This window comes from Agrobacterium sp. CG674, from assembly GCF_053521645.1.
The window spans coordinates 115,343-230,685 of the sequence record NZ_JBNWDZ010000005.1 but is presented as its reverse complement, the minus strand read 5'-3'; the positions used below and the strand labels follow the sequence as shown (position 1 = coordinate 230,685).

The following is a 115,343-nucleotide window of genomic DNA, read 5'->3' as shown; positions in this document are numbered from 1 at the left end:
GAAATAGCCCTGCGACGGCTGGGTCTTGACCAGCTCTGGTGGATGGTCACGCCCGGCAATCCGCTGAAGAACAAGGCCGAGCTTGCGCCTTTGGCAACGCGCATCAAGGCATGCGAGGCGCTTGTTTCCGATCCGCGCATCAAGATAACAGCCTTCGAGCAATCCTTCGGCGTGACCTATACCGCCAACACGCTTGCGCTCATCAAGGCGAAGAACCCGCTTGCCAAGTTTATCTGGGTCATGGGTGCGGATAATCTCCGTAGCTTTCATCGCTGGCAGAACTGGCGCAAGATCGCCGAGACATTTCCCATCGCTGTCATCGACAGGCCGGGCGCCACGCTAGCCTATCTCTCGTCCACCATGGCGCAGGCCTACAGCCAGGCGCGCGTGGATGAAGATGATGCTGGCATTCTATGGACGAAAACAGCGCCCGCCTGGATGTTCATCCATGGTCCACGTTCGACATTGAGCTCCACGGCACTGCGCAACGCGCAGAGCTGAATAGGCAAATTCTAGCCTTTACCTGCATCTTGAAAAGTTAACGCTTTGATGCCACCTTTATTCTGTGGCGCACAGAATCGCGTGCCACAGTATCTGGTTTGTCATTTTGAGAGGAAAACAACTGACAACAGTGCACACCAAGGGAAGAGCTTTCAGCGCTATCCCAAAGAGCATGGAGAGTGGCGTTGATGCCGCCCGTCGTGCCCTCGGAACCGTCCTGACCAGTGTCGAGGACTCCAAAGCAGAAGACGTCGTTTACCTGAACATTGCCGGAAAATCGGCGCTTGCGGACTACATGGTTGTGGTTTCCGGGCGGTCGAACAGGCATGTCTCGGCGATTTGTGATCACCTCATGTCCGATCTGAAGGATGAGGGCTTCGGTCACTCGCGCGTCGAGGGTCTGGAAAATGGCGACTGGGTTGTGATCGACGCCGGCGACGTCATCATTCACGTGTTTCGTCCCGAAGTCCGGGCGTTCTACAACATCGAAAAGATGTGGGCCGCTCCCGATATCGAGGAAGAAACGCTGCATTGACGCGACCTTGCATCTGGTGCCGACGCATCACTGCATAGGAATTCGCTGATCATCCTGATATGAGCGCAAACGACAAGGTTTGCGACAAGGATGGATGTTGACAATGCGGATCTCGATTTTTGCGGTGGGACGGCTTAAATCCGGCCCAGAAAAGGATCTTGCGTCCCGATATCTCGACCGTTTTGCAAAAACCGGCCCGGCCATCGGGCTGGAATTCTCGCGGATGATCGAGGTGGCCGAAAGCCGCGCATCGAACGCCGATACCCGCAAACGCGAAGAAGCGGCCATGCTCGAAAAGCATCTGGCCGATGGCGCAGTTCTCGTTCTTCTCGACGAGCGGGGAAAGGCACTCGACAGTCCGGCGTTTGCCGAGATGTTTGGAAATCTAAGGGATAGCGGCAAGCGCGATCTGGTGATCGCGATCGGTGGTGCCGATGGTCTCGATCCCTCCTTGTATGAGAGGGCAACCGCTACCCTGTGCCTTGGCAAACTCACCTGGCCGCACCAGCTGGTACGCATCCTCATTGCGGAACAGCTTTATCGCGCAGTGACAATTCTGTCTGGCCACCCCTATCACCGCGTATAATCTCTTGTCTTGCCCAGCACATAAAAGCGCACGCATCCGTTCCGGTCATCTTCTCGCCCTCCCATACGTGTTGATTGGCGAAACGCCGCGAAGCAGCGTATGGTCATCCATCTTTCGACGGTTCACACATTTCATGATCAAGAGCGGCAGCAACACCAGATGGACGACCCTTTCGGGCGCGCTTCTAGCTGCCTGCATGGTCACGTCCCACGCGCTCAGCCCCGCATTTGCGCAGGACGCGGCGGTGCCGGAAACCGCTCCACCCACCCTTGCACAGACCCCCACTCCGCAGGAAGAACTGGACAAGCTCGAACAACGCCGCGACCAGAACCGTCAGGATTTGCAGGAACTCGTCGATAGTATCGGCCTTTCCGAAGACAAATCCCGCCAGCTTCAGGACAGTATTGCGGCTCTTAACCAGGACACGGCGCGGATCAAGGCGGAGCTGATCGCCTCCGCGGCACGCCGCAAGGACCTTGAAGACAAGATCAGGGATGGTGAGGACCGGCTTGCCAAGCTTGGCGTACGTGAAGATGCGGCCAAGGCATCGCTGAGAGAGCGGCGCGGCGTTCTGGCCGAAGTACTGGCCGCCCTTCAGCGCATGGGCCGCAACCCACCCCCTGCCCTTCTTGTTTCGCCTGAGGATGCGCTGGCATCCGTTCGCAGCGCTATCCTGTTGGGGGCCGTCGTTCCCGGCATTCGCTCGGAAACGGAGAAGCTAGTGTCTGCTCTCAAAGAGTTGACCGACCTGCGCCTCGCCATCGCCAGCGAAAAACAGCAGCTGACCGACACGATGACGGCAAGCCTTGAGGAAGAGAAGCGGCTTGATCTTCTGCGGCTCGAAAACGAAAAGCGCAACACTCAGACCGCGAGCGATCTGGAAGCAGAACGCAAACGTTCTGAAGAACTTGCGAGCCGGGCAACCAGCCTGGAAGGCCTGGTATCATCGCTGGAAAACGAGATTTCCTCGGTGCGTGAAACCAAGGAAAAACAGCGGCTGGAAGAAGAGCGGCTGGCCGCACTTTCACAGGCAGAACGCGACAAGGTAGAGGCCGATACCGAGGCTGGAACGCCCGATAAAAACCGCATTGCGCCCGCATATCCGTTTTCAAGTTTGAAGGGCAAGCTGGCCATGCCGGTTTCCGGTGACGTGCTGCGACGGTTCGGCGATGCTGACGGAACGGGGCATTTCTCCAAGGGAATCGTCGTGGCGACTGGCCCTGAGGCACTGGTGACCGCACCGGCAGATGGCTTCGTCGTTTTTGCCGGTGAGTTTCGCAGTTATGGCCGCATGATTATTCTGAACGCCGGTGACGGTTACCATCTGGTGCTGACAGGCATGGACAATGTGAGGACGAGACAGGGCATGTTTGTGTTCTCTGGCGAACCTATTGCCTCCATGGGTGCAAAAAGAGTGGCAAGTGCTGCCGCATTGGCGCTGGAAACTGACAAGCCGACGCTTTACATTGAATTCAGGAAAGACGGTGTGCCGGTTGATTCTCAACCATGGTGGACCGCAAAAAATACCGGAAGGGCGCGCAATGATTCGTAAGGCTTCACTTCTCCTCATCGGTGGACTTATGGGTGCCACAGCGATGAGCGTCATCTATTCGGCAAGCATGCCGGCACAGGCTGCCGGTCCTTCCACCTATAAGGAGCTGTCGATTTTTGGTGACGTGTTTGAGCGCGTGCGCGCACAATATGTGACGCCTCCCGATGACAAGAAGCTGGTTGAGAACGCCATTAACGGCATGTTGAGCTCGCTTGATCCGCATTCAAGCTTTCTGAATGCGCAGGACGCAACCGACATGCGCTCCCAGACCAAGGGCGAATTTGGCGGTCTCGGCATCGAAGTCACGATGGAAAACGAGCTGGTCAAGGTCATCTCGCCGATGGATGATACGCCTGCCGCCAAGGCGGGCATTCTGGCCGGTGACTTCATCTCCGAGATCGATGGCCAGCCTGTGCGCGGCCTGAAGCTGGAAGAAGCCGTCGAAAAGATGCGCGGCGCGGTCAAGACGCCGATCAAGCTGACCATCATCCGCCAGGGCGCAGACAAGCCGCTCGATATCACCGTCATGCGTGAAATCATTGCCGTTCGCGCCGTCAAATCCCGTGTCGAGGGTGGCGATGTCGGTTATCTGCGCGTCATTTCCTTCACGGAAAAGACCTATGACGACCTCGAAAAGGCGATCAAGAAAATCAAGCAGGATGTACCCGCCGACAAGCTGAAGGGCTACGTGCTTGACCTGCGCCTCAACCCGGGCGGATTGCTGGACCAGGCGATCAACGTCTCCGACGCCTTCCTTGAGCGTGGAGAAGTCGTGTCCACACGCGGCCGTAACCCTGAAGAAACCCGCCGCTTCAACGCAACGGCTGGCGATCTGACCGATGGCAAGCCGGTCATCGTTCTGGTCAACGGCGGTTCGGCTTCCGCGTCCGAAATCGTGGCTGGCGCACTGCAGGATCTGCGACGTGCAACCGTTCTGGGAACACGTTCCTTCGGCAAGGGTTCCGTCCAGACCATCATCCCACTGGGTGATACGGGTGCACTTCGCCTGACGACCGCGCTCTATTACACGCCATCGGGCAAGTCCATTCAGGGCACGGGCATCACGCCTGACATCAAGGTGGATCAGCCGCTGCCGCCGGAACTGCAGGGACGTGTGCGTGCGGAAGGCGAATCCAGCCTGCGCGGCCACATTCAGGGCCAGAGCGAGACGGAAGAAGGTTCCGGCTCGGTTGCCTATGTGCCACCGGAAGCAAAGGACGATATCCAGCTGAACTATGCGCTGGATCTCTTCCACGGCACCAAGACCGACCCTTCATACCCGCCAAATCCTGAAAAGGCGGTCGTCAACAAGCAGTAAAGCCTGAAGGCATCGCAATCCGCGATGCCTTCCCGGCTGCACGCAGTCAATCACGGATAGATCATTGCCTTCAGACCTGCGCAAACCGCTTATGGGTCAACGTAAAAAGAAAAGCGCTGGGTCGTTCCGGCGCTTTTCTGCGCTTGCAGGCATGGTCCTGCTCGGCGTTGGCGGCATAGGCGGCCTGTCCGTCTACACGGCTCTCTCTCCCGGTAATCTGGAGAGCAACTCGACAGCGCCCAATGTGGAACTGAGCGACGCTACAACGCCGCTTCAGACAACAGAGCCGACTGCCCCGCAAACTGACGTGGACGGTACGCTTCTGACGCAAAGCGGCCGTTCCGGCGCCAATATCCAGCGAAACGAAATGGACGACGGCAACGTCGTCTCGGTCTATTCACCACGCGACCGAGGCACCGACGGTCCGGTGCTGATGACAGGCCAGACCTATGGGCAAGACCCTCGCATGGCGGCCCAGCCCAATGCGGAACTGCTGGAAGATTCCGCCTTCGGCATGCTTCCGAAGATCGGCGCTGATGGCCTGCGACCACTGGAGCAATATGCGCGGCCATGGTCGGGCGCCAGAGGCACACGCATCGCAATTGTCGTTGGAGGGCTGGGGCTGAGCCAGACCGGCACCCAAAAAGCTATCAAAGACTTACCTGCAGACATTACGCTTGGATTTGCAACGAGCGGAAACAGCCTGCAACGATGGATGCAGGAGGGCCGCCGTAAAGGCCATGAGATTCTGCTTCAGATCCCCTTCGAGCCGTTTGGCTATCCCGGCACAAATCCCGGGCCTGACACGCTGCTGGTTGCAGGACCTGCCAAGCTCAATCTGGAGCGATTGCACCGCTCGATGGCGAAGATCACCAATTACACCGGCATCATGAACTATCTCGGCGGACGCTTCATGGCAGACGAAAAGGCGCTGGAACCTGTGATGGCCGATATCGGTAAGCGCGGCCTGCTGTTTCTGGACGATGGCTCCTCCGCCCAGTCAAAAAGCACGCCCATTGCCAAGGCCCAGTCGGTCGCGGCAGGCTTTGCGGATCTGCAACTGGATGACCAGGTCAACGAAGCTGCCATTCTGCGAAAGCTTGATGATCTGGAGCGCATCGCGCGGAGAAATGGTTCTGCCATCGGCGTGGCCTCGGCCTTTGATGAAAGCGTTGCCGCGATTGCCAAATGGTCCATTGAAGCATCCGGGCGCGGTATCGAAATCGTCGGCGTTTCAGCTCTTGTGCTAGACAAGACAGCCCCTTAGTTCTTGACGCCAACAGCACTCTATTCATCAAAGGTCCAAAATGACGGTCAAAGCGGAAGATCTTCCCTACCGCCCCTGCGCGGGTATCATGGTTCTCAATGCTGAGGGGCTTGTCTGGGCCGGACGGCGCATCTCCGAAGGCAACTCGGAATTCGATGGTTCGCCGCAGCTCTGGCAGATGCCGCAAGGCGGCATAGATGACGGCGAGAAGCCGCTTCTGGCGGCCATCCGCGAACTCTACGAAGAGACCGGCATGAAAACCGTGTCGCTTCTGGCAGAGGCAAGCGACTGGATTCACTATGATCTACCGCCGCAGCTGATCGGCATAGGCTTGAGAGGCAAATATCGCGGCCAGGCCCAGCGCTGGTTTGCATTCCGTTTCGAGGGCGACGAAAGCGAAATCCAGATCAACCCACCACCGACAGGCCATGAGCCGGAATTCGACGCGTGGGAATGGAAGCCAATGGAAAGCTTGCCGGATCTTATCGTGCCCTTCAAGCGCGGCGTCTACGAACAGGTCGTTGCTCAGTTCAGGCATCTGGCAGCGAAATAAACAAAAGCAAAAAGGCGGCACGAATGCCGCCTTTTTCAATTCGAGTTAGGTCCGCTTATTCAGACTCTGCAGCGTCTGCGGAGTCGGCATTCAGCTGGCCGTACTTGGCTTCGCCGATCTTGTTGAGAAGCTCAAGCTGGGTCTCGAGGAAGTCGATATGACCTTCTTCGTCGATCAGCAGGGTTTCGAATAGCTTCATCGAAACATAGTCACCAGCTTCGTGACAGATCTCACGGGACTTCTTGTAAGCCGCGCGGGCATCATATTCACCAGCGAGATCCGCTTCCAGCACTTCCTTGACGTTCTGACCAATGCGCAGAGGCGCAACTGTCTGAAGGTTCGGGTGGCCTTCGAGGAAGATGATGCGATCGATGATCTTGTCGGCGTGCTGCATCTCTTCGATGGACTCGGCACGTTCCTTCTTGGCGAGCTTTGTGTAGCCCCAATCGTTCAGCAATCGGTAATGCAGCCAGTATTGGTTGACTGCGCCGAGCTCGAGGAAAAGTGCCTCGTTAAGCTGCTCGATGACTCTTGTGTCGCCTTTCAATGTCCGCTCTCCTGTTGTCTTCATGCAATTGTCTCAGGCGGGACATAAAATCAAAAACATCGGCTTCCGTCGAGTGGCGACGTGCATGATATTCTTCGGTGGTCCTGATAATCAGTTCGACGACGGTCGGGAAGCAGCCACAGCAACGACCACGTTTGGCCATCGCGTGATAGACTTTGGACGGCACGATAAGCTGCCAACAGTCTTCATCGAGCATCTCGTTGATGACATCGCGAATGTCGTTGTCGGTGATGTAGTTACAGCTGCAAACGAGCATGGTTCTTTGCCTGTATGACGCAACACGTTGTTTTCATTCTTAAACCAAAACAGGATAGTGAGTGTCAAGAAAAAGATGCATGATGGCGCCAGCGATATTTTAGAACAATTCCAAACTAAACGAAAATTATCGTGTTTTCATTAGGTTAGCGTTCTCTACACAAAGAATTTTTGCGCTCAAGTTTTTGTCAACTCACCGATTATGCCACGCATGCGATCACGAAAAGTTTACTGAAGATGCATCTTAAGTGAAATACTGGCCCCCGTTTGCCGTCAATGTCGAGCCGGTGATGAAGCCAGAGCTGTCAGCCGCCAGAAACAGCGCGCAGCGTGCAATCTCTTCCGGCTCACCAAGGCGACCAACGGGTATCTGAGGGAGGATGCGCTCATTGAGAACATTCTCAGGGATAGCCCGCACCATTTCGGTGCCGATATAGCCAGGGCAGATCGCGTTCACGGTGATATTTCGCGAGGCACCTTCCTGCGCCAGCGCCTTGGTCAGACCCAGATCACCCGCCTTGGCAGCTGAATAGTTTGCCTGTCCAGCCTGCCCTTTCTGGCCGTTGATGGATGAAATATTGACGATGCGGCCAAACCCGCGCTCGCGCATGCCGGGCCATATGGGATGCGTCATGTTGAAGACGCCGGTCAGATTGGTATCGAGCACCTCGCGCCACTGTTGCGGTGTCATCTTGTGAAACATCGCGTCGCGCGTGATGCCCGCATTGTTCACAAGCAACTCTATCGGACCCAGATCGCTTTCAACCTGGGCGATGCCGGCAACGCAGGCATCGTAATCGCGGATATCCCAGCAATAGGCAGGAATACCGGTTTCGCTGCGAAACTGAGCCGCGCGCGCCTCCGTGAAAGCGTAGTTCACCGCGACCTTGTAGCCTTCGGCATGAAATGCCTTGGCAATCGCCGCGCCAATTCCGCTTGTCCCGCCTGTTATCAAAGCAACCCGGCTCATCTCAAGGCCTCCCCTGTTTCATTGCGTCAGCCTTTAGAAGCGCCAAAATGGCATTTCGATGATCGAAGGGATCAGAGACCTTCAAGGCACATGGCGATACCCATGCCGCCACCGATGCAGAGCGTAACCAGCCCTTTTTTTGCACTGCGGCGCTTCATCTCGAAAAGCAGCGTGTTGAGCACGCGTGCGCCGGATGCACCAATCGGATGGCCGATGGCGATCGCGCCGCCATTGACGTTGACGATCTCTGGATTAAGCCCCAGATCGCGCACGACCGCGCAGGACTGCGCTGCAAACGCCTCGTTCGCTTCGACAAGATCAAGATCCGAAACCGACCAACCTGCTTTCGCAAGCGCCTTGCGCGATGCCGGAATGGGGCCTGTACCCATGATCTGCGGATCGACACCTGCTGTGGCCCAGGAGGCGATGCGCGCCAGCGGTTGCAGACCACGCCGTGCAGCTTCCGCCTCACTCATCAACAGCACCGCAGCAGCCCCGTCGTTCAAGCCAGAAGCGTTGCCAGCAGTAACGGTACCTTCCTTGTCGAAGGCAGGGCGAAGTTTCGCCATGGTGTCGATTGTGGCACCAGCGCGGATATATTCGTCGGCATCAACCGTCACATCAGCCTTGCGACCCTTGATGATGAACGGAACGATCTCATCTGCAAAACGCCCGGCAGACTGCGCAGCCTCCGCACGGTTTTGAGAGGTCACGGCAAATTCGTCCTGTTCATCACGCGAAAGCTGCCACTGACGGGCAATGTTTTCTGCGGTTATTCCCATGTGATAGCCGTAGAAGGCATCCGTCAGGCCGTCCTTCAACATGGTGTCGACCATCTTGAAGTCACCCATTTTCACGCCGCCGCGCAGATGCGCGCAATGCGGTGCCATGGACATGGATTCCTGCCCACCGGCCACAATGATCGATGCATCGCCCGTGGCGATCTGCTGAAGCCCAAGTGCCACGGCGCGCAGGCCCGAACCGCACAGCTGGTTGATGCCGAATGCCGTGGCTTCCTGAGGAATACCAGCCTTCATCGCCGCCTGACGGGCCGGGTTCTGTCCTTCGCCTGCAGCGAGCACTTGTCCAAGAATAACTTCATCCACTTCGCTTGGCGCAATCCCCGCCCGCTCCAGTGCAGCCTTGATCACCGCAGCACCCAGCTCATGGGCTGGCGTGTTGGCAAAGCTGCCATTGAATGAGCCCACTGCCGTGCGTGCTGCAGCAACGATGACGATTGAAGTCGAAGTCATTTCGTAGATCTCCCATTTGCGGCGCAAGATAGTCAAAGCTTGGAGGGCAAGTCAAACCATGTCAGCAGTTCGACAGTCCAAGCGTTCACAAACCTTAATCCTAAGCAAATGCTGCGCAAAAAAAGTGACTGCTGCAACGCACAAAACGTTTGTCAGTCCGGTTGAATTGAGCATAACTTAAAAGCGGGAAGAGCAAAAAAGCCTTATAAGAAGAAAATACCAGGATCGCGAGGAGGCGAGCATGGCCAAGCACAGCGGCGAGACCGTTATCAAGAAATATGCCAACCGGCGGCTCTACAATACCGGAACCAGCACCTATGTGACACTTGAAGACCTGGCCAAGATGGTCAAGCGCGGTGAAGAGTTCAAGGTTCAGGATGCCAAGACATCGGAAGACATTACCCACGCGGTTTTGACGCAGATCATCATGGAGCAGGAAGGCAAGACCGGCAACACGCTGTTGCCAACGGCGTTTCTGCGCCAGCTCATCTCCTATTATGGCGACCAGATGCAGATGGTTGTGCCGACCTTTCTCGAGCACTCCATGAAGACGTTTTCCGAACAGCAAAGCCAGATGCAGGAGCATATGGGCAAAGCCTTCGGTGACACATCACAGAAGAATTTCGCCACGCCATTCGGCTTCATGGACGAACAGATCAAGCGCAACACCGAGCTTTTCCGTCAGGCCATGCAGGTGTTTACACCATTTCCCATGCCTTCAGCCCCGGCAGAAGCCAAGAAGCCGGACGCCTCAGAGATCAATGAATTGAAGGCGCAATTACGCTCGCTTCAGACCAAGCTCGATCAGCTTTGAACCGCCCCTGATCTCTCGGGAACACGCAGCAGCAACAGGAAACCGGCGCCCAGAAAAATCGTGAGCGTCGCCATGCCCAAATGGGCCGAACCGCTGACATAGGTGACGATGGAAAAAGACAGCGTCGCCATAAAGCTCGTGGCGCGACCGGACAGCGCATAAATCCCGAAATAACGACCAGCCTCGGCAACCGTCACATTGCGCGAGAGATATGACCGTGACGAGGCCTGAACCGGACCGAACGCAATGCCGATGAGAATGCCGTAAAAGAGATAGGCCTTCTCAGCAGAACTGGAAAACAGACCTTCCGTGCTGGACACGGGAAGCGCCAGCAGGCCGAACAAGGTTGAATCCGTATAGGTCGAGACGATGCCAAACGTTGCGACCAGCAACAGCCCAAGGCTGATCAGCACCGTGTTGCGCGAACCCAGACGCTGATCGACAAGCCCTGCGGCAATGCAACTGCCAATCGCCACGATGTTGAGAATGATCCCGTAAATTCCGATCTCGAGCGTACCCCAGCCGAACAGGCCCGCAGCGAAGGCTCCGCCGAGGATCAAGACGCCATTGACGCCATCCTGGTACAGCATCCGGGCGATCAGGAACCGCGTGATGGCGGGGCGACCTTTCAACTCCTTAAGCGTTGCTTTCAGCTCTGTGAGGCCAGAGTGAACCGCTCTGCCAAGCGGCAGGCCTTTCTTGACGTCAGGCGTGAACAAAAACATCGGCAGGATGAACACCAGATACCAGAGCGCCGAAATGGGCCCCGTGATGCGCGCATCTTCCCCAGCCGCCGGATCAAGCCCGAACAGGGGAGGAATGCCGAGGATCGTAAGCCCGGAATTGGGTGCAGCCGCCAGAAACAGCACGACGAAAATCAGAACCACCATGCCACCGAGATAGCCAAGCCCCCAGGCCGTATTGGAAATGCGCCCAACGTTTTCGGGCGTGGTTAGACGCGGCATCATGGAATCGTTAAAGACGATGGAAAATTCAGCCGCGGTGGACGCCACGATCATGAAGGTAACCGGCCACAAAAGAGCTGATCCGGGTGCGGCAAACCACAGCATCGACAGGCTTGCGATCTTCAGTGTCGCGAAGAAAGCGATCCATGGTTTTCGAGAGCCGGATTGGTCGGCGATGGAACCCAGGATCGGCGAAAAAATGGCAATAATGATCGACGAGATCGTCGCCATATTGCTCCAGGTCGTCTGGGCAGAGATCGGGTCTTCCGTGAGACGGGCAACGAAATAGGGGCCGAAAATGAAGGTGGTGACGACGGTGAAAAAGGGTTGGGCTGCCCAATCGAACAGCATCCAGCCCCATATGCCACGCTTCGTCACAGTGTCGCCGGTCGCAAGGGAAGATGAGGCCATACGTCACCCTTTCGGCCATGGAATGGTCTGGTCTGCCCGGCCACGAAGCCGGGCAGTTTTGCACCTGATGATCAGACGCTACGAGCCTGGACTATATCCGAAAGCAATCCGGCAGCAACCGTTAGGCGGGCGAGGTTTGTCTCGCCGCTGTCGCTGAGAGCGCTCAGCTCCGAGACGATGCGGTTGACCCGAACGCGGTCGGCGGCATACCAGGCCTGCACCGGGTTCTTTTCCTTCGCGTACTCGGTCATCGCCGAGATGACGATGCGAAGACGCGACGATGCGATCTGATCCTGGCTGCGCAGCAGAGCAAGGCTTTCATAGTGGTCTGCAGGCGTAACCCGCTGACCTGCATCCAGAAGCTTGGCCACACGGAAGGTGGCAGATACGGCAGCATAGCTTTCGGCTGCACGGGCAAGGCTTGTGTCTGCCCGCTCGGCAATCAGCATGATTTCCGGCACATAGACCAAAAGCGACAGCGTCTCCAGATCGCGGATCAAAGCGGGCTCGACGCCGTCGATCTCGCTGAAACCAAGCTCTTCCTTGTACTTGGCTGCACCTGGAACAAGCGTATGGATCGCCGCTTTCAACCGCTCGATTTCATCCGCCATTGAACCTGCGGCCGATGTCGTCTGGAGGTAGAGCCGTGTCGCATCGGTAAATATTCTGGCGACATCGGCGTAAAGGCCGTTCTGCACCATGCCAGAAATTTTGCCGTCGAGCTTGTCGATCTCGCTCCACAGACGCTTCAGACCAAAGCCGTCTTCGACGATCATCGCGGCCTTGACGACCGTGGGTGCCAAAAGGCCGCTGGCATCGACCAGTTTCTGAACGAAGCCCGGACCGCCGCGATTGACAACCTGGTTTGCAAGCGATGTTGCAACGATTTCGCGGTGCAGACGATGGTTGGTAATATCGCCAGCATAGATCTTCTGCATCCTGCTCGGGAAATAATCCCTCAGAAGATGCTGGAGATAGAGCTCATCCGGCAAGGTGCTCGCCACCAGCGTATCGAACAGGGTGAGCTTGGCATAGGAAAGAAGAACACCAATTTCTGGCCGCGTCAGCGGCTTTCCGGTTGCGTAACGCTCTGCGAATTCCACATCGTTCGGCAGAGTTTCCACCCGACGGTTCAAAAGACCTGCCGTTTCCAAAGCGCCCATCAGGCGGCCAAGTTCCTCACCATTTTCCGTGCCGCGACGTTCGGTCAGCGATATGGCAAGCGATTGAAGATAGTTGTTGCGCAACACCAGATGCCCGACTTCCGTCGTCATGGAAGAAAGCAGCTGATTGCGCTTGGGCAATGTCAGACGCCCGTCATTGACCGGAGATGACAGGGCGATCTTGATATTGACCTCGACGTCGGAGGAATTGACCCCAGCCGAATTGTCGATGGCATCGGAATTGCAGCGGCCACCTGAAAGCGCATAGGCAATACGGGCTTTCTGCGTGATGCCCAGATTGGCGCCTTCACCGATCACCTTGGCGCGAACCTCGGTCGCGTTGACGCGGATCGGATCATTGGCGCGGTCACCCACCTCTGCGTTGGTTTCCACCGCAGCCTTCACGTAGGTGCCGATGCCACCGAACCAGAGAAGATCGGCAGGAGCCTTGAGGATCGCCGTCATAATTTCAAACGGCGTCGCCACGGATTTGTCGATGCCGATGGCGGCAACAGCCTCCGGCGTCAGTGTCACCGATTTTTCCGAGCGGGAGATAATCATCGCACCTTCAGATAGGGCGGACCGATCATAATCCTGCCAGCTGGAGCGCGGCAGTTCAAACAGGCGCTTACGCTCGGCAAAGGACTTGTCCGTATCGGGCGTTGGATCGATCACGATATCGCGGTGATCGAAAGCCGCGATCAGCTCGATCTTTTCCGATAGCAACATGCCGTTGCCGAACACGTCGCCCGACATGTCACCCACGCCAACCACCTTGAATGGCGTTGTCTGGATGTCGGTATCCATTTCGCGGAAATGCCGCTTCACGGTTTCCCAGGCGCCGCGGGCGGTAATGCCCATTTTCTTGTGGTCGTAGCCGGCAGAGCCGCCTGAGGCAAAGGCATCATCCAGCCAGAAGCCAGCCTCGCGGGCCAAGCCATTTGCCGTGTCCGAGAAGGTTGCCGTTCCTTTGTCGGCTGCGACGACGAAATAGGGATCGTCACCATCCAGCCGCAACGTATCTGCAGGGGCAACGATATCATCGCCGACAATGTTGTCGGTAATGGACAGCAGCGTGCGAATATAGGTCTTGTAGGCTTCCTTGCCCGCGTTGAAAATTTCATCGCGGTTGCCGCCAACCGGCAGGGTTTTCGGGTAGAACCCACCCTTGGCACCCACAGGCACAATCACCGCATTCTTGACCTGCTGCGCCTTGACCAGCCCGAGCACCTCGGTGCGATAATCCTGTCCGCGATCCGACCAGCGAAGCCCGCCGCGGGCTACCTTGCCAAACCGCAGATGGACACCTTCGACCTCTGTGCCGTAAACGAAGATTTCACGGAAGGGCCGTGGATCCGGCAAGCCATCCAGAAGCTTCGGATCGAACTTGAAGGCCAGCATCGCCTTTGGCGACCCATCCTCATTGCGCTGGAAATAATTGGTGCGCAGCGTCGCATCCACCGCATTGACGTAACGGCGAAGCGTCCGGTCCTCGTCCAGATTGGGAACGCCTGAAAGGGCTGCCTCAATCGCCTTGTGCAGATCAGACAGCTTGCGAAGCCGGGGCTTGTCGCCGACCTTGGGGTCGAAGCCATAAGAAAACAGCTCGAAAATCTTCACGGCAATCGCTGGATATTTGAACAGCGTTTCTGAAATATGCTCCTGCGAATAGACAATGCCCGTCTGGCGCAAATAGCGGGCATAGGCGCGCAGGACCGACACTTCGCGCACGCTGAGGCCAGCAGCGACGATCAGCCGGTTGAAATTGTCATTGTCGACAGTGCCGTCAAATGCCGCCAGAAAGGCTTCTTCAAGCCTTGGCCCGTAAACCGAAAGATCAAGCTTGACCCCGGGCTGCACCTGCAATTCCATATCATGCAGCACGATGGATCTGGTCTCATCTGGAGATATGACACCAATATCGAAAGTGCGTTCGCTGATAACGCTGAAACCGAGATTCTCAAGCAATGGCACACGTCGTGAAAGCGGCAGATGGCCATCGCGGTGGAAAATCTTCAGCGACAGCACACCTTCAGCCTGGGTGTCGCGGCGATAGAACTCGATACGCACCGGCTCACCGCCAGCCGTCGCGGCAATATCCGGCAGATCGATGATCGCCTCATCAGGCGTAAATGCTTCCTGATAGGCCTGATCGACATCCAGAACGGGCGAACCGACGGGGGAAAGTGCTACGAAATGGTCGGTCCACCGTGCTGCGATATCGCTAACGGCATCTTCGAGTTTATCCTGAGCCACGCGCGGCGTTTTGCCGTTGGTGCGCCCGACGATGAAGTGGACCCGCGCCACAGCGCCCTCGGGAAATGCCGGGTAATAGGCCGAGATATGACCATCATAGATATGGGATAGATACTCGCCCATCTTTTCGCGGACGTAGGAGTTATACTCCTCGCGCGGCACGAAGATGATGACCGACACGAACCGGTCGAAGCGGTCGATGCGTGGGAGAACGCGAACACGAGGTCTGTCGCTAAGCTCCATGATCTGCTCGATGAAACGGATCAGAAGATCGGCATCGATCTGGAAAAGATCGTCACGCGGATAGGATTCCAGCGTGTTGTGCAAGATACGGCCCGAGTGGCTGTTGGGATCGAAACCGAAATGATCCTCCACCTCTGCCACTTTCGCCCGCAGAAGTGGTATCTGTTTGACGGAATGCGTATAGGCGGTGGCGGTGAAAAGGCCGACGATGCGCAACTCACCAACGACATTGCCATCCTCATCGAACCGCTTGATGCCAATATAATCCATATAGGCGCGGCGATGGACGATGGATTTGACATTGGCTTTGGTTACGATCAGGAAATCGGGACCGTCGAGAAAGGCCAGGATTTCCGGCGTCGTTGTGACCGCATCCTTGCCGAGGCGCAACACCCGCACATTCGGGTCCGTCAGCGTACCAAGACCGCTGCCCTCGCCGCGCTCGACCTTGGCATCGTTGCCAGCGCCGGAATAGCTGTAGTCGCGCATGCCGAGAAAGGTGAAGTTATCATTGCGCAACCACTCCAGAAACGCGACGGCTTCGTTGCGCCCCGTTTTGCGGCGGCTGGGGCCACGCTCCTGCAACTCCGTCAGCGCCTCGTCCAGCTTGGCAATCATCGGTTTCCAGTCGGTGAAGGCCGACTGAACCTGAGACAGCACAAACAGCAGACGCTCCGTCAGCGCCTCGGCTGCCTGTGAAGCGATCGGCGCAATATGGATCTGGATAAGGCTGATATTGTCATGGGGCGCGTCTAGTTCGGAATCGGCGAGACGATATCCACCGGTTACAGCGGCATCGGCAACCAGAATAGGGTGGACGGCGAGAAGAAGGCTGCGGTAACTGCTCGTCACCTCACCCATGACGCTGTCATAGAGGAAAGGCATGTTGCGACCGATAATGGTCAGAATAGAGACAGGATTGTCGCGCGGAGAAATCCCTTCTACTTCAGAAATTCCAATATAAGGCTTGTCTTTCGTCCATCTCGATAATTCATCGTGTGTGTGCTGCACGGCAGCTGCCAACATCTCGGGCGAATAATATTGTATATCATCCGAACTCGCACGGCCAAAAACAGCCTCTGGATCTAGAAACGGCTTACCGGACATCTCCGCCAATATTCTGGTTTTTTCGAGTTTTTTGTCGCGTTTTGGATTGTTCCGGTAGCCCATTTTGTCTTTTTCCTCCGAAAGCGTGCTATTTTTTGAATGAAAACAGAAAAAATCGTCATTTTCATCAATTCGAATCGGATATTGGCGCGGAATTATGAAGAGTTTAAGTGGCAATCATTACTTTACGTGCCGAGCTCGAATTTTATTCGATTGAAATGCGACGAAGAGTGCCTGCGCCGAATCAGAACGCACCGATTCGCATTTTTGTCGGTGGCAAAGTGACCCTATTGTGACTCGATAGTCACGGTCGAAGCAAATTATTGATTTCCTCGTATTTTTGTGATAGACCTAGGAAACTGATCCACAGCGTGGCATTTGCGTGCCCAAAAACACCACGAAAGCAACTCATCACTTGCACGCGGTTTCCGTGACATACCGATTGTTTGTGTTGTCAACCTGCGGGTTGCGGGTGGCCTGTCTTTGAGCGCACGTCTGTACCAGTATCAAGTCACTTGACGGTTCCCCCGTCTCATCCGGGCCTGACCGACCCGACCCCCGGAAATCCCGGGTGTATGTAACAGGGAGTTTTTAGAACGAATGACGACCCAGCCAAAAAAATCTCCAGCGCGTCACGGTTTCAAGACCGGCGAAGCGATCGTTTATCCCGCTCATGGTGTCGGTACCATTTCGTCCATTGAGGAACAGGAAGTTGCGGGTATGAAGCTCGAACTGTTCGTCATTGATTTCGAAAAAGACAAGATGCGTCTGAAAGTTCCAGTGGCCAAGGCTGTGACAATCGGCATGCGCAAGCTGTCGGAAGAGGATTTCGTCGAGCGTGCATTGAAAGTTGTTCAAGGCAAGGCTCGTGTCAAGCGCACCATGTGGTCGCGCCGTGCGCAGGAATATGATGCAAAGATCAATTCCGGCGACCTGATCGCCATCGCGGAAGTGGTTCGTGACCTTTACCGTGCGGAAAACCAGCCGGAACAGTCCTATTCCGAGCGCCAGCTTTATGAAGCTGCTCTTGATCGCATGGCCCGCGAAATTGCTGCTGTGAACAAGATGTCTGAAACGGAAGCCGTTCGTCTGGTTGAGGTTAATCTCAACAAGGGACCAAAGCGCGGCAAGGCGATTGACGAAGAAGACGCTCAGGAAGAGGAAGCCGCGTAAGCGTCTTATCTTCCATTCTACAAACCCGGCCTTTGAATTAGACCTGCTCCACCTTGGAAACAGGTTCAATTCAAAGGCCGGGTTTTTTATTCGGCGATGATCTTCACACGCTCGCCGGGCTGGATCGCCGCTGTTGCGCTCATGGCGTTCAGCACCCGGAAAAGCTCCACCTTCCTGTCAGTCCCCATCATGCGTCCAGCAATGGACGCAATCGTGTCGCCAGGCTTGGTCGTGACAACGCGCACGCGCAGAGGCTTAAGGGCAGAGATTTCAGCCGGTGTCATCTTGCGAAACGTCGTGCGCAACACATTGGCCACGCTATCGAGCTGCGCACTGCCCTTCGGCACCGCAGTCAGGAAGCGGAAAATCTGCTGCCCGACGCGGATCACGGTCACATCGAAATCCCATTTATCGGCGGTGGCGCGAGCCGTCGCTGCTGGCAGTCCGTTGATTTCCGTTTCACGGACGGTTTCAGGCACCAAACCAGCGACCCAGCCACTGGTCAGATAATTGGCAAGGCTTGTCTGCTTGGGATCGGCCACACCATCAAAACGGATCGCCATCTCGCCGGGGCCGGTGGCAAGCACTGCCTCGACCTTGTTGTCGATCTGGAAACCTTCGGGAACATCGAAGCGAATGCCAAGGGTGCCATGCAGGAACGTGTTGCCCCGCACATAGCCTTCCTGCGGACTATCGCCGTAAAGAAGCCCGTCTATACCATTGAGGAACCAGTCGCGACCCTTATCTCCAACCTGCCCTTCCTGCCCGAAGGCGCGGGCATGGCGCTTGGCCAGCTCAATGCGCTGCGGTGTGTTGGGATGGCTCGACAGGAAGTCGAGGCTCTGATCGCTGTCGGGATCTGCCGATGAGAAGCGCGCATAAGCCGCCATGGAATCAAGGAAGCGAGGCGACGCATAGGGATCGTAACCGGCTTCACCCAGCATGCGCACACCGATGACGTCAGCCTGCAATTCCTGCTGGCGGGAAAAGGCTGCCAGTCGCAACTTGCCGCGCGCAAGGGCCTGCTTTCCGGCCAGATCGCTGGACAAGACTTCCGCAACCACACGGCTGGCAATGACCTCGGCCTCTTCGCGGCGCTGGCGCTCAATGCCATGATTGGCGGTCACATGGCCCATCTCGTGAGACAGCACGGCAGCAACCTCCGAAGCATCATTTGCAAGCGCCAGAAGCCCACGGGTCACGTAGAGATAGCCACCCGGCAGCGCAAACGCGTTGATGGCGGGAGAGTTCAGAATGGTAATGCGATAGGACTGCTGCGGATTTTCCGACACCGCCGTCAACGCACCTGCGATGCGGGCCACAAGGCGCTCGGTCTTGTCGTCGTGATACTCACCGCCATAGCTTGCCACGATGCGCGGATGCTCACGCGCACCCATCTGGGCACGCGGGTCATCCTTCTGCACCTGCTCAACGGTTTGAGGATTGTCAGATGGCTTGAGCGTGGACTGGTAGGACGAGCTGAAGAGCGACTGGCACGCCGACAGCACGAAGCCGGCGGTCGCCAATGCCAGCGTACGCTTGACCAGCCTGCCTGTGTGCCGCATCTTCTGACTGGAGGTGTGGCCCTGTAGAGCCTTCACACACGTCATCATCCTGCCTGTCTGCTCCAAACGTTCCTGATCATCCGTCAAAGTGCAGACCAGTATGCCATATTAGCCCTAGGGGCATGTGAATGCGCAAACAATCGAATTGATCCGCCATTTGCAAAATATATTATCAGATCGCTTGTTTGCATCACTTTTCAAGCAGTTGTGAATGAATCGCAACTGCAAAATTTGCGCATCGACCGTGTTATTTTGCAAGGCTTGACAGTGACCCGCGTCGAAATTGTGACGCGACATAACCGCGCTTACTGAGCGACAATCTCACGCCGCCAGAAATATCCTGATTGGCTCAAGATGGGTTGCAGCAAAAAACGCGTCAACACCGCCTTCAAACAGCACCTGACCGTGATGAAGAAACACAACCGCATCTGCCAGTTTGCGAATATCATCAGGGTTGTGCGTCACCAGAAGAACGGTGTTGCCCAGTTCCTCATGCAGCTCCCGCAGCAGGCTTCCCATGCCGGCGCGCAGGCCGGGATCGAGTGCTGCGAAGGGCTCATCCAGAGCCATGATGCTGCGACGGCGCACCAGGGCTCTGGCCAGCGCCGCCCTTTGCCGCTCCCCGCCGGACATGGTCGAAGGCAGGCGTTTTTCAAAACCGCCAAGCCCTACGCGCGCCAGCGCCTTGCTGATGGCGAGCTTGTCATCGGCACCCAGTTTCATGGATGAATTGATCCCCAGTCCGACATTTGTGAAAATATCCAGATGGGCAAAGAGATTGTTGTCCTGAAAAACCACGGAGACTGGCCGCTCCGACGGATCAAGCCCGCGCATATCCTGTCCCTCGATCAGCAACTTCCCGCGGTCCGGCGCTTCAAAGCCCGCGACGAGATTGAGGAGTGTGGATTTCCCCGATCCCGATGGACCGACAATCGCTGTCACCTTGCCGCGCTGAAAGCGGCAATCCAGCGCAAAACTCTGCTGGCCGAGCCTGAGCTGGATGTTTTCAAGGCGGACAGCAATATCGTGCAGGGTCATGCGATGGCTTTCGCTGGCTGACGGGAAACGCCCCCGGCGGCGAGGACGAGACAGATGACGCCAAGGATGACGGCGTAGCCCGCCGCATCATTGGTCCGGTAACTGCCCATATTGCTATAGACCAGCCAGGGCAATGTGGTGAAGTTTTCCGAGCCGAACAGGGCAACGGCACCGAGATCGCCGAGCGAAAGCGCCATGGCGAATGAAAATGCCGTCGCAACCGATCGCCATAGAACCGGCCAGTCAACGAGGCGAAGCCGGGATAGACCTGATATCCCGAGACTGGCAGCCAATCGCCCGCTGCGGGTCTGATGGGCGATGAATGCAGGTTCCAGCACCCGCATCACGAATGGCAGCGCCATCAGCATGTTGATGATGGAGGCAAGGATCGGCGCAAATGTCGATACATCGCCCAGCGGTCGCAACAGCAGAAACCAGCCACTTCCCAGAACGACCGGCGGCACGAGCAGCACCAAGGCCGATCCGGCACCCATGGCCGTGAACAAAACCCGAAGCGGAGCAGCAGGTCGTCTTTGCGCAGCGATAGCCTGGCGCGCACGCACGAGTGCGACCGAAACGAGAATGGCAAGAGACGCGGACAGGAGCGCGATCAGCAAGCTTGTCATGGCAGCCTTGAGGAATGCGCTCGCAAACAGCAGCCGCGAAAGATCCGCCGTCAGTCCAGATGCGGCGACCGCGCAGAGAGGCAATGCGACCAAAACCATGGCAAGCATGATCATCGATGCATCCCACAGACGCGCCGTCCACCTCTCGCTATCGAAGCGTCGCACGGCTTTCGCCTGCGTCAAGGCTTCCGCATCGGCAGAGGGCAGACGGGCCAGCAGCACAAGCAGCACACTGGTCATGATGATCTGCATCAGGGAAAGCGAAATGGCGCGGGGTGGATCAAAGTCAAAACGCAGCGCCTGATAGATGGCAACCTCGATCGTGGTTGCCGCAGGCCCACCTCCCAGCAACAAAACGAGTGTGAAGCTCGTTGCGCAGAGCATGAAGATCAGACCGGCGACGCCCGGGATGAGACGCGCAATGGCGGGCCATTCCACAAAGCGGAACGTCGAGACGGAGCCGAAACTAAGGCTCGCAGCGATGCGCCAATATTCCCCCGGAACCCGCTCAAGCCCGGCCAGAAAGAACCGCACCGCCAGCGGCAAATTGAAAAACACATGGGCAATCAGAATACCGGACAGACCATAGATGCTGAAAGGCTGCTCTGCGCCAGCCGCCATGAAGACCGTGTTGAAGATGCCTTGCCGACCCCAAATTGCGATAATCCCGAGCGCACCGACAATAACCGGAAGTCCCATGGGCACGGCCATGAGCCGGATAATCCATATGCGACCGGGAAAATTCCGCTGTCGCGCCAGCGCCAGCGCCACCGGCAGGCCGAGGGCTATCGACAGCAGCGTAGAAAGCGAAGCTTGCCAGAGGGTGAAGCGCAATATGCGCAGCGTATAGGCATCCAGCACCTCAGCGGACGCTGTGTCGGCATCAAACGAGAGGAGCGCCGTGACGGCAAGGCCCATGAACAAAAGAACGGCAGCAAATGCCACCGTTCCACTGACAATAAACCTGCGGCGTTCGACGCGCTCGATCATGATCAAGAGCGGCCCGTCTTACTTGACGCTCATCGCAGCCAGCCATTCATCGATCCAGCCCTTGCGGTTTTTGGCAACCTCTTCCGGTGACATCAAAAACGTTTTGGAAGGCTGCACGAGCTTCGAAAATGCCTCCGGCAAGGGGGCCGATGTGGCCGCAACCGGCATCATCCAGTTGTTTTCCGGAATGGCGTCCTGAAAGCCCGGCTTCAGCATGAAAGCGAGAAACTGCTTTGCCAGCGCCTTTTCCGGCGCGTTCTTCAACATGCCAGCCACTTCGATCTGGATATAGTGACCCTCTTCGAAGCTTGCAGCCTGATAGCGATCCGTCTTTTCCAAGACCATGTGATAGGCGGGAGACGTGGTGTAGGAAAGAACCATCGGCACCTCTCCCTTGGTAAACAGGCCATAGGATTCAGACCAGCCCGGCGTCACCGTCAGCACACGGTTCTTGAGCTTGGCCCAAGCCTCCGGCGCCTTGTCTCCATAAACCGACTTGACCCACAAAAGCAGCCCGAGACCCGGAGTGGATGTGCGCGGGTCCTGTATCGCGATCTTCTGCGAGGGATCGCCCTCGACCAGTTCCTTCAGGCTCTTCGGTGGGTTCTTCAGTGTCTGCGTGTCGTAGACGACAGCGAAATGACCGTAATCATAGGGCACGAAAACGTCGTCCTTGAACCCACCCGGCACCTTTGCCTCAGACGTATCGATGCCTGATACCTCGAACAATCCCGTCTGGCGGGCCTCCGTCACGAGGTTGGTATCCAGACCCAACACCACATCTGCGCTGGAGCCTGCACCTTCCAGCTTCAGACGGTTGAGCAAAGCCACGCCATCGGCCACGCCGACGAAGTTGACTGTGCAATTGCAGGTTTCTTCGAAGGACGCTTTGACCTTGGGGCCGGGGCCCCACTCGGAAACAAAGCTCTCATAGGTGTAGACCGTCAGCACCTTCTTGTCTTGCGCATGGGCGAAACCGGGCAATGCGAAAGACGCGGCAACAAGACTATAAATGAACAGACGACGCATCAGACAACCTCCTCGAATGGACGAACGGGAAAGTGGCGTCTGGATGGAAGCCGTCTAATCCCTCCGCCGGTGTTAACCGGATCAGGTTCTTCGGGTTGGCAAATGCCTCTCAGCCCTGCCCTATCAGACAAAGCACCCCGTTAGATCTAGGCAAAGCTGTAATTGGTTGCCGCGGTATTGGCAAGATGCAGACGAGACACCCGCGCCGGGGGTGCGGCTCGCGTCCGTTAGCCTTCCATTTCCTCGCGCAGCATCTCAAGCTCCAGCCATTCTTCTTCCATGGCCTCCAGCTTTTCGCGAAGCTTCGACATTTCGTCGGCCAGCGTGTTGAAGGCTGTGGGGTTCTTGGCAAACAGCTGCGGATCGGCCATGCGCTCTTCGCGCTTGGCTATTTCGGCCTGCGCCTTTTCCATTTCCTTGGGCAGATTTTCCAGCGCGAACTTCTGCTTGAAGGAGAGTTTCACTTTCGCCTTGCCGGTGTCACCGGATGATGAGGCGGATGCTTTGCTCTTTTCCTGCTTCTCCGCCTTCTTCTTCTCGTCAGACGCGCCCTTGCGCTGCGCCATCATATCCGAGTAGCCACCGGCATATTCAATCCAACGGCCATCCGGCGCTTCGGGATTGGCAGGCGCAATCGTCGATGTGACGGTGCGATCGAGAAAGTCGCGGTCATGGCTGACGAGGATGACGGTGCCGGAAAAACCGGCAACGATTTCCTGCAGCAGATCGAGCGTCTCGATATCGAGATCGTTGGTCGGCTCATCGAGGATCAGAAGGTTTGTCGGCTTTGCCAGAATGCGCGCCAGCATCAAACGCGCGCGCTCGCCGCCGGAAAGCCTGCGAATGGGCGTGCGGGCCTGTTCAGGCTGGAATAGAAAATCCTTCATATAGCCGGTGACGTGCTTCACCTCACCATTGACCAGCAGGTTCTCGCCCCGCCCATCAGTCAGATAGTGAGCGAGCGTATCCTCAAGGTTGAGATCCTCACGCTTCTGGTCGAGCGTGGCAATCTCCAGCTTGGTGCCGAGCTTGACGGTGCCGCTATCCGGCTCAAGCTGACCCGTCAACATCTTCAGAAGCGTCGTCTTGCCCGCGCCGTTGGGTCCGACGAAGCCGATGCAATCGCCGCGATGCACGCGCAGGGAAAACGGTGCAACGATGGTGCGATCGCCATAGGATTTCGTAATCGCATCGGCCTCGACCACCAGCTTGCCAGACTCGCGCCCTTCAGCGGCAGTTGCCTGCACAGTACCCTGCGGGCCGTTGTGACCGCGATAGGAGGCGCGCATATCGCGCAACTCGCCCACGCGGCGCATATTGCGCTTGCGCCGGGCGGTTACGCCATAGCGCATCCAGTGCTCTTCGCGCTCGATGGCTTTGCCAAGCTTATGCTGTTCCAGCTCTTCTTCTTCCAGCACCTTGTCGCGCCATTCTTCGAAATGGCCGAAGCCCCGGCTGAGACGGCGCGACTGGCCGCGATCCAGCCAGACGGTGGCTGTGGAGACCTTTTCGAGAAAACGGCGGTCATGGGAAATCAGAACGAGCGCGCTGCGCGTCTGCTGCAACTCGCCTTCCAGCCATTCGATTGTTGGCAGGTCGAGATGGTTGGTCGGCTCATCGAGCATCAGAATGTCAGGCTCAGGCGCCATGACGCGCACAAGTGCTGCGCGTCGGGCTTCGCCGCCGGACAGGCTGGATGGATGTTCAAGACCCGTCAGCCCCAGATGTTCAAGCAGATAAGTGACGCGGTAGGCATCATCACCCGGCCCCAATCCCGCTTCGGCATAGGCCTGCACCGTCTCAAAACCTTCAAAATCCGGTGCCTGTTCCAGATAGCGGATGGTGGCGGACGGATGCCGGAACACCTCACCGGACTGCGCCTCGACCAGACCGCCTGCAATTTTCATCAGCGTGGATTTGCCAGAGCCGTTGCGGCCGACGAGGCAGATGCGATCTCCCGGCTCAACTTGCAGGTTTGCACCATCCAGCAGCGGATTAACGCCAAAGGTCAGCTTGATATCATCGAGTTTCAAAATAGGGGGTGCCACGGTTCAGGCTCCGGTCAAATCATAGGGACGGGCAAGCACGATGGCTTTGCCGCTTTCAAGGCGAAGGCGCAAAGCGCCCTCCGCCACATTGGAAATAGTGCGCGACGAGCCGAAGGCAAGCGCAAAGTCTTCAAGAGGATAGCGCGCATTGTCGATATCCAGCCCCTCCAGCGCGGTAAAACCGGCGATGGAGAACAGGGAACCGGCAGGCAGATCGATGGAGAGGTCACCCGCCAGCAGGGGATAAGCTTCCTCCGTCCCCGATGTCAGGATGACGTCAATACCGCGCTCGGCCAGTGACACGGCATAAAGCAGGTGAAACAGCGCATGATCGGATCTTTCGCCAGCCAGAGCACCGACCAGAATCAGCCGGTTTGCACCCCGAGACAGCGCCTCAGAAACCGCAATCTCGCCATCCGTCACGCCCTTTGCCGCCGGAAAGGGCTGTTGCGGGACATTTTGCCATTGGTACATGAGATCGGCATCGGACGAATCGAAGTCACCGACCCACAGCTCCGGCGTCAGCCCCAGCGGGGCGGCATGACGCATGCCGCTATCTGCCGCAATCGCACGCGCACCGGCCACCGCCTTTTGCAAGCGATCCGTGACGGTGATGTTTCCGCCAAGCAAAATGGTGAAAGGTGTCGAACTCATGCCCTGCCATAGCCCGGAACGGGCCTATAAGGAAAGGCACAAACGCGGACAGGACGGCGATATTGATTTTTAGGCCAGACAGGATTATGACACCTGCCAGTGGTGATTTGCCGACCGGCTTGCGGCCACTTTAAAGAAGTTGCTAAATGGTCGAGGAAATAGGCAATTTCCGAGGACCGGCTGCGATTTCGTTGCCGGTTTTTTTGTTTTCTAGGCCTGTGCTGCCAGGAAAGTGAGAGTTCGAGATGCCGATCAAGATACCCGATACGCTGCCCGCCTTCGAAACCCTCGTGCAAGAGGGTGTGAGGGTGATGACGGAAACGGCGGCGATCCGTCAGGATATCCGCCCGCTTCAGATCGGCCTTCTCAATCTCATGCCGAACAAGATCAAGACCGAGATACAGATGGCGCGGCTTGTGGGTGCATCCCCACTTCAAGTGCAGCTGTCGCTCGTGCGCATCGGCGGCCACCGTGCCAAGAACACACCGGAAGAACATCTCCTGTCCTTTTACGAAACGTGGGAGGAGGTCCGTCACCGCAAGTTCGACGGCTTCATCATCACCGGCGCGCCAGTGGAAACGCTGAACTACGAGGACGTGACCTACTGGAACGAGATGCGTCAAATCCTGGATTGGACGCATACAAATGTTCACTCCACGCTCAACGTGTGCTGGGGCGCTATGGCGGCAATCTATCATTTCCACGGCATTCCCAAGCATGAGCTGAAGGAAAAGGCTTTCGGGGTGTTCCGCCACCGCAACCTGTGCCCTTCATCCATCTATCTCAGCGGCTTTTCCGATGATTTTCAGGTGCCCGTCTCCCGGTGGACTGAGGTTCGCCGTGCGGACATCGAAAAGCATCCCGATCTGGAAATCCTGATGGAGTCAGAGGAAATGGGCGTGTGCCTTGTGCATGAGCGCAAGGGCAAGCGCCTCTATATGTTCAACCATGTGGAATATGATTCCACATCACTCTCGGAAGAGTATTTCCGTGATGTGAATGCGGGCGTACCCATCAAGGTGCCGCATAATTACTTCCCGCATAACGACCCGGATCTGACCCCGCTCAACCGCTGGCGCAGCCATGCCCATCTGTTCTTCGGCAACTGGATCAACGAAATCTACCAGACGACGCCATATGATCTGGCAGATATCGGTAGTGACAAACCATAATTCTGCAATTGCGCGGGCGTTGAAAATAAAGCAACGTCCGGCCCTGTTGATTGATTGGGAGAGTGACACGATGAGCGAAGCTGGCGCACGGGAAGATTTTGGATTCACCGCCAAGGGTGAGAAGGTCGAGCGTGTCACGATTTCCGCTGGCGGCCTGACGGCGAAGGTGATGACCTGGGGCGCGGTCATTCAGGACCTGCGTCTCGATGGGCACCAGCCCGCACTGGTGCTGGGTTTCGACAATTTCGATGACTACCCGAAATACTCTTCCTATTTTGGTGCAACACCGGGCCGCAACGCCAACCGTATCGGCGACGGCAAATTCACGATTGATGGCACCGCGTATCAGCTGGAACTCAACGAAAAGGGCGTGATCCACCTCCACGGCGGCAGCGACAATATCGGCAAGCGCAACTGGATGATCATGGAGCATGGGCAAAACCATGTCGTACTGCAGATTGTCGATCCCGATGGCCGCGCCGGCTATCCAGGCAATTGCACGGTGCGCGCTACCTACACGATCCGCGAGGGCGGCGTGCTATCGGTTGTCTACGAAACAACGACCGACCACCCGACCATCGCCAATGTATGCCAGCACACCTATTTCAATCTGGATGGCGCAGAAACCGCATTGGGGCATGAAATAGAGATCGCCGCCGACCACTATTTGCCGACGGATGAGCGCCAGATACCGACGGGCGAAATCCGCGCCGTTGATGGCACCGAATTCGACCTTCGCTCATCCTTGCCCATGAAGCATATGAAGGATGGCGAGCAGGTTCTTTACGACCACAATTTCTGCCTCTCGCCGGAACGTGTCGCCAAGCGGCATGTCGCGCGCGTTTACGCGCCAGCCTCCAATATCACGCTGGACGTGGCAACGACGGAGCCCGGCGTACAACTCTATTCGGGTTTCAAGCTGAATGCGGCTGTGCCGGGGCTGGATGGTCGTCACTACGGCCCCTTCGCCGGCTTTTGCCTGGAAACCCAGATATGGCCGGATGCCGTCAACCATGACGGTTTTCCAAACGGCATTCTGCGCCCCGGCGAGACGCTGCTGCAGGAAACCGACTATATTTTCAAGAAAGGCTGAACGGCCGAGTTCGGTTCAGTCCAGCACGCAGCCGACATAAGCGCCTGAACCACGGGCGCGCCTTTCGATCAGCCCGGCCAGCCTCTGCATGCCCCGTCCGGGCTTGCTCGCAACGCGATCAATCGGATTGGGCAGCGAGACAGCAAGAAGCGCTGCCTGTCTCGCACTCAGTTTCGAAGCTGAGACCTTGAAGTGGTGCTGGGAAGCCGCCTCGATGCCGTAAATGCCCGGCCCCCATTCCGCGACATTGAGATAAATTTCCATCATCCGCCTTTTTGACCAGATGAAGTCTGACGCAACGGCCAGAGGCAATTCCAGCCCTTTGCGCAGAAACGAGCGCCCATTCCAGAGAAACAGGTTCTTTGCGGTCTGCATGGGTATCGTGCTGGCACCGCGCGTGGATTCGCCCTCCAGCGCGCTGCTCACCACCGTCTGCATCTGATTCCAGTCCACACCGCCATGGGAACAGAACTGCCCGTCTTCAGACATCATCACGGATTGCACAAGGCGTGGCGATATATTCTCCAGCGGCACCCAGCGGCGATCATAGCCCTGAAACGTGACCAGTTCAGCCAGCATGAGTGTGGAAACGGGACGCACAAACGGCAGCGCATAAAGCGGAATGAGAAGATAGGGCAAAACAAGCAAGGCGAGGATAACAAGAAGGACGCGTCTCACCAGGTTTCGAATATCCACCTTCGGTTTACTCCCGCTTTCATCAAGCGTTTCATCGTCCGTCTCGATATCCGGCGTGCTACTCAAATACCTGCCCCCACTTGGCGTCCCCCATTTGGCTGCCGCTTGGAGCCTTTCATATTCCGCATACACCATCAAGGCGAGTCACGATAACGAAGTTCCCCGGTGCCCCACAAAAATGATTGCCAGCCTTTTTCCCCCATGCCAAACAGCCGATATGTTGAGGAAACGGCCAAAATGACATTCGAGACACGCCTGCGCGACAATGCGGCACGAACCGAAACCCTGCTGGGCGAACTGCTGTCAGGCGACAGCCGCACCGGCGAGACGACGCGACCGGCAAACCTTCTGGACGCGATGCGGCACGGCGTGTTGAACGGCGGAAAGCGGCTGCGACCCTTTCTGGTCATCGAGACAGCCCGGCTTCTCGGCGGAAACATGCACGTCGCATTGCGCGTGGGTGCCGCGTTGGAATGCCTGCATTGTTACTCGCTGGTGCATGACGACCTGCCCGCCATGGATGATGATGACCTGCGACGGGGTCAGCCGACCGTTCACAAGAAGTTCGATGAAGCAACCGCGATCCTGGCTGGCGACAGCCTGTTGACGCTGGCCTTCGACATTATCGCCGCACCCGAGACGGAACTACCGGATGACCGCAAGGCCCAGCTCGTTCTGGCCCTGGCAAGAGCGGCCGGCATTGGCGGCATGGCAGGCGGACAGGCGCTCGATCTCTATGCAGAGACGCATCCGCCGGATGAAGCGGGCATCGTGACATTGCAGACGATGAAAACCGGCGCGCTGATCCGCTTTGCCTGCGAAGCTGGCGCCATCATCGCCGGCAGTGACGCCGCCGAGCGCGAAAGACTGCGCCACTACGGCGAAAAAATCGGCCTCGCTTTTCAGCTGGCAGACGATCTTCTTGACCTGACCTCCAATGCCGTGACCATGGGCAAGGCAACCGGCAAGGACGCAGCACGCGGCAAGGGCACACTGGTTGCCCTGCACGGTGCCGAATGGGCCACAACGAGGCTGCGGGAACTGGTGGAAGAAGCTGCCGAACTGCTCGCACCCTATGGCGAAGCGGGTGAGACACTGATCGAAACAGCAAAGTTCGTGGCCGAACGAAAGAGCTGAAACCAGCGGGCGCTCAGCCCACCTGCTCCATAACATCCCATACAATCCTGGCCGGTTTTCCGACCATCTTCAACACGCCCACTCATCGCCTGAGCGCGATGGGAAGACGCGCGTCATCATTTTGCTTGAGAAATCGCCGATGCCGGGTTATGCGTGTTTATGCACGATTCATCCGATTTGCCCTCCCATGTCTAGACCAGATCACTTTGTTGGCGAACGTCAGGCTCTCATTCACGCAGAATTGCTGCGCCATGGCCGGGTGTCCGCGCAGGAACTGGCGCAGAAATTTGCGGTATCCGAGGACACTGTCCGGCGCGATTTGCGCGAAATGTCGGCGCGGGGCGAATGTGAGCGGGTTTATGGCGGTGCGCTGCTGATATCAGGCACCACGATACCACTGAAAACGCGCATGACCCTGATGACGGAACGCAAGGCTGCCATGGGACAGGCTGCGGCTGCGCTGTTGCAGGATGGCATGACTGTCTTTCTCGACGCTGGCTCAACCAATCTGGCGATTGCGCAGCATCTGAGTGCGGATGCGCGATTGACCATCATCACCAACACGCCTGACATTGCGGCCGAACTCACGGGCCGCAACGGGGTCGAGCTCATTCTCATTGGCGGCAGGGTTGATCCGGCTGTCGGCGCTGCCATTGACACAACGGCTATCAAGCAGCTGGAAGACATCAGGCCAGACCTGTGTATCGTCGGCGTCTGCGGCCTATCGCTCATCCAAGGACTGTCTGGCCAAATTTACGAGGATGCGGTCTTCAAGCGACTTGCCTGTCAGGCCAGCACGAGAATTCTCTGCGCCATCACCTCTGAAAAGATCGAAGCCCCCACGGCATTCCATGTGCACCCGCTGACATCCAAGCTGACGCTTGTGCTTGAGGCGGATGCTGACGCCGCAACGGTCGAAACGCTCAGGAAAACCGGCGTCGAAACTGTCCAGGCCAGCGCGTCTTCCCCAGTATCTTCATTTACCCAAACACCAAAGGACCAGTCCCGATGACCGGCTCTACCACGCATCCATCCCCCACATCCCGCACGCCATATATGACGAGGACACGCCTTGGCGTTTCCCTGCTGTTTCTGATGAACGGCTTCATGATGGGGTCATGGGCACCGATGATACCGGAATTTGCCACACGCTTTTCGCTCAGCGAAAGCGAGCTGGGCCTCGTTATCCTTGTCTACGGCCTCGGCTCCCTGTCTTTCATGCCCATCGCAGGCTCCCAGATCGGCCGTCTTGGTTCGCGAACCGTGACGCTTGCCGTGGCTCTCGTCATGGTGCCGACGCTGCTTTTGATCACAATGGCGAACGCATTGTGGGCTGGTGTCATCGCCGTCTTTCTGTTCGGCGGGCTGACGGGAGCAATGGATGTTGCCATGAATGCCAATGCCGTTGTGGTGGAGCGCAGCATGCGCCGCGCCATCATGTCATCCTGCCATGCCTTCTGGAGCCTTGGCGGTCTGCTCGGTGCAGGTCTCGGCGGCCTGCTGATCAACATGACCGGCATTTACGGCCACGCCGTCGCGCTGACGATCATTGCTGCCATCATGCTTGCCGTTGCATGGCCACGGGTTCTGGTGGATCGTCCGCATCCGGAAGAAGAACGGCCAAAGGGTGGCCTACCGCTGACTCCACTCCCCTGGATCATCGGCATCATGGCACTGTTTTCGATGATCCCGGAAGGTGCGATTCTGGACTGGGGCGCGCTTTACCTGCGCAACGAACTCAGCGCATCCGTGACATTGTCGGGCTTCGGCTTTGCGGCCTTCTCAATGACGATGGCAGTCATGCGCTTTGCGGGTGATCTGGTACGAGACCGATTCGGCGCCGTCCGCACCCTGCAATTCTGCTCTGCCATATCGATTGTGGGTCTGCTGATTGCCGGTTTCGCACCCAATGCCTTCATGGCGATTGCAGGCTTTGCCATTGCCGGCATTGGCATTTCCAACATGGTGCCAATTGCTTTCTCGGCAGCGGGCAACATGCCGGGAATGGCACCCGGCATTGCATTGTCCGTGGTCACGACCATGGGATATTCCGGCATTCTTGTTGCCCCGTCAGCCATTGGCTTCATCGCGGAGCATACGGGACTGGCGGTCGTCTTCCTCGGCCTGCCGGTTTTGCATGTCGTGGTTCTGCTTCTCTCCCGCTTGGCCCGCCACGCCGATGGTACAAGCAACCACCACTGACGCAGCACTTTCACCCTCATGACGGCCGGTCTCCAATTTTGCCATGATTGCGGTGAAAGAGGAGTTGATCGCTTCGATATTGACAAGGCTCGCGCCGTGTTACACCTGAATGATCAGACCAACCACAATTGCTCGAGAAAACCATGACGTCACACGCCGATTATGATCCCAAGCCGCGCCGGTCCTCGGTCGCTGTCGATGTCGGTGGCGTGATCGTGGGTGGCGGCGCGCCAGTCGTCGTGCAATCCATGACCAATACGGATACGGCTGACATCGACGCCACCGTGCAGCAGGTGGCCGCACTTTACCGGGCGGGTTCCGAAATCGTGCGCATCACCGTCGACCGTGACGAGAGTGCCGCCGCCGTTCCAAAAATCCGCGACCGCCTTTTGCGCCTTGGCCTAGATGTGCCGCTGGTGGGAGACTTCCATTATATTGGCCACAAGCTTCTGGCAGATCACCCGGCTTGCGCCGAAGCGCTGGCGAAATACCGGATCAATCCGGGCAATGTCGGCTTCAAGGACAAGAAGGACAAGCAGTTCGGCGATATCGTCGAAATGGCGATCCGCTATGACAAGCCAGTGCGCATCGGCGTGAACTGGGGATCGCTGGATCAGGAACTTCTGACCACGCTGATGGACAAGAACAAGGATGAAGGCTTTCCGCTATCGGCCCGTCAGGTCACGCGTGAAGCCATTGTTCAGTCAGCGCTGATTTCCGCAGAGCTTGCCGAAGAAATCGGCCTGCCGCGCAATCGCATCATTTTGTCGGCGAAGGTCAGCCAGGTTCAGGATCTGATCGCCGTCTATTCCATGCTGTCGGAACGCTCCAACCATGCGCTGCATCTGGGCCTCACCGAAGCGGGCATGGGCTCAAAGGGCATCGTCGCCTCCTCCGCCGCCATGGGTTACGTGCTGCAACACGGCATTGGCGATACGATCCGCGTGTCCTTGACGCCGGAGCCAAACGGAGACCGCACCCGCGAAGTGCAGGTCGCGCAGGAAATCCTGCAGGTCATGGGCTTTCGCCAGTTCGTTCCGGTCGTTGCAGCCTGTCCGGGCTGTGGCCGCACGACGTCCACCGTGTTTCAGGAACTCGCCCAGAACATCCAAAACGATCTGCGCAAGAACATGCCGGTCTGGCGTGATAAATATCCGGGCGTCGAAGCGCTGAACGTCGCCGTCATGGGCTGCATCGTCAACGGTCCGGGCGAAAGCAAGCATGCCGATATCGGAATTTCGCTGCCCGGCACCGGCGAAAACCCGGCCGCTCCCGTCTTCATTGATGGCGAAAAGGCCCTGACCCTGCGCGGACCTGATATCGCCAAAGATTTCGAGGCACTCGTCATCGACTATATCGAAAAACGTTTCGGCCAAAAAGACGCAGCCGAGTAGGTTTCGACCGTGAAAATGCCGGAATTCATCTGTCTTACCTTACGTGAACTCACGGAGCACTGGAATTCATGATCAAGAAGTTTGTCGTTCTTGCGCTTGCCGCAACCTATCTTTCCGCCTGCACCACCACCGACCCCTACACAGGTGAGCAGAAGGTTTCCAACATGGCGGGTGGTGCCGGTATCGGCGCTCTGGCCGGTGCTGTCGGCGGCCTGGTCATCGGCGGCGGCAACAAGGGCCGCAACGCTTTGATCGGCGCTGGCATTGGCGCTCTGGCCGGTGGTGCCATCGGCGGTTACATGGACAATCAGGAATCCGAACTGCGCCAGCAGCTTCAGGGAACCGGTGTATCTGTGACCCGTCGTGGCGATAGCATCGTTCTCAACATGCCGTCCAACGTGACCTTCGCGACAGATCAGGATCAGGTTATCCCGCCATTCTACCCAACGCTCAACTCGGTCGCGATCGTTCTGAACAAGTTCAACAAGACCTATATCGACATTAACGGCCATACCGATTCGACCGGCAGCCTGGCGCATAACCAGCAATTGTCCGAACGTCGCGCGGCGTCCGTCGCCAACTATCTCGGAGATCGTGGCGGTGTCGATCAGCGCCGTATCTCGACCATGGGCTTTGGCCCCTCGCAGCCGGTTGCTTCCAACGCCTCAGCAGATGGCCGCGCTCAGAACCGCCGCGTCGAAGTCCTGATCTCGCCGCTGACACAGAACTGATTTCCCGACACGTCTTAACCGATAGACCTGTTCAGCAAAAAGCCCACCAACCGGTGGGCTTTTTGTTTGTATTGACTGCGTCCAAGCTTATTCGCCGTAAGCGATCAGCAAATCCTTGGCATCAATCTGATCGCCGGGCTTGACCAGAACTTCGACAACCTTGCCGTCCCGTTCGGCGTGAAGCGCGGTTTCCATTTTCATGGCCTCGATAGACACCAGCACGTCGCCCGCCTTCACATCCTGCCCCTGATTGACAAAGACGCGGGAGATAACGCCCGGCATCGGTGCGCCGACATGCGCGGCATTGCCGGGCTCGGACTTGCGGCGAACGGCAGAACCCGTGGCGCCATGGGCGCGGTCCGGCACCTTGATGCGGCGCGGCTGGCCGTTGATTTCGAAGAACACCGTGACCATGCCCTTATCATCAATGCCCGATGAAGCCTGATTGACGATGACGAGTGTTTTGCCGCGCTCAATATCGGCAAACAGCTCTTCGCCATCTTCCATGCCGTAGAAATAAGCATGGGTCGGCAAGACCGACACAGGACCGTACGTATCCGAGGCCAGCGCAAAATCCGTGAAGACCTTGGGATACATCAGGTAGGAGGCAAACTCGAAGTCATCCACCGGACGCTCAAGCTTGGTTTCGATGACCTTGCGCTCCGCATCCAGATCCGCATCTTCAAGAAGGGAGCCGGGACGAACCGTATAGGGCTCTTCGCCCTTGAGCGCCTTCTTCTGCAGGGCCTGCGGCCATCCGCCCGGCGACTGGCCAAGATCACCCCTCAGCATGGAAACGACGGAATCCGGGAAGGAAACCTCCTTTTCCGGGCTTTCGACATCGGCCACCGTCAAATCCTGACTCACCATCATCAGCGCCATATCGCCGACAACCTTGGAGGATGGCGTAACCTTGACGATATCACCGAACATCTGGTTGACGTCCGCATAGGTCTGAGCGACCTCGTGCCAGCGGCTTTCCAGACCGAGCGAACGGGCCTGTTCTTTCAAATTGGTGAACTGGCCGCCCGGCATTTCGTGCAGATAGACTTCCGATGCTGGGCCCTTGAGATCGCTTTCAAAGGCTGCATATTGCCCGCGTACCGCTTCCCAATAAAACGAGATGCGACGGATCCATTCCGTATCGAGCCCGGTATCGCGCTCGGTTCCCTTGAGTGCTTCAACGATGGAGCCCAGGCATGGCTGCGATGTATTGCCAGAAAGTGCATCCATGGCCGCATCGACCGCGTCAACGCCCGCTTCCACCGCCGCCAGAACCGTCGCCGCAGATATGCCTGACGTATCATGGGTGTGGAAGTGGATGGGCAGGCTGGTGGCCTCACGCAACGCCTTGAACAGAACGCGCGCGGCAGCAGGCTTCAAAAGCCCTGCCATGTCCTTGACGGCGATGATATGTGCGCCGGCCTTTTCCAATTCAGCAGCCAGATTGGTGTAGTATTTGAGGTCGTATTTCGGGCGGGCCGAGTTCAGAAGGTCGCCCGTGTAGCAGATCGTTGCTTCACAGAGCTTGTTCTCTTCGGCAATCGCATCCATCGAGACCCGCATATTCTCGACCCAGTTGAGGCAATCGAACACGCGGAACAGATCGACGCCGCCCTTGGCAGCCTGACGCACGAAATATTTGACGACATTGTCAGGATAATTCTTGTAGCCGACGCCATTGGCGCCGCGCAAAAGCATCTGCAGCAACAGGTTCGGAGCGCCCTCGCGCACCTGCGCCAGACGTTCCCATGGATCTTCCGTCAGGAAGCGCATGGACACGTCGAAGGTCGCACCGCCCCAGCATTCCAGCGACAGAAGCTGCGGCAGAGCCTTAGCGTATACGCTGGAAACGCGGGCGATGTCATGGGTACGAACACGCGTCGCCAGCAGCGATTGGTGGCCGTCGCGCATCGTCGTGTCTGTCACCAACACGCGCTTTTCATTGCGCATCCACTCGGCAAAGCCTTTCGGCCCCAGCCTGTCCAGAAGCTGCTTGGTGCCATCAGGCGTCGGCTGGTCGATATAGGGAACGACCGGCACCGGCGCGTTGACGGCAGGCTTGACGCGACCCTTCGTTTCCGGGTGCCCGTTGACGGTGACATCCGCCAGATAGGTCAGAAGCTTGGTGGCGCGATCCTGCCGTTTGACCTGCTCGAACAACTCAGGCGTCGAATCAATAAAGCGCGTCGTATAGGTGTTTCCGACAAAGCTCGGATGGCTGATGATGGCTTCCAGGAATGTGAGGTTGGTCGCCACACCGCGAATACGAAACTCGCGCAAGGCACGATCCATGCGCGCAATGGCTTCCTCGGGCTGCGGTGCCCAGGCCGTCACCTTGACCAGAAGCGGATCATAATAGCGCGTGATGATGGCGCCGGAATAGGACGTGCCGCCATCAAGCCGAATGCCGAAGCCTGATGCGGAGCGATAGGCAGTAATGCGGCCATAATCCGGGATGAAATTGTGTTCGGGGTCTTCTGTGGTGATGCGGCACTGAAGCGCATGACCATTGAGACGGATATCCTTCTGCGCCGGCACGCCGGATTGCAGGGTGCCAATCGTTTCGCCTTCGAGAATATGGATCTGCGCCTTGACGATATCGATGCCGGTTACGACTTCGGTTACCGTATGCTCGACCTGAATGCGTGGATTGACTTCGATGAAGTAGAATTTGCCGGTATCGGCATCCATCAGATATTCGACTGTGCCCGCGCCGACATAATTGGTCGCGCCTGCGATCTTCAGTGAATAATTGGCCAGTTCCTGGCGGCGTTCTTCGGAAAGATAGGGCGCGGGTGCACGCTCGACCACTTTTTGGTTGCGGCGCTGGATGGAGCAGTCACGCTCAAACAGATGCACGACATTGCCGTGGGTATCGCCCAATATCTGGCTTTCCACATGGCGGGCGCGCTCCACCAGCTTTTCCAGATAGACTTCGTCCTTGCCGAAAGCGGCCTTCGCCTCACGCTTGGCTTCCGTTACCTCGCGGGCGAGATCTTCCTTTTTTCGAATGGCGCGCATGCCGCGGCCACCGCCGCCCCACGACGCCTTGAGCATGACGGGATAGCCGATCTCCTCGGCCATGCGCTCAACCTCTGCCATATCGTCAGGCAGTGGATCGGTGGCCGGTACGACCGGTACGCCAACAGAAATCGCCAGATTGCGTGCGGCAACCTTGTTGCCAAGCCTGCGCATCGTATCTGCGGTTGGCCCAATGAAAATGATGCCCGCCTCGTTGCAGGCTTCCACAAATTCCGGGCTTTCGGAAAGCAGGCCATAGCCGGGATGGATCGCGTCAGCGCCCGAAAGCTTTGCGACGCGGATGACCTCTTCTATCGAAAGATAGCTCTCGATGGGCCCCATATCCTTGGCAAGGTGTGGACCGCGGCCGACCTGATAACTCTCATCCGCCTTGAACCGGTGCAGGGAAAGCTTGTCCTCCTCTGCCCATATGGCAACCGTTTTAATGCCGAGTTCATTGGCAGCACGGAACACACGGATCGCGATCTCTGAGCGATTGGCGACAAGGATTTTTGATATTTTCAAGACGGCCTCCCGAACCTCAACAGCAGCATGTGTATGCTGCACCGCGAAATTAAGCAGTAAACGGGTTCGATGGAAAGGCCGATTTTGACATTGTCAGTTCTCAACCGAGAGACAGCAACGTTTCAGGAGATAATACCGTGACGAAGTGCAAGTGCCACCACATGCTGACGATTTCTGGCGTCCAGCTTTCGCTGAATACCGTTGATATACCAATCCACAGTGTGGCTCGAGATGGAGAGGCTTTTGCCGATTTCCGGTGACGTCCGACCCTGGGCGAGAAGAGTCAGCACATCGAACTCACGCCGTGTGAACTGGGTCGCAGCCAGATCCGGCACGGCTAGAACGGTTTCAGACTGACCTGAAAATTCGAGCAAACGCCAAAACGCAACACGCATGGCCGTATCAAGGATGAACAGTTCCGATGTCGTCAACAGCCGACCATCGCCAAAAATATAAACCCCGCCCAGTAGTCCGCTTCGACCATGGATAGGAAAAGCATAACCTTCGCGCAGACCGAAGCGCGCAGCATCCTGGAAAAGCCTGGCGGCTCTTTTCCGCTGTGTCGATTGGGGCAGGAAGGATACGACTTCGCGGCAGCGAAACGGTTGATGCAACAGACCGAGCGTTCGCTTCACGGGGTCGGCTTCACCATATTTCTTGGCGTGATAGAATTCTTTCCAGCCAACGGGAAGGTGCTCGGCGAGAACGGTTCCGGTGAATGTCAGATCTTCGGCATCTCGTTGCACGATCCGGTAGAAATTAAATCCGAGACGACGCAACAGTTCATGAAATGTGGAGAGGAACCTATCCTGGGTCTTTGACTCGTAACACACAGTCAAAAACTGAAAAACATTGTGCATTAAAGCAAATACCCTGAAAAATATGGAACACTTGTCAATTTTCGTCGATAGAATTCCTGAACAAGGGCCCCCCCTTTGCCAAGATGCATTGCCTACATCAAATCGTCTCCAAATAGGAAATCAATAATTAAACCATGCCGCGAAATTTCGCATGGCATGGTGGGTTGTATTCACAACCCTCGCATTTTTTTCGCCTTCTGGCTCCCCGTTCGGCCCCCGTTAAGCGCGCATTCATGTGGAAAAAGCGATAAAACAACGGCTTGCACGGGTCGAAATTTTTTCGAGCTCAAGCAGACCATTGGCGCCCTGACCAGCGCTGCTCGACGGATATGAAGACGGGATACGGGAATTGACACTGTTTCAGGTTTATAGTCGCGCCCTGCGCTACCTCGCCAACAACAAATGGCGTGTCACCATCGTCGTTATCGCAAACGTCATTCTGGCTGCTATCACGATTGCAGAGCCGGTGTTGTTCGGACGAATCATCGATGCGATTTCTTCCGGCTCGGATGCCACCAACATCTTGATTCTCTGGGCAGCTTTCGGCGTGTTCAACACGATTGCCTATGTCGCCGTGGCCCGCGAGGCCGATCGCCTCGCCCATGGGCGGCGCGCATCCTTGCTGACGGAAGCTTTCGGTCGCATTATTTCCATGCCGCTTTCATGGCATCACCAGCGCGGAACATCCAACGCGCTGCACACGCTTCTGCGTGCCAGCGAAACCCTCTTCGGTCTCTGGCTTGAATTCATGCGTACGCATCTGGCGACATTCGTGGCGCTGCTGCTTCTCATCCCCACAGCTATCTCGATGGACCTTCGTCTCAGCTTCGTTCTGATGGGGCTTGGAACAGTCTACTGGTTCATTGGCAAATGGGTCATGGAGCGGACAAAGGAAGGTCAGGCCTCTGTCGAAGAACATTATCACTCCGTTTTCGCCCATGTGAGCGATTCGATCAGCAACGTCTCGGTCCTGCACAGCTACAACCGCATCGAAGCGGAAACCAAGGCCCTCAAATCCTTCACCGAACGCCTTCTCAGTGCACAGTACCCGGTTCTGGACTGGTGGGCCTTTGCAAGCGCGCTGAACCGCACCGCATCAACGCTCTCCATGATGATTATCCTCATCATCGGCACGGTGCTGGTGAAGAACGGTGAACTGCGCGTGGGCGACGTGATTGCCTTCATCGGCTTTGCCAACCTTCTGATTGGCCGTCTCGACCAGATGCGTGCATTCGCGACGCAGATTTTCGAAGCGCGCGCCAAGCTCGTTGATTTCTTCAAGCTGGAAGATTCCGTTCAGGAACGTGAAGAGCCAAGTGGTGCGATCGAGCTGGGCCAGGTGTCCGGCAAGATCGAATTCCGCAACGTCAACTTCGGCTTCGCAAACACGAAGCAGGGTGTCCATGACGTCTCCTTCACCGCAAATGCTGGCGAAACCGTTGCCATCGTCGGCCCCACAGGCGCTGGCAAGACGACGCTCATCAATCTGCTGCAGCGGGTTTACGATCCCAATGGCGGCCAGATCTTTGTCGATGGCGTCGATATATCGACGGTCACGCGCCAGTCGCTGCGTCACTCCATCGCCACGGTGTTCCAGGATGCCGGCCTTCTCAACCGGTCCATCCGCGACAATATCCGCCTTGGCCGTGAAGCGGCAACGGATGATGAAGTGGCCCAGGCTGCTGCTGCCGCCGCAGCCACAGATTTCATCGACAGCCGTCTGAACGGCTATATGACGCAGGTCGGTGAACGCGGTAACCGCCTGTCAGGTGGTGAGCGTCAGCGCATCGCCATCGCCCGCGCCGTCTTGAAGAACGCGCCTATCCTCGTTCTTGACGAGGCGACCAGCGCCCTTGACGTGGAAACGGAAGCCCGCGTGAAAGACGCGGTGGATGCTCTGCGCAAGAACAGAACGACCTTCATCATCGCTCACCGTCTGTCCACGGTCAGAGACGCGGATCAGGTTCTGTTCATGGATAATGGCCGTATTGTCGAGAAGGGCACCTTTGATGAGCTCAGCATGCGCGGCGGTCGTTTCTCGTCGCTGCTACGAGCCAGCGGCCTGTTGAACGATGACGAAAAGACAGGCGCACCTGTGCTGTCTCTGCCCGCCAAATCTGCCTGACATCGGTCAGATTAATCTGAAACGACTGCACCCAATAAAAAAGCCCCGGTCGATGCCGGGGCTTTTTCGTATGGTTTGCCGATCAATCGATCAGTAGGTCTCGTCTTCCTCATCGTCCTTGCGGGTCGATTTGAGAGAGTTGAGCTTGGCAAAGACAGCGTTGTGGTCGATCTCTTTTTCTTCCTCACGCTCGTATTTGTAGCCAAGACCTTCCGTTGCAGCGGCTGGCTGCAATGTCGCGTCAAGCTCTTCCTGCGTTGGCAGAGGACGTCCGCGAGATGCGCGCTCAACCTCAAGGTCAAGATCGATCTGGCTGCACAGGCCAAGCGTGACTGGATCCATCGGTGTCAGGTTGGCCGAGTTCCAGTGGCTGCGGTCACGGATCTGTTCGATCGTGGACTTGGTGGTGCCGACGAGGCGCGAAATCTGCGCATCTTTCAGTTCCGCGTGGTTGCGCACCAGCCAGAGAATGGCGTTGGGGCGATCCTGACGCTTGGAAACCGGCGTGTAACGCGGTCCGCGGCGCTTGGATTCAGGCACGCGCACCTTCGGCTCGGAAAGCTTGATCTTGTGATTCGGGTTGGATTCCGCCTTTGCGATTTCATCGCGCGAAAGCTGACCGGTGGAAATAGGGTCGAGACCCTTGATGCCCTGTGCAGCTTCGCCATCGGCGATTGCCTTGACCTCTAGCGGATGCAGCTTGCAGAACGTGGCAATCTGTTCAAATGACAACCCTGTGTTGTCCACAAGCCAGACGGCCGTCGCTTTCGGCATAAGCAGTGTTTGAGCCATAGATACAGTCCTTCTGTCCGTCCGCTCCGGGGGCGCGGGCCGTGGAGGTTAACCACTAATTTCCGGGATATGACCGGTCTATAACCGGATTGCATCAGAAATGCAATTCTTTGCGCGACAAATGACCTTTGTCTAATTGCCGGATGTCAGCGAACTGCTATGAATCTGGCACATGACTGGAGAACGGAGTCTCCGGTGCACGTAAAGACGCGAGCGGCTTGGGAGGAATTCATGTCTGCTAAAATCTATCCGGTTCTGAAATCTGCAAAAACACGCACGCTTGTCGATAATGATCGTTACCTGAAATGGTATGAGCACAGCGTGGAAGATCCCGATGCCTTCTGGGGAAAGCACGGCAAGCGGATAGACTGGTTCAAGCCCTACACAAAGGTCAAGAATACGTCTTTCAAAGGCAAAATCCCGATCAAATGGTACGAGGACGGCCTGACCAACGTCTCCTACAATTGCATTGATCGCCATCTCAAGACCCATGGCGAGCGCACCGCGATCATCTGGGAAGGCGACAACCCGTATATCGACAAGAAAATCACCTATAATCAGCTCTATGATGCGGTCTGCCGAATGGCAAACGTGCTGAAAAAGCATGGCGTGAAGAAGGGCGACCGCGTCACCATCTACATGCCGATGATCCCCGAAGCGACCTATGCCATGCTGGCCTGCGCTCGTATCGGCGCTGTCCATTCCGTGGTCTTCGGCGGCTTTTCGCCGGATGCGCTGGCCGGTCGAATCGTTGATTGCGAATCAACCTTCGTTATCACCTGTGATGAAGGCGTGCGCGGCGGCAAGCCCATTCCGCTGAAGGAAAACACGGATAAGGCAATTCACATTGCCGCCAAACAGCACATCATCGTCAACAAGGTTCTGGTTGTGCGCCGCACCGGCGGCAAGACCAACTGGGCACCGGGCCGCGACCTTTGGTACCATCAGGAAGTTGCCAGCGTAAAACCCCATTGTGAACCGGCAAAGATGAAGGCGGAAGACCCGCTTTTCATCCTCTACACCTCAGGCTCAACCGGCAAACCCAAGGGCGTGCTGCACACAACGGGCGGCTATCTCGTCTATGTGTCCATGACGCATGAATATGTTTTCGACTATCAGGATGGCGAGGTCTACTGGTGCACCGCCGATGTCGGCTGGGTCACGGGTCACTCCTACATCGTCTACGGACCACTGGCCAATGGCGCCACCACCCTGATGTTCGAAGGCGTGCCGAACTTCCCCGATCAGGGACGCTTCTGGGAGGTCATCGACAAGCATCAGGTCAATATTTTCTATACGGCCCCAACAGCGCTGCGCTCTTTGATGGGTGCGGGCGACGAGTTCGTCAAACGCTCGTCGCGCTCCAGCCTGCGGTTGCTCGGCACGGTGGGTGAACCCATCAATCCGGAAGCCTGGGAGTGGTATTACCATGTGGTGGGCGAGGACAAGAGCCCGATTGTCGATACGTGGTGGCAGACAGAGACCGGGGGCATTCTGATCACGCCGCTGCCCGGCGCCACCGATCTCAAGCCAGGCTCGGCCACGCGGCCGTTCTTCGGGGTGCAGCCGCAACTGGTGGATGCCGAGGGCAAAGTGCTGGAAGGCGCAGCCGACGGCAATCTGTGCATCATCGACAGCTGGCCGGGCCAATCACGCACGGTCTATGGCGATCATCAGCGCTTTATCGAAACCTATTTCTCCACCTATAAGGGGAAATACTTCACGGGCGATGGCTGCCGACGCGATGAAGACGGCTATTACTGGATCACCGGCCGCGTGGATGACGTCCTGAACGTTTCCGGCCACCGGCTGGGCACAGCCGAGGTCGAATCGGCTCTCGTGTCCCACAACCTCGTCTCGGAGGCTGCGGTCGTTGGATATCCCCACACGATCAAGGGTCAGGGCATCTACTGCTATGTCACCTTGATGGCAGGCAAGACGGGCGACGATGCGCTGCGCGAAGAGCTTATCAAGCATGTGCGTAACGAGATTGGCCCCGTGGCAACCCCCGACAAGATCCAGTTCTCGCCGGGCCTGCCGAAGACACGCTCGGGCAAGATCATGCGCCGCATTCTTCGCAAGATCGCCGAGGATGATTTCTCAGCACTGGGCGACACGTCCACGCTGGCTGATCCTGGCGTCGTGGATGACCTGATCGAAAACAGGCAGAACAAGGCGCCTGCCGCTTAAAACATTGTAAACACGGCAACAAACGACGCCCGGGAAGCGGACAGCCTCCCCGGGCGTCTCCTGTTTCGGCATGTTTTTCTATCGCCGTGTGTGCGTCGGAGAGGTCTGTTCTGCCCATGATCCGCCCTTTCGGCGGCAGCCAAAATGTGCACACTGGCGGCCCGGAGGAAAACCGACATGGATCTAAAAACTAACCCCGTCATCGCCTTCATCGGCACCGGTCTGATGGGCGGCCCGATGGCCCACAATTTGCTCAAGGCTGGCTTCAGCGTCAGGGTCTGGAACCGAAGCGTCGAGAAAGCGCAGGCGCTTGTTGCCGAGGGCGCAGTTCTGGCATCTTCACCGGCGGACGCCGCAACAGGTGCCGATATCGTCATCACCATGTTGAGTGATGGCAACGCGGTCGGCGACATGCTGTTTAACGCGGGCATTGCCGCAGCGCTCGAAAAGAATGCTGTCGTGATCGACAGCAGCTCGATTGCTCCACCCATTGCGCGCGACCACTCAAAGCAGCTTGAAGCGCTCGGCATCCACCATATCGATGCGCCCGTATCGGGTGGTGTCGTCGGGGCAAAGGCCGGGACACTTGCGATCATGGCCGGTGGCGATGAGGCCGTTATTGCAGGGCTCTCGCACGTCTTTGCCGCCATGGGCAGATTGACCTATGTCGGCCCGTCCGGTGCCGGGCAGCTCTGCAAACTGGCCAACCAGCAGATCGTCGCCATTACCATTGGTGCTGTCGCCGAAGCCATGATGCTGGTGGAAGCGGGCGGAGCCTCGCGTGAAGGATTTCGCAACGCCATTCGCGGCGGTTTCGCGGAAAGCCGGATTCTCGAACTCCATGGCGAGCGCATGGTCAAACGCGATTTCGTGCCGGGAGGACCATCCAAGTTTCAGCTGAAAGATCTCAACGGCGTGCTGGCGACGGCGAAAGACCTGTCGCTGGAACTGCCGTTGACGCAGCAGGTAACGCAGGCATTCGATGATTTCGTCAATGATGGCGGCGCCGATATCGACCATAGCGGAATTCTTCTCCACCTGGAGAAGCTGAACAATCGACAGCATTAGCAACGGATTTTCTGCCTATCTTTTCGCAAACGCCTACGGTTAGGCAGAAAGATTTAACGGGCGGCCAGTCATATGGTGACTTTAATCCAGTCATATTATGACGTAAGGTCGCCACGAATTTCGCAGCATCGCAAGATGCGTCGGCGTCTTCGAGGACGTCAAAGATCAATCACAAAGCAGGCGGCGCACATGAGTGACGGCCGCTGCTTGCAAAGGAGCATCTTCATGACAATCCATCAGAACCTTATCAATGGCGAGTGGGTCGGATCCGACGGGTCTAAAAACATCAATCCGTCTGACACCAACGAAGTCGTCGGTCTTTACGCGCAAGCCGGTGCTGAGGAAGCAAAGCAGGCGATCGCCGCAGCCAAGGCCGCGTTTCCCGCGTGGTCACGTTCAGGCATTCTGGAACGTCACGCAATCCTGAAAAAAACTGCCGACGAAATCCTTGCCCGCAAGGAAGAGCTTGGCGCTTTGCTGGCCCGTGAAGAAGGCAAGGTTCTTGCTGAAGGCATCGGTGAAACTATCCGCGCTGCCCAGATTTTCGACTTCTTCGCAGGTGAGGCCCTGCGCCTTGCAGGCGAAGTCATCCCGTCTGCCCGCCCCAATATCGGCGTAGAAGTCACCCGCGAGCCGCTCGGCGTTATCGGCATCATCACCCCGTGGAACTTCCCGATTGCCATTCCCGCCTGGAAAATCGCTCCGGCCCTTTGCTATGGCAACACCATCGTCTTCAAGCCTGCCGATCTGGTGCCGGGCTGCGCATGGGCCATCGTTGATATTCTGCACCGCGCGGGTCTGCCAAAGGGCGTCCTGAACCTCGTCATGGGTCGCGGCTCTGTCGTTGGTCAGGCCATGCTCGACAGCCCGCATCTGGCTGGCATCACCTTTACCGGCTCCACTGGCACAGGCCAGCGCGTTGCGGCATCTTCCCTGCCCTTTAACCGCAAGTTCCAGCTGGAAATGGGCGGAAAGAACCCCTTCGTCGTTCTTGATGACGCGGATCTGGATGTCGCTGTCGAAGCCGCCGCCAATTCCGGCTTCTACTCCACCGGACAGCGCTGCACGGCGTCTTCGCGCCTCATCGTGACTGAAGGCATTCATGACAAGTTCGTCGCGGCCCTCACTGAGCGTCTGAAGAAAATCAACGTCGGCAATGCGCTGGACAAGAACACCCATGTTGGTCCCGTCGTTGATGAAAAGCAGCTGAAGCAGGACACCGATTACATCGAGATCGGCAAGCAGGAAGGCGCGAAGCTCGCTTTCGGCGGCGAACTTGTGAAGTGCGAAACACCAGGCTTCTTCCTCCAGCCTGCGCTGTTCACCGAAGCGACAAACAGCATGCGCATTTCCCAGGAAGAAATCTTCGGGCCTGTCGTCGCTGTCATCCGCGTCAAGAACTATGACGAGGCGCTTGCTGCCGCCAACGACACGCCATTCGGTCTGTCTTCCGGCATCGCCACGACAAGCCTCAAGCACGCAACGCACTTCAAGCGCAATGCCGAAGCCGGCATGGTGATGGTCAACCTGCCGACAGCCGGCGTCGATTTCCACGTTCCATTTGGTGGTCGCAAGGCATCGTCCTTCGGTCCACGCGAGCAGGGAAAATATGCCAGCGAGTTCTTCACAACGGTGAAAACAGCTTATACGCTGGCTTGAACTAAACCTTTGCCACAAGTCCTCGGCGTCGCCGGGGACTTTCTCGGCCAAGACGAGACCGCTTGAGCGGGGGCCGTGTGACATACCGACGAGGATAGCGTGACAGACATTGCGATGATTGAAGCGGCCCGCCAGCGCATTGGCGATGAAGCAAGCCGCACACCCTTTTTATCATCGCCCTTTCTGGATGACATCGCCGGGCGAAAGATCTTCGTGAAGGCCGAGTGCCTGCAACGCACAGGCTCTTTCAAATTTCGCGGTGGCTGGTCGGCGGTATCGGGCTTGGCGCCAGAGGTGCGCAAGCGGGGCGTGATCGCCTTTTCATCCGGCAATCATGCGCAAGGGGTCGCACTTGCGGCCGCATTGCACGGCGTACCCTCGGTCATCATCATGCCGCAGGATGCGCCGAAGATCAAAATCGACAATACGCGAGCTTACGGAGCCGAGGTCGTTCTGTTCGACCGCACCAAGGACGACCGCGACGCCATCGGCGCAAAACTCGCTGAACAACGCGGCCTGACCCTGATCAAGCCCTTTGACGAGCCTCTGGTCATTGCAGGTCAGGGAACCGTCGGGCTCGAAATTGCCGAGCAGGGGCGCGAGCATGGCATCGAGACAGCCGACGTACTTGTTCCCTGCGGCGGTGGCGGCCTGACATCAGGCATAGCGCTGGCACTGGAAGCAAAGGCGCCGCACTATACTGTCAGAACCTGCGAGCCTGAGAAATTCGACGATGTGGCCCGTTCTCTGGCTTCAGGAAAGATCGAACGCAACGAAGCACTTTCGGGTTCGATCTGCGACGCCATCATCACACCCCAACCGGGCAGCATTACCTTCCCCATCATGACCGGGCGTTGCGGCAAGGGAATGGCCGTAACCGAAGACGAAGCACTCAGAGCCATGGTCCTCGCCTTTCTGCGATTGAAGGTGGTGATCGAACCCGGCGGTGCCGTTGCACTCGCTGCGGCCCTTTTTCGAGGCGATGAGATCGACGCAGACACGGTCATTGCCGTTGCATCCGGCGGTAATGTCGATCCTGCCGTCATGGCTGCAGCGCTTGCGCGCTTTGCTGACTGACGCAACAGCGCCGTCTGGTGCCCTGTTGCGCCCTATGTCCCGGCAATTGGTATTTCGTCACGAGCTTGGAGGCTTGTGACGATAGGTATTTTTTACGATTGCCCCGACATACGAAAATCTGTCTCTGCAAAGACTGCCCGGAACAAGGATAGACTACGTCATAGCCTGAACACTTGCCGCTTCGGCCAAATGTTATCCAAGGGAGGGTTCGATGTCTTATTCCAAAGCCGGAAAGATCAAAGATTTCACGCCGTCGCCTGCATCAGTATGGAACTGGAAGTCCGCCGTTCACGCCGTCATCGCTGGCCTATGCTTCGCTTTCGTCGCTGCCGTCATTTGCGGGGTCATTGGCTGATCCCCGCGACCGCCCTTACCGGCTTTTCAAATAATCTTCCGCCAGTTCAACCCAGAACGCGGTGCCGATCGGCAATATGTCGTCATTGAAATCATACTTTGGATGATGCAGCGGAGGGTCGTTCTCGGTACGCTTCGTGCCGATGAAGAAATAAGCCCCCGGCCTCTCCTCAAGCATATAGCCAAAGTCTTCTGCACCCATGCTGGGGCGCGCCATTTCCGCAACATTGCCTGCACCTGCAAAGCGGGTTGCAAGATCGGTGATATAGGCCGTCTCAGCTGCGTGGTTGACGGTGGGGTTATAACCCCGCTGATAATCCAGCGTCACGCTCATGCCATAGCTCGCAGCCTGCCCTTCAGCGATCATCCGGATCCGTTTCTCCAGCTCGTCACGGGCAGACGGGTCGAATGAGCGGATCGTCAGCAGCATTTCGGCTGTCTCAGGAATGACATTGCTGGCGACACCGGCGTGAAACGCACCCACAGTCACCACGGTTGGTGTCATGGGGTGAATGTTGCGAGACGAAATCGTCTGAAGCGCCATGATGATGCTGGCACCGGCAACGATTGGGTCAAGAGCACTTTGCGGCTCCGCGCCATGGCCGCCAAAACCGTTGACCGTGATCTTGCATTCATCCACCGCAGCCATGATCGGCCCATCACGAAGCACGAATTGCCCAAATGGCAAGCCGGGCTCATTGTGAAGCGCAAACACTGCATCGCAGGGGAAACGCTCGAAAAGCCCGTCCTCGATCATCATCCGCGCCCCGCCAAAATTCTCTTCCGCAGGCTGGAAAATGAGATGCAGCGTGCCATCGAAATTGCGGCGCTCGGCAATGATCTTTGCCGCCCCCAGCAGCATAGCCGTGTGCCCGTCATGACCACAGGCATGCATCACGCCCGGATTGAGGCTGGCATAGTCCGCCCCCGTCTCCTCAAGGATCGGCAGTGCATCGAAATCAGCACGAATACCAACAGAGCGTCCGCTCGTGCCGTTGCGCAGGCTGGCCACGACGCCGGTGCCCGCAAGGCCGCGTGTGACCTCATAGCCCATATCCGAGAGCTTCTGCGCAACGAAATCCGAGGTCTGGAATTCCGACAGGCCAATTTCAGGATTGCGATGCAGATGATGGCGGATCGCCATGACGTCAGGCATGTGGTTGGCAACGGTATCGGCATTTTTGAACTGGGTCATTTCGAAGTCCGGCAATGGGGTAAGAAGCGTTTTGCAAGCGTGGCTGTCTAGCACGAAATCCGATGCGAGGTAAGGCAGGGCAGGGCAAACACAATCCACCATGCGGCTCTGATCTGGCCTCTTGCACAGAAGTGAAACCGGTGGCATGGAACAGATCGTGCATGAAATCATTCCCTTAAACGTCGACCCTTCTGCCGTGCAGAAAGACGTAGACATCAGGGGTTTTTCATGGCGAGATAGAACACGATCGGCATGAGGTGTTTTTCGCTTGGGGGAGTATGCGAAATTGAATCATGAAGAGGGTGCGCGGTCTCGCGCAAAACCCGTTTGCGCCTCCCAAGCAATTGATTTGCTTCAATTCGGGGCACACCCATGCCAAAAAATGCCATGATAATGTGTCGTAATATGTCATGTAAACATCGCCGCTGGTTCGCTATGGTTCAGCATAGGTTCAGGATCAGCGAGAAATAAAGCGTCCACACTGTTTCAATCTTCAAGAGCAATCTGAAACAAGTTCGGTTAGATCGACCAGCCCCTCACAGAGTGCAGAATACGAGCCCGATGTCATTTCATATTACGCCGACCGCCGCCGCCCGTGATTCAGAAGCAAAGCAGATCGATCACAATGATTCGATACGCTCGGTTTACTTCACAATCGAAGAGTTAAGGGATATTGGAGCCGAACTCTCCAGATCCGGGGCGGATGGCCTTCCCGGCTTCATGGAGTTCGATTTCTTCGCGCGCCATCGTGAAAACGAAAAGGAAATCCTGCGCGTTTATCGTACGACGGCCGTCGATGCCGAAAATGGCGCAACGATCACGCCAGCTGCGGAATGGCTTTTGGACAATCACTACGTGATTGAAGAGGCCATTCAGGAAGTCCGTCGCGACTTCCCGCGCAAGTTCTACCGCCAGCTGCCGACGGTCAGAATCGGCAATGTCGAGATACCCCGGGTTATGGCGCTGGCATGGCTCTATGTCGCACATACGCACAGCACGATTTCACGCGAGAGCATGACGGCACTGGTTGAGGGCTACCAGACGTCAAAGACACTCCAGATCGGCGAACTCTGGGCGTTGCCATCCATCCTGCGCTTTGTGCTGATTGAAAACCTGCGCCGCATTTCGATCCGCGTCGAGCGTTCGCGCCGCATGCGCCAGCGCGCCAATGAAGTCGTCGACGAGATCATCCGCCTCAACGATGCGGATGCCTCCGAAGCGCTTCTGAAGCAGAATGACGGCCTTGTAGACGACCCCACATTCTCGACCCAGTTCCTCTATCGCCTGCGTAACGGTTCGCAGACGTCGGGCTTTGCGCTCAACTGGCTTGAGGAGCGTCTGCGCCAAGCCGGAACCGACGCCGAAAACATCATGATGGCGGAGCACAATCGCCTCGCCTCCGGCAATGTGACGATGGGCAATATCGTCCGAAGCCTGCGTGAAATCGATGATACCGAATGGTCGGTCTGGTTTGAAGAAGTCAGCCATATCGACAAGGTTCTGCGCGAGCAGACAGACTATAACACTCTGGATTTCGGATCGCGTAACACCTACCGCAACACGATCGAACTCCTCGCGCGCCGTTCGCCGCAGTCGGAAATCGAGGTGGCCCAGTCCGCCATTGATATGGTGACGGAAACCGCCGCTTCCGATGAGGTGCACCCGCATGCGCCCAACGTCGGCAGCTTCCTGATTGGCCAACGCCGCCAGGAGCTGGAAGACCGGATTGGTTACAACCCTCAGGTTTCGCAGCGCATTGTGCGTTTCATGCGCAAGTTCAACTGGCTTTCGGTTGCCGTGCCGGTCATGGTACTGACGGCCTTGGCCATGGCTGCGGTTGGCTGGTTCCTCTCCGATGCCGGCATGCCTTGGTATGTCGTAAGCGCATTCCTGCTGATGTTCGCATTGCCGGCATCCGAAGGCGCAACCGGCCTGTTCAACACGGTCGTGACCTTCTTCGTCAAACCATTCCGTCTGGTTGGCTACGAGTTCAAGGAAGGCATCCCACAGGATGCCCGCACCCTGCTGGCCGTTCCCTGCATGCTGACCAGCCGCGACAGCGTGGACGAAATGGTCCGCAACATCGAAGTGCATTATCTCGCCAACCCGCATGGCGAAATCTATTTCGCGCTGATCAGCGACTGGCGCGATGCCAAGTTCGAACAGACGCCTGAAGACAACGAAATTCTGGAATATGCCAAGCGCGAAGTCGAGGCGCTGAGCGCCCGCTACGCATTCGACGGCAAGAAGCGGTTCTTCCTGCTCCATCGCCGCCGCCTCTACAATCCGGCGGAAGATTGCTGGATGGGTTGGGAGCGCAAGCGCGGCAAGCTGCATGAGCTGAACATGCTGCTGCGTGGCGACAAGGATACGACCTTCCTCAATGGCGCCAACATGGTGCCTGAGAATGTCAAATACGTCATGACGCTGGACGCCGATACCCGCCTGATGCGCGACGCCGTTACCAAACTCGTCGGCAAAATGCACCACCCGATCAACCGTCCGGTCCACGACCCCGTCACCGGTCGCGTGATCCACGGTTACGGTCTGCTCCAGCCGCGCGTGACACCGTCGCTCACCACCGGCAAAGACGCATCCGTCTTCCAGCGCGTCTTCTCCATCAATCGCGGTATCGACCCTTACGTCTTCACCGTTTCAGACGTTTATCAGGATCTGACCTCCGAGGGCACCTTCACAGGCAAGGGCCTTTATGACGTTGATGCATTCGAAACGGCGCTCAAGGGCCGTATCGAAGAAAACGCCGTTCTGTCCCATGACCTTCTGGAAGGTTCGTTTGCGCGCTGTGCACTGGTCACAGACGTTGAACTCGTCGAAGATTATCCAACCCGTTATGAGGTCGAAGTCTCGCGCCAGCATCGCTGGGCGCGTGGCGACTGGCAGCTCCTGCCTTACATCATGGATCCCAAGCGCGGCGTAACCGCCATCGGTCGCTGGAAGATGATCGACAACCTGCGTCGCTCGCTGACGCCGGTTGCATGGTTCGTCGCATCCGTTCTCGGCTGGTACTTCATGGGCCCGCTGGGTGCGCTGATCTGGCAAATCCTGCTGATCTTCTCGCTTTTCGTCGCCCCCACCCTGTCGCTGATTTCGGGCGTTGTGCCCCGTTCCACAGACATTGTTCCGCAAGCGCATTTCCACACGCTCTGGTCCGAAGTGCGGGCAACCAACGCACAGGTCGCGTTGCGGATTGTCTTCATTGCCGACGGTGCCTGCCTGATGGCAGACGCAATCGTCCGCTCCCTCTACCGTCTATTCGTCAGCGGCAAGCTGATGCTGGAATGGCGCACCGCCGCCAGCATTCAGTCCAGCGCGCAGGGCAGCATCTTCGATTATTATCGCCAGATGTGGCACGCGCCCGTTGTCGCGCTGCTCGGACTGATTTTCGCAGCCCTTCCCGGCGACAACGCGTTTCTGGTCGGCCTGCCCTTTGCCCTGCTGTGGATCTTCTCTCCGGTCGTCGCCTGGTATGTTAGCCAGTCAGCCGAAACCGAAGATCGCCTGTTCGTTTCGGAACATGTTTCCAGCGAGCTGCGCAAGATTGCTCGCCGGACATGGCGCTATTACGAAGCCTTTGTAACATCGTCTGAGAACTATCTGCCGCCCGATAACTATCAGGAAACACCTGAGCCTCTGGTTGCCAGCCGCACCTCGCCGACCAATATCGGTGTTTATCTGCTGTCTGTGATTTCGGCACGCCAGTTCGGCTGGATCAGCTTCTCGGAAACCGTCGAGCGGATGGAAAAAACCATCGAGACGGTTGAAAAGATGGACAAATATCGCGGCCATCTGTTCAACTGGTATCATAATGATACCTTGCAGACGCTCGGACCACGCTACGTTTCAGCTGTCGACAGCGGTAACCTCGCCGGTCATCTCATTGCCATCTCGTCTGCCTGCCGCCAGTGGGCGGAAGCGCCATCGGCCCATCTCCAGGGCAATCTCGACGGCATCGGAGATGTTGCAGGCATCCTGCGCGAAACGCTGAAGGAACTGCCTGACGATCGCAAGAACCTTCGTCCGCTGCACCGCCGGCTGGAAGAACGCATCATCGGCTTCTCCGCAGCACTTGCCTCTGTCAAGCGCGAGCACGAGTTTGCGTCGATCCGCGTCATCAATCTGGCCGTGCTAGCCCGTGATATTCAGAAGCTGGCGTCCAATCTCGATCTCGAAGTCAAATCCGGGCAGAGTGCGGAAGTCACCCGCTGGGCACAGTCGCTGGTGGATTGCTGCGAAGCGCATATTTCCGACAGCGCGTTTGATCTCTCCACCATCGATCCATTGCGTGAGCGTCTGATTTCGCTATGCGAACGCAGCCGCGATCTCGCCTTCTCGATGGACTTTGCCTTCCTCTACCGCAAGGATCGCCGCCTGCTTTCCATCGGCTACCGCGTAGACAGCCAGGAACTCGACGAAGCCTGCTACGACCTTCTGGCGTCCGAATGCCGCCTGACCAGCCTGTTTGCCATCGCCAAGGGCGATCTGCCGACGGAACATTGGTACCGCCTGGGACGTCAGGTTGTGCCAATCGGCGCGCAGGGCGCGTTGGTATCCTGGTCCGGATCGATGTTCGAATATCTGATGCCACCGCTCGTGATGCAGGAGCGTCACGGCGGCATTCTGAACCAGACGAACAATCTTATAGTCAAGGAACAGATCAACCATGGCCGCCGTCTCGGCACGCCATGGGGTATCTCCGAGGCGGCCTTCAACGCCCGCGACCACAACATGAACTACCAATATACGAACTTCGGCGTGCCCACTCTGGGCCTGAAGCGTGGTCTTGGTCAGAACGCTGTTATCGCACCTTACGCGTCGATCCTGGCATCGCAGTACGATCCTGAGGGCGCCCTTGAAAACCTCGACAAGCTGCGTGCGCTGGGCGCGCTCGGCAAATACGGCTTCCATGATGCCGTGGATTTTACCCCCACCCGCGTGCCGGATGGCAAGGTTTGCGCCGTCGTTTACAACTACTATGCGCACCACCATGGCATGTCGATTGCAGCCGTTGCCAACGTCGTCATGGACGGCATCTTGCGCGAACTCTTCCACGCCGATCCTGTGATCGAAGCCGCAGAATTGCTGCTTCAGGAAAAGGCACCGCGCGAAGTGCCCGTCATGAGCGCGAAATACGAGCCGGAAACGCCCGGCAAGGAACAGGCCGATCTGCTGCGTGCGGAAGTCCGCACCATAGCCGATCCTGCGCTGCGCGACCGCGAAGTCGTGTTCCTCTCCAACGGCCACTACTCCACCATGCTGACCGCCACGGGCGCTGGCTATTCCAGATGGAATGGCGTGTCGATCTCGCGTTGGAAGGCAGATCCGACCGAAGATCGCTGGGGCACGTTCCTGTTCCTGCGCGACACGGTCTCTGGCGACTGGTGGAGTGCCACAGCAGAACCACGCGTCGCAGCGGGGGAAAAGACCAAGACGGTCTTCACGGACGACAAGGCAGAATTCCACAAGACCGTTGGCGATCTGCAGAGTGTGGTCGAATGCATCGTTGCGACAGAACATGATGCTGAAGGCCGTCGCGTGACACTTCTCAATGTCGGTTCGGAAGATCGCTACATTGAAGTCACCTCCTACCTGGAACCCGTCATCGCCAATGATGACGATGACAACGCCCACCCGCTGTTCTCGCGTATGTTCGTGCAGACAGAAATCGGCAAGCGTGGTGACGTCATCCGTGCATGGCGCAACAAGCGCAGCCCGAGCGAACCCGGCACTGTGATCGCGCATCTGGCGGCAGACAATGCCGGCCCAGCACGCCCGACGGAGTTCGAAACAGACCGTGCCAAGTTCCTCGGACGTGGCCGTTCGCTCGGCGAAGCCGCCGCGTTCGATCCGGGTGCAACACTGTCTGGAATGGACGGCTTTACGCTCGATCCAATCCTGTCGCTGCGCCGCGTCGTGCGCGTTCCGGCGGGCAAGAAAGTCAGCGTCATATTCTGGACCATCGCCGCACCAAGCCGCGAAGATGTCGACAAGGCGATTGATCGCTACCGCCACCCGGATGCCTTTGCGCATGAGCTGGTCCATGCCTGGACCCGCACGCAGGTGCAGATGCGCCATGTGGGCGTCACATCGCAGCAGGCAGCGGCCTTCCAGCATCTGGCCCGCTACCTTGTCTATCCGGATATGCACCTTCGCGCTGATGCCGATACGCTGAAGACCGGCCTTGCCTCGCAGCGTTCGCTGTGGCCGCTGGCGATCTCGGGCGATTTCCCGATCTTCAGTCTGCGCATTAACGACGATATGGACATGGATATCGCCCGCGAAGCCTTGAGTGCGCATGAATATCTGCGCACACGCGGCGTCATTTTCGATCTCGTTATCGTCAATGAACGTGCAGCCTCCTATGCTCAGGATATGCAGCATGCACTCGACTTTATCTCCGAAGCGCAGCGCCGCATCAATCCGGCAGATGGCGGACGTCCGCACGTCTTCTCCGTTCGTCGTGACCTCATCGATGAGGAAACATGGTCAGCGCTGCTTGCCGCCTCGCGTGTCGTTCTTCACGTTCGCAACGGCAAGATCGTCGATCAGGTCAACCGCGCCGTTTCTCTCTTTGCGGCCACTCGTGGCCCCGAAGGCAGCGAATCCGCGCAGGCGCGCCTGCCGGCACCCGCCTTCCAGCACGGAGAGCCGGTCGAGGATGCCAATGATCTGGACTTCTGGAACGGCTTTGGCGGTTTCACCAAGAGCGGCGATGAATATGTCGTGCGTCTGCATGGTGGTCAGGCCACGCCGCAGCCATGGATCAACGTCATCTCGAACGAGCGTTTCGGCTTCCATATCTCGGCAGAAGGCGCAGGCTTCACATGGAGCCGCAACTCGCGCGACTACCAGCTGACGCCATGGAGCAACGATCCTGTCGTAAACCGGCCCGGTGAAGCGATCTACGTTGCCGATGTCGAAAGCGGCAAGATTCACTCGCCATTTGCGGCCCTGTCGCGCAATCCCGAGGCGGTCTTCGAAACCCGTCACGGCCTTGGCTACTCGGTTATGCGCAGCGTCGATGACGGGCTCGATATCGAAGTCACGCAGACAGTGGATCGTGAACGGCCAGTCAAGCTTTCCCGCCTGACCGTCCGCAACGTCGGCACGCAGAACCGTCGCCTCAAGACCTACGGCTATGTCGAGTGGGTGCTGGGCAACAACACGCAGAAATCGGCGCCGTTCATTCTAAGCACGCATGATGAGGAAACGGGCGCGCTGTTCGCATCAAACCCTTACAGCATCGATTACAGCGCACGGACTTCGTTCCTAGCTCTTCAGGAACAGGCAACCAGCTTCACAACCAGCAAGCGGGAATTCATCGGTCGCTACGGATCGGTCCATGCCCCGCAGGCCATCCTGTCCGGCGCAGCCCTCTCTGGAAGCGTCGAACTTGATGGCGCACCTTGTGCCGCTGTCATGCAGGAAATCCACCTGAAGCCCGGCGAAGAACGGCATATCCTGTTCTATCTCGGTGATACGGATACGTCTGAAGAAGCCCGTGCTCTGGTCAAGGACATCCGCAACGCTGATTTCGATGCTGTTCTTGCGGAAAACAAGGCGTTCTGGAACGGCTTTACAGGCCAGTTGCAGGTCGAGACACCGGATGCTGGCTTCAACCACATGGTCAACAGCTGGCTGCCTTACCAAGCACTGGCATGCCGCATCATGGCGCGTACAGCCTTCTATCAGTCGAGCGGTGCATTCGGTTTCCGAGATCAGCTGCAAGATACGCTGGCCTTCCTGCTCTACCAGCCAGCACTGGCCCGCGAGCAGGTCCTGCGGGCAGCCGGTCGCCAGTTTGCGGAAGGTGACGTTCAACATTGGTGGCTGCCACTGACGGGAGCGGGCGTTCGCACGACCATCTCCGATGACGTGGTCTGGCTTGCCTATGCGACCCACCAGTACATCGTGGCGACGGGCGACAAGGCCATTCTTGAGCAGAACATTCCGTTCCTCAAGGGTCCCGCTCTGACACCCGGACAGCACGATGCGTTCTTCCAGCCGGAAACTAGCGAGACATCGGCAAGCCTTTACGAGCACGCCGCATTGGCACTCGACCTTGCTATTCAGCGCACGGGCGAAAATGGCCTGCCGCTGATCCTCGGTGGAGACTGGAACGACGGCATGAACCGCGTGGGCGTTGCGGGCAAGGGCACCAGCGTCTGGCTGGGCTGGTTCCTCGCCGGAACCCTGCGCGACTTCATCGACATCGCTGAGGAACGCCGTGATCTCGACCGTGTCGAGGCCTGGAAGACCCACCGCGACAAGCTGCGTGCAGCACTCGAAACTGCGGGCTGGGATGGCGAATACTACCGTCGCGGCTACTTTGATGATGGCACCCCGCTCGGCTCCATCACAAGCGAGGAATGCCGCATCGATTCGCTTGGCCAGAGCTGGAGTGTTCTGTCTGGCGAAGGTGAAGAGCAGCGCTCGACGCAGGCCATGGATGCCGTGATGCGAGAGCTTGTCGATGAAGAAGCGGGCATCATCCGCCTCTTCACGCCTCCCTTCTCGCGCTCTCCGCAGGACCCGGGCTATATCAAGGCATATCCTCCGGGTGTGCGTGAAAACGGTGGCCAATATACCCATGCTGCCACCTGGGTCGTGATGGCGCTGGCAAAGCTCGGTCGCAGCGAGGATGCATGGAAGTGCTTCTCCATGCTCAACCCGGTCAACCATGCGCTGGACCGCTCATCGTCAGAGACTTACCGGGTCGAGCCCTATGTGGTCACGGCGGATGTCTATGGCGCAGGCGCCTATGCAGGTCGTGGTGGCTGGAGCTGGTACACAGGTTCTGCTGGATGGCTCTATCGTGCGGCTGTCGAGGGCATTCTCGGTATCACCCGCATCGATGGCAAACTGCACATCACGCCATCGCTGCCAGAAAGCTGGAATGGCTTCTCGGCAAAGATCACCCTGGACGGCAAGGTGCGGGAAGTCGCCATCAAGCGCACCGAAGGTTCCTCGGATGTCGAGGTTTCGGTCGATGGCAAGCCCGTCACATCAACGGACAAACTGATCGCCTTCGATTGATAGCAAGGGGCTTGCGCCCCGGCCACCCAACAAAAAGCCACGGCATCTTACCGATGCCGTGGCTTTTTACATTAAGTGTTAGAAGGTTTCAGCGCGTGCCGAAGATCGCCGATCCGACCCGCACGCTTGTCGCGCCGAATTCAATGGCCGTTTCGAAATCACCGGACATGCCCATGGACAGTTTTTCCACGCCGCATTCTTTCGCTAGCTTCGCCAACAGCGCGAAATGTGGTCCGGGATATTCCTCCGCAGGCGGAATGCACATCAGGCCTTCCACATTAAGCTTCAGCTCGTCCCGGCACATGGCCACGAAAGCCACGGTCTCACGCGGATCGATGCCCGCCTTTTGTGGCTCCATGCCGGTATTGACCTGTACGTAAAAACGAAGCGCTCTGCCCTGCTTGTTGCACTCATCCGCAAGAGCACGGGCAATTTTCTCGCGGTCCACGGTTTCGATGACATCAAACAGCGCAACGGCATCAGCGGCCTTGTTGGATTGCAAAGGACCGATGAGATGAAGCTCGATACCGCCGGTCTTTTCTTTGAGGCCCGGCCACTTGCCTTGCGCTTCCTGAACCCGGTTTTCGCCGAATATGCGATGGCCACAATCGATCACCAGCTGGATTGTATCCGCCTCGAAGGTTTTCGAAACGGCCACAAGCGCCACGCTGCCAGCCTCACGGTCAGCTTTCTCGGCAACTGTCGCAATTCGCTGCGTGATGTCTTCAAGACGCGCTTCGATTTCCATATCAGACCTTCGCTTAAATACAGGGATAGGGTTTCAGTAGCGACCGCAAGCCTTGATGCCAAGCACCATTGTCACCATTTGAACGCTGTAAACCAACATTGCGCCCATCCAAAGCCCTGCCAAACTTGACGCCTAGGCTATTTCATGGTGAAGGTCAGCGCAAATTTTCCCCTTGATACCCGGATTTCAGAAGTATGGCCATCGAACGTTATAATCCTCGCGACGCCGAGCCGCGCTGGCAGCAAAAATGGAACGAAGACAATGTCTTCGTGACAGACAACAGCGACACCCGCGAGAAATATTACGTCCTTGAGATGTTTCCATATCCATCGGGCCGTATCCACATGGGCCATGTTCGCAACTATGCGATGGGCGATGTGGTTGCACGATACAAGCGCGCACGCGGCTACAATGTTCTTCACCCCATGGGCTGGGACGCATTCGGCATGCCTGCCGAAAACGCCGCCATGCAGAACAAGGTCCACCCCAAGGACTGGACCTACCAGAACATTGCCACCATGCGCGGCCAGCTGAAATCCATGGGTCTGTCTCTGGACTGGACCCGCGAATTCGCAACCTGCGATGTGGAATATTACAGCAAGCAGCAGGCGCTGTTCATCGACTTCATGGAAAAGGGCCTTGTTTACCGCAAGCAGTCCAAGGTTAACTGGGACCCGGTCGATCACACCGTTCTGGCCAATGAGCAGGTCATCGATGGACGCGGCTGGCGCTCCGGCGCACTGGTCGAGCAACGCGAACTGACGCAGTGGTTCTTCCGCATCACCGATTTCAGCCAGGATTTGCTGGACGAGCTGGACCAGCTGGATCAGTGGCCGGAAAAAGTCCGTCTGATGCAGAAGAACTGGATTGGCAAATCGGAAGGCCTGTCCTTGCGCTGGCAGACCGTGGCCTCCACCGCCCCTGCCGGTTTTGATGATATCACCGTTTACACCACGCGCCCCGACACATTGTTCGGTGCGTCGTTCCTTGCCATTGCAGCGGACCATCCGCTGGCCAGAAAGCTGTCTGAAACCAGCACCGAGATTGCAGAGTTCTGCGATGAATGCCGTCGTCAGGGAACGTCTCTGGCTGCCCTGGAAACCGCTGAAAAACGCGGCTTCAATACAGGCGTCAAGGTCGTTCATCCCCTCGACCCAACAATCGAAATACCGGTTTATATCGCCAACTTCGTGCTGATGGATTACGGCACAGGCGCCATCTTCGGCTGCCCGTCCGGCGACCAGCGCGATCTGGATTTCGCACGCAAATACGATCTGCCTGTCGTTCCTGTCGTGATGCCGGAAGGCGAGAACGCAGAAACATTTGCCATCGGCGACACTGCATTCGTTGATGACGGCGTCATGATCAACTCGCAGTTCCTGAACGGCATGACGACGACGGACGCTTTTGAGGCTGTCGTTGCAAAGCTTTCGGCAGACATGCTGGGCAATGCGCCTCAGGCTGAACGCAAGGTCAACTTCCGCCTGCGCGACTGGGGTATTTCCCGTCAGCGTTATTGGGGTTGCCCGATCCCGGTCATCCATTGCGAAGTTTGCGGCGTCGTTCCGGTTCCCAAGAAGGACCTGCCGGTCAAGCTGCCCGACGACGTCACCTTCGATGTGCCGGGCAATCCGCTGGATCGCCACCCCACCTGGCGCCACGTTTCCTGCCCGCAATGCGGTCATGCCGCGCGCCGGGAAACCGACACGATGGATACATTCGTCGACTCCAGCTGGTATTTCACCCGCTTCACGGCCCCTTGGGAAGAACAGCCGACCGATCCAAAGGTCGCCAGTCACTGGCTGCCGGTCGATCAGTATATCGGCGGCATCGAGCATGCGATCCTGCATCTGCTTTACTCGCGCTTCTTCACCCGCGCCATGAAGGCAACCGGCCATGTGGACGTGAAGGAGCCCTTCAAGGGGCTGTTTACGCAGGGCATGGTCGTGCATGAAACATACCGTCTTGGCGAAGGCCAGAACGGTCAGTGGGTCGTGCCTGCCGATATCCGCATCGAGGAAACAGACGGCAAACGCCGCGCCTTCCTGCTGTCAGGCGGTGACGAAGTTCAGATCGGCTCGATTGAAAAAATGTCGAAGTCGAAGAAGAACGTTGTCGATCCCGACGACATCATCGCCTCTTACGGCGCTGATACCGCCCGCTTCTTCGTTCTGTCGGATAGCCCGCCGGACCGTGACGTGATCTGGTCTGAAGCCGGTGTGGAAGGCGCGCATCGTTTCGTTCAGCGCGTCTGGCGCATCATCGGTGAGGCGGCGGAAGAGCTGAAATCCGTCAAGCCAGCACCCGCCACGCAGGGCGAAGGCCTCAGCGTATCCAAGGCTGCCCACAAGACGCTGAAAGCCGTGCAGGACGATCTGGACAAGCTTGCCTTCAACAAGGCAATTGCCCGCATCTACGAACTGGTCAACACGCTGGCCGGCCCATTCGCAGAGGTCGCTGCTGGCGGAAAATCCGAGGATATGAAGGCCGCTGCCCGCGATGCGGCCGAAATTCTCGTGCGTCTGATCGCACCGATGACACCGCATCTGGCCGAAGAATGCTGGACGGCACTGGGCAATGAAGGCCTTGTCGCCCAAAGCGCATGGCCGGTCTTCGTCCCCGCCCTCATTGAAGAAAATGAGGTGGTGATGCCCATCCAGATCAATGGCAAGAAGCGTGGCGAATTGACAATCGCGCGCGATGCGGATCAAGATGCCGTGCGCGCAGCCGTGCTTGAACTGGATGCCGTCAAGGCAGCGTTGGCCGGTGCTGCGCCCAAGAAGATCATTGTGGTTCCACAAAGGATTGTGAACATTGTTGTTTGATGCCTATTCCCGATGGGGCCGCATAGCCGCCGCAATATCCATCACTGTGTGCGCTGGTCTGCTGGCTGGATGTCAGGTGCGTCCGCTCTACAGCGAAGCTTCTGGCACGCGCCAGAAGCTGCAAACCGTCGAATTTGCGGATGCGGGTGACCGCGTCACGCAGGAAGTGCGCAATCACCTCGTCTTCCTGGCCTATGGCGGAGCGGGTGCCCCGACTAGCAAGGAATACGACGTCAAGATTACGGTCAAATCAAGCGCGACATCCACCGAAGTCACCGACGACACCAGCCTTTCGGTGAGCAAGAACAACTATGACGGCCCCTTCCCCGGTCGCGTGAGCATGACCGGCAAATACGTGCTGACGCGCGTGTCTGATGGCCAGGTTCTGCGCGCGGCGACGCGCACCGTCACCGCCATGCTTGATCTGCCACAGCAGGAATTTGCCAAGATCCGCGCCATCCGCGATGGTGAAAACCGCGCAGCAAGAGAGCTTGCCGAAATTATCCAGACGGATATTGCCGCCACGCTCAGCCGCTGAGAGCGATCATGACGGAAATCAAGTCGCATGAATTCGAACGCTTCGCCGAGAAACCGGCGGAGCGTTTTCGCGTTTTCGTTCTCTATGGTCCAGATCGTGGCCTTGTCTCGGAGCGCGCTTCGCTGATCGCATCCAAGACCGGCATAGACGCCAACGATGCCTTTGCATCCTTGAAACTGACAGCGGCGGACCTCCACGGCGATCCCGGACGGCTTCTGGATGAGGTTAATTCCATCGGCCTGTTCGGCGGCGAAAAGCTGGTTTGGGTCAAAGGTGCCGCCAATGAAAAGGCGCTTGTCGATGCCTTGCAGGTTCTCTCTGATAACCCACCAGAAGCAAGCTTCCTGATTATCGAGGCGGGCGACCTCAAGAAGGGCACAGGCCTTCGCAAGATTGCCGAACCCTCCCGTTCTATCGCGGCCATTCCCTGCTATGCAGACGATGCGCGCGCCTTGAATGCCCTGATCGATCAGGAGCTTTCCACCGAACACTTGCGCATTTCTCCAGCCGCGCGGCAAAGACTGGCGGAATCGCTGGGTGGAGACCGCATCGCCTCGCGCAACGAGGTGCGCAAGCTGGCGCTGTATTGCCGCGGACATGATGTGATTGAGGAAGACGACGTGCTGGCCATCATTGGCGATGCCAGCACAGTTTCGGCAGACGACGCAGTCGATGCCATCCTGAAGGGTGATCGCAACGCCTTCTTCCACGCCACCCAGAAAATCATCGCATCCAAGACGCCGATCTTTCTGGTGCTGCAGGGCTGCCTGCGCCAGTTTCAGTTGCTGGACCAGATGCGCGCTGAAATGGATGACAAGAAGCAGCAGGCCGGTCAGGTCATGCTGACCTTGGGACGTGGCATCCACTTCCGCCGCAAACCAGTCATTGAACGCGCGCTGCGCACGTGGCAGCCAGCAGCGATTGCGCGTGAGATGAACCGATTGCAGTCCGCCATCCTCCAAAGCCGTCAGCGGCAAAGTCTGGAGGAAAGCGTGGCACTGCTGACCTTGCTCTCCACCACACTCCAGTCCGGGCGCGGGCAATAGCCACAAGCGCAACAAAAAGCCTCCGCAGCAGATGCTCGGAGGCTTTTGTTTTTGGAACGTATCCAGAGGATCGCATCGTAGGATGTGCTTAGTCGCCCTTGCCCGGCTCTGCCGAGAAGTAGAGGTCGAGCTTTCCTGTGACGCCATCCATTTCCTTGGCTTCGGGCATAGGATCGCGCTTGACAGTAATGTTGGGCCAGATCGCCGCATATTCGGCATTCAGCGTCAGCCACTTGTCCAGACCCGGCTCCGTGTCTGGCTTGATGGCCTCTGCAGGACATTCAGGTTCGCACACACCACAGTCGATGCATTCGTCGGGATTGATCGCCAGAAAGTTCTCGCCCTCATAGAAGCAGTCGACGGGGCAGACTTCGACGCAGTCGGTATATTTGCAGCGAATGCAGTTATCGGTCACGACATACGTCATGATGGACTCCAGATATGCAGGCCGGGCCACAGGGCTTGAGAAACAAGCCTTTGCCCGGATTTCAGACAGGGCATTTTGGCATGTGAGGTAATGCCTTTGTGACAAGATAGCAAGGACAAACGGTTTCAAAAAAGGGGCTGATCTGGGTCATTTATTCCAGCTGCGCTGGTGGCCTCACCTCTGCGCCGCCCATCGGCACCGCTATTCGAAGCCTTCACCGCTGTCTGAAATGAACTTGTCGAGCGCACGGCGCTCCTTCTTCGTCGGCCGTCCGCTGCCAGGCTCGCGCATGGCCTGCTCCAGCGGGGTGAAGCGATCGCTGGGCACCGGAGGTGGTGTCTGGTCATCATAGAGGAGCTTGGCCTCCTCATAAGGTCCGCGCCGCTCACCCGATGCCAGCACCACAAGAATGCGGGTAGAACGCTCGAAAGAGAGTTCGAGCCTGTCACCCGTCTTTAAGAGATGGCTGGACTGGCGAATGGGGTTGCCGTTGATGCGGACATTGCCCGATTGAATATAGCTCTGGGCAAGGGATCTGGATTTGATCATACGGGCGAAGAAGAGCCATTTATCGAGGCGCTGACGGCCTGCATCATGTGGCTGCTGCTTCTCACCCATCAAGTATTTCCAGAAAAAATGCGGCCCGGTTTTCCGTCCGCACATGCGTTCAAACAAGACAGTAAAAGCCCTCTGCTTTCCATAAAGCAGAGGGCTTCCTGTTACTTCTTCAACTGGTCCTTCAAAGCAGCAAGCTTTGCGAAAGGTGAATCCGGATCAAGCGGCTTTTCCTTGCGCGGTGGCTTGGCTTCGAAACGCTGCTGACCCTGCGGCTTGCCACCACGGTCGTTGCGATCTGGCCGATCCTTGCGCTCGCCACGATCTGGACGATCAGAGCGATTGTTGCTGTTGTTGCGGTCTGGACGACCACCATCACGCTTGCGGTCGCCTTCGCGGGCTGCATTGTCACGGGGGGCACCATCACGACCAGCATTGCCACGTGGCTGAGACTTGCGGTCTTCGCCGCCCTCTGCACGGCGCTCACCCTGACCACGGTTGCCGGGACGACGGTTGTCGCTGCGCTGGGTGTCGTTGCGACCGCCTGGACGCCACAGCAGAACTGGCTTCGGCTCTGCAACTTCGGCCGGTACAGCTTCAGTCGCTGGCTCCTGTGCAACCTCTGTCACCGTCTCGGATGCTTCCGCAGCCGATGGTGTCTCTTCTGCTGTCACTTCAACAGGTGCCTCTGCAACGGCTTCTGCGACAGGTGCTTCTTCCGAAGATGTCTCGGCATCGGCATCATCATGCTGTGCAGGCTCTTCAGCCGCAGCAGCCGGTGTCTCGGTCTTTGCAGCGTCGTTGCTCTGGCCGCCAAGGAAAGCGGCAGCATCTTCAGCGCTGACCTGATCGGCACGGTAGCCGAGGCCCTTCAAGATTTCTTCCATGTCATCAAGCGTAGCGCCGAGGATGGAAAGCATCGCGGTGGTCGTTGTAAAACGACGACCATCATAAGCGCCTTCAGGGCGTGGCTGTGCACCCGGCTTCCACTGCAACAGCGGACGAATGAGATCGGCCAGACGCTCCAGAATGTCGATACGAACGGCGCGCTTTCCGAGGAAGCGGAAGCCTGCAAGCTTGTAGAACATGCGCTCGAAGCTTGGGTCCGTTACGACAGATGTACGGCCGGCGGCGAGAACTGGAATGAGATCGCCGTAACCTGGCTTTCCAAGACCGTCATTCTTCAGGGCCCAGAGCAGCGTCACCAGCTCAGCAGGTGCTGGCTTGAGCAATGCTGGCAAAAACACGTGGTAAGCGCCAAAGCGGATGCCATAGCGGCGCATGGAAGCGCGCGCATCCTGATCGAGCGTCTTCACTTCTTCCGTCACATCGCGACGGAACAGCACGCCGAGGTTTTCCACGAGCTGGAAGGCCAGACCCTTGGCAAGACCCTGCAAATCTTCTGCGCGAGAGATATCATCGAGAGGCTTCAGCACCGTCGCGATCTGATGGTTCACGAAACGCTCGATGCGTGCAACGGCGTGGTCACGCGCATTGCCGCTCAGCTGCTCATCAGCCAGCATGATGACACGCGGCTTCATGATATTGTCGCCAGCTGCCAGACGAGCGACAGGCTCACCCAACCAGCGGACAAGGCCGTCGGCGCTTAACGCGAGGTCGCTGTTGCCGCTGGCATGCAGGCGCGCAGCACGCGCCTCATATTCCAGCGCAAGCGCCTTCTGCGCTGCGCCTTGCACAGCCTTGGCATCTGGCCCTTCAGCTCCGGCAACCGGTGTAAACCGGAAACCCGCCAATTGGCCGACATGATGTCCTTCAACAAAGACATCACCATTCACACTGATTTCAGCTTCAAGCATCGCATTCTCTCTTAGGCGCCTCATGAGCACAGATGTCCTGCGATCAACAAAGCGTTTCGTCAACCTTTCATGTAAAGCATCGGACAATCGATCTTCGATTTCCCGAGTCTTTTCTTGCCAGTGTGTCGGATCGGCAAGCCATCCTGGGCGGTTTGATACATACGTCCATGTTCTGATCTGCGCAATCCTTGCAGATAGCGTATCGATCTCTCCGTCGGTGCGGTCCGCCCGCCGCACCTGTTCGGCCATGAAATCCTCGTTAACGGTTCCGCGTTTGACGAGGTCGAAATAGAGTGTCGAAATCAAGTCGGCATGCTGTGCTGGCGCGATGCGGCGGAAATCCGGCAAAGCACAGGCTTCCCACAGCTTCTCCACACGCGCAGCGTTCGTCGTTATGTCAACGATTTCTGGGTAACGCGCAAGGTGTTCCAGCGCTTGTTGATCAATTGCAGGTAGCGCCCGCGTCAAACCCTGCACGGTTGGTGCCGCATCAAGGCTCGCCCGCAACCTGGAAATGGATGCAAAATCGAAATTCGTTGTGCGCCATTGCAGCACTTTGACCGCATCGAACTGATGTGATTCGACCCGGTGCACCAGTTCATCGTCGAATGGATCTACCTGACCCGTCACGCCGAATGTGCCATCGCGAAGGTGACGACCGGCGCGTCCGGCGATCTGGCCCATTTCGCCCGCATTCAGATTGCGGAACTGGTAGCCATCGAATTTGCGATCCTGCGCGAAAGCAACATGGTCGACATCCAGGTTGAGGCCCATGCCGATCGCATCGGTCGCAACCAGATATTCGACATCACCGGATTGATAGAGCCCGACCTGCGCGTTGCGTGTGCGTGGAGACAATGCGCCCAGCACAACAGCCGCACCGCCGCGCTGACGCCGCACCAGCTCTGCAATCGCATAGACCTCGTCGGCGGAAAACGCGACGATGGCCGTGCGCTGTGGCAGGCGGGTGATTTTCTTCTGGCCCGCATAGAAAAGCTGCGAAAGCCGGGGGCGCTCCACCATGACGATGCCGGGCAGCAACTTTTCAAGGATTGGCCGCATGGTGCCAGCACCCAGCAACAGGGTCTGCTCGCGGCCACGCAAATGCAGAATGCGGTCGGTAAAGATATGTCCGCGCTCGAGATCACCGGCAAGCTGCACTTCATCGATGGCCACGAAGGCCGCGGTGGTCTCACGCGGCATGGCCTCAACGGTGCAAACGGAATAGGCCGCTTTGGGTGGGGTGATTTTTTCTTCGCCCGTTATCAGCGCGACATTGGGCGCACCGACCTTTTCCACCAGCCGTGTATAGACTTCTCGGGCAAGCAGCCGCAGCGGCAGGCCGATGACGCCGCTGCCATAGGCCACCATGCGCTCAATGGCGTAATGCGTCTTGCCGGTATTTGTTGGTCCGAGAACGGCCGTAACACCGCGGCCGCTCAAGATCATGGGGCGAGAATTCAACGTATTATCCGTAAGCTCGACTGAACTGCTATTTTAGAACCATTCGGAAACGTTCCGTCCGCCTCTTGTCTTCCACACATGGCAATGGTGGAGGTCAAAGGCAAGGAACCATTTCATGAAAGGCGGATTTGCAGGGATTTTAACCCATACTCTGCCGTTTAGACCAGATTGCGGACGTGTTAGCGCCGAATCACCGGGTCAAAGTGGCTGACCGGCCAGCAATTTCGGCCCGCCCTTGTCATGAGTGCCTGCCGCCTGACCGATGAAATAGGATTTGAGGCCCGGAATCCGGTCCACAAGCCCGAGGCCGAAATCACGCGCCACGCGGATGGGGCCGACATCGTTGGAAAACAGCCGGTTCAGGACATCGGTGGTGATGCCCATGCGCACAGTATCGAACCTGCGCCAGGACTGGTACCGCTCCAGAACGTTCAACGAGCCGATATCGAGGCCAAGGCGATCAGCCTCCACAATCGTTTCGGCAAGGGCAGCAACGTCCTTGAAGCCGAGATTGAGGCCTTGGCCGGAAATCGGGTGAATGCCATGGGCTGCATCGCCCGCCAGCGCCAGACGCGGAGCCACGAATGCCCGCGCAAGCGTCAGCCCGAGCGGAAATGCCCGCCTTGGACCAACGGGCCTTATGGCACCAAGCTTATGGCCGAAACGGCGCTCCAGCTCTTCTTCGAACACGAGATCATCCGCGGCCACCAGCTGGTCCGCATCGGCGGTCCGTTCCGTCCAGACCAGCGAGGAGCGATTACCCTTCAACGGCAGAATAGCGAAGGGGCCCGAAGGCAGGAAATGCTCTTCCGCGCAGCCATTATGCGGGCGCTCATGTTCCACCGTTGTCACGATGCCGGATTGGTCATAGGCCCAATGAACCGTCTTGATACCAGCCATGTCGCGCAGGGCAGACCGAACGCCATCACAGGCAACCAGCAGCCTCGTCTCAAGCGTTGAGCCGTCGGCCAATGTCACCAGATTGCAGCGGGGACCGGCATCAAAGCCGGAAACGCTTGACCCATGGCGAATGGTAACGCCCATCCGCTCGCACAGGCCGCGCAAGGCACCGACCATGGCCACATTCGGCACCATATGTGCGAAAGGTTGGCCTTCGGCGACATCGCCATCGAATGTCAGAAACACAGGCCGCACCGGGTCTGATGTTTTCGAATCAGTGACGATCATCTTGTTGATCGCCTGCGCCTCAGGAAGCAACTCGTCCCAAATGCCGAAGACATCAAGCATCCGGGATGCAGCAGCGATAATGGCTGACGCCCGCATGTCCTTTTTCCAGACATCCTCGGGCGCTGCTTCGATGACCTGCACCTCCATGTGCGGTGCAGCCTGCTTGATGGCGACCGCAACGCCAAGCCCGACATATCCGCCGCCCGCAATCACCACATCAAGCATCACGTCATCTCCTGCATTCTTGTGAATATCACGCATGCACTATAGACCATGCATTCTGGTCTTCCTACAGCTGGAGCATGTCGAAAATGTCGCGCCCTTTTGAAAATTCTGCGCCGCTGGAAAATCTCATCTCCACGCTGGACCTCGAAAAACTGGAAGAAAACCTTTTTCGTGGCACAAGCCCGCAGGTCGGCTGGCAACGGGTTTTCGGTGGGCAGGTCATCGCGCAGGCCTTGATGGCCGCGCAGAGAACCGTCAGCGCTGAGCGTTTCGTGCACTCCTTACACGCCTATTTCATGCGCCCTGGCGATCCGCTGGTTCCCATCATCTATCAGGTGGACCGCATTCGTGATGGCGCAAGCTTTGCCACGCGCCGCATCGTCGCCATCCAGCACGGCAAGGCGATTTTTTCCATGTCGGCCTCGTTCCAGATCGATGAAGGTGGCTTTGACCATCAGGCATCGATACCCACGGTTCCCCAGCCCGAGCAATTGATGAGCGAAGACCAGATGCGCGATGCGTTTCTGGCAAAAGCACCACCTGCTATCCGCAAATATTGGGAAAACAAGCGCCCCATCGAGATCAGGCCTGTTTCCTTGACGCATTATATTTCCAAGGAAAAACTCGAACCCCAGCAGAATATCTGGGTGCGCGCCGTGGGTGCCGTGCCGGATGACCCGCATTATCAGGCAGCTGTTCTGGCCTATCTTTCCGACATGACCCTGCTCGACACATCGCTCTACGCCCATGGCACGACGATCTTCGATCCAGCCATTCAGGCAGCAAGCCTCGACCACGCCATCTGGTTTCACCGCCCCTGCAAGCTGGACGACTGGCTGCTCTACGTTCAGGACAGCCCCAGCGCATCCGGTGCACGCGGCCTGACACGTGGCAGCCTGTTTACCCGCGACGGCATGCTCGTCGCATCGATGGCTCAGGAAGGCCTGATCCGCAAAATAGCAAATGATTAGTTTTTAGGCGTTTTCTAAAAATTGCCCATCAATTGCGCTGACCATGCGCAAAGCGCTGCCTATTTTCCGATCTTTTTTATTATTCCCCTTCCGAATCAATAACTTAAGAACGCGCCACTCAAACTGGCACGCGCCTTGAATGTATTGTTACAGTCGCTGTTATCGATCAGCCAGCGTCGAGGAGAATCGGCTCTGCCGAGGACAAACAAAGGATGGGAAACCAGATGAAAATTGTGATGGCCATTATCAAGCCGTTCAAGCTGGACGAGGTGCGCGAAGCGCTGACTGCTGTTGGTATTCAAGGCCTGACTGTAACCGAGGTCAAAGGTTACGGGCGCCAGAAGGGACATACCGAAATTTATCGCGGCACCGAATATGCGGTCAGCTTTCTTCCAAAGTTGAAGATCGAAATCGCCGTTGCTTCCGATCTCGTCGAGAAGGCCGTCGAGGCAATCGCGGCATCTGCAAAGACGGGGCAGATCGGCGATGGCAAGATCTTTGTCTACTCGATTGAACAGGCCGTGCGCATCCGTACCGGCGAAACCAACACAGAAGCGCTTTAAGCTCGGCTGACAGGGGAGTTTTCAAACCATGCAATTTAACAGGATTTCCACACTTGGTCGGCTCAGCGCCGGCGCGGCGGCGCTTCTTGCCCCCGCCTTCGCCTTCGCGCAGGATGCCGCAGCCCCGGCTGTTGCCGCAGCGGCACCAGCAATGACAGTCGACAAGGGCGATACGACCTGGATGATGATTTCGACCATCCTCGTCCTCTTGATGATCGTTCCCGGTCTTGCGCTGTTTTACGGCGGTCTCGTTCGCACCAAGAACATGCTGTCTGTTCTGATGCAGGTCATGATGATTGCGGCTGTCGCCATGATCATCTGGGTTACATACGGCTATTCTCTTGCCTTCACCGATGGCGGCTCGCTCAACAGCTTTGTTGGCGGCTTCTCCAAGATGTTCCTGGCGGGCGTCGATACGACAACGCTGTCGGAAAGCTTCACCAAGGGTGCAGCAATCCCGGAACTCGTCTTCGTTTGCTTCCAGATGACGTTCGCAGCCATTACCCCGGCTCTGATCGTTGGTGCGTTTGCTGAACGTATCAAGTTCTCCGCAGTTATCCTGTTCACGATCCTCTGGCTGACCTTCGTCTACTTCCCGATTGCTCACATGGTCTGGTTCTGGGGCGGCCCAAGCGCCTATGACGGCCCAACTGGCCTGATCTTCGGCTTTGGCGCAATCGACTTTGCCGGCGGCACGGTTGTTCACATCAACGCAGGTGTTGCGGGTCTCGTCGGCGCAATCATGATTGGCAAGCGCACAGGCTTCGGCAAGGACATGATGGCTCCGCACTCCATGACCCTCACCATGGTCGGCGCTGCCCTTCTGTGGGTGGGCTGGTTCGGCTTCAACGCCGGTTCCAACCTGGAAGCAAACGCCTATGCCGGCCTTGCCATGATCAACACCTTTGTTGCCACGGCAGCGGCCATCGTTTCCTGGGCACTCGTTGAAAACTTCACACGCGGAAAAGCCTCCATGCTGGGCGCTGCTTCCGGTGCTGTCGCTGGCCTCGTTGTCGTCACCCCTGCTGCCGGTTTCGTCGGTCCAATGGGCGCGATCATCATGGGTCTGGTTGTTTCCCCAGTGTGCTACTTCTTCGTTTCGACGGTGAAGAACAAGTTCGGCTACGATGACACGGCAGACGTGTTCGGCGTGCACGGCGTCGGCGGCATCATCGGCGCTCTGCTGACTGGTGTTTTCGTCAACCCAGCACTCGGTGGCGCAGGCATCGTCGATTATTCGACAGCTGACTTCGCTGCAAGCTACGCAGGCACGGCAACTCAGGTCTGGGCGCAGCTCAAGGGCGTTCTCGTCACTGTTGCATGGTCTGGCATCGGTTCGATCATCCTCTACAAGGTGGTAGACCTCGTCGTTGGCCTGCGTGTTCCGGTGGAAGCCGAACGCGAAGGTCTCGATCTCGCCACCCACGGCGAAGCGGCTTACCACTCTTAAGGCCAGCCCGCTTTACTATAAGACACTCGAAAGCCCGGCCATTGCCGGGCTTTTTCCATTTCCGGCCCCCTGAATATCAGCAGAATGTGCATGGTTAATGCCATGTTAACCAGCAACCCGCTATTTTGGCCTGTCATCCCGTCTGCGCCACCTCTGGAGCGGACCCCGGAAGCAACTAGGAACGACAGGTTCAGAATATGGACAGAGTGACTTCTCCGACATTCGATGGTCGTGATAACCGCTTCGTGCTGACGGCATTCGTTGTGCGCCAGATATTGGCCCTGTGTGGTTTCGCCGTGCTGGGCGTGCTGGCGCTCGGCATCACGGCATTGGCCACCTGGAATGTCGCAGACCCCAGCCTGTCCTATGCCACGGGCAATGCGCCGACCAATCTTCTCGGCCACAGCGGCGCGATCTTTGCCGATATCATGATGCAGTTTCTAGGCCTGTCGGCGCTGATCGCCATGCTGCCGATCCTCGCCTGGTCATTCGCCCTGATTTCGGGCCGAAAGTTCAGCCGCATTCCTGCCCGCCTCGTGGCTTGGGTCAGCGGCGCTTTCATCGCCTCCGCCTCGCTCGGTTGCTTCCCCGCACCCCTGACATGGCCGCTGCCCAACGGCATTGGCGGCGTCATCGGTGATATGATCCTGCGTTTCCCCGCCCTTTTCATCGGTGCCTACCCGACAGGAACGTTTGCCACAGTCCTTGGCAGCCTCTTTGCAATACCGGCTGCATGGCTGATGCTGTTTGCCTCGGGACTTCTTGGCGCACCGGATGAAGAGGACGAACTCGTCGTTGCCCAAGCTTCCGCTCCCAGCAAGGCCCGCAAGGTGCAGGAAGCGGTTGAGGAGGACGATGACGACAGCAATGGCTTCTTTGGCAGCCTTTTGGCTTTCGGCGCGCTCACCCATTACTGGTACATCGGACAGGCCCGCTTCCGCCGTCTGTTTGGCCTGAAGCCAAAGTCGATGCGCAACGAGTTCGAACAGCCTTATGATTTCAATGATTATGAATTCGGAACACTGAACGAACCATCACGCCTGAAAACCGCCATGAACAGGCTGGAGCGCGCCGAGCCATCCTTTGAAGAACGCGCCGAGGCCCGCGCACGGCGCGACGTTGCCCCGCCATCGATCTCGATGGACGATGACAACAATAGCGACGAAGACGATGATAGCCTGCCCGATGGCGTCCTGTCCGGCGATGCCAAGTTTGCCGCCCGCCCTGCCGCTGGCCAGACCCGAATCACCCCGCCATCCGCTCGCCCCAAACCCAGCGAACGCCTTGCACGCGATGCGCAACCCTCCTTCATTGCCAGAGATGGCTTCCAGCTTCCTTCCGTCCACCTTCTGGCCGAGCCGAAAAGCGTCGTTCGTGACAACACGCTGAATGCCGATGTTCTGGAAAAGAATGCCCGAAGGCTGGAAGGCGTTCTGGAAGATTTCGGCGTCAAGGGCGAGATCATTCATGTGCGTCCCGGCCCCGTGGTCACCATGTACGAGCTTGAACCCGCACCGGGCATCAAATCCTCGCGTGTCATTGGCCTCGCCGATGATATCGCCCGGTCGATGAGCGCAATCGCCGCCCGTGTGGCCGTCGTGCCCGGCCGCAATGCCATCGGCATCGAACTGCCCAACAAGATCCGCGAAACGGTCTATCTGCGGGAATTGATTGCCTCGCGCGATTTCGAGAACAACAAGGCCAAGTTGCCCATGTCGCTCGGCAAGACCATTGGCGGTGAAGCCGTGATTGCCGATCTCGCCAAGATGCCGCATCTGCTCGTGGCCGGCACCACCGGCTCCGGTAAATCCGTTGCCATCAACACCATGATCCTGTCGCTGCTCTACCGCATGACGCCGGAACAGTGCCGCCTCATCATGATCGACCCAAAAATGCTGGAACTGTCGGTCTATGACGGCATCCCGCATCTGCTGTCTCCCGTCGTTACCGATCCGAAAAAGGCCGTCGTTGCGCTGAAATGGACCGTGCGCGAGATGGAAGAGCGCTACAAGAAAATGTCGAAGATCGGTGTGCGCAACATCGATGGCTTCAATACCCGCGTTCAACAGGCGCTGGACAAGGGAGAGGTGCTGACCCGCACCGTGCAGACCGGCTTTGACCGCCAGACCGGCGAAGCCATGTACGAAACGGAAGAATTCGACCTGAAGCCCCTGCCCTACATCGTCGTTATCATCGATGAAATGGCCGACCTGATGATGGTGGCGGGCAAAGATATTGAAGGCGCCGTCCAGCGGCTGGCGCAGATGGCGCGTGCTGCAGGCATTCACGTCATCATGGCCACACAGCGTCCATCCGTCGACGTGATCACCGGCACGATCAAGGCCAACTTCCCGACCCGCATTTCCTTCCAGGTCACCTCCAAGATCGACAGCCGCACGATCCTCGGTGAACAGGGTGCAGAGCAGCTTCTCGGCATGGGCGACATGCTTTACATGGCGGGCGGCGGGCGCATTCAGCGCGTGCACGGTCCATTCGTGGCCGACAATGAGGTCGAAGACATCGTTGCCTACCTGAAGACTCAAGGGTCACCGGAATATCTCGAATCCATCACCGAAGAGGATGAAGACGAGGATGGCGGCGGACCTTCGGGCACTGGCAATATGGCCGAATCCGATGATCCCTATGATCAGGCCGTCGCCGTGGTGCTTCGCGACGGAAAGGCGTCCACTTCCTACGTTCAGCGCCGACTTGGCATCGGCTATAACCGTGCCGCCTCGCTGATCGAACGCATGGAGCAGGAAGGTATCATCGGCCCTGCCAACCACGCCGGAAAACGCGAGATTCTCGTGCCGACCGAGCAGGATTGATACACGAGCCCCGACGTGCCAGTTCACGCTGATGTCAGCAACCAAGACGACGTTCCGGCATTATACACGGTGGCGATATACCCCATGGCGATGTCATGAAGCCGCCGCGTTTTTTTGGCAAGAAATGGCGATGAAGGAGAAAAGAATGAAAAACAACGTCCCGGTCGCTTCCGCGCAGCCTTTCAGCCTTGATGGCACAATGACGCGTCGCGGCCTGATGACCATGTTTTCCGCAACGGCAGCGATGGCGGCTCTGCAGCCGCTGCAGGCTTTTGCGCAGGACGCGACGGCGCAGAAAATTGCCAATCACTTCTCCTCCGTCAAAACCATGATGGGCGAATTCGTGCAGTTTGGTCCACGCGGCGAACAGACGGGCGGAAAGTTTTACATTGCGCGCCCGGGCAAGCTGCGCTTCAACTACGAGGACCCCTCGCCGATGCGCGTCATTTCTGACGGCAAGAATGTGGTGATCGGCAACAACAAGCTGAAAACCTGGGATCTCTATCCCCTGTCCAAGACGCCGCTCAGCCTTCTCCTCTCCGACAAGATCGATCTCGGCAACCAGAAGGTCCGCGACGTCAAACAGGAAACCGACCTGACGACGATTGTTCTAGGCGACAAGAGCATCTTTGGCGATTCGACCATCACGCTGATGTTTGATCCCAAGACCTTCGATCTGCGCCAATGGACCACGACGGATGCGCAGAACAAGGATACGACAGTGATGATCTTCAACGTCCAGACCGGCATGGCGCTGGACGATAAGGTGTTCGCGATCAATTACGAGGAAGTCCGCGGTCGCGGCTGAGAAAAGAATTCCCGTTTCCGGCATGATGTTATAAGCCTGCCTCCACCGTTCAGACGGATCAATGGAGTGCAGGCATGACCTTTTCGATAACCACCTGGAACATCAACTCGGTACGGCTACGCATGCCAATCGTCGAGCAGTTTCTGGTGCGTTACAATCCTGATGTGCTCTGCCTTCAGGAAACCAAGTGCCCAAACGGTGAGTTTCCGCTCAAGCCCTTGAAGGCGCTCGGCTACAACCATGTCATCATCCATGGCCAGAAGGGCTATCACGGCGTCGCAATCGCATCAAAACTGCCGCTGACAGAAGATCATCGGCAGGATTATTGCGGCATTGGCGATGCCCGCCACATCTCCGGCATCGTTCAGGTCGGGTCCCGCAAAATCCGTCTTCACAATTTCTATGTCCCGGCAGGCGGTGATGAGCCGGATCGCTCCATCAACCCGAAGTTCGGCCACAAGCTGGATTTCATCGAGGAAATGAAGGCGTTGAGCGCCGACGGCGTACCCGGCACCTCGTCCATCCTAGTTGGCGATTTGAACATCGCGCCGCTGGAAAACGACGTCTGGTCACATAAGCAGCTTCTGAAGATCGTCAGCCACACGCCGGTTGAGACCGAAGGTCTGCTGGAGATCATGAAGAAGGGCAACTGGCTCGATTTGATGCGCCTCAATGTGCCAGAGACCGAAAAAATCTACACTTGGTGGAGTTACCGCGCCAAGGATTGGGAAGCGGCCAATCGCGGTCGTCGTCTCGACCACATATGGTCGTCGCAGGACCTCGGCCCTTCTCTGGATCGCATAGAGATCCTGCGGGAAGCTCGCGGCTGGAACCGGCCATCGGATCATGTTCCCGTGACTGCGCATTTCAAGTTCTGAAAACTTACGAAAAGCGGCCCTGAAGGGCTGCGGCACCTGATGATAAGGCCGCAATATTGTCACGAATGCGCGTGAGAACGACGTCGGCCACGTCAGGGAATTCTTCGATCATGCGGTGAAAGAGGATGCGCGTGATGCGGATGACCTCGGAATCCTCATGCGCGACCGCCGTATATTTGCGCTCGCACAGGGTAAACAGCGCAAGCTCCGACAAAAGTGAGCCAGTCTGGGGCCGCGCCTGAAGTTCAGGCCTCCCCTGACGACCGGTACTGTAGAGATCAAAGCCGCCGCGCGCGATGACGAATCCACATTCAGCCGGTGAATGCTCGCGAAACAGGGCTTGCCCCTCGGCAATCCTGCGCCGCTCGGCACCGAAAGCGATCAGACGCAGTTGGTCGTCGCTGAAGCCCTGAAAAAGGGGCACCTGCGCCAGAAGCTGGATATCGTCATTCAATGCCATATCGTTCGAAGCCTCAACACCTGATAACAGCACTGGTTTTCGAACAACGGCGCGGCCAAGACAAGGGCCGCACCGCCAGATTTATCGTTACGGCACAATCTTGTAGCCACCATTCTCGGTGACCAGCAGTTCTGCATTCGATGGGTCGCGCTCGATTTTTTGACGCAGGCGGTAAACATGGGTTTCCAACGTGTGCGTGGTGACGCCGGAATTATAGCCCCAGACCTCTTCAAGAAGCACATCACGCGTCACAACCGCGTTGCCGGCCCGGTAGAGGTAACGGATGATCGCTGCTTCCTTTTCGGTCAGGCGGATCTTCTTGCCGTCATCCGATGTCAGCAGCTTCTGGCTGGGTTTGAACTGATACGGGCCAACGGTGAAGACAGCGTCTTCGCTCTGCTCATACTGGCGAAGCTGTGCACGCACCCGCGCCAGCAGAACGGCAAAACGAAATGGCTTCGTGACATAGTCGTTGGCGCCAGCTTCCAGACCAAGGATCGTATCGGAATCCGTGTCATGGCCGGTCAGCATGATGATCGGAGCCTTGAAGCCATTCTTGCGCATGATCTTGACGGCTTCGCGCCCATCCATGTCTGGCAAACCGACATCCATGATCAAGAGATCAACCTGCGTTGATTTTGTCGTCTGGATCGCAGCATTGGCGTTCGCGCCCGTCAGAAGATTGAATTCTTCATAAGGGGACAATTGCTCGGCAAGTGTCTCGCGCAGATCGTCATCGTCGTCGACCAAAAGAAGTGTACGGGCCGTCATGGGATATCTCAGCCTTTCTTGTTACATTGAAAGCATATCGCACAAGCCTATCTTGCGATCGTCATGGTGCGCGTGCTTTCTACATTCGTGAGCCAATTCAGCGATTTGATGCCGCAACGTCAACCCTTTGTCACTCTATAACACTGCGCCCGGAGGTAACGTTGTCACACCTGCAAAGCAAAATCTCGTGAGAACCATGCCGACACGCAAAATAAAGCAGCCAAAGAAGCCTCTGGAATTGCGCGTTCGCGCCGCACCCCGCAACAAAAGCCGCGCATTGCTGCAACTGGGCCACCTCACTTTTCAGGCGGCTATTGGCCGCAACGGGCGAACGGCACTTAAACGCGAAGGCGATGGGAAGACACCGATCACGACAATGGATGTGCTTTACGGCTTCCATCGAGGTGACAGGATGGCTGCCTTGAACACATCGCTGCCGATGTATCGCACGCAGTCGAACATGTTGTGGTGTGATGCGCCCTCAGATCCCAATTACAACAGGCTCGTCACGGCACCCTTCAAGGCAAGCCATGAAGACATGCGCCGGCAGGATGGTCTCTACGATGTCTGCCTTGTGCTCGACTGGAACGTCACGTCGCGCCGCCGAAATCTGGGCTCGGCCATTTTCATGCACATGATCCGCCCGGGCTATGAACCAACAGCGGGATGCGTGGCGCTTCATCCACGCGACATGCGCCGCGTTCTGCCCCATTTGCGCAAGGGCACGAAAATCACGGTCTGTTAGAAAGGGCCGGGAGTAGTTTCCTGCTCCCGGCCCTCGTCACAATTTAACGCCAGTCGCGCACATCAACGAAGTGCCCGGCAACGGCAGCAGCTGCAGCCATTGCAGGCGACACAAGATGCGTGCGGCTCTTGTAGCCCTGACGTCCCTCGAAGTTGCGGTTGGACGTGGAGGCGCAACGTTCGCCCGGCGCAAGCCGGTCGTCATTCATGGCAAGACACATAGAGCAGCCCGGTTCGCGCCACTCAAAGCCCGCTTCCAGGAAAATCTTGTCCAGCCCTTCCTTCTCAGCCTGTTCCTTCACAAGACCAGAGCCGGGAACGATCATGGCAGACACGGTCGGAGCCACCTTGCGACCCTCGACAATCTTCGCCGCAGCCCGCAAATCCTCGATACGGCCGTTGGTGCAGGAACCGATGAAGACGCGGTCGATGGCGATGTCGGTCATCTTGGTGCCGGGCTTCAGGCCCATATATTCCAGCGCGCGCTGCTTGGAATTGCGCTTGTTCTCATCCTCGATTGTGGCTGGATCCGGCACTTCACCCTGCACGGAAACTACATCCTCAGGCGACGAACCCCAGGATACGATAGGCGGCAGGTCGGCGGCGTTCAACACGACAACCTTGTCGTAATGCGCACCTTCATCGGATTTCAGCGTCTTCCAATAGGCAATGGCCTGTTCCAGCACTTCCCCCTTCGGAGAGCGCGGCTTGTCCTTGATATAGTCGAATGTCGTCTCATCAGGTGCGACAAGACCGGCGCGGGCGCCGCCTTCAATCGTCATGTTGCAGACCGTCATGCGGCCTTCCATCGACAGAGACTGGATCGCTTCACCGGCGAATTCGATGACGTGGCCCGTACCACCGGCAGTGCCGATCTCACCGATGATGGCAAGGATGATATCCTTGGCCGTCACGCCATCAGGCACCTTGCCGTCTACGCGCACCAGCATGTTCTTGGCTTTTTTCTGGATCAGCGTCTGTGTCGCCAGAACGTGTTCCACCTCTGACGTACCGATACCATGCGCCAGCGCCCCAAAAGCACCGTGGGTGGATGTGTGGCTGTCACCGCACACAATGGTCATGCCCGGCAGCGTGAAGCCCTGTTCCGGCCCAACGATGTGGACGATGCCCTGACGCTTGTCGCGCTCGGAATAATATTCAACACCGAATTCCGCGGCATTCTGTGCCAGCGCCTCAACCTGCACCCGGCTTTCCTCGTTCTTGATGCCCTCAAGACGATCGGCAGTGGTTGGCACATTGTGGTCCACCACTGCCAAGGTCCGGGCTGGCGAATGAACGGGACGACCGGCAAGGCGCAAGCCCTCAAAGGCCTGCGGGCTGGTCACCTCATGCACAAGGTGACGGTCGATGTAGAGAAGACAGGTTCCATCCGGGTCGCGATTGACGACGTGATCATCCCAGATTTTATCGTAGAGGGTGCGGGGTGCGCTCATGGCTGTATCCATCGAATGTGAAAATTGATTTGGGGTCGCAGCAAAACGGTCAAGCTCTCAAGAGAGCTTTCAGGCAATCGTAAGTCGACCACCGAGCGCGCCGGAAATGCGCGCAAAGAAGCGTGCCGGCAGACGCTTATGGTCTTGCAGCACGAAAACGTTCTGAGCGAGGCACCCGAATTTTGATCCCATCCGTCTTCCATACCAGATCGGATATTCATCGGCAATATTGACATCAGAGCAGAAATACGCCGCTCGCCGTCCATTAGAGGTGGATAAAACAGCCTTCTCATTCGTTAGGACTGTCAGCACCTGTTCACGATGCCATAACGTGGTCGTGAAGGCGGGGGCTCATGATCACGCAAGGCTGTGCTTTGGTTCAGCCATAAGGAGGATACGTTTTGGTATCTGAAAAGGCGCTAATTTCAAAAATCACCTGGCGGCTGATGCCGTTTTTGGGGCTGCTCTACCTCATCGCCTATATCGACCGACAGAATGTCAGCTATGCCAAGCTGCAAATGGTGGGCGATCTGGGCTTGAGCGAATATGCCTATGGGCTGGGCGCATCGCTGTTCTTCATCGGCTACTTCATCTTCGAAGTGCCAAGCAACCTGTTGCTGACACGCTTTGGCGCCAGTCGCTGGTTTGCCCGCATCATCATCTCGTGGGGAGCGGTCACAATCGCCCTGGCATTCACCAGCAGCCAGACCATGTTCTATATTCTGCGGTTCCTGCTCGGTGCCTGTGAAGCGGGCTTCTTCCCCGGCGTTCTCTACCTGCTGACCATCTGGTTCCCGCGCGACTACCGCGGACGCATGGTCGGCCTCTTCATGATCTTCAGCGCACTTGCCAACGCCATCGGTGCACCGCTGGGCGGCATGTTGCTTGATCTGGATGGCGTCATGGGTCTTGCTGGCTGGGAGTGGGTGTTCCTCGCAACCGGTATCCCAGCCGTGATCGCCGGTATCTTCACGATCTTCTATCTCGACGACACACCGGAAAAGGCCAAGTTTCTGACCCAGGATGAGAAGACGTGGCTGAAAGACCGCATCGCATCTGAAAATTCCCATATGGAAGAAAGCGCCGAGAACGGCTTCAAGGCGCTCATCAATCCGCAGGTGCTGTTCATGTCGCTCTGCTTCGTCGGCTTTCCACTGGCGGCTTATGGCCTCAGCTACTGGCTGCCCACCATCGTCAAAAGCTTCGGCGTATCCAACACCACCAACGGCTTCATCAACATCATCCCCTGGATCGGTGTGGCGATTGCGCTCTATGTGGTGCCTTCTGCAGCGGACCGGTCCCAGAGCAAGATCCCGTTCATCGTGGGCCCTGCCTTCATCGGCGCGTTCTGCCTCTTGATGTCGGCGCTTGTCACCACGCCTGTCGTGCAGTTCACGTTCCTCTGCATCGCGGCAGCCGGTATCTTTGCCGGACAGCCAGTGTTCTGGAGCCTGCCGGGTCGCTTTCTCAAAGGTGCGGGTGCCGCAGCAGGTCTTGCCGCTATCAACTCGGTCGGCAATCTCGGCGGGTTCGTGGCGCAGAACGTCGTGCCGTGGATCAAGGATGAAACCGGAAGCACAATCGCGCCGATGTTCTTCCTGTCGGCATGCCTTGCGGTCGCTGGTGTGCTGGTCATCATCGCCGGTCGCATGATTGCAAAACAGGCAAAAGCTCAAGACGCCCGCGCCTGATCAAACCCTTGCTGTCGCTGGTTAAAGATGTGACCAGCGACGGCAGCTCAGTCTTCTGACGCCTACCCGTGCGGGCTGCGGCGCATGGATTTCTCCACCCGCCGCAGCACAAGCGAAAGACCCACGGTCAGAATGAGATAGATGTAGGCGACAATCGAATAGGTTTCGAAAAACCGGAACGAGCCTGCCGCATAGACCTTCCCGAGTTGCGTCACATCCATGACGCCCAGAACCGAGACGAGCGAACTGTCTTTCACCATCGACACGAAGTCGTTGGATAGCGGCGGGAAGATCGTGCGGATCGCTTGCGGAAAAATGACGAGACGAAAACGTTGGGCGCGACCAAGCCCCAGCGCCTTGGCAGCCTCGATCTGCCCTTGATCCACCGCCTCGATCCCGGCCCGAAAAATTTCCGCGATAAAGGCAGCGTAGCAGATCGTCAGCGCCAGAATGGCCCGCCATGTCAGGGAGAAATCCCGAACCAGTACAGGCTCCAGCCACCCGGTCTGGATCAACGGCGTCATCAGCCAGTTGATCAGGCCGACAATCGCGGGGGCACCCACGAAAGCCACGTAGAACAGCACGACGAGAACGGGAATGCCGCGGATCGTTTCGATGTAGAAACGGGATATCTGGCGCAGAATGATGCTGTCAGCCATGCCCAGCATCGCAATCGCCAGACCCGACATTGACGCCAGCGCAAATGCTACCAGCGTCACGAACACCGTCATGCCCACACCTTTGATGACGGTGGAGAAGACCTGCGCGTAGATGCCGTTGATAGCGATCAGAATGGCGAGCACCGATCCGATGCCGACCATCGCCACCAGCCACCAGGGAAAGTCACCCTCGGCGGCAGACGATGTCCGGGCGCTCACGCCACTGCCTTTGCGGCTTGAACGCATGACTTATTCGCCAAGCTTGTAGTCCAGAAACCATTTTTTATCGAGCGCGGCAAAGGTCCCATCCGCTTTCAAGGCAGCAATCGCGGCATTGATCGGCGCGGATAAGTCAGACCCTTTCTTGAAGATAAAGCCAAAATCATCGCCACCCAACGGGCCACCAATCAGCTTCAGCGTGCCACCGGAGGCATCGACATAGCCCTTGCCCGCCACGCCATCGGTCAGAACAAGATCGACATCGCCGGTTTTCAACGCCTGCACAGTCGCCCCGAAGGTTTCCATGAGCTTCACACGCGGGTTCTGCTCGTTACCGTCAAGCACATCATAGATGATGGTATAGAACGGCGTCGTCCCCGCCTGCGCGCCCGCCAAAGCCTTATCCATCGCAGCAAAGCTCTTCGCATCGGTAAAGCGCGTCTCATCGGCGCGCACGAGCATGAACATTTCAGACCGCATATAGGGATCGGAGAAGTCGACCTGTTGCTTGCGTTCGTCCTTGATGCTGATGCCGGTCATGCCGATATCGTATTGCCCTGACGAAACAGCGGGAATCATCGCATCCCAGGACGCGTTCTGATAGGAAACCTTGGCGTTCAGCCGTTGTGCAATCTCGTTCATCGCATCATATTCCCAGCCAATTGCATCGCCGGATTTTGGATCGACAAATTGAAGCGGCGGATAGGCGTTCTCGGTCACGACCACGATCTCCCGACCTTTCAGGTCCGGCAGCTCGGCTGAAAATGCCAGCACTGGCAGAAAAAGCGCGGCCGAAAAGGCTGTTAGGAACGAGCGTCTGAACAAGTGAATATCTCCTGCTGGAATACCCCACGAAAATGGCACGGTTTTGCAGCAGGAGGCAAGGCGTCACACAGGCGTGGCTGACATCAGGATTACCCGATCAACAGCTCATCATCATCAAGCGTCTGGCCGCGTATATTGCGGAACATCTCGATCAGGTCTTCCACCTGCAGGCCCTTGCGGCTTTCACCTGAAACATCGAGGACGATTTCACCAGCATGCAGCATGATGGTGCGGTCGCCATAATCCAGCGCCTGACGCATGGAGTGGGTCACCATCAATGTCGTCAACTTGCGCTCTTCCACCACTTTCTGCGTCAGTTGCATCACGAATTCAGCCATGCCGGGATCCAGCGCTGCGGTATGCTCATCCAGCAGCAGAACGTCTGATCCGGCAAGCGTTGCCATAACCAGCGATACGGCCTGGCGCTGGCCACCGGACAAGAGGTCCATGCGGTCCTTCAGGCGGTTTTCGAGGCCGAGGTTCAGCGATGCGATGCGCTCCTGGAAGAAAGCCCGCCTGCCACCGCCAAGGGCTGGCAGAAGGCCGCGTGTCTTGCCACGGGCGGCGGCAAGGGCGAGGTTCTCTTCGATGGTCAGGGCACCGCAGCTCCCAGCAAGCGGGTCCTGAAACACGCGGGCAACCTGCCCGGCACGATTGGCGGTTGGCTTGCGCGTGACGTCTACGCCGCCAATTGTGACTTTACCGGCGGTTGGCAAAACGTCACCCGCCAGCACGCCCAGCAAGGTCGATTTTCCGGCGCCGTTGGAACCGATGACAGTCACGAAGGAGCCGTTTTCAATCGTCAGATCAATCTTTGCCAATGCCTGCTTCTGCAACGGCGTGCCGCGTCCGAAGACGACTTGAATATCGGAAAGCGAAATCATGACGATGCTCCTCCACGGCGCAGGCGCGGCAAGATCAGCGCGACGGCGACCAGCACCGCAGTCACGAAATTGAGGTCGGAGGCCTTCAAGCCAAGCGAGTCGCTCGACAATGCCAGCTGAATGGCAAGCCGGTAGGCGATGGAGCCGAAGACGCAGCCGATCAGAGCAATCAAAATGCCGCGTGAGCCAAACAGCGTCTCACCGATGATAACAGCGGCCAATCCGACAACGATGGTGCCAACACCGGCTGTCACATCGGCAAAACCGTTGGTCTGCGCAAACAATGCGCCGCCAAGCGCGACAAGTGCGTTGGAGAGTGCCATGCCGAGATAGATCTGGTTGCCGGTCTTCACGCCTTGCGCCCGCGCCATTCTGGCATTGGCACCCGTGGCGCGCATGGCAAGGCCCGCATCGCTTTCCAGAAAGCGCCAAACGATGAGAACAGCGACCACCACCAGAACGCCGACGAAGAGCGGGCGCAACAGATAATCCGAGATGCCCAGACCATAGAAGGGCTCGATAACGGTGTCCTGATTGAGAAGCGCCACATTGGGTTTGCCCATGACCCGCAGATTGACGGAAAAGAGCGCAATCATGGTCAAGATCGAGGCCAGGAGGTTGAGAATCTTGAAGCGGACATTCAGCACCGCCGTCACCATTCCGGCGGCTGCCCCCGCAACCATGGCCACGCCCGTGGCGACCCAGGGATTAAAGCCCGCGACAATCAGCACCGCAGCAACGGCTGCACCCAGCGGAAACGACCCGTCAACCGTCAGATCGGGAAAATCGAGCACGCGGAAGGCCAAGTAAACGCCGATAGCGACAAAGGCGAAAACCAGCCCCAACTCGACAGCACCCCAGAAGGCGATTTGACTCACGGTAGAATTCCTTGGGTTGTCGCCCTCCATGCGAAGGGCTGCAATTCAGCGGTCATCAGACTGCCATTGGGGCCGCAAACCTCTCTCGCCTCAGCATGATGCGAGAGAGGTTGAGCAGGCTTACTCGATGATCTTGGTTGCGCGCTTCGTTACGCTCTCAGGGAAGGTCACGCCTGCCATGGCAGCGGCCTTCTTGTTGAGAACGAGGTCGGTGCCGACCGCCAGCGTTGCAGGAATATCGCCGGGCTTTTCACCTTTGAGAATGCGAACGACGACCGCACCCGTCTGCTTGCCCACATCGAAATAGTTGAAGCCGAGAGCGGCAACTGCGCCACGGGCAACGGAATCCGTATCGGCTGCAAAAAGCGGGATCTTGGCTTCGCTTGCGACACCGGCTGCGGCTTCAAAAGCCGAAACGATCGTGTTGTCGGTCGGCACGTAGATAACGTCAGCCTTGCCCACCAATGCGCGGGTCGCGCCCTGCACTTCGGCAGATTTCGTGGCGACGGATTCGACAACCGTCAAACCCACCTTCGCCGCTTCGGTCTTCAACAGTTCAAGCGTCGACACCGAGTTGGCTTCAGCCGAATTGTAGATGAAGCCGATGGACTTGGCGTTCGGGGTGATTTCCTTGATCAGCGCCAGATGCTCCGCAACCGGAAGCATGTCGGAAAGACCAGTGACATTGCGGCCGGGCTTGTCCATGGACTTGATCAGCTGCGCACCGACAGGATCAGACACTGCGGTGAAGACGATTGGAATATCACGGGTGGCGGCCACGACGGCCTGCGCCGATGGCGTGGAAATGGGAACGATGACGTTGGGCGCATCGCCCACGAACTGGCGTGCGATCTGCGAAGCCGTGCCGGGATTGCCCTGCGCGGACTGGTAGACGAATTTCAGGTTTTCGCCTTCCTTGTATCCGGCCTCGGCAAGTGCTGCCTTGACGCCATCACGCGCGGCGTCCAGTGCAGGATGCTCAACGATGGCAGTGACGGCAACGGTGACATCCTCTGCCTTGGCAGGGGCTGCAAGGGCTGTCGCCGTCGCAAGTGCCAGAATGAGTGCGCGCATGGTGTATTCCTCCTGATGTTTCGCTTTTACCGCCCTCTTTAAGAAAGCGTTTATACGAAATCAATCATGCAGACCGGGGCGCACCCATCAATTCTTGTTCTATTCGTCGTCTGCGCCGTGATTGGCGATCATCATCGCCTCAAATGCCATGCGTTCAGTCTTGCGCATGCGCTCGGACTCAGACTTCAGCTGACCACAGGCTGCCAGAATGTCACGCCCGCGCGGGGTGCGGATCGGCGAAGCATAGCCAGCCTGATTGATGAAATCGGCAAACTTCTCGATCTGCTCCCAATCGGAGCACTGGTAGTTCGTGCCGGGCCATGGGTTGAACGGAATGAGATTGATCTTGGCCGGGACACCCTTCAAGAGCTGAGTAAGCATCTTGGCGTCTTCCAGACTGTCATTGACGTCCTTCAGCATCACATATTCAAAGGTGATGCGGCGGGCATTCGACACGCCGGGATAGTTGCGGCAAGCTTCGATCAGCTCTTTCAGCGGATATTTCTTGTTGATCGGCACCAGCATGTCGCGCAGCTCATCGCGCACCGCATGCAGCGAGATGGCCAGCATCACACCAATTTCATCGCCAGTACGGAAGATTTCCGGCACGACGCCCGAGGTTGACAGCGTCACACGACGTTTGGAAAGCGACAGGCCATCGCCATCGGTGGCGATCAGCAATGCCGTTTTCACGTGCTCGAAATTATAAAGCGGCTCGCCCATTCCCATCATCACGATGTTGGAAACCTTGCGGCCTTCGGCAGGCATGATCGTGCCCTGCGGTGCTTCCCGGTCGGGAAAATCACCCAGACGGTCACGCGCGACCAGAAGCTGCGCTAGAATTTCTTCCGCCGTCAGATTGCGCACCAGACGCTGCGTTCCGGTGTGACAGAACGAACAAGTGAGCGAACAGCCGACCTGGCTCGAAATACACAGCGTGCCGCGTCCTTCTTCGGGAATATAGACCGTTTCGATTTCAACCGGGCGGCCTGCGCCACGTGGCGGAAAGCGCATCAGCCATTTGCGGGTGCCATCGTTGGAAACCTGTTCTTCCACGATCTCAGGCCGCGCAATGGTAAAGTGTGCCTTCAGCTTTTCGCGCAGGTCTTTCGCCACATTGGTCATGTGGTCGAAATCGGATACGCCGCGCACATAGAGCCAGTTCCAGAGCTGGCTCACGCGCATCTTGGTCTGCTTCTGCGGCACACCAATTTCCATCAGCGCATCTGCCATCTCTTCCCGCGTAATGCCAATCAATGACGGCTTGCCGTCCATGAGATCGGCATTGGCAACAATCGGGCTCTTGATTGCCAGACCGGCGGTCGCTTCCAGTACGGACATTGTCTTATCCCATCAGCCATTGCAGTGCGAAACCGCGCGAAACTAGCGGCGGGTGGTCGTCTGCATGTGGAGAAAATTCAAAGGCAAGGCACGTCTTGCGCACCCACCTGTTTGTGTTGACGCGCCTTTAGCACCAAAACAGCCAAAACGCAAATGGCCGGTCAAGGACCGGCCATCGCGAAATCTGAAACCAGAAAGGCTTACTTGCAGCTTTCAACCTGCTTCAGCGCCGCCGAGATGCCCGACAGCGAATAGGCATAGTTGGTGGCGGTGCCACGAGCAGACGTTGCCTTGACCGTCATCGACTTGCCATTCTTCATGGCTGCGACCAGTGCCGGCTCTTCTGCAGCATTTTCCACCCAGGCGGCCTTGTCCTTGGTGAACATCACGAAGTTCTTGTTGTCGATGGTCACATTGACCTTGGAGCCTTCACGCAGGCTGTAGCCGACCATGGCCTGGGGCTCATAGGAGATGTTCTGTCCCGGGCGCTGCGAAACGATAAAGAAGATATCGCCGTGATCAACGCTCGCAGGTTCCTTGGTCGTGGGGATCGAAAGAACATAGCAAACGGTGCTGTTACCCGACTTGTACGAATAGGCACCCCATGCATTGAACTGCTGGATGCGCGTGGGCGACTGTGCAGAGGCTATGCTGACACTGGTCAGCAAAATGGCGACTGCGGTTGCTACACTTCTTACAAACATTGAATTTCCTGCCGGGTTATTGTCTTCCAGTTGGCCGAACGGCTGTGCCGGGCCGATGCTAGGTAAGTCCGTCATCTTCATATTGGCTAAAGATCGGTTACCAAACCGTCAACACCAATGCTAAAAGTCGATATTTGCATCGGGATGTAACAGGTCGGCAGGTCCCAGCGCCAGGCCACGGCGCACTGACGTGCACGCGTCCTGAGCACAGACACAAGAATTCAGGCAAGAATTTGTCAGCGTCTTCATGGGCAGAAAACACCGGTTCACAGAGGCGTTACTCCTGGCCCAACCGCGCGATGGCGGCATCGGCTGCATCGTAATGCTCCATCTTGATATGGGCCCGGATCATGGCCAGTGCTGCGGTCAAAACCGCGATGTCATCGGTAAAGCCGACAACGGCAAAAATGTCCGGCACGACATCGATGGGCAGAATGAAGTAGCCCAAGGCGGCCAGAAGAATGCCCTTGGCACGAAACGGCGTTTCGCGGTCCGTTGCGCAATAATAGGCGGCAGCAGCATCGCGAGCAAATGGCACCTTGCTGGCCACGCGCTTCATCTTCGGCCAGAATTTGGAGCGCACCTGACGCTCGGCCTGCTCCTGCTGGTCAGGGTCACCCGGCAGCAGGATCTCGCCAATCTTCACATCATCCATGGTCATGTGTCCTGTGGTCATGAAGGATCATATAAGACATTGCTTTTGCGGTTCAATCGCTGCGCCCGCGTGCGGCCTTCTCCATGGCGCCCGCCAGCAGAAAGTCCCGCTCGGTAATCCCTTGAGAATCATGGGTGGTCAGGCACACCTTGACCCGCGAATAGACGTTCGACCATTCCGGATGGTGATTGAGCTTTTCAGCCGCCAGCGCGCATTGAGCCATGAAACCGAAGGCCTCCGCAAAATTGGCGAACTTGTAAGCCCTGACGATGGCCAGACCGTCCTCACGCAACGACCAGCCTTGCAGCTTGGCGAGCTCAGTCTCGATCACGTCTTTGGCAAGTTTAGGATATTGCATGGGGCTGCCTTTCATCATTAAGGCCTGTTTCGATCCAACATTGCTCTCGGTATCGTTTTTGCCGTGGAGCCACCCGTCATATATGGAGTACACAGGATGAAACCGACAGCCATCCTTTTTGTCTGCATGGGAAATATCTGCCGATCGCCTCTTGCGCAGGGTATCCTCGCACATATTGTTGAAAAGCAGCAGATTGCACACCGGATCGTGATCGATTCCGCTGGCACAGACGCCTGGCACGTTGGTAATGCGCCGGATCCACGATCTGTTGCGATCGCGAAACGTCATGGTATCGACATCACCAGACAAAAGGCACGGCAGGTAAAGCCGTCCGATTTCGAATCGTTCGACCTCATCCTGGCGATGGACGAGGACAACCTCGCCAGACTTTCAGCAATCTGCCCGGTGCAATATGCCCAAAAGCTGCACCTGTTTAGCGATTATGCCACCGGCGATCGATCCAATGTACCGGACCCCTATTATGGTGGAGATGACGGATTCCAGACCGTCTACACCATGCTTTTTTCCGGCTGCATGTCCTTGATCGGCAGGCTGGAAACTGGCCACGCCTCCTGAAGGGGAAAAGCCTCTTCCACGATATAGGGACCACCGCCGACTGATTCCTTCGATGACATCAGCACGAAGCGTCCGATGTTGAAGGAGGAGGTGCGGAAATCTCCGCGCCCGGACAGGTAATGCACCACATCGTCAAGCCTTGAATGGCGAAGCCGCGCCAGCGTGACATGCGGGGTAAACTTGCGCGGATCAGGCGGAAGGCCCAGCCGCTGGCACATGCGCTCAATCTCACTTTGCAGCGCATTCATCTCGGCTGAGGGAGAAACGCCGGCCCAGATGGAGTGAGGCTTCTTGGAGCCGAAAGAGCCGATACCGGTCAGATTGACCTGAAATTCCGGCCTGTCGATCCGGTCGAGCCGATTGACGACTTCGTCAGCGGTGCGACCATCAATGTCTCCGATAAAGCGGAGCGTGATGTGATAATTCTCCACATCGATCCACCGGGCACCCGGCAGACCACCGCGCAACAATGAAAGGCTCATGGCCGCATTGCGCGGAATTTCGAGGGCGGTAAACAGTCTCGGCATGGCGAGCTCCCCGAATCTCTTGGCAGAACAACCCTAGCGAATCATGCAAAGCTGCCAGGCGCAAGCGCTTATTTTTTTTGCGTGCTGACAGCCTTTATGAAATCCTCGACCGTGGGCAGCGTTTTCTCGACCATCACGGCTATGCCTTTGGTGTTGGGATGCATTCTGTCCTCAAGCTGAAGGCTCTGATCCATCACGACACCATCCAGAAAGAACGGATAGAGTGGCAAGCCATGCTTCTTCGCAAGGCGAGGGTAAATCTCATTGAAGCGCTCGCCGAAACTACCGCCCATATTCGGCGGTGCCATGATGCCGATCAGCAGGACAGGGATATCACGCTTCTGAAATCCGGTTATCATGGCTTCGAGATTCTTTTCCGTTTCATCTGGAGAAACGCCGCGAAGGGCATCGTTTGCACCAAGTTCGAGGATCACACCGTCGGTACCGTCAGGAACAGACCATTCGGCACGCGCCAGACCGCCAGATGTCGTATCGCCCGATACACCGGCATTGGTAATGGTGACATTGACGTTCTTGGCCTTCAGCGCGGTCTCTAGCTGGGCGGTGTAGCTATCGGTGGGCGGTAGCTGATACCCTGCCATCAGACTATCCCCGAAACCGACCAATTGGACCGGCTTGTCCTGTGCCTGCGCGAAGGGGGCTGCCAACAAAGCGCAGCTGATGACGATGAATTGAGCGGTAGCGGCTTTAAAACCCATGGCGGTCTTCCTAATTTGTCTGGCACTGACCGAAAATCCGATTGCTCCCCGGACTGCCCTTTAGCTTTATATAGGAACGCGAATTGTGACGAAAAGCATCATTGATCTTGATAAGGCCGATCTCACGCTCGGCAACGCCGCCGCCTCCGTTCACGTTCTCAAAAGCATCAATCTCAGCATCAATGAAGGCGAAGCCGTTGGCATTGTTGGGCCATCGGGTTCTGGAAAATCGACGCTTCTGATGGTTCTTGCGGGGCTCGAACGCCTCGATAGCGGCGCTATCACAATTGCGGGAACGGAGCTGCACAAGCTGGGTGAAGACGCTCTTGCCGAATTTCGCGGTCGCAATATCGGCATCGTTTTCCAGTCCTTTCACCTCATCGCCAATATGACGGCGCTTGAGAATGTGGCTGTGCCGCTGGAACTGGCAAATGTCGCCAACCCCTTCGAGATTGCAAAGAAAGAGCTGACAGCCGTAGGGCTTGGGGAGCGGCTTAACCATTATCCTGGCCAGCTTTCGGGCGGTGAACAGCAGCGCGTTGCCATCGCTCGCGCGCTTGCCCCCTCGCCCGCCGTGCTGATTGCCGACGAACCGACCGGCAATCTGGACACCGATACTGGCAGGCAGATCGCCGACCTCCTGTTTTCCAAGCAGGCCGAACGCGGCATGACGATGATCCTCGTCACCCACGACATTTCGCTTGCCGCCCGCTGCTCGCGTCAGATCAAGGTCCGCTCGGGTCAGATCGAAAGCGATAGCGCCGCCACGGTCGCCAGTCTGGCGGTTTCACAATGATGGGTGCTCTTCCGTCTCCGTTCAACATCCGCAACGCATTGCGGCTTGCCAGTCGTGAAATTCGCGGGGGCTTGCGCGGCTTTTACATTTTCCTCGCCTGTATTGCGCTTGGCACTGGTGCCATTGCGGCGGTCAACTCCGTCTCACGCGCCGTCACCAGTTCGATTGTAACGCAAGGTCAGTCAATACTGGCTGGCGACGTGCGCTTCGAGCTTCGCAACCGCGAAGCCTCTGAACAGGAACGCGCCTATCTCGACGCGCTGGGCGAGGTCGCCGTATCAACCGGTTTACGCTCCATGGCACGGCTCGCCGATGGTTCGCAGCAGACCCTGACCGAGGTCAAGGCGGTGGATGGTGCCTACCCGCTCTACGGCACCTTTGAGGCCCAACCCGCGGCCCCGCTTTCGCAGCTCCTGGCAAAACAGGGCGAGACTTATGGCGCGGTCGCGGCACCCCTTCTTCTGGATAGGCTTGGTATCAAGCTCGGCGATGAGTTGCTCGTCGGCAATGTTCGCCTGAAACTATCAGGCACGGTCGTAACAGAGCCGGATGCGCTGTCGGATGGCTTCGGCTTTGCCCCGCGCCTTCTCATCAGCCGCGAAGCGCTTAACGCCTCTGGCCTGATCCAGAGCGGCAGCCTTGTGGAACATGCTTACAAAATCCGCCTCAACGACCCGTCAAAGCGCGCGACTGTTACCGACGACACCAACAGGGAGTTTCCAAGCGCTGGTTGGTCGATCCGCACCAGCGACCGGGCCGCTCCGTCTCTGACGGAAAACGTCAACCGCTTTTCACAGTTTCTGACACTTGTCGGCCTCACAGCATTGATCGTCGGCGGCGTGGGAGTTGCCAATGCCGTGCGTGCCTTTCTCGATTCCAAACGCTCGACCATTGCCGCGCTGAAGTGCCTCGGCGCACCGGCGAGCGTCGTGACGATGACCTACCTCTTCCAGATCGCCTTCATCGCCATTATCGGCATCGCCATCGGGCTGGTCATGGGCGCCATCACACCGCTGATTGCCATGCGTTTTCTGGAAGGCGTGTTGCCGGTACCGGATGAGTTGGCGATCTATCCCGGTCCGCTGTTTATGGCTGCCGTGTTCGGTTTGTTGACCACCCTTGCCTTTGCCATTCTGCCTCTTGGTCAGGCCCGCGAAGTGCCTGCGACGGCGCTGTTTCGTGAACAGGGGTTTGACGAAAACAAGCTGCCGACATGGCCCTATCTCCTCGCCACCGGTCTGCTTTTGGCAGCGCTGGCCGGACTTGCGATCTACACCTCGCAAGAGCGCTTCATCGCCTCCGTCTTTCTGGGTGCCGTTGCCTTTGCTTTCGTTGTGCTGCGGCTCGTGGCCTGGGGCATCAAGGCCCTGGCTAAAAGAAGCCCGCGTGTTCACTCCGCAGCGCTGCGACTTGCCATCGGCAATATTCACCGACCCGGCGCGCTGACACCATCCGTCGTTCTCTCGCTCGGTCTCGGTCTGACGCTGCTTGTCACCTTGACGCTAATCGACGGCAATCTGCGACGCGAATTGACCGGCAGCCTGCCCGAACGTGCGCCGAACTTCTTCTTCGTCGATATTCAAAGCGCCGATCGGGACGGTTTCCGCGACCTCGTCAAACGCGAGGCACCGGACGGCCTATTGACCGAAGTGCCGATGCTGCGCGGTCGTATCCTCGCCTTCAACGGTCAGGATGTGACAAAAATGGACGTGCCAGCTTCTGGCCGCTGGGTGCTGAGGGGCGATCGGGGCATCACCTACTCTGCCGATATACCTGAGAATGCAAAGCTCACGGCCGGAACCTGGTGGGAGCAGGATTATAGCGGCGAACCGCTTGTTTCCTTCGCAGCGGAAGAGGCCGGTGAGCTTGGCCTGAAAGTCGGCGACACCGTCACCGTGAACGTCCTCGGTCGCAACATCACGGCAAAAATCGCCAATCTGCGCGATGTGCAGTGGGAATCCCTGTCTCTCAACTTCGTCATGGTGTTTTCACCCAACACGTTCCGGGGCGCACCACATTCGTGGCTGGCGACACTCGCCGACCCCTCAGCAACGCCCGCGCAGGAAGGCGAAATCCTTCGCACCATCACCAATGCCTACCCGACCATTACCAGTGTCAGGGTCAAGGACGCGCTTGATGTCGTCAACCGTCTGGTCGGCCAACTGGCCACCGCCATCCGTGCGGCAGCGGCCGTTGCTCTCATTGCTTCGGTTCTGGTGCTGGCAGGCGCGCTGGCTGCCGGAAACCGGGCTCGAACCCACGATGCGGTCATATTGAAAACACTGGGCGGAACGCGCGCCATGCTCATCCGCGCCTTCTCCTATGAATATATGATCCTGGGATTGGCAACGGCGATCTTCGCGCTTGCCGCTGGCGGTGCCGCCGCCTGGTTCGTCATCGCCCGCATCATGAAGCTTCCGTCGAGCTTCCTGCCGGATGTCGCCATCGCCACCATCGTCATCGCCCTCATCATGACGGTTGGTATCGGGCTTATCGGAACGTGGCGCATATTGGGCCAGAAAGCAGCCCCGGTTCTTCGCCAGGCAGGGGAGTGATCCGAAAAGTTGTGCGCCACATAACTTTAACGGGTAAATCAGGTTTCTGATCGCCAAAACGTTATCGCATTTCGCGCATACGGTGTTTTTTCGGATCTGAAAGCTCTTGTATCCGCGCGGCGATATCCTCATATTCTTTGGTAGGCTTGCTGTAGCTCCGCAGCGGCGCCTGGGATATGGTCTCAAAGCGACGATATGCCGACACCGTAGCAATTTCGGAGCTCAAAAGAGGTAACAATGTCTGACTTCAACAACTACCAGAACCGTATGGCCCAGGGCCATGCACAGTCTGGCGCGATGATCGATGAAGGTCTGCGCACCTATATGGTCAAGGTTTATAACCTGATGGCCGTTGGTCTTGCGATTACAGGTTTCGCAGCGTTTTTCACATCGATGCTGGCGACCACAAATGATCCTGCGGCAGCTGTTGCCACGATGGGTAACGGCACGATGCTGACCAGCCTTGGTGCAGCCCTGTACGGCTCGCCTCTGCGCTGGGTCGTCATGCTCGCTCCGCTGGGTCTGGTGTTCTTCCTGAGCTTCCGCATTCAGAAGATGAGCGTTCCTGCCGCACAGGCAACCTTCTGGGGCTACGCAGCGCTGATGGGTCTTTCCCTGTCGTCGATCTTCCTGGTCTATACCGGCCAGAGCGTCGTCCAGACGTTCTTCATCACGGCTGCTTCCTTCGGCGCGCTGTCGCTCTATGGCTACACCACGAAGAAAGACCTGTCCGGCATGGGCTCGTTCCTGATCATGGGTCTGTTCGGCCTGATCATCGCGTCCATCGTCAACATCTTCCTGCAGTCGTCTGCCATGGGCTTTGCGATCTCCGCCATCGGCGTGCTGATCTTCGCAGGCCTGACCGCCTACGACACGCAGAAGATCAAGGAAATGTACTTTGACGGTGATGATGTCGCCACGGCTGGCCGCAAGGCCATCATGGGCGCTCTGACCCTCTACCTCGACTTCATCAACCTGTTCATGTTCCTGTTGCAGTTCCTCGGAAACCGCGACAAGTAAGTCTTGATGAAACCAATAGAAAAGGCGGCCTCTGGGCCGCCTTTTTTGTGGGATGCACAAACCTGACAATCACTCGATAAGCTTCAAGACCTTGTCGAAGACTTTCAGCACCTGCGCCAGCTCATGGCCGCGCTTCAAGATACGTCCATCCACATTCACGACGCTATAGGCACCCTGCTTGGAGGCGAGCTTGGGATTTTTCTCGATTCGGAAAAGCGGCATCTCGCCGGAGCGCTTGAAGACGGAAAAGACCGCCTTGTCTTTCAAATGGTCAATGGCATAGTCCCGCCATTCCCCCTCGCCGACCATCCGTCCATAGATGCGCAATATCGCATCCAGTTCACGGCGGTGGAAGGTAATGGGCAAGACATCCTTGCTCTGCCTGTACTCTCTGATATCGACCACGGATGCGCCATCTCTGTGAGACAGGCCTTTACGCTCCAAATCCGGCTGATCTGTCATTGGGCAACCTCGCTCAACAGCAAATGACAATTTCACGACAGTCTGACGCCGTGAAAGCGGAAATGCAAGCCTTGCATGGCGGTGGGAAAGATACGCGCGCCGGTAATAATTAGGGCATGATGAACATCTTAAATTGCCCTATTTCCGTCAAATCATGGCCCGATTTGAGTGGGATATGACTAATGTCAATTGATGCCTCGGCACCAACATGACCCGGTCCGGTGCATTGACCCTTTACCCCCAGCCCCCAATGCCCGGATCGGATCTTACCGCTTTTCAGCGGATACCTATCCCCCCGACGTCATGAGAACACTGGCCCCAATGATCGCAGCGGGATTTCCGCTTGCATCGGTCGTCTGCAGAAGCACGGCGCAGCCGCCGTCCTTTGCCTTGCTCATGATGCTTGAGGGCAGCTTGACCGTCATGGACGTTCCATCCCACATGCCCACTGTCTGCACGTCATAGACACTGTGCCAGTAGGAGATGGTCTTGCCCTGATTATCGCCCTTTTGCACGTCGACAACCTTCTCGCGGTTGAAATAAGCCACCACGACGTCGGCCTTGCCCTGACCTGGGCCAATCTGGATGGCGATCTCATCATCGACACGGCTCGCCTTGACGGGCACACTGAGGCCTTCCCCGGCCTGCTTGAAGGCATCCAGCCTGCTGTCGATTGCCTTCATGTCTGCGCCCTTGACATGGTCGCGACCATTGATGACAGCCTGTGGCGTGTAGACATTGTTGCGGCCCAGAGCCCGGGCATAGCCATATTGCCGCTCTGTGTTTTCCTTGGATGCCAGCGAATCCGCCCAGCCCAGATAGTTCCAGTAATCGACGTGATAGGATAGGCCGACCACATCGCCCTTCTGGATGAGTTTGCGCAGAGCCTCATCTGCCGGTGGGCAGGACGCGCAGCCTTGCGAGGTGAACAGCTCGACAACGCCCTTCATCTGCTCCTGCTGCTGCGCCAGTGCGGGCACCGTGGCAATCGCTGCGAAGGCGCACATGGTAAGACCAACTCTAACAGGCCCGTATTTCAGCGACATTGCAAGAACCCTTGTCTGGACGTGTCTCCAGACCATTGATGCTATCAATTCCTGTCGGGACGCCCGGCGAAAATAACGCGAGTGGCCCTTCAATAGAAAGTAACGATGGGGTGAGTGCCGATCACGAAGCAAGCTTCACCAGAATACCCCATCATCATACGCAAAACGCCGGGATTTCTCCCGGCGCTTTTTTCATGATTCGGCAAGAATTATACAGCCAGATCGCGAAGAACGGTCTGCAGAATGCCACCATTGTTCATGTAGATCACTTCATCCAGCGTATCGATGCGGCAAAGAAGTGGAACTTCCTTCACGGTACCATCGCCATAGGTAATCTTGGCAATCTTCTTCTCGCGTGGCTTGATATCGCCTTCGAGACCATCGATCTCGACGGTTTCATCGCCCTTGAGGTTGAGGCTGGCCCATGATGTGCCGTCTTCGAAGACGAATGGGACAACGCCCATACCTACGAGGTTGGAGCGGTGAATACGCTCGAACGACTGCGCAATCACGGCCTTTACGCCCAGCAGGTTGGTACCCTTGGCAGCCCAGTCACGGGAAGAACCGTTACCATATTCGACGCCAGCAAGAATGACGAGCGGGATGCCCTCGGCCTTGTAAGCCATGGCCGCATCGTAAATCGACATCTCTTCCTTGGACGGATAGTGGATGGTGTAGCCACCTTCCTTGCCATTTGGCCCAAGCATGTGGTTGCGAAGACGGATGTTGGCGAATGTGCCACGCATCATCACTTCGTGGTTGCCACGGCGCGTGCCGTACTGGTTGAAGTCCGCAACGCCCACGCCATTGTCGGTAAGGTATGCACCGGCTGGAGAAGCTGCCTTGATCGAACCGGCCGGGGAAATATGGTCGGTGGTGATCTTGTCGCCGAAGAGACCGAGAACGCGTGCGCCCTTGATGTTCTTCAGGCCTGTGCCAGTCTTGCCCATGCCCACGAAGTATGGCGGGTTCTGAACGTAGGTCGACTTGTCATCCCACGCATAGGTCTGGCCCGGAGGAACCTGAACAGCCTGCCAGTTTTCATCACCCTTGAACACGTCAGCATATTTGGATTCGTACAGTTCACGCGTAACGTATTTCAGGATGAATTCCTGGATTTCGGCAGATGTCGGCCAGATATCCTTGAGGAAAACCGGCTGTCCGTCTGAACCCATGCCGAGCGGCTCTGTCGTCAGATCCTTCTGGACCGTGCCGGCCAGCGCGTAAGCAACAACCAGCGGCGGAGAGGCAAGGTAGTTCGCCTGAACGTCCGGCGAGATGCGGCCTTCGAAGTTACGGTTACCGGAGAGAACGCCAGCGGTGATCAGACCCTTGTCGTTGATGGTCTTGGAGATCGGTGCTGGCAGCGGGCCGGAGTTGCCGATGCAGGTCGTGCAGCCGAAACCAACCAGGTTGAAGCCGATCGCATCCAGATCCTTCTGCAGACCGGACTTTTCGAGATACTCACCGACAACCTGGGATCCAGGTGCGAGCGATGTCTTGACCCAAGGCTTGGATGTCAGACCCTTGGCAACGGCGTTACGGGCCAGAAGACCAGCAGCAATCAAGACGGAGGGGTTAGACGTGTTGGTGCAGGAGGTGATGGCGGCAATCGCCACGTCACCATGGCCGAGATCGAAATCCGTGCCTTCAACAGGGTAACGATTGTCGAGCTGGCCTGGCTTCTTGTAGTCGGCTTCCAGAGCAGCCGCAAAACCGGATGCGATGCCTTCGAGCGCAACGCGACCTTCCGGACGCTTTGGACCGGCCATGGATGGCACAACTTCGCCGAGATCGAGTTCCAGCGTGTCTGTGAAGACGAGATCGGCACCGTCGCCTGTACGCCACATGTCCTGCGCCTTGGAATAGGCTTCAACGAGCGCGATGCGGTCCTTGGTGCGGCCAGACATGGTGAGGTAGTTGATGGTTTCGCCGTCAACCGGGAAGAAGCCGCATGTTGCGCCGTATTCTGGACCCATGTTGCCGATGGTCGCACGGTCGGCCAGCGTCATCGAATCAAGGCCGGGGCCGAAGAATTCAACGAACTTGGAGACAACGCCCTTCTTGCGCAGCATCTGAACGACTGTCAGCACGAGGTCGGTGGCGGTTACGCCTTCCCTGACCTTGCCTGTCAGCTTGAAGCCGATGACTTCAGGCAGAAGCATGGAAACCGGCTGGCCAAGCATGGCCGCTTCGGCTTCGATACCGCCAACGCCCCAACCCAGAACGCCAAGACCATTGATCATGGTCGTGTGGCTGTCGGTGCCGACGCATGTATCCGGGTAAGCGATGGTTTCGCCGTCTTCTTCCTTGGTCCAGACCGTCTGGCCGAGATATTCAAGGTTGACCTGGTGACAGATGCCTGTGCCTGGTGGAACGACGCGGAAGTTCTGGAACGCCTGCTGGCCCCACTTCAGGAAGCGGTAACGCTCGCCATTGCGCTCATATTCCAGCTCAACGTTGCGCGCGAATGCTGTCGGCGTGCCGAATTCATCAACGATAACGGAGTGGTCGATGACCAGATCGACAGGAACCAGCGGGTTGATCTTCTCGGGATCGCCACCCAGCGCCACCATCGCGTCGCGCATGGCAGCAAGGTCAACCACGGCTGGAACGCCGGTGAAGTCCTGCATCAGAACGCGAGCGGGGCGATAGGCGATTTCGTTTTCAACGAGGCCCTTGTTGTTCAGCCAGTCTGCAACAGCCGTGATGTGCTCCTTGGTAACGGTCTGACCGTCCTCAAAGCGCAGCAGGTTCTCAAGCAGAACCTTCATGGAGTAGGGCAGCTTGGAAACGCCTGTCAGGCCATTCGCTTCTGCTTTTGGAAGGCTGAAATAAACATAGTCCTTACCGTTAACGGTAAGCACAGAACGACAATTGAAACTGTCTAGAGATTTAGCCACGGATAATGCCCCGCTTCCTCTGATAGCCAACACGCGCGTGCGGACACCAATGCACTTAAGCACATCAGGATGCGGGTACGGTCATTTCCGCTGTCCGCACGAGAAGCTGCTTTCGCAACCTTCTGGTCCGGCGCTATATGATGATCACGCCGACCGCTGGCGTGGTTGACACCCATATAGATAATTTATGAGAAACGTGCCAGACCGGAAAAACACCTAAATCGATTTTTTTGCCAACGAGATGATTAAAATCTTAAACGAGATGACACCATGCTGCTAACAGCAGAAAATCTGGCCGTCCGTCGTGGCGAAGATCTAATATTCATGAGTGTTTCCTTCAAGTTAAGCTCTGGCCAGGCTATGCTTCTGACTGGACCGAACGGATCTGGAAAGTCGACGCTTTTGCGCGTAATTGCGGGCCTTTTGCGCCCCGAAGCAGGGAGCGTGACCATAGCCGGCGAAGGACTTGAAACAGACGTTCGCGCCTCCGAGGCAAGCCACTATCTCGGCCACCGCAACGCGATGAAGCAGGATCTGAGTGTTTTCGAAAATCTCAATTTCTGGAAGAAATTTCTCGGCGATTTTGATGGCGGCAGCTCTCTTGATATCGAAGAGGCCGCAGAAGCAGTTGGCCTCGCCAGCATTACCCACTTGCCTTTCGGATATCTGTCCGCCGGTCAGCAGCGCCGATTCGCGATGGCCAAGCTGCTTGTCGCATGGCGGCCAATCTGGATCCTGGATGAACCGACCGCAGCACTCGATGCAAGCGCCGATCTCATGTTCACCGGACTGGTGAAGACCCATCTAGCAAAAGGTGGCATGGCCGTTGCAGCCACCCACCAGCCACTGGGGCTGGAACATGCGCAGGAATTGCGAATGACCGGCTTTGCGGGGGTGGAGGAGGCATGGTGAGTTTGCTTTTTCCACACGTCATTGCCGGGTTAACGATTGGTCCTCTCGAAAGCAGCGCAGCATGATCGCCCTTTTTATGCGCGACCTGAAACTCTCTATCCGGGCTGGCGGCGGCGCGCTCATTGGCGTGCTGTTTTTCATGACCATCGTTGCCGTCATCCCCTTCGGGGTCGGCCCGGACCTTAATCTGCTCTCGCGGATCGGTCCGGCCATCGTGTGGATCGGCGCGCTGTTGGCTGCCCTGCTCGGCCTCGACAGGCTGTTTCAGGCAGAACGCGACGATGGATCGCTCGACCTCATTCTCATGCAGGAAACGCCGCTGGTGCTGACCGTTCTGGTCAAATGCCTGGCGCACTGGACAGCAACTAGCCTACCGCTGGTGCTCGCTTCGCCGCTGCTAGGCCTGTTCATGAATATGAGCGAAGTCGCCATCGGCGCTGTCATGCTGACCCTTCTGGTGGGCTCACCGGCGCTCACATTCATCGGGGCCGTCGGTGCGGCCGTGGCCGTGGCGCTGCCGCGAGGCGGGCTTCTGGTGTCCATCCTCGTGCTGCCTTTAGCTGTGCCCGTGCTGATCTTCGGTGTCAGCGCATCCTATGCGGCGGTTCAGGACCCATCGCCCTTCATGCCACCCTTCCTCATTCTCATTGCAATCACGCTTTTTTCATCGGTCGTGGGGCCGTTCTTCGCCGCTTTGGCACTGCGCAGCTCCATGGATTGATAAGGATCAATTGCCGCAATCCCGGTCTCATTGTAGAAAGACGCCATGAGCGATACGAGCCTTGCCATTACCAAGTTTAGCGACCTTGCAAACCCGACGCGGTTTCTGGCATTGGCCGCTCGCATTTTACCATGGCTGGCAGGGCTTTCCGCCCTCTGTCTGGCCGCTGGCCTCTACATGGCCTTCACCACCGACAGCGATTACCAGCAGGGCAACACGGTGCGCATCATGTATGTCCACGTGCCCGCCGCCTGGCTTTCCATGATGTGCTATACCGTCATGGCCTTGTCTGCCATCGGCACCCTTGTCTGGCGACACCCGCTGGCAGATGTCGCGCATAAATCGGCAACGCCCATCGGCGCTGCCTTCACGCTGATTGCACTCGTCACCGGCTCGCTGTGGGGAAAACCCATGTGGGGCACATGGTGGGTGTGGGACGCGCGGCTCACCTCCGTTTTCATCCTGTTTCTGATGTATCTCGGCCTCATCGCCTTCAACAAGGCCATGGATGATCCGTCCAAAGCCGCCCGTGTCAGTGCGGTTCTGATCCTCGTTGGTTTCGTCAACATCCCCATCATCAAGTTTTCGGTAGAGTGGTGGAACACGCTGCACCAGCCAGCGAGTGTCCTGCGTCTGGACGGCCCGGCCATCGCACCGGAATTTTTGTGGCCGCTGTTGACCATGGCCATTGGTTTTACCCTGCTGTTTTTCACGCTGCATCTCGCCGCCATGCGCAATGAAATCTGGCGCAGGCGCGTCTCCGCACAGCGGCGGATCGCAGCGCGTCTCGCCAGCCGGGAGAAAGCCAAGCCATGAGCCACGCATTTTATATCGGCATGTCCTATGGTTTGACCGGGCTCATCGTCGCAACTCTAATTGGCTGGATTGTGCTTGATGGTCGCGCCCGCAAACGTGAAATGGCGCAGCTGGAAGCCTCCGGCATCCGCCGCCGGGCACGCCCGGCCAAGGTGGAGCAACCAGCACCATGACGAAAGACACACAGGGCGCTCACGCATCTTCGGGCAAGAAGGCGCGCTATATTCTGGCGCTGCTGCCCTTGCTGGCCTTTGCAGGCTTTGCAGCCATTGCCGCCAAGATGCTCTATGAGCAGGATGTGAACGGTCTCGACGTCAGCGCCATTCCCTCGGCACTGATCAACACCAAGGCGCCGTCGCTGTCCTTGCCGCCGCTGGAGGGCGCCGATGTTCCGGCACTCACGGATGCCGCCGTTACCGGCAAGCTCACCCTCGTCAACGTCTTTGCCTCCTGGTGCGTGCCATGCAGGCAGGAACACCCGATGCTGAAAGAACTGGCCAAGGATGAGCGCCTGAATGTGGTTGGCATCAACTACAAGGACAAATCAGACAATGCCGTCAGGTTTCTGGGCGAACTCGGAAACCCCTATGCCGCCATCGGTATCGATCCGAACGGCAAGGCAGCCATAGACTGGGGTGTCTACGGCATTCCCGAGACCTATCTGGTCGATCAGGCAGGCACCATCGTCTACAAGAAGGTCGGCCCCATCGACGTCGCGACCTATGAGCGCGAGATCATTCCCGCCATCGAAAAGGCTGCTGCTGGAGACTGAGCGATCAACCAGCCGGAACGGCGTTCTGCCATTCCTTGATGGCATCGATAGGCGTGACCAGCATCAGCACATTGAGGGTCAAATTATCGCGGATGAGCCAGCCGGTGAAAATCTCGAAGACGATGGCGACAAGGATGGTCAGCCAGACCGGCACGCGCATCGCAAAGAAGAAACCGAGCACCATGAAAACGGTATCCATGGCCGAGTTCAAGATGCTGTCGCCGCTATAACCCAGCGCCATCGTCGCGGTGCGGTAGCGATCAATGATGATGGGTGAATTTTCCAGAAGCTCCCACGCAGCCTCGATCAGCACCGCGAAGGAAAGCCGCATGGATATCGGCTGCTTACGAAACAGCATCCACGCCAGACCATAAAACAGAAAGCCGTGGATGATATGCGACGGCGTATACCAGTCAGCCAGATGCTGGGAATTGCCGGGCGTGTTCACGCCGGGCTCAAACAGCTTCACATAACCGCATTCGCAAATGGGAATGCGCCCCATGACGTAGAGAATGACGATCTGCAGAACCAGAATAGCGGCAGCGACCCCAAACCAAATATGGGCGGAGGAACGGCCCCCATGCATCGGCGCAGATATCATTTCTTGTCTTTCATCAAAGGCTCAAGCGAGTGACGCATGATGAGCGGCATCTGAGCCATGGTGAAAAGAATGGTGATGGGCATCGTGCCCCACACCTTGAACGCCACCCATGTATCGGTAGAAAATCCGCGCCACACGACTTCATTCAGAACCGCGAGGAACAGAAAGAAGAAGCCCCAGCGGAATGTCAGCTTGCGCCAGCCCTCGTCATTCAGCTTGAAGGCCGAATTGAACACATAACCCAGCAACGACTGGCCAAACAGCAGACCGCCCAGCAGGATGACGCCAAACAGCGCGTTGACGATGGTCGGCTTCATCTTGATGAAAGTGTCGTTTTGCAGGTAGAGCGTCAGCGCACCGAAAACGAGAACGACGATCCCTGAGATCAGCGGCATCATTGGCAAGGTGCGCGTCAATATCCATGAGGCGGTCAGCGCAGCAGCCGTCGCAATCATGAACAGGCCGGTTGCGATGAAGATCGGGCCGCCGAATTCGGTCAACACAGGAAATGTCTTTGCAAGCCACTCGCCACGGGAATTGGCAAAGAAGAACACGACCAGCGGCCCAAGCTCCAGAACGAACTTCAAAAGCGGGCTGATCTCACGGACCATTTTTTCGCTTTCGCGCTGATTGCTTTCCACGTCCATCGTCACACTCCCGCAATCGCCTTGGCGAAATCTTCTGCCTCGAATGGCTCCAGATCATCAACACCTTCGCCAACGCCGATGAAATACACCGGCAATTTATGCTTGGCTGCGATGGCGACGAGGATACCGCCCCGCGCCGTGCCATCCAATTTTGTCATAATCAGGCCGGACACACCCGCGACATTGCGGAAAATCTCCACCTGGTTGAGGGCATTCTGTCCGGTCGTCGCGTCCAGCGTCTGCAAAACCGTATGCGGCGCGTCGGGATCGAGCTTGCCCAGCACGCGCACGATCTTTTCCAGCTCGTCCATCAGCTCGGTCTTGTTCTGCAAGCGCCCGGCCGTATCGATGATCAGCACATCGCATTTCTTCGCCCGCGCCTGCTCAAAGGCATCATAGGCAAGACCAGCGGCATCCGCGCCCAGCTTGGTGCCGATGAACTCGGATCCGGTACGATCCGCCCAGATCTTCAGCTGCTCGATGGCCGCGGCGCGGAACGTATCGCCTGCCGCCAGCATGACCTTGAGGCCCGAGCCGGACAGCTTGGCCGCCAGCTTGCCGATGGTTGTGGTCTTGCCTGTGCCATTGACGCCAACCACGAGAATGACATGCGGCTTGTGCGAAAGATCAAGCTCGAGCGGCTTGGCGACCGGTGTCAGAACCTTGGTAATTTCGCCCGCCATGATGCGGGCCACATCTTCGCCGCTGACATCCTTGCCGTAACGTTCAGAAGACAATGCACCGGTGATGCGCATGGCCGTTTCCAGACCAAGATCGGACTGGATCAACAGGTCTTCCAGCTCGTCCAGCGTGTCTTCATCCAGCTTGCGCTTGGTGAAGAGAGCCGAAATCTGGCTGGTGAGCTGCATGGACGTGCGCGAGAGGCCAGCGCGCAGGCGCTGGAACCAGGACAGTTTCTGCTCCGGCTCAGCTTCGACAGGCTCGACGCGCGCGCTTGGCAAGGCAAAGCCCTTGGGCAGAACAGGTGCAGCGGAGGCTTCGGTCACCTCTGTGGCCGTTACCGCTTCTGCCTCGTCCAGCAAGGCATCCATGGCCAAAGTGTCGAGTGGCGCGTCCGGATCAGCCAGCTCCTGCATTTCCGTTACGGGCAGCGCTTCAGCCTCGGCTTCGGCCTGCAAGAGAGACAGGGGCACCATGCCCATATCGCCAACCTGTTCAGGGCCGGGCAAAAGCGAGGCATCGTCCTCTTCGTCTGGTTCGGCTTTCCCGTCGGCGCTCACATCATCAGGGGCAGGCCCGCCTGCGGTTTCCATCTCAAGAGAGGAAACCGGATCGTCGGCCAAGGGCGCGTGCGCCTCCGCTTCGATCAGGACATCTTCGAACGACGCATTCTCATTGGCCTTTTCAACCGCGACATCGGCGTCCTGCCTGTCCGTGTCGGCCTTGTCCTTGCCAAAGGAGAAGACTTTTTTGATGAAGCCGAGGGCCATATGTGTTCCGTATCTTTACGTCAGGCGGCCTGTGCGGCCAGACATTGCATATCCAGGTGTTTTCCGTTGTGACCGGTAATCAGCACCTGCGCAAGTGTGCGGGGCTCAAGTCCGGGTGCGGCAACGAGCGTGAAATTGTCCGTATGGGCAAAGCCGTTGTTTTCAACAAGAATGGTTTGCTGCGTTCCCACCATGCGCTCCAGATGCGCCTGGCGCAAATGCTCGCCGCGTTCGCGAAGCCTTGCCGCCCGCTGCTTGATCAGGCCACGGTCCAGTTGCGGCATGCGTGCGGCAGGCGTGCCGGGGCGCGGGCTGTAGGGAAAAACATGCAGATTGGAAATGCCGCATTCTTCCGCAAGGGTGGCCGCGTTTTCAAACATCTCTTCGGTTTCGGTCGGAAAACCCGCGATCATGTCGGCACCAAACGCGATCTCAGGCCGCAGCGCCCTGACATCCTCACAGAAACGAATGGCATCGGCGCGCATATGGCGGCGCTTCATGCGTTTCAGGATCATGTCATCGCCGTGCTGAAGCGAAAGATGCAGATGCGGCATGAAGCGTGGTTCATCGGCAATCAGATCCAGCAAATGCCTGTCAGCCTCGATGCTGTCGATGGAGGAAAGCCGCAGACGCAAAATCTCCGGCACCTGTTTCAGTAGCGTCTTTGCCAGATAACCGAGTGTTGGTTCTCCCGGCAGATCGGCGCCGTAACTGGTGGCATCCACGCCGGTCAGCACGATTTCGCAATAGCCGTTTTCGGTCAGCTTGCGGGCCTGCTCCACCACGGCACCCATCGGCACGGAGCGGGAATTGCCGCGACCATAGGGAATGATGCAGAAGGTGCAGCGGTGGTCGCAGCCGTTCTGAACCTGAATGAAGGCGCGCACATGCCCGTCAATATGTTTGATCATCTGCGGCGCAGTGGCCTTGATGCTCATGATATCGTTGACGCGCAGCTTTTCTTCCGCCGAAACGCCGAAATCTGGCAAAGCGCGATAGGACGCGCTTTTCAGCTTCTCCTCGTTGCCGAGAACTGCGTCCACTTCCGGCATATCGGCAAAGGTCTGCTTTTCCGTCTGCGCCGCACAACCCGTCACGATGATGCGCGCATGGGGATTTTCCCGGCGCGCACGACGGATGGCTGAGCGCGCCTGACGCACCGCTTCGCCCGTCACGGCGCAGGTATTGACCAGCACGGCATTGTTCAGCCCCGCCTTTTCCGCCTCAGCCCGCATCACCTCGGACTCATAGGTATTGAGGCGACAGCCGAAGGTTATGACCTCGACACCACTCATGAAATGGCCGCTTCCTGCGCGGCCTCACGCTGCCAGGTACCAGTCACGGGATCGACCTGTCCCGCCCATTCCCATTCGGCAGGGCCAGTCATGATGACGTGATTGTCGGCCCGCCACTCGATTTTCAAGGGAATACGAACCGGGCTTGAGGCAACATCGATCTCGACAAGGCGGCCGGTGCGGCCCGTGCGGGCAGCAGACACGGCAGCGGCACAGGCGGCAGAGCCGCAGGCCAGGGTCAGACCCGCGCCACGCTCGAATGTGCGCGTGCGCAAAGCCGTGTCCGAGATGACCTGCGCCAGCGTAATATTGGCCTTTTCCGGGAACATGGGGTGGTTTTCCAGAAGCGGACCGAAGCGTTCCAGATCAAACTCCATGGGATCGCGGTCCACCCAGAAGATTGCATGGGGGTTGCCCATGGACATGACAGCGGGCGAATGCAGCATGGGATTATCGATCGGCCCGATCTGCAGTTCGATGCGGCTGGTATCGTGGAATTCTTCAGACAGCGGAATCTCGTTCCAGCCAAAGCGTGGCAAGCCCATATCGACCGAGATCATGCCATCATCATGTTCGGAAGCGTTCAAAATTCCCGCAACAGTCTGGAAGGTGAAGCTTTTCTTGCCCGTCTCAGACGCCAGTGCCTGCACGACGCAGCGCGTGCCGTTGCCGCAGGCCTGCGCCTTGGTGCCATCGCAGTTGAGAATATCGATATAAGCATCGGTGCCGTTCAAGCGCGGATCGTGGATCGCCATGATCTGATCGAACGCCGTATCGGCATCGCCATTCAGCGCAATCGCGGCCTGCGGCGTGACCATGTCCTTGCGGCCGCGCATATCAATGACGAGGATCTTGTTACCAAGCCCATTCATTTTTGCAAATTCGACCCTGTTCGACATGTTCCTGACCTGTTTGAGATATGCGCGGGGCGATAGCCCCCGTTTTTCTCTATATGGCGGAAATGCTCACGCATTACCAGTGTCAGGTCGCCTCACGCCGCGCCATCAGGCAGCCGGTACGTCGAAGACTTCGCTGGGGCGCATGGGGCGGAAGCGGCCTTCAGGCACGTTGTGTTGGCTGAGTGCCGCCTTCAACGCAATCAGCGGCGCATCGATGGCTTCATCGGTCAGTTGAACCGTGCCCCAATGGTGGCCGCAGGCATAGGCAGCACCGCAGATCTTCATGCCCTCAACGGCTTCTGTGGGGTTCTGGTGCTGGCCCTTCATGAACCAGCGCGGCTCATAGGCACCGAAAGGCAGGTTAGCCAGACGGAAGCCCCCATGTTTCTTGGCGGCCGCATGATAGTTCAGGCCCCGGTGAAAACCGGTATCGCCAATATGGTAGATCTTGCCACCCGGCGTTTCCAGAACGAAAGCTGCCCACAGCGCCATGCGCCGATCATTCAACCCACGCGCCGACCAGTGATGGCACGGCTCGAAATGGATTTTCACATCGGGCGCAACGGCAAGCACATCGCCCCAATCGCCCGTCGAAATCTTCGCTGCCTCCACCCGTGTGCGGATGACAATGTCATTGCCGAGCGGCGTGATGAAGTGGGGTTTGTGGTGAATGTGAAGTTGCTGAAGCGTTTCCAGATCCAGGTGATCATAATGATTATGCGTGATCAGCACGAGATCGATGGGCGGCAGATCTCCAAATTGCACACCGGGCGGATTGACGCGCTTGGGGCCAACAAAGCTGAAAGGACTGGTACGCTCCGACCAGACCGGATCGATCAGAATATTCAGCCCCGCTGTCTGGATCAGAAAGGATGCGTGTCCGATGAAGGTGACACGCATGTCTTTGCCATTCACGCGCTCATCGGGCTTCACGAAGGGAAACGGGCTCGGATAGGCCTCTGGCCACGTCGCCTTTTGCCCGTCGAAGCGCCATTTCATCAGATCGACAAATCCATTCGGCGTCTCCCCACCGGGATTGAAAAACCGTGCGCCATCGAAATGATCCGAAAGAGGGCCTTTATAATAGGCGCTTGCGCTGGACTGGCGCGCATAAAGGCCACCACCTGCCAGAAGGGCACCGAGAACCGAGAGTTTGAAGAATTTGCGTCTGTTCATGCTAAATCTATATGTGCAGCCCAAGGCCTCTTCAAGCTGGCAGATGCCCGGTTACGGTAATTTGAGATGGCAAGACGCCCACGGTTGCGCCAAAAATCCTTGGCAGCCTTGACTCTGGAAGCCTTTTCCTGTTAACCCGCGCCAATCAGCTGGCAGTTTCATGACCGCAGCCGCCGACCGGGACCCGCAAGGTATAGAAGATCCCGGAGGCAAACATCCGACAGCGCGATGCGCCCTCGGGTGCTTTTTGGCTATGCATCTTGTTTTTGACAGCAAAAGCACCGACGTTTCGGTTACCCCGGAACGAAGAAGGATGACGCAATGTTTGAAAACCTCCAGGACCGCCTTGGCTCCATTCTGAATGGACTGACCGGCCGTGGCGCGCTTTCGGAAGCCGATGTAACGGCTGCCCTGCGCGAGGTTCGCCGTGCGCTTCTGGAAGCGGACGTCGCGCTGGAAGTCGTGCGTTCGTTCACCGACAAGGTGCGCGAAAAGGCCGTCGGTGCCTCGGTTCTCAAAGCCATCAAGCCCGGCCAGATGGTCGTCAAGATCGTCCATGACGAGCTTGTCGAAATGCTGGGCTCCGAAGGCGTGGCGATCGATCTCCATGCAGCCGCCCCCGTCGTCATCATGATGGTGGGTCTTCAAGGCTCAGGTAAGACAACCACCACAGGCAAAATCGCAAAGCGCCTGACAGACCGTGACAAGAAGAAGGTGCTGATGGCATCTCTCGACACGCGTCGTCCGGCAGCTCAGGAACAGTTGCGCCAGCTGGGCGTACAGACCGGCGTCGATACGCTGCCGATCATTGCCGGCCAATCGCCGACCGATATTGCTTCGCGCGCCGTACAGGCTGCCAAGCTCGGCGGCCATGATGTCGTAATCCTCGATACTGCCGGTCGTACCCACATCGACGAACCGTTGATGATGGAAATGGCCGACATCAAGAAGAAGGCCAATCCGCACGAAATCCTGCTGGTGGCCGATAGCCTGACCGGTCAGGACGCCGTCAATCTGGCGCGTAACTTCGATGAGCGCGTTGGTATTACCGGCCTTGTTCTGACCCGTATGGATGGCGATGGTCGCGGCGGTGCTGCCCTTTCGATGCGGGCCGTCACCGGCAAGCCGATCAAGCTGATCGGTACCGGCGAGCGCATGGGCGAGCTGGAGGAGTTTCATCCACGCCGTATTGCCGACCGTATTCTCGGCATGGGCGACATCGTCTCGCTTGTGGAAAAGGCTGCTGAAAACATCGATGCGGAAAAAGCCGCAGCGATGGCCAAGAAAATGCAGTCCGGCAAGTTCGATCTGAACGATCTGGCAGACCAGCTTGGCCAGATGAAGAAAATGGGCGGCATGGGCGGCATCATGGGTCTGATGCCCGGCATGGCCGGCATGAAGGACAAGATGGCGGCGTCGGGTCTCAACGACAAGATGTTCGACCGCCAGATCGCCATCATCTCCTCCATGACCAAGGCCGAGCGCGCCAACCCTGATTTGCTCAAGCACAGCCGCAAGAAGCGCATTGCTGCCGGTTCTGGCACCGACGCTGCTGAAATCAACAAGCTGCTCAAGATGCATCGCGGCATGGCCGACATGATGAAAGCCATGGGCGGCAAGGGCAAGGGCGGCATCATGAAACAGATGATGGGCGGCCTTGCGGGCAAGATGGGTCTTGGCGGCGGAATGGGCGGCATGCCTGATCTGGCCAATATGGACCCCAAGCAGCTTGAAGCGCTTCAGAAACAGGCAGAGGCCGCAGGTCTCGGCAAGCCGGGTGGCATGCCACCGGGTCTTGGTGGCATGGGCGGAATGCCTGGTCTTCCGGGTCTCGGTGGACCGAAGCTGCCGGGCCTCGGCGGTCTTCCGGGTCTTCCCGGTTTCGGCAAGAAGAAGTGAGAGCAGCGATGATCGACGCAGACGTAAAAGCTCAACTTTCGCAATACCGCCAGTCCATCGACAACATCGATGCAGCTCTGGTGCATATGCTGGCAGAACGGTTCCAACGCACCAAGGCGGTTGGCGTTTTGAAAGCGACCTACGAATTGCCGCCGGCAGACCCGGCGCGCGAAGAATACCAGATCGAACGCCTGCGCCGCCTGGCAAAGGATGCAGATCTGGACCCGGATTTCGCCGAGAAGTTCCTGAACTTCATCATCAAGGAAGTTATCCGGCACCATGAAGCCATTGCCGCTGAACACAACGGCATCGAAAAGACCGCCTGATCGGCGGACTAGCCATTCTTAAGGAGAAATAACATGGCACTGAAAATTCGTCTCGCACGCGGTGGTTCCAAGAAGCGCCCGTACTACCAGATCGTTGTTGCTGACGCCCGTTCGCCACGCGACGGCCGCTTTCTGGAAAAGGTAGGTTCCTGGAACCCAATGCTTGCCAAGGACAACGCTGATCGCATCCAGATCGATGCTGACCTCGTCAAGGAATGGATTGCCAAGGGCGCGCAGCCAACAGACCGCGTTCTGCGCTTCCTCGCAGAAGCTGGCATCGCGACCCGCGACACACGCAGCAACCCTGAAAAGGCAAAGCCAGGCAAGAAGGCTGTTGAGCGCATGGCCGAGAAGAAGCAGAAGGCTGATGACGCCGCTGCTGCAGCTGCAGAAGCTTCTGCTGCTGAATAAGTCCGGTTTTTAAGACAGCAACGGGTGGTGTGGTTTTCCGCGCCACCCGTTGCTGTTTATTTTGGCGGCAACATGCCGTAGTAGATTTCAAAGCAATTCCAGCAAAAGTGGGAACCGGTTTTGCGTCCGGAATTGCGTAAAAACAAACGCTCTAAGACGAACACCGAAACGGACCACCGATGGCAAAGCTGGAAAATCCTATTCTCATGGCCAAGATCGGCGCGGCGCAGGGGCTGCGCGGCGAAGTGCGCGTCAATTCGTTTACCGATGACCCCACCGCACTCGGTGACTACGGCAATTTGATCGCTAACGATGGACGTGTGTTCGAAATCCTCGAGATTCGACAAGCCAAGACGGTTGTCATCGTGCGCTTTCGCGGCATCAACGACCGCAATGCAGCCGAAAGCCTCAATGGGCTGGAACTGTTTATCGAGCGTGACAATCTTCCAGACGACGATCTGGATGAAGACGAATTCTATTATACCGATCTGGAAGGGCTGGAAGCCGTCGACGCCGAAGGCAAGAGCTACGGCTCCATAGCCGCCGTCCATGATTTCGGTGCGGGCGATCTGCTGGAGCTCAAAGGCGCTGGCCGCCGTCCCACGCTCATCCCCTTTACCGAGGCCGCCGTTCTGGAGATCGACCTTGAAGGCGGAAAGATCCTGATCGATCCCCTCGCCGCAGGTCTGATCGACAATCCCGAAGATGGCAAGGACGACCCCGACCATCCAATTTTCGGCAAGAAATAAATCCATGACCTTCAAGGCAACGGTGCTGACGCTCTACCCGGACATGTTTCCGGGACATCTTGGCCATTCGCTGGCGGGCAAGGCGCTGGAGCGTGGGCAATGGCAGATGGAGCCGGTGCAGATCCGCGACTTCACTACTGACAAGCACCGCAGCGTCGATGACACCCCGGCGGGGGGTGGCGCTGGCATGGTGCTGAAACCGGACGTGCTCGCAGCCGCAATCGATTCTGTTTCGACTGATGACCACCGCCCTCGCCTGTTGATGAGCCCGCGCGGCAAACCCTTGACGCAAGAGCGGGTACGCGAAATCGCCGCTGGCGATGGCGTCATTATCATTTGCGGCCGTTTCGAAGGCGTGGACCAGCGGGTCATCGATGCCCGTGAGCTCGAAGAGGTCTGCATAGGCGACTATATTCTCTCAGGCGGCGAACCGGCGGCACTGACGCTGCTGGATGCCGTGGTGCGCATTCTGCCCGGTGTTATGGGCAACGACCTGTCCGGCGTGCACGAGAGCTTCGAGGGCGGATTGCTGGAGCATCCGCATTATACGCGCCCGCAAGTGTGGGAAGAGCGTGATATTCCCGCCATTCTCACCTCCGGCAACCACAAGGCCATCGAAAAATGGCGCCATGAGCAGGCGCTGGCGCTGACGAAAGAACGTCGCCCCGATCTTCTGGCAAAGCCGCCTCAGGTCTGAACAAAATAATAGATCGACAAGACCAGCCCAACCGCGATGACCAGCATGCGGATGATCCATTGCGGTACGCGGCGCGCAATATAGACGCCGCTATAGCCGCCGAGCGCTGATGCCGGGATCATGATAAGCGCCGCAGGCCATGTCACCACGCCACCACTGACGAAAACAACGATGGCAACGGCGGCAATGACGACCGCCAGCAGGTTTTTGAGCGCGTTGAGATGGTGGTAGGCCCCGCCTACCGTCAGGCCCAGCACCGCCAGCATCATGATGCCCATGCCAGCGCCGAAAAATCCGCCATAGATCGAGGTGAAAAACTGTCCCGCAAGACTTAGCGGATTGCCTGCAGAGCGTTCACGCTCCGTGCGTGGCCGCAGCCATGGCCCCGCCGCAAACAAAAGCGTGGCAGCCAGAAGGAGCCAGGGCACGAGCTGGCGAAATTCCGGATTATCTAGGGACAGAAGCGCCACCGCGCCAGCAATCGACCCGGCAATAGAGAGCAGGGCCAGAAAGACGGCGCTTTTCCAATGCGTGCGAATTTCCGGCCAATAGGCTATGACCGACGTCACATAGCCGGGAAACTGGACGATGGATGAGGTCGCATTCGCGGAAATCGGCGCAATGCCCGCAATCGTCATGGCTCCGAAGGTCAAAAATGTGCCGCCGCCCGCGATGGCGTTGACCGCTCCGGATAGAAACCCACTGGCAAATAGCAGCGTGATAATGAAGACTGACATAACGGCCCCTCCTCGAAGCTTTTCCCTGCATATCCGCTGAACAGATTCGTCGCAATCGCGCCGCCGTTGAGAAAATAATTGTGTAAAAGGGATGACAAATGCACCGTCTTGCTGTAATGGCCCGCGTGGTACTGGGGTTTACTCCTTTAACCGCAAGCAAAGAATGGTGAATTCGCTCCTGCCGCAAGGCATGGTCCCGAGACTTGGTTTCAAGGGATGATCGTTGAGCGCTCTGGCTGTTTCAGAAGAACTCAGAGGTTAATATGGTCAACATTATCGAACAGTTGGAAGCCGAACAGGCTGCCAAGATTGAAGCAAAGCGTACGCTTCCAGAATTTTCTCCAGGTGACACCGTTCGCGTCAACGTGCGCGTAACGGAAGGTACACGTACACGTGTACAGGCTTACGAAGGCGTCGTTATCGCCCGTTCCGGCGGCGGCATCAACGAGAGCTTCACCGTTCGCAAGATCTCCTACGGCGAAGGCGTCGAGCGCGTATTCCCGGTTTACTCTCCGCTGGTTGAAGGCGTAGAAATCGTTCGCCGCGGTAAGGTCCGTCGCGCCAAGCTCTACTACCTGCGCGACCGTCGCGGCAAGTCTGCTCGTATCGTTGAAGACACGGGCGTTCGCGCTCGCAAGCTCAACGACGCTGAGCGTCAGGCTGCTGCTGAAGAAAAGGCACGCATCGAAGCTGAAAAGGTTGCAGCTGCACAGGCTCTGGCCGCTGAAAAGGCCGCAGCAGAAGCTGCTGAAGCCAAGGCAGCAGAAGAAGCCGCAGCAGCTAAGGCCGCTGAAGAAGCTGCAAAGCCTGCTGAAGGCGCAGCTGAATAAGCCTATCCCCTTAGGGTTGGTTACAGATTGAGAAAGGCCGCATTGGAAACGATGCGGCCTTTTTGCTGTGTACGGATGACGTGAAGATCGGCAACGCTGACGTTGCAGTGCCCGCCCTATTTGGCCTGAGCGAAGAAAATCTTCACGGCAAAGGCCGAGAAAACGCCAGCGATCGTGTAATCCAGACCACGCAGCACCTTGCGATTGCTTTGCAGCCAGCCAGACAGACTGTCTGCCGCCACAACAATGCCGATACCAATCGGCAGGGCCACGATAATCGACCAGAGGCCGAGGAAGATCAGCTTGCCCGTAACATGCGGGTCGGATGCGCTGACAAATTGCGGCAGGAAGGTCATGAAGAAAATGATGATCTTCGGGTTCAGCAGATTGACCCACAAACCATTGAAAAGAGCAGCGCTCTTGGACGCCTTCGCAACCTGCTCTTTCGGGCGCTCCATTACAAAATTGGAGCCTTTTCGGATAGCCTGAATGGCAAGCCAGACAAGATAGGCAGCACCGCCTGTTTTCAGAACAAGAAAAGCCGTTGGCGACGCAACGATGAGTGCGGCGACGCCAAAGGCAACCAGCATCGTATGCACTGTAATGCCGAGATTTGTCCCCACCAGCGTCATGAAACCGGCGGCGCGTCCCTCACGCAAAGAGCGGCTGATCCACAGCGTCATATCCGGCCCGGGCGTGACCGCCAGCAACAGAATGGCGAGGGTGAAGGCGATGAGGGTTGGCAGGCTGGGTAGAAATTCCACGGGCGTCACCATGCTCTTGAAGGGTCTGATGCAAATGCATATCGCCGTTTCCCCGGCCTGCCAACAGCCACGGACAAGAATGCCGCGCTCGGGAGCGCGGCAAGCGGATCAGCTGTTCAGAAACGACTTGAAGGCGTCGCCATGGGCCTCATGCCAGCGCGACAAAGGCGGCCGGTTTTCAACGATGTCACCCGCCGCCC

General features: G+C 57.6%; 98 protein-coding genes and 2 riboswitches (2 of these 100 running past the window's edge). Of the genes, 49 read left to right on the top strand and 49 right to left on the bottom strand.

The window, feature by feature from the left end; all coding sequences use genetic code 11:
• The 7 genes from ACQZ51_RS15905 to ACQZ51_RS15875 form a co-directional block, all read left to right on the top strand.
• Positions 1 to 501: the 3' portion of a nicotinate-nucleotide adenylyltransferase gene (locus ACQZ51_RS15905; RefSeq protein WP_448778793.1), read on the top strand. The gene continues 84 nt to the left of window position 1, outside the view; 501 of the gene's 585 nt are visible here — the last part of the coding sequence; its start codon lies off the left edge, out of view; its stop codon occupies positions 499 to 501.
• A gap of 76 nt (positions 502 to 577) precedes the next feature.
• A complete protein-coding gene (gene rsfS, locus ACQZ51_RS15900; protein WP_409233739.1) occupies positions 578 to 1,036 on the top strand; it encodes a ribosome silencing factor in 459 nt (152 codons plus the stop codon).
• Positions 1,037 to 1,139: 103 nt separating this feature from the next.
• A complete protein-coding gene (gene rlmH / locus ACQZ51_RS15895) occupies positions 1,140 to 1,622 on the top strand; it encodes a 23S rRNA (pseudouridine(1915)-N(3))-methyltransferase RlmH (RefSeq protein ID WP_448778612.1) in 483 nt (160 codons plus the stop codon).
• Between the two features lie 196 nt (positions 1,623 to 1,818).
• The gene (locus ACQZ51_RS15890; RefSeq protein WP_448778791.1) at positions 1,819 to 3,174 is read left to right on the top strand and encodes a murein hydrolase activator EnvC family protein; all 1,356 of its coding nucleotides are present in this window, start codon (positions 1,819 to 1,821) and stop codon (positions 3,172 to 3,174) included.
• On the top strand, positions 3,164 to 4,492 hold the full coding sequence (locus ACQZ51_RS15885; protein ID WP_192065323.1) for a S41 family peptidase: 1,329 nt from the start codon (positions 3,164 to 3,166) through the stop codon (positions 4,490 to 4,492). Before ACQZ51_RS15890 ends, ACQZ51_RS15885 begins: the two co-directional genes overlap by 11 nt.
• A gap of 64 nt (positions 4,493 to 4,556) precedes the next feature.
• Entirely contained in the window at positions 4,557 to 5,759 is a 1,203-nt protein-coding gene (locus ACQZ51_RS15880) for a divergent polysaccharide deacetylase family protein (protein ID WP_448778610.1), read from the top strand.
• Positions 5,760 to 5,799: 40 nt separating this feature from the next.
• Complete coding sequence (locus tag ACQZ51_RS15875; RefSeq protein ID WP_243258059.1) at positions 5,800 to 6,312, top strand: RNA pyrophosphohydrolase; 513 nt, start codon at positions 5,800 to 5,802, stop codon at positions 6,310 to 6,312.
• Between the two features lie 55 nt (positions 6,313 to 6,367).
• On the opposite strand, the gene bfr is transcribed toward ACQZ51_RS15875, so the two are convergent.
• From bfr to ACQZ51_RS15855, 4 genes are all read right to left on the bottom strand, one after another.
• Complete coding sequence (gene bfr, locus ACQZ51_RS15870; protein WP_448778608.1) at positions 6,368 to 6,859, bottom strand: bacterioferritin; 492 nt, start codon at positions 6,857 to 6,859, stop codon at positions 6,368 to 6,370.
• The gene (locus tag ACQZ51_RS15865; RefSeq protein ID WP_448778606.1) at positions 6,825 to 7,136 is read right to left on the bottom strand and encodes a (2Fe-2S)-binding protein; all 312 of its coding nucleotides are present in this window, start codon (positions 7,134 to 7,136) and stop codon (positions 6,825 to 6,827) included. The genes bfr and ACQZ51_RS15865 overlap by 35 nt, the downstream gene beginning before the upstream one ends.
• Before the next feature lie 243 nt (positions 7,137 to 7,379).
• Entirely contained in the window at positions 7,380 to 8,105 is a 726-nt protein-coding gene (gene phbB / locus ACQZ51_RS15860; RefSeq protein WP_448778604.1) for an acetoacetyl-CoA reductase, read from the bottom strand.
• A 71-nt stretch (positions 8,106 to 8,176) separates the two neighbouring features.
• Positions 8,177 to 9,358 carry an acetyl-CoA C-acetyltransferase gene (locus tag ACQZ51_RS15855; RefSeq protein WP_448778603.1) on the bottom strand — a complete coding sequence of 394 codons (1,182 nt, stop codon included), beginning with the start codon at positions 9,356 to 9,358 and terminating at the stop codon, positions 8,177 to 8,179.
• A 241-nt stretch (positions 9,359 to 9,599) separates the two neighbouring features.
• On the opposite strand from ACQZ51_RS15855, the gene phaR reads away from it, so the two are divergent.
• Complete coding sequence (phaR, locus tag ACQZ51_RS15850; protein WP_448778602.1) at positions 9,600 to 10,172, top strand: polyhydroxyalkanoate synthesis repressor PhaR; 573 nt, start codon at positions 9,600 to 9,602, stop codon at positions 10,170 to 10,172.
• Here phaR and ACQZ51_RS15845 read toward each other — a convergent pair.
• Both ACQZ51_RS15845 and ACQZ51_RS15840 read right to left on the bottom strand, forming a co-directional pair.
• Entirely contained in the window at positions 10,163 to 11,548 is a 1,386-nt protein-coding gene (locus tag ACQZ51_RS15845; protein ID WP_448778600.1) for an MFS transporter, read from the bottom strand. The genes phaR and ACQZ51_RS15845 overlap by 10 nt on opposite strands.
• A gap of 71 nt (positions 11,549 to 11,619) precedes the next feature.
• On the bottom strand, positions 11,620 to 16,380 hold the full coding sequence (locus ACQZ51_RS15840) for an NAD-glutamate dehydrogenase (RefSeq protein WP_448778599.1): 4,761 nt from the start codon (positions 16,378 to 16,380) through the stop codon (positions 11,620 to 11,622).
• A 537-nt stretch (positions 16,381 to 16,917) separates the two neighbouring features.
• Here ACQZ51_RS15840 and ACQZ51_RS15835 point away from each other — a divergent pair.
• Positions 16,918 to 17,490, top strand: coding sequence for a CarD family transcriptional regulator (locus ACQZ51_RS15835; protein WP_243258065.1), 573 nt, complete (start codon positions 16,918 to 16,920; stop codon positions 17,488 to 17,490).
• 86 nt (positions 17,491 to 17,576) lie between these two features.
• On the opposite strand, the gene ACQZ51_RS15830 is transcribed toward ACQZ51_RS15835, so the two are convergent.
• The 6 genes from ACQZ51_RS15830 to ACQZ51_RS15805 all read right to left on the bottom strand — a co-directional run bounded on the left by ACQZ51_RS15830 (position 17,577) and on the right by ACQZ51_RS15805 (position 25,440).
• A complete protein-coding gene (locus ACQZ51_RS15830) occupies positions 17,577 to 19,055 on the bottom strand; it encodes a M48 family metalloprotease (protein WP_448778789.1) in 1,479 nt (492 codons plus the stop codon).
• A gap of 321 nt (positions 19,056 to 19,376) precedes the next feature.
• Positions 19,377 to 20,093, bottom strand: coding sequence for a thiamine ABC transporter ATP-binding protein (locus ACQZ51_RS15825; protein WP_448778597.1), 717 nt, complete (start codon positions 20,091 to 20,093; stop codon positions 19,377 to 19,379).
• Positions 20,090 to 21,709 carry a thiamine/thiamine pyrophosphate ABC transporter permease ThiP gene (gene thiP, locus ACQZ51_RS15820; RefSeq protein WP_448778595.1) on the bottom strand — a complete coding sequence of 540 codons (1,620 nt, stop codon included), beginning with the start codon at positions 21,707 to 21,709 and terminating at the stop codon, positions 20,090 to 20,092. The genes ACQZ51_RS15825 and thiP overlap by 4 nt, the downstream gene beginning before the upstream one ends.
• A gap of 18 nt (positions 21,710 to 21,727) precedes the next feature.
• Entirely contained in the window at positions 21,728 to 22,741 is a 1,014-nt protein-coding gene (gene thiB, locus ACQZ51_RS15815) for a thiamine ABC transporter substrate binding subunit (protein WP_448778787.1), read from the bottom strand.
• A 38-nt stretch (positions 22,742 to 22,779) separates the two neighbouring features.
• A riboswitch (TPP riboswitch) is annotated at positions 22,780 to 22,888 on the bottom strand.
• A 77-nt stretch (positions 22,889 to 22,965) separates the two neighbouring features.
• Positions 22,966 to 24,786, bottom strand: coding sequence for an ABC-F family ATP-binding cassette domain-containing protein (locus tag ACQZ51_RS15810; protein ID WP_448778594.1), 1,821 nt, complete (start codon positions 24,784 to 24,786; stop codon positions 22,966 to 22,968).
• A gap of 3 nt (positions 24,787 to 24,789) precedes the next feature.
• Positions 24,790 to 25,440, bottom strand: coding sequence for a thiamine diphosphokinase (locus ACQZ51_RS15805; RefSeq protein WP_448778592.1), 651 nt, complete (start codon positions 25,438 to 25,440; stop codon positions 24,790 to 24,792).
• Between the two features lie 89 nt (positions 25,441 to 25,529).
• Positions 25,530 to 25,606: riboswitch (SAM riboswitch) on the top strand.
• Between the two features lie 79 nt (positions 25,607 to 25,685).
• On the opposite strand from ACQZ51_RS15805, the gene metA reads away from it, so the two are divergent.
• A complete protein-coding gene (gene metA / locus ACQZ51_RS15800) occupies positions 25,686 to 26,612 on the top strand; it encodes a homoserine O-acetyltransferase MetA (protein ID WP_448778590.1) in 927 nt (308 codons plus the stop codon).
• 70 nt (positions 26,613 to 26,682) lie between these two features.
• Complete coding sequence (locus ACQZ51_RS15795) at positions 26,683 to 27,705, top strand: aldose epimerase family protein (protein ID WP_448778588.1); 1,023 nt, start codon at positions 26,683 to 26,685, stop codon at positions 27,703 to 27,705.
• A gap of 15 nt (positions 27,706 to 27,720) precedes the next feature.
• Here ACQZ51_RS15795 and mtgA read toward each other — a convergent pair whose 3' ends face one another.
• A complete protein-coding gene (gene mtgA, locus ACQZ51_RS15790; RefSeq protein WP_448778586.1) occupies positions 27,721 to 28,467 on the bottom strand; it encodes a monofunctional biosynthetic peptidoglycan transglycosylase in 747 nt (248 codons plus the stop codon).
• 171 nt (positions 28,468 to 28,638) lie between these two features.
• On the opposite strand from mtgA, the gene ACQZ51_RS15785 reads away from it, so the two are divergent.
• From ACQZ51_RS15785 to ACQZ51_RS15765, 5 genes are all read left to right on the top strand, one after another.
• The gene (locus tag ACQZ51_RS15785; protein WP_448778584.1) at positions 28,639 to 29,538 is read left to right on the top strand and encodes a polyprenyl synthetase family protein; all 900 of its coding nucleotides are present in this window, start codon (positions 28,639 to 28,641) and stop codon (positions 29,536 to 29,538) included.
• 187 nt (positions 29,539 to 29,725) lie between these two features.
• Complete coding sequence (locus ACQZ51_RS15780; RefSeq protein WP_448778582.1) at positions 29,726 to 30,550, top strand: DeoR/GlpR family DNA-binding transcription regulator; 825 nt, start codon at positions 29,726 to 29,728, stop codon at positions 30,548 to 30,550.
• Positions 30,547 to 31,740, top strand: coding sequence for an MFS transporter (locus ACQZ51_RS15775; RefSeq protein WP_448778581.1), 1,194 nt, complete (start codon positions 30,547 to 30,549; stop codon positions 31,738 to 31,740). Before ACQZ51_RS15780 ends, ACQZ51_RS15775 begins: the two co-directional genes overlap by 4 nt.
• 143 nt (positions 31,741 to 31,883) lie before the next feature.
• Positions 31,884 to 33,134, top strand: coding sequence for a flavodoxin-dependent (E)-4-hydroxy-3-methylbut-2-enyl-diphosphate synthase (gene ispG, locus ACQZ51_RS15770; protein WP_042615691.1), 1,251 nt, complete (start codon positions 31,884 to 31,886; stop codon positions 33,132 to 33,134).
• A gap of 68 nt (positions 33,135 to 33,202) precedes the next feature.
• A complete protein-coding gene (locus ACQZ51_RS15765; RefSeq protein ID WP_448778579.1) occupies positions 33,203 to 33,865 on the top strand; it encodes an OmpA family protein in 663 nt (220 codons plus the stop codon).
• 87 nt (positions 33,866 to 33,952) lie between these two features.
• Here the strand turns inward: ACQZ51_RS15765 and pyc are convergent, their stop codons facing one another.
• Positions 33,953 to 37,414 (bottom strand): pyruvate carboxylase, encoded by a 3,462-nt coding sequence (gene pyc / locus ACQZ51_RS15760; protein ID WP_448778577.1) that lies wholly within the window; start codon positions 37,412 to 37,414, stop codon positions 33,953 to 33,955.
• Between the two features lie 122 nt (positions 37,415 to 37,536).
• On the bottom strand, positions 37,537 to 38,274 hold the full coding sequence (locus ACQZ51_RS15755; RefSeq protein ID WP_448778576.1) for an autoinducer binding domain-containing protein: 738 nt from the start codon (positions 38,272 to 38,274) through the stop codon (positions 37,537 to 37,539).
• 349 nt (positions 38,275 to 38,623) lie between these two features.
• Here ACQZ51_RS15755 and ACQZ51_RS15750 point away from each other — a divergent pair, with 349 nt between their 5' ends.
• Entirely contained in the window at positions 38,624 to 40,399 is a 1,776-nt protein-coding gene (locus ACQZ51_RS15750; protein ID WP_042615561.1) for a glucan ABC transporter ATP-binding protein/ permease, read from the top strand.
• A 90-nt stretch (positions 40,400 to 40,489) separates the two neighbouring features.
• Here ACQZ51_RS15750 and ACQZ51_RS15745 read toward each other — a convergent pair whose 3' ends face one another.
• Positions 40,490 to 41,191 (bottom strand): DUF1013 domain-containing protein, encoded by a 702-nt coding sequence (locus tag ACQZ51_RS15745; protein ID WP_448778573.1) that lies wholly within the window; start codon positions 41,189 to 41,191, stop codon positions 40,490 to 40,492.
• A 231-nt stretch (positions 41,192 to 41,422) separates the two neighbouring features.
• Here ACQZ51_RS15745 and acs point away from each other — a divergent pair, with 231 nt between their 5' ends.
• The 5 genes from acs to ACQZ51_RS15720 all read left to right on the top strand — a co-directional run bounded on the left by acs (position 41,423) and on the right by ACQZ51_RS15720 (position 47,540).
• Positions 41,423 to 43,381 (top strand): acetate--CoA ligase, encoded by a 1,959-nt coding sequence (acs, locus tag ACQZ51_RS15740; RefSeq protein WP_448778571.1) that lies wholly within the window; start codon positions 41,423 to 41,425, stop codon positions 43,379 to 43,381.
• 177 nt (positions 43,382 to 43,558) lie between these two features.
• The gene (locus tag ACQZ51_RS15735; RefSeq protein WP_448778570.1) at positions 43,559 to 44,449 is read left to right on the top strand and encodes an NAD(P)-dependent oxidoreductase; all 891 of its coding nucleotides are present in this window, start codon (positions 43,559 to 43,561) and stop codon (positions 44,447 to 44,449) included.
• 225 nt (positions 44,450 to 44,674) lie between these two features.
• On the top strand, positions 44,675 to 46,108 hold the full coding sequence (locus ACQZ51_RS15730; protein WP_448778568.1) for an aldehyde dehydrogenase family protein: 1,434 nt from the start codon (positions 44,675 to 44,677) through the stop codon (positions 46,106 to 46,108).
• A gap of 99 nt (positions 46,109 to 46,207) precedes the next feature.
• Positions 46,208 to 47,185: a threonine ammonia-lyase gene (locus ACQZ51_RS15725; protein WP_448778566.1), complete on the top strand. Its 978-nt coding sequence runs from the start codon at positions 46,208 to 46,210 to the stop codon at positions 47,183 to 47,185.
• Between the two features lie 211 nt (positions 47,186 to 47,396).
• Positions 47,397 to 47,540 carry a hypothetical protein gene (locus ACQZ51_RS15720; RefSeq protein WP_448778564.1) on the top strand — a complete coding sequence of 48 codons (144 nt, stop codon included), beginning with the start codon at positions 47,397 to 47,399 and terminating at the stop codon, positions 47,538 to 47,540.
• 15 nt (positions 47,541 to 47,555) lie between these two features.
• On the opposite strand, the gene ACQZ51_RS15715 is transcribed toward ACQZ51_RS15720, so the two are convergent.
• The gene (locus ACQZ51_RS15715) at positions 47,556 to 48,734 is read right to left on the bottom strand and encodes a M20 aminoacylase family protein (protein ID WP_448778562.1); all 1,179 of its coding nucleotides are present in this window, start codon (positions 48,732 to 48,734) and stop codon (positions 47,556 to 47,558) included.
• A gap of 561 nt (positions 48,735 to 49,295) precedes the next feature.
• On the opposite strand from ACQZ51_RS15715, the gene ACQZ51_RS15710 reads away from it, so the two are divergent.
• Positions 49,296 to 57,788: a GH36-type glycosyl hydrolase domain-containing protein gene (locus tag ACQZ51_RS15710; protein WP_448778560.1), complete on the top strand. Its 8,493-nt coding sequence runs from the start codon at positions 49,296 to 49,298 to the stop codon at positions 57,786 to 57,788.
• 88 nt (positions 57,789 to 57,876) lie between these two features.
• Here the strand turns inward: ACQZ51_RS15710 and ACQZ51_RS15705 are convergent, their stop codons facing one another.
• Positions 57,877 to 58,536, bottom strand: a complete 660-nt coding sequence (locus ACQZ51_RS15705; RefSeq protein WP_448778558.1) for a YggS family pyridoxal phosphate-dependent enzyme — start codon at positions 58,534 to 58,536, stop codon at positions 57,877 to 57,879.
• 194 nt (positions 58,537 to 58,730) lie between these two features.
• Between ACQZ51_RS15705 and leuS the strand changes: the two genes are divergently transcribed.
• Genes leuS through holA form a run of 3 tightly spaced genes read left to right on the top strand, consistent with a single transcriptional unit; the run spans position 58,731 to position 62,945 of the window.
• Positions 58,731 to 61,361 (top strand): leucine--tRNA ligase, encoded by a 2,631-nt coding sequence (gene leuS / locus ACQZ51_RS15700; RefSeq protein ID WP_448778556.1) that lies wholly within the window; start codon positions 58,731 to 58,733, stop codon positions 61,359 to 61,361.
• Positions 61,351 to 61,899 carry a hypothetical protein gene (locus ACQZ51_RS15695; RefSeq protein ID WP_448778554.1) on the top strand — a complete coding sequence of 183 codons (549 nt, stop codon included), beginning with the start codon at positions 61,351 to 61,353 and terminating at the stop codon, positions 61,897 to 61,899. Before leuS ends, ACQZ51_RS15695 begins: the two co-directional genes overlap by 11 nt.
• An 8-nt stretch (positions 61,900 to 61,907) precedes the next feature.
• Complete coding sequence (gene holA / locus ACQZ51_RS15690; RefSeq protein ID WP_448778553.1) at positions 61,908 to 62,945, top strand: DNA polymerase III subunit delta; 1,038 nt, start codon at positions 61,908 to 61,910, stop codon at positions 62,943 to 62,945.
• A gap of 88 nt (positions 62,946 to 63,033) precedes the next feature.
• On the opposite strand, the gene fdxA is transcribed toward holA, so the two are convergent.
• The 4 genes from fdxA to ACQZ51_RS15670 form a co-directional block, all read right to left on the bottom strand.
• On the bottom strand, positions 63,034 to 63,372 hold the full coding sequence (fdxA, locus tag ACQZ51_RS15685) for a ferredoxin FdxA (RefSeq protein ID WP_192065274.1): 339 nt from the start codon (positions 63,370 to 63,372) through the stop codon (positions 63,034 to 63,036).
• Positions 63,373 to 63,573: 201 nt separating this feature from the next.
• Positions 63,574 to 63,990, bottom strand: coding sequence for an RNA-binding S4 domain-containing protein (locus ACQZ51_RS15680; protein WP_243258085.1), 417 nt, complete (start codon positions 63,988 to 63,990; stop codon positions 63,574 to 63,576).
• A gap of 101 nt (positions 63,991 to 64,091) precedes the next feature.
• The gene (locus ACQZ51_RS15675; RefSeq protein WP_448778552.1) at positions 64,092 to 67,193 is read right to left on the bottom strand and encodes a helicase-related protein; all 3,102 of its coding nucleotides are present in this window, start codon (positions 67,191 to 67,193) and stop codon (positions 64,092 to 64,094) included.
• A gap of 213 nt (positions 67,194 to 67,406) precedes the next feature.
• Entirely contained in the window at positions 67,407 to 68,621 is a 1,215-nt protein-coding gene (locus tag ACQZ51_RS15670) for a ubiquinone biosynthesis hydroxylase (protein WP_448778785.1), read from the bottom strand.
• 86 nt (positions 68,622 to 68,707) lie between these two features.
• Between ACQZ51_RS15670 and tesB the strand changes: the two genes are divergently transcribed.
• The 6 genes from tesB (at position 68,708) to ACQZ51_RS15640 (ending at position 76,119) form a co-directional block, all read left to right on the top strand.
• Positions 68,708 to 69,592: an acyl-CoA thioesterase II gene (gene tesB, locus ACQZ51_RS15665; protein WP_448778551.1), complete on the top strand. Its 885-nt coding sequence runs from the start codon at positions 68,708 to 68,710 to the stop codon at positions 69,590 to 69,592.
• 212 nt (positions 69,593 to 69,804) lie between these two features.
• Entirely contained in the window at positions 69,805 to 70,155 is a 351-nt protein-coding gene (locus ACQZ51_RS15660; protein WP_042615577.1) for a P-II family nitrogen regulator, read from the top strand.
• 28 nt (positions 70,156 to 70,183) lie between these two features.
• Entirely contained in the window at positions 70,184 to 71,605 is a 1,422-nt protein-coding gene (locus tag ACQZ51_RS15655; protein WP_448778549.1) for an ammonium transporter, read from the top strand.
• A 197-nt stretch (positions 71,606 to 71,802) separates the two neighbouring features.
• The gene (locus tag ACQZ51_RS15650) at positions 71,803 to 74,433 is read left to right on the top strand and encodes a DNA translocase FtsK 4TM domain-containing protein (protein WP_448778547.1); all 2,631 of its coding nucleotides are present in this window, start codon (positions 71,803 to 71,805) and stop codon (positions 74,431 to 74,433) included.
• A 145-nt stretch (positions 74,434 to 74,578) separates the two neighbouring features.
• On the top strand, positions 74,579 to 75,241 hold the full coding sequence (locus ACQZ51_RS15645; RefSeq protein WP_448778546.1) for an outer membrane lipoprotein carrier protein LolA: 663 nt from the start codon (positions 74,579 to 74,581) through the stop codon (positions 75,239 to 75,241).
• Positions 75,242 to 75,315: 74 nt separating this feature from the next.
• A complete protein-coding gene (locus tag ACQZ51_RS15640) occupies positions 75,316 to 76,119 on the top strand; it encodes an exodeoxyribonuclease III (RefSeq protein ID WP_448778544.1) in 804 nt (267 codons plus the stop codon).
• A 4-nt stretch (positions 76,120 to 76,123) separates the two neighbouring features.
• Here ACQZ51_RS15640 and ACQZ51_RS15635 read toward each other — a convergent pair whose 3' ends face one another.
• Together ACQZ51_RS15635 and ACQZ51_RS15630 are read right to left on the bottom strand one after the other, a co-directional pair.
• Positions 76,124 to 76,579, bottom strand: a complete 456-nt coding sequence (locus ACQZ51_RS15635; protein WP_448778543.1) for a cyclic nucleotide-binding domain-containing protein — start codon at positions 76,577 to 76,579, stop codon at positions 76,124 to 76,126.
• Positions 76,580 to 76,666: 87 nt separating this feature from the next.
• Positions 76,667 to 77,350, bottom strand: coding sequence for a response regulator transcription factor (locus tag ACQZ51_RS15630; protein ID WP_042615582.1), 684 nt, complete (start codon positions 77,348 to 77,350; stop codon positions 76,667 to 76,669).
• A 196-nt stretch (positions 77,351 to 77,546) separates the two neighbouring features.
• Here ACQZ51_RS15630 and ACQZ51_RS15625 point away from each other — a divergent pair, with 196 nt between their 5' ends.
• Complete coding sequence (locus ACQZ51_RS15625; protein WP_448778541.1) at positions 77,547 to 78,095, top strand: L,D-transpeptidase family protein; 549 nt, start codon at positions 77,547 to 77,549, stop codon at positions 78,093 to 78,095.
• Between the two features lie 43 nt (positions 78,096 to 78,138).
• Here ACQZ51_RS15625 and leuC read toward each other — a convergent pair whose 3' ends face one another.
• Together leuC and ACQZ51_RS15615 are read right to left on the bottom strand one after the other, a co-directional pair.
• Positions 78,139 to 79,548, bottom strand: coding sequence for a 3-isopropylmalate dehydratase large subunit (gene leuC, locus ACQZ51_RS15620; protein WP_448778540.1), 1,410 nt, complete (start codon positions 79,546 to 79,548; stop codon positions 78,139 to 78,141).
• Positions 79,549 to 79,617: 69 nt separating this feature from the next.
• Positions 79,618 to 79,740 (bottom strand): hypothetical protein, encoded by a 123-nt coding sequence (locus ACQZ51_RS15615; protein ID WP_042615584.1) that lies wholly within the window; start codon positions 79,738 to 79,740, stop codon positions 79,618 to 79,620.
• Between the two features lie 209 nt (positions 79,741 to 79,949).
• Here ACQZ51_RS15615 and ACQZ51_RS15610 point away from each other — a divergent pair, with 209 nt between their 5' ends.
• Positions 79,950 to 81,239: an MFS transporter gene (locus ACQZ51_RS15610; RefSeq protein ID WP_448778539.1), complete on the top strand. Its 1,290-nt coding sequence runs from the start codon at positions 79,950 to 79,952 to the stop codon at positions 81,237 to 81,239.
• A gap of 62 nt (positions 81,240 to 81,301) precedes the next feature.
• Here the strand turns inward: ACQZ51_RS15610 and ACQZ51_RS15605 are convergent, their stop codons facing one another.
• The 9 genes from ACQZ51_RS15605 to ACQZ51_RS15565 form a co-directional block, all read right to left on the bottom strand.
• Positions 81,302 to 82,144, bottom strand: a complete 843-nt coding sequence (locus ACQZ51_RS15605; protein WP_448778538.1) for an amino acid ABC transporter permease — start codon at positions 82,142 to 82,144, stop codon at positions 81,302 to 81,304.
• Between the two features lie 3 nt (positions 82,145 to 82,147).
• Positions 82,148 to 82,942 (bottom strand): transporter substrate-binding domain-containing protein, encoded by a 795-nt coding sequence (locus tag ACQZ51_RS15600; protein WP_448778537.1) that lies wholly within the window; start codon positions 82,940 to 82,942, stop codon positions 82,148 to 82,150.
• Between the two features lie 89 nt (positions 82,943 to 83,031).
• Positions 83,032 to 83,826, bottom strand: coding sequence for an ABC transporter ATP-binding protein (locus tag ACQZ51_RS15595; RefSeq protein ID WP_448778536.1), 795 nt, complete (start codon positions 83,824 to 83,826; stop codon positions 83,032 to 83,034).
• Positions 83,823 to 84,704: an ABC transporter permease gene (locus ACQZ51_RS15590; protein ID WP_042615697.1), complete on the bottom strand. Its 882-nt coding sequence runs from the start codon at positions 84,702 to 84,704 to the stop codon at positions 83,823 to 83,825. Before ACQZ51_RS15590 ends, ACQZ51_RS15595 begins: the two co-directional genes overlap by 4 nt.
• 120 nt (positions 84,705 to 84,824) lie before the next feature.
• Positions 84,825 to 85,778, bottom strand: coding sequence for an ABC transporter substrate-binding protein (locus ACQZ51_RS15585; RefSeq protein ID WP_448778535.1), 954 nt, complete (start codon positions 85,776 to 85,778; stop codon positions 84,825 to 84,827).
• Between the two features lie 99 nt (positions 85,779 to 85,877).
• Entirely contained in the window at positions 85,878 to 87,053 is a 1,176-nt protein-coding gene (rlmN, locus tag ACQZ51_RS15580) for a 23S rRNA (adenine(2503)-C(2))-methyltransferase RlmN (RefSeq protein ID WP_448778783.1), read from the bottom strand.
• A 266-nt stretch (positions 87,054 to 87,319) separates the two neighbouring features.
• The gene (locus tag ACQZ51_RS15575) at positions 87,320 to 87,823 is read right to left on the bottom strand and encodes an invasion associated locus B family protein (protein ID WP_448778534.1); all 504 of its coding nucleotides are present in this window, start codon (positions 87,821 to 87,823) and stop codon (positions 87,320 to 87,322) included.
• A 277-nt stretch (positions 87,824 to 88,100) separates the two neighbouring features.
• Entirely contained in the window at positions 88,101 to 88,478 is a 378-nt protein-coding gene (locus tag ACQZ51_RS15570) for a YkvA family protein (RefSeq protein WP_448778781.1), read from the bottom strand.
• Between the two features lie 52 nt (positions 88,479 to 88,530).
• Positions 88,531 to 88,836, bottom strand: coding sequence for a 4a-hydroxytetrahydrobiopterin dehydratase (locus ACQZ51_RS15565; protein WP_192065247.1), 306 nt, complete (start codon positions 88,834 to 88,836; stop codon positions 88,531 to 88,533).
• Positions 88,837 to 88,932: 96 nt separating this feature from the next.
• Here ACQZ51_RS15565 and ACQZ51_RS15560 point away from each other — a divergent pair, with 96 nt between their 5' ends.
• Positions 88,933 to 89,412 carry a low molecular weight protein-tyrosine-phosphatase gene (locus tag ACQZ51_RS15560; protein ID WP_448778533.1) on the top strand — a complete coding sequence of 160 codons (480 nt, stop codon included), beginning with the start codon at positions 88,933 to 88,935 and terminating at the stop codon, positions 89,410 to 89,412.
• Here the strand turns inward: ACQZ51_RS15560 and thpR are convergent.
• Positions 89,346 to 89,939, bottom strand: coding sequence for an RNA 2',3'-cyclic phosphodiesterase (gene thpR, locus ACQZ51_RS15555; protein ID WP_448778532.1), 594 nt, complete (start codon positions 89,937 to 89,939; stop codon positions 89,346 to 89,348). The two genes, ACQZ51_RS15560 and thpR, sit on opposite strands and share 67 nt — an antisense overlap.
• A 68-nt stretch (positions 89,940 to 90,007) precedes the next feature.
• On the bottom strand, positions 90,008 to 90,658 hold the full coding sequence (locus ACQZ51_RS15550; RefSeq protein ID WP_448778531.1) for an arylesterase: 651 nt from the start codon (positions 90,656 to 90,658) through the stop codon (positions 90,008 to 90,010).
• A gap of 85 nt (positions 90,659 to 90,743) precedes the next feature.
• Between ACQZ51_RS15550 and ACQZ51_RS15545 the strand changes: the two genes are divergently transcribed.
• The 3 genes from ACQZ51_RS15545 (at position 90,744) to ACQZ51_RS15535 (ending at position 95,029) form a co-directional block, all read left to right on the top strand.
• A complete protein-coding gene (locus tag ACQZ51_RS15545) occupies positions 90,744 to 91,454 on the top strand; it encodes an ABC transporter ATP-binding protein (RefSeq protein WP_042615700.1) in 711 nt (236 codons plus the stop codon).
• Positions 91,451 to 94,009, top strand: coding sequence for an ABC transporter permease (locus ACQZ51_RS15540; protein WP_448778529.1), 2,559 nt, complete (start codon positions 91,451 to 91,453; stop codon positions 94,007 to 94,009). The genes ACQZ51_RS15545 and ACQZ51_RS15540 overlap by 4 nt, the downstream gene beginning before the upstream one ends.
• Before the next feature lie 237 nt (positions 94,010 to 94,246).
• Positions 94,247 to 95,029 carry a Bax inhibitor-1/YccA family protein gene (locus ACQZ51_RS15535; RefSeq protein ID WP_448778527.1) on the top strand — a complete coding sequence of 261 codons (783 nt, stop codon included), beginning with the start codon at positions 94,247 to 94,249 and terminating at the stop codon, positions 95,027 to 95,029.
• A gap of 69 nt (positions 95,030 to 95,098) precedes the next feature.
• On the opposite strand, the gene ACQZ51_RS15530 is transcribed toward ACQZ51_RS15535, so the two are convergent.
• The 3 genes from ACQZ51_RS15530 to acnA all read right to left on the bottom strand — a co-directional run bounded on the left by ACQZ51_RS15530 (position 95,099) and on the right by acnA (position 99,440).
• Positions 95,099 to 95,491, bottom strand: a complete 393-nt coding sequence (locus ACQZ51_RS15530; protein WP_448778526.1) for a DUF2794 domain-containing protein — start codon at positions 95,489 to 95,491, stop codon at positions 95,099 to 95,101.
• 287 nt (positions 95,492 to 95,778) lie between these two features.
• Entirely contained in the window at positions 95,779 to 96,498 is a 720-nt protein-coding gene (locus ACQZ51_RS15525) for a DUF1223 domain-containing protein (RefSeq protein ID WP_448778779.1), read from the bottom strand.
• Between the two features lie 248 nt (positions 96,499 to 96,746).
• Positions 96,747 to 99,440, bottom strand: a complete 2,694-nt coding sequence (gene acnA, locus ACQZ51_RS15520; RefSeq protein WP_448778524.1) for an aconitate hydratase AcnA — start codon at positions 99,438 to 99,440, stop codon at positions 96,747 to 96,749.
• Positions 99,441 to 99,710: 270 nt separating this feature from the next.
• On the opposite strand from acnA, the gene ccmA reads away from it, so the two are divergent.
• From ccmA to ACQZ51_RS15495, 5 genes are all read left to right on the top strand, one after another.
• The gene (gene ccmA / locus ACQZ51_RS15515) at positions 99,711 to 100,352 is read left to right on the top strand and encodes a heme ABC exporter ATP-binding protein CcmA (RefSeq protein ID WP_448778522.1); all 642 of its coding nucleotides are present in this window, start codon (positions 99,711 to 99,713) and stop codon (positions 100,350 to 100,352) included.
• Between the two features lie 61 nt (positions 100,353 to 100,413).
• Complete coding sequence (ccmB, locus tag ACQZ51_RS15510; RefSeq protein WP_448778520.1) at positions 100,414 to 101,073, top strand: heme exporter protein CcmB; 660 nt, start codon at positions 100,414 to 100,416, stop codon at positions 101,071 to 101,073.
• Between the two features lie 45 nt (positions 101,074 to 101,118).
• Positions 101,119 to 101,889 carry a heme ABC transporter permease gene (locus ACQZ51_RS15505; protein WP_448778519.1) on the top strand — a complete coding sequence of 257 codons (771 nt, stop codon included), beginning with the start codon at positions 101,119 to 101,121 and terminating at the stop codon, positions 101,887 to 101,889.
• Positions 101,886 to 102,062 carry a heme exporter protein CcmD gene (gene ccmD, locus ACQZ51_RS15500; protein WP_448778518.1) on the top strand — a complete coding sequence of 59 codons (177 nt, stop codon included), beginning with the start codon at positions 101,886 to 101,888 and terminating at the stop codon, positions 102,060 to 102,062. Before ACQZ51_RS15505 ends, ccmD begins: the two co-directional genes overlap by 4 nt.
• On the top strand, positions 102,059 to 102,661 hold the full coding sequence (locus ACQZ51_RS15495; RefSeq protein WP_448778517.1) for a DsbE family thiol:disulfide interchange protein: 603 nt from the start codon (positions 102,059 to 102,061) through the stop codon (positions 102,659 to 102,661). The genes ccmD and ACQZ51_RS15495 overlap by 4 nt, the downstream gene beginning before the upstream one ends.
• Positions 102,662 to 102,665: 4 nt before the next feature.
• Here the strand turns inward: ACQZ51_RS15495 and ACQZ51_RS15490 are convergent, their stop codons facing one another.
• From ACQZ51_RS15490 to ACQZ51_RS15465, 6 genes are all read right to left on the bottom strand, one after another.
• Positions 102,666 to 103,262 carry a DUF2585 domain-containing protein gene (locus ACQZ51_RS15490; RefSeq protein WP_448778515.1) on the bottom strand — a complete coding sequence of 199 codons (597 nt, stop codon included), beginning with the start codon at positions 103,260 to 103,262 and terminating at the stop codon, positions 102,666 to 102,668.
• Positions 103,259 to 103,909 carry a septation protein A gene (locus tag ACQZ51_RS15485; protein ID WP_448778513.1) on the bottom strand — a complete coding sequence of 217 codons (651 nt, stop codon included), beginning with the start codon at positions 103,907 to 103,909 and terminating at the stop codon, positions 103,259 to 103,261. Before ACQZ51_RS15485 ends, ACQZ51_RS15490 begins: the two co-directional genes overlap by 4 nt.
• Before the next feature lie 2 nt (positions 103,910 to 103,911).
• Entirely contained in the window at positions 103,912 to 105,360 is a 1,449-nt protein-coding gene (ftsY, locus tag ACQZ51_RS15480) for a signal recognition particle-docking protein FtsY (RefSeq protein WP_448778511.1), read from the bottom strand.
• Between the two features lie 20 nt (positions 105,361 to 105,380).
• Positions 105,381 to 106,655 carry a tRNA (N(6)-L-threonylcarbamoyladenosine(37)-C(2))-methylthiotransferase MtaB gene (gene mtaB / locus ACQZ51_RS15475; protein ID WP_448778510.1) on the bottom strand — a complete coding sequence of 425 codons (1,275 nt, stop codon included), beginning with the start codon at positions 106,653 to 106,655 and terminating at the stop codon, positions 105,381 to 105,383.
• The gene (dapF, locus tag ACQZ51_RS15470; protein ID WP_448778508.1) at positions 106,652 to 107,554 is read right to left on the bottom strand and encodes a diaminopimelate epimerase; all 903 of its coding nucleotides are present in this window, start codon (positions 107,552 to 107,554) and stop codon (positions 106,652 to 106,654) included. The genes mtaB and dapF overlap by 4 nt, the downstream gene beginning before the upstream one ends.
• Before the next feature lie 105 nt (positions 107,555 to 107,659).
• Positions 107,660 to 108,730, bottom strand: a complete 1,071-nt coding sequence (locus tag ACQZ51_RS15465; protein ID WP_448778507.1) for an MBL fold metallo-hydrolase — start codon at positions 108,728 to 108,730, stop codon at positions 107,660 to 107,662.
• 321 nt (positions 108,731 to 109,051) lie between these two features.
• On the opposite strand from ACQZ51_RS15465, the gene ffh reads away from it, so the two are divergent.
• The 5 genes from ffh to trmD all read left to right on the top strand — a co-directional run bounded on the left by ffh (position 109,052) and on the right by trmD (position 112,812).
• Complete coding sequence (ffh, locus tag ACQZ51_RS15460) at positions 109,052 to 110,629, top strand: signal recognition particle protein (RefSeq protein ID WP_448778505.1); 1,578 nt, start codon at positions 109,052 to 109,054, stop codon at positions 110,627 to 110,629.
• 8 nt (positions 110,630 to 110,637) lie between these two features.
• Entirely contained in the window at positions 110,638 to 110,955 is a 318-nt protein-coding gene (locus ACQZ51_RS15455; RefSeq protein WP_448778504.1) for a chorismate mutase, read from the top strand.
• 33 nt (positions 110,956 to 110,988) lie between these two features.
• The gene (gene rpsP, locus ACQZ51_RS15450) at positions 110,989 to 111,366 is read left to right on the top strand and encodes a 30S ribosomal protein S16 (protein WP_042615612.1); all 378 of its coding nucleotides are present in this window, start codon (positions 110,989 to 110,991) and stop codon (positions 111,364 to 111,366) included.
• 179 nt (positions 111,367 to 111,545) lie between these two features.
• Entirely contained in the window at positions 111,546 to 112,115 is a 570-nt protein-coding gene (gene rimM, locus ACQZ51_RS15445; protein WP_192065211.1) for a ribosome maturation factor RimM, read from the top strand.
• A gap of 4 nt (positions 112,116 to 112,119) precedes the next feature.
• Positions 112,120 to 112,812, top strand: a complete 693-nt coding sequence (trmD, locus tag ACQZ51_RS15440; RefSeq protein ID WP_448778503.1) for a tRNA (guanosine(37)-N1)-methyltransferase TrmD — start codon at positions 112,120 to 112,122, stop codon at positions 112,810 to 112,812.
• Here trmD and ACQZ51_RS15435 read toward each other — a convergent pair.
• A complete protein-coding gene (locus ACQZ51_RS15435; protein ID WP_448778502.1) occupies positions 112,803 to 113,549 on the bottom strand; it encodes a sulfite exporter TauE/SafE family protein in 747 nt (248 codons plus the stop codon). The two genes, trmD and ACQZ51_RS15435, sit on opposite strands and share 10 nt — an antisense overlap.
• A gap of 263 nt (positions 113,550 to 113,812) precedes the next feature.
• Between ACQZ51_RS15435 and rplS the strand changes: the two genes are divergently transcribed.
• Positions 113,813 to 114,379: a 50S ribosomal protein L19 gene (gene rplS / locus ACQZ51_RS15430; protein ID WP_192065205.1), complete on the top strand. Its 567-nt coding sequence runs from the start codon at positions 113,813 to 113,815 to the stop codon at positions 114,377 to 114,379.
• 116 nt (positions 114,380 to 114,495) lie between these two features.
• Here rplS and ACQZ51_RS15425 read toward each other — a convergent pair whose 3' ends face one another.
• Together ACQZ51_RS15425 and ACQZ51_RS15420 are read right to left on the bottom strand one after the other, a co-directional pair.
• The gene (locus tag ACQZ51_RS15425; protein ID WP_448778500.1) at positions 114,496 to 115,143 is read right to left on the bottom strand and encodes a LysE family translocator; all 648 of its coding nucleotides are present in this window, start codon (positions 115,141 to 115,143) and stop codon (positions 114,496 to 114,498) included.
• A 108-nt stretch (positions 115,144 to 115,251) separates the two neighbouring features.
• Positions 115,252 to 115,343 carry the end of an SDR family NAD(P)-dependent oxidoreductase gene (locus tag ACQZ51_RS15420; RefSeq protein WP_448778498.1) on the bottom strand. 763 nt of this gene lie beyond the right edge of the window, so 92 of the gene's 855 nt are visible here — the last part of the coding sequence; the start codon falls outside the window, past its right edge — the gene reads right to left on this strand; the stop codon is at positions 115,252 to 115,254.

Bases quoted from the DNA above. Each gene is read 5' to 3' on its own strand.
- rlmH (WP_448778612.1), top strand. From the start codon at position 1,140: ATGCGGATCTCGATTTTTGCGGTGGGACGGCTTAAATCCGGCCCAGAA.
- ACQZ51_RS15890 (WP_448778791.1), top strand. From the start codon at position 1,819: ATGGTCACGTCCCACGCGCTCAGCCCCGCATTTGCGCAGGACGCGGCG.
- ACQZ51_RS15885 (WP_192065323.1), top strand. From the start codon at position 3,164: ATGATTCGTAAGGCTTCACTTCTCCTCATCGGTGGACTTATGGGTGCC.
- ACQZ51_RS15875 (WP_243258059.1), top strand. From the start codon at position 5,800: ATGACGGTCAAAGCGGAAGATCTTCCCTACCGCCCCTGCGCGGGTATC.
- ACQZ51_RS15865 (WP_448778606.1), bottom strand. From the start codon at position 7,136: ATGCTCGTTTGCAGCTGTAACTACATCACCGACAACGACATTCGCGAT.
- phbB (WP_448778604.1), bottom strand. From the start codon at position 8,105: ATGAGCCGGGTTGCTTTGATAACAGGCGGGACAAGCGGAATTGGCGCG.
- ACQZ51_RS15855 (WP_448778603.1), bottom strand. From the start codon at position 9,358: ATGACTTCGACTTCAATCGTCATCGTTGCTGCAGCACGCACGGCAGTG.
- phaR (WP_448778602.1), top strand. From the start codon at position 9,600: ATGGCCAAGCACAGCGGCGAGACCGTTATCAAGAAATATGCCAACCGG.
- ACQZ51_RS15845 (WP_448778600.1), bottom strand. From the start codon at position 11,548: ATGGCCTCATCTTCCCTTGCGACCGGCGACACTGTGACGAAGCGTGGC.
- ACQZ51_RS15840 (WP_448778599.1), bottom strand. From the start codon at position 16,380: ATGGGCTACCGGAACAATCCAAAACGCGACAAAAAACTCGAAAAAACC.
- ACQZ51_RS15835 (WP_243258065.1), top strand. From the start codon at position 16,918: ATGACGACCCAGCCAAAAAAATCTCCAGCGCGTCACGGTTTCAAGACC.
- ACQZ51_RS15830 (WP_448778789.1), bottom strand. From the start codon at position 19,055: ATGCGGCACACAGGCAGGCTGGTCAAGCGTACGCTGGCATTGGCGACC.
- ACQZ51_RS15825 (WP_448778597.1), bottom strand. From the start codon at position 20,093: ATGACCCTGCACGATATTGCTGTCCGCCTTGAAAACATCCAGCTCAGG.
- thiP (WP_448778595.1), bottom strand. From the start codon at position 21,709: ATGATCGAGCGCGTCGAACGCCGCAGGTTTATTGTCAGTGGAACGGTG.
- ACQZ51_RS15805 (WP_448778592.1), bottom strand. From the start codon at position 25,440: ATGAGTTCGACACCTTTCACCATTTTGCTTGGCGGAAACATCACCGTC.
- metA (WP_448778590.1), top strand. From the start codon at position 25,686: ATGCCGATCAAGATACCCGATACGCTGCCCGCCTTCGAAACCCTCGTG.
- ACQZ51_RS15795 (WP_448778588.1), top strand. From the start codon at position 26,683: ATGAGCGAAGCTGGCGCACGGGAAGATTTTGGATTCACCGCCAAGGGT.
- ACQZ51_RS15785 (WP_448778584.1), top strand. From the start codon at position 28,639: ATGACATTCGAGACACGCCTGCGCGACAATGCGGCACGAACCGAAACC.
- ACQZ51_RS15780 (WP_448778582.1), top strand. From the start codon at position 29,726: ATGTCTAGACCAGATCACTTTGTTGGCGAACGTCAGGCTCTCATTCAC.
- ACQZ51_RS15775 (WP_448778581.1), top strand. From the start codon at position 30,547: ATGACCGGCTCTACCACGCATCCATCCCCCACATCCCGCACGCCATAT.
- ispG (WP_042615691.1), top strand. From the start codon at position 31,884: ATGACGTCACACGCCGATTATGATCCCAAGCCGCGCCGGTCCTCGGTC.
- ACQZ51_RS15765 (WP_448778579.1), top strand. From the start codon at position 33,203: ATGATCAAGAAGTTTGTCGTTCTTGCGCTTGCCGCAACCTATCTTTCC.
- ACQZ51_RS15755 (WP_448778576.1), bottom strand. From the start codon at position 38,274: ATGCACAATGTTTTTCAGTTTTTGACTGTGTGTTACGAGTCAAAGACC.
- ACQZ51_RS15745 (WP_448778573.1), bottom strand. From the start codon at position 41,191: ATGGCTCAAACACTGCTTATGCCGAAAGCGACGGCCGTCTGGCTTGTG.
- acs (WP_448778571.1), top strand. From the start codon at position 41,423: ATGTCTGCTAAAATCTATCCGGTTCTGAAATCTGCAAAAACACGCACG.
- ACQZ51_RS15735 (WP_448778570.1), top strand. From the start codon at position 43,559: ATGGATCTAAAAACTAACCCCGTCATCGCCTTCATCGGCACCGGTCTG.
- ACQZ51_RS15730 (WP_448778568.1), top strand. From the start codon at position 44,675: ATGACAATCCATCAGAACCTTATCAATGGCGAGTGGGTCGGATCCGAC.
- ACQZ51_RS15720 (WP_448778564.1), top strand. From the start codon at position 47,397: ATGTCTTATTCCAAAGCCGGAAAGATCAAAGATTTCACGCCGTCGCCT.
- ACQZ51_RS15715 (WP_448778562.1), bottom strand. From the start codon at position 48,734: ATGACCCAGTTCAAAAATGCCGATACCGTTGCCAACCACATGCCTGAC.
- ACQZ51_RS15710 (WP_448778560.1), top strand. From the start codon at position 49,296: ATGTCATTTCATATTACGCCGACCGCCGCCGCCCGTGATTCAGAAGCA.
- ACQZ51_RS15705 (WP_448778558.1), bottom strand. From the start codon at position 58,536: ATGGAAATCGAAGCGCGTCTTGAAGACATCACGCAGCGAATTGCGACA.
- leuS (WP_448778556.1), top strand. From the start codon at position 58,731: ATGGCCATCGAACGTTATAATCCTCGCGACGCCGAGCCGCGCTGGCAG.
- holA (WP_448778553.1), top strand. From the start codon at position 61,908: ATGACGGAAATCAAGTCGCATGAATTCGAACGCTTCGCCGAGAAACCG.
- fdxA (WP_192065274.1), bottom strand. From the start codon at position 63,372: ATGACGTATGTCGTGACCGATAACTGCATTCGCTGCAAATATACCGAC.
- ACQZ51_RS15680 (WP_243258085.1), bottom strand. From the start codon at position 63,990: ATGGGTGAGAAGCAGCAGCCACATGATGCAGGCCGTCAGCGCCTCGAT.
- ACQZ51_RS15675 (WP_448778552.1), bottom strand. From the start codon at position 67,193: ATGATCTTGAGCGGCCGCGGTGTTACGGCCGTTCTCGGACCAACAAAT.
- ACQZ51_RS15670 (WP_448778785.1), bottom strand. From the start codon at position 68,621: ATGCTTGATGTGGTGATTGCGGGCGGCGGATATGTCGGGCTTGGCGTT.
- tesB (WP_448778551.1), top strand. From the start codon at position 68,708: ATGTCGCGCCCTTTTGAAAATTCTGCGCCGCTGGAAAATCTCATCTCC.
- ACQZ51_RS15660 (WP_042615577.1), top strand. From the start codon at position 69,805: ATGGGAAACCAGATGAAAATTGTGATGGCCATTATCAAGCCGTTCAAG.
- ACQZ51_RS15655 (WP_448778549.1), top strand. From the start codon at position 70,184: ATGCAATTTAACAGGATTTCCACACTTGGTCGGCTCAGCGCCGGCGCG.
- ACQZ51_RS15650 (WP_448778547.1), top strand. From the start codon at position 71,803: ATGGACAGAGTGACTTCTCCGACATTCGATGGTCGTGATAACCGCTTC.
- ACQZ51_RS15645 (WP_448778546.1), top strand. From the start codon at position 74,579: ATGAAAAACAACGTCCCGGTCGCTTCCGCGCAGCCTTTCAGCCTTGAT.
- ACQZ51_RS15640 (WP_448778544.1), top strand. From the start codon at position 75,316: ATGACCTTTTCGATAACCACCTGGAACATCAACTCGGTACGGCTACGC.
- ACQZ51_RS15635 (WP_448778543.1), bottom strand. From the start codon at position 76,579: ATGGCATTGAATGACGATATCCAGCTTCTGGCGCAGGTGCCCCTTTTT.
- ACQZ51_RS15630 (WP_042615582.1), bottom strand. From the start codon at position 77,350: ATGACGGCCCGTACACTTCTTTTGGTCGACGACGATGACGATCTGCGC.
- ACQZ51_RS15625 (WP_448778541.1), top strand. From the start codon at position 77,547: ATGCCGACACGCAAAATAAAGCAGCCAAAGAAGCCTCTGGAATTGCGC.
- leuC (WP_448778540.1), bottom strand. From the start codon at position 79,548: ATGAGCGCACCCCGCACCCTCTACGATAAAATCTGGGATGATCACGTC.
- ACQZ51_RS15615 (WP_042615584.1), bottom strand. From the start codon at position 79,740: ATGGGATCAAAATTCGGGTGCCTCGCTCAGAACGTTTTCGTGCTGCAA.
- ACQZ51_RS15605 (WP_448778538.1), bottom strand. From the start codon at position 82,144: ATGCGTTCAAGCCGCAAAGGCAGTGGCGTGAGCGCCCGGACATCGTCT.
- ACQZ51_RS15595 (WP_448778536.1), bottom strand. From the start codon at position 83,826: ATGATTTCGCTTTCCGATATTCAAGTCGTCTTCGGACGCGGCACGCCG.
- ACQZ51_RS15585 (WP_448778535.1), bottom strand. From the start codon at position 85,778: ATGCGCGCACTCATTCTGGCACTTGCGACGGCGACAGCCCTTGCAGCC.
- rlmN (WP_448778783.1), bottom strand. From the start codon at position 87,053: ATGGACGGCAAGCCGTCATTGATTGGCATTACGCGGGAAGAGATGGCA.
- ACQZ51_RS15575 (WP_448778534.1), bottom strand. From the start codon at position 87,823: ATGTTTGTAAGAAGTGTAGCAACCGCAGTCGCCATTTTGCTGACCAGT.
- ACQZ51_RS15570 (WP_448778781.1), bottom strand. From the start codon at position 88,478: ATGGATGATGTGAAGATTGGCGAGATCCTGCTGCCGGGTGACCCTGAC.
- ACQZ51_RS15565 (WP_192065247.1), bottom strand. From the start codon at position 88,836: ATGCAATATCCTAAACTTGCCAAAGACGTGATCGAGACTGAGCTCGCC.
- ACQZ51_RS15560 (WP_448778533.1), top strand. From the start codon at position 88,933: ATGAAACCGACAGCCATCCTTTTTGTCTGCATGGGAAATATCTGCCGA.
- thpR (WP_448778532.1), bottom strand. From the start codon at position 89,939: ATGCCGAGACTGTTTACCGCCCTCGAAATTCCGCGCAATGCGGCCATG.
- ACQZ51_RS15550 (WP_448778531.1), bottom strand. From the start codon at position 90,658: ATGGGTTTTAAAGCCGCTACCGCTCAATTCATCGTCATCAGCTGCGCT.
- ACQZ51_RS15540 (WP_448778529.1), top strand. From the start codon at position 91,451: ATGATGGGTGCTCTTCCGTCTCCGTTCAACATCCGCAACGCATTGCGG.
- ACQZ51_RS15535 (WP_448778527.1), top strand. From the start codon at position 94,247: ATGTCTGACTTCAACAACTACCAGAACCGTATGGCCCAGGGCCATGCA.
- ACQZ51_RS15530 (WP_448778526.1), bottom strand. From the start codon at position 95,491: ATGACAGATCAGCCGGATTTGGAGCGTAAAGGCCTGTCTCACAGAGAT.
- ACQZ51_RS15525 (WP_448778779.1), bottom strand. From the start codon at position 96,498: ATGTGCGCCTTCGCAGCGATTGCCACGGTGCCCGCACTGGCGCAGCAG.
- ccmA (WP_448778522.1), top strand. From the start codon at position 99,711: ATGCTGCTAACAGCAGAAAATCTGGCCGTCCGTCGTGGCGAAGATCTA.
- ccmB (WP_448778520.1), top strand. From the start codon at position 100,414: ATGATCGCCCTTTTTATGCGCGACCTGAAACTCTCTATCCGGGCTGGC.
- ACQZ51_RS15505 (WP_448778519.1), top strand. From the start codon at position 101,119: ATGAGCGATACGAGCCTTGCCATTACCAAGTTTAGCGACCTTGCAAAC.
- ccmD (WP_448778518.1), top strand. From the start codon at position 101,886: ATGAGCCACGCATTTTATATCGGCATGTCCTATGGTTTGACCGGGCTC.
- ACQZ51_RS15495 (WP_448778517.1), top strand. From the start codon at position 102,059: ATGACGAAAGACACACAGGGCGCTCACGCATCTTCGGGCAAGAAGGCG.
- ACQZ51_RS15490 (WP_448778515.1), bottom strand. From the start codon at position 103,262: ATGATATCTGCGCCGATGCATGGGGGCCGTTCCTCCGCCCATATTTGG.
- ACQZ51_RS15485 (WP_448778513.1), bottom strand. From the start codon at position 103,909: ATGGACGTGGAAAGCAATCAGCGCGAAAGCGAAAAAATGGTCCGTGAG.
- ftsY (WP_448778511.1), bottom strand. From the start codon at position 105,360: ATGGCCCTCGGCTTCATCAAAAAAGTCTTCTCCTTTGGCAAGGACAAG.
- mtaB (WP_448778510.1), bottom strand. From the start codon at position 106,655: ATGAGTGGTGTCGAGGTCATAACCTTCGGCTGTCGCCTCAATACCTAT.
- dapF (WP_448778508.1), bottom strand. From the start codon at position 107,554: ATGTCGAACAGGGTCGAATTTGCAAAAATGAATGGGCTTGGTAACAAG.
- ACQZ51_RS15465 (WP_448778507.1), bottom strand. From the start codon at position 108,730: ATGAACAGACGCAAATTCTTCAAACTCTCGGTTCTCGGTGCCCTTCTG.
- ffh (WP_448778505.1), top strand. From the start codon at position 109,052: ATGTTTGAAAACCTCCAGGACCGCCTTGGCTCCATTCTGAATGGACTG.
- ACQZ51_RS15455 (WP_448778504.1), top strand. From the start codon at position 110,638: ATGATCGACGCAGACGTAAAAGCTCAACTTTCGCAATACCGCCAGTCC.
- rpsP (WP_042615612.1), top strand. From the start codon at position 110,989: ATGGCACTGAAAATTCGTCTCGCACGCGGTGGTTCCAAGAAGCGCCCG.
- rimM (WP_192065211.1), top strand. From the start codon at position 111,546: ATGGCAAAGCTGGAAAATCCTATTCTCATGGCCAAGATCGGCGCGGCG.
- trmD (WP_448778503.1), top strand. From the start codon at position 112,120: ATGACCTTCAAGGCAACGGTGCTGACGCTCTACCCGGACATGTTTCCG.
- ACQZ51_RS15435 (WP_448778502.1), bottom strand. From the start codon at position 113,549: ATGTCAGTCTTCATTATCACGCTGCTATTTGCCAGTGGGTTTCTATCC.
- rplS (WP_192065205.1), top strand. From the start codon at position 113,813: ATGGTCAACATTATCGAACAGTTGGAAGCCGAACAGGCTGCCAAGATT.